At 67.2% G+C, this 110,722-nt stretch carries 113 protein-coding genes and 1 pseudogene (2 of these 114 only partly in view); 55 read left to right on the forward strand and 59 right to left on the reverse strand.

What is annotated here, in order from left to right; genetic code table 11:
• The 5 genes in view from E5P2_RS35730 to E5P2_RS35750 are tightly spaced (at most 40 nt apart) and all read right to left on the reverse strand, a layout consistent with a single transcriptional unit that may run on beyond the window.
• Positions 1–707: the 5' portion of an FAD-dependent oxidoreductase gene (locus E5P2_RS35730; protein ID WP_162571799.1), read on the reverse strand. Its footprint begins 685 nt before the window's first position; the window shows 707 of its 1,392 coding nt (coding positions 1–707); its start codon is at positions 705–707; the stop codon falls past the left edge of the window.
• Positions 704–1,522, reverse strand: coding sequence for an aspartate/glutamate racemase family protein (locus tag E5P2_RS35735; RefSeq protein WP_162571800.1), 819 nt, complete (start codon positions 1,520–1,522; stop codon positions 704–706). Before E5P2_RS35735 ends, E5P2_RS35730 begins: the two co-directional genes overlap by 4 nt.
• A gap of 19 nt (positions 1,523–1,541) precedes the next feature.
• A complete protein-coding gene (locus E5P2_RS35740; RefSeq protein ID WP_162571801.1) occupies positions 1,542–2,123 on the reverse strand; it encodes a cysteine hydrolase family protein in 582 nt (193 codons plus the stop codon).
• A gap of 40 nt (positions 2,124–2,163) precedes the next feature.
• A complete protein-coding gene (locus E5P2_RS35745; RefSeq protein WP_232081041.1) occupies positions 2,164–2,937 on the reverse strand; it encodes an SDR family NAD(P)-dependent oxidoreductase in 774 nt (257 codons plus the stop codon).
• Complete coding sequence (locus E5P2_RS35750) at positions 2,934–4,397, reverse strand: FAD-dependent oxidoreductase (protein WP_162572131.1); 1,464 nt, start codon at positions 4,395–4,397, stop codon at positions 2,934–2,936. Before E5P2_RS35750 ends, E5P2_RS35745 begins: the two co-directional genes overlap by 4 nt.
• A gap of 147 nt (positions 4,398–4,544) precedes the next feature.
• Between E5P2_RS35750 and E5P2_RS35755 the strand changes: the two genes are divergently transcribed.
• Both E5P2_RS35755 and tcuA read left to right on the forward strand, forming a co-directional pair.
• Complete coding sequence (locus tag E5P2_RS35755; RefSeq protein ID WP_162571802.1) at positions 4,545–5,513, forward strand: tripartite tricarboxylate transporter substrate binding protein; 969 nt, start codon at positions 4,545–4,547, stop codon at positions 5,511–5,513.
• A 5-nt stretch (positions 5,514–5,518) separates the two neighbouring features.
• Positions 5,519–7,024, forward strand: a complete 1,506-nt coding sequence (gene tcuA / locus E5P2_RS35760) for an FAD-dependent tricarballylate dehydrogenase TcuA (RefSeq protein WP_232081043.1) — start codon at positions 5,519–5,521, stop codon at positions 7,022–7,024.
• On the opposite strand, the gene E5P2_RS35765 is transcribed toward tcuA, so the two are convergent.
• From E5P2_RS35765 to E5P2_RS35775, 3 genes are read right to left on the reverse strand one after another with little or no spacing between them, the layout of a single operon-like run.
• The gene (locus tag E5P2_RS35765; RefSeq protein WP_162571804.1) at positions 7,015–8,376 is read right to left on the reverse strand and encodes an MmgE/PrpD family protein; all 1,362 of its coding nucleotides are present in this window, start codon (positions 8,374–8,376) and stop codon (positions 7,015–7,017) included. The two genes, tcuA and E5P2_RS35765, sit on opposite strands and share 10 nt — an antisense overlap.
• Positions 8,373–9,344, reverse strand: a complete 972-nt coding sequence (locus E5P2_RS35770) for a Bug family tripartite tricarboxylate transporter substrate binding protein (protein ID WP_162571805.1) — start codon at positions 9,342–9,344, stop codon at positions 8,373–8,375. The genes E5P2_RS35765 and E5P2_RS35770 overlap by 4 nt, the downstream gene beginning before the upstream one ends.
• Positions 9,345–9,363: 19 nt before the next feature.
• Complete coding sequence (locus E5P2_RS35775) at positions 9,364–10,365, reverse strand: Bug family tripartite tricarboxylate transporter substrate binding protein (RefSeq protein WP_162571806.1); 1,002 nt, start codon at positions 10,363–10,365, stop codon at positions 9,364–9,366.
• Between the two features lie 117 nt (positions 10,366–10,482).
• Here E5P2_RS35775 and E5P2_RS35780 point away from each other — a divergent pair, with 117 nt between their 5' ends.
• Positions 10,483–11,427, forward strand: a complete 945-nt coding sequence (locus E5P2_RS35780; RefSeq protein WP_162571807.1) for an aspartate/glutamate racemase family protein — start codon at positions 10,483–10,485, stop codon at positions 11,425–11,427.
• A 25-nt stretch (positions 11,428–11,452) separates the two neighbouring features.
• On the opposite strand, the gene argH is transcribed toward E5P2_RS35780, so the two are convergent.
• Genes argH through speB form a run of 5 tightly spaced genes read right to left on the reverse strand, consistent with a single transcriptional unit; the run spans position 11,453 to position 16,634 of the window.
• On the reverse strand, positions 11,453–12,961 hold the full coding sequence (argH, locus tag E5P2_RS35785; protein ID WP_162571808.1) for an argininosuccinate lyase: 1,509 nt from the start codon (positions 12,959–12,961) through the stop codon (positions 11,453–11,455).
• Between the two features lie 22 nt (positions 12,962–12,983).
• The gene (locus E5P2_RS35790) at positions 12,984–13,904 is read right to left on the reverse strand and encodes a transporter substrate-binding domain-containing protein (RefSeq protein WP_162571809.1); all 921 of its coding nucleotides are present in this window, start codon (positions 13,902–13,904) and stop codon (positions 12,984–12,986) included.
• 7 nt (positions 13,905–13,911) lie between these two features.
• On the reverse strand, positions 13,912–14,724 hold the full coding sequence (locus E5P2_RS35795) for an amino acid ABC transporter ATP-binding protein (RefSeq protein WP_162571810.1): 813 nt from the start codon (positions 14,722–14,724) through the stop codon (positions 13,912–13,914).
• The gene (locus tag E5P2_RS35800) at positions 14,721–15,623 is read right to left on the reverse strand and encodes an amino acid ABC transporter permease (RefSeq protein ID WP_162571811.1); all 903 of its coding nucleotides are present in this window, start codon (positions 15,621–15,623) and stop codon (positions 14,721–14,723) included. The genes E5P2_RS35795 and E5P2_RS35800 overlap by 4 nt, the downstream gene beginning before the upstream one ends.
• A 30-nt stretch (positions 15,624–15,653) precedes the next feature.
• Positions 15,654–16,634 carry an agmatinase gene (speB, locus tag E5P2_RS35805; protein WP_162571812.1) on the reverse strand — a complete coding sequence of 327 codons (981 nt, stop codon included), beginning with the start codon at positions 16,632–16,634 and terminating at the stop codon, positions 15,654–15,656.
• Positions 16,635–16,745: 111 nt separating this feature from the next.
• Here speB and E5P2_RS35810 point away from each other — a divergent pair, with 111 nt between their 5' ends.
• On the forward strand, positions 16,746–17,666 hold the full coding sequence (locus tag E5P2_RS35810) for a LysR family transcriptional regulator (RefSeq protein ID WP_162571813.1): 921 nt from the start codon (positions 16,746–16,748) through the stop codon (positions 17,664–17,666).
• A 9-nt stretch (positions 17,667–17,675) separates the two neighbouring features.
• Here E5P2_RS35810 and E5P2_RS35815 read toward each other — a convergent pair whose 3' ends face one another.
• Complete coding sequence (locus E5P2_RS35815) at positions 17,676–18,830, reverse strand: NAD(P)/FAD-dependent oxidoreductase (RefSeq protein WP_162571814.1); 1,155 nt, start codon at positions 18,828–18,830, stop codon at positions 17,676–17,678.
• A 70-nt stretch (positions 18,831–18,900) separates the two neighbouring features.
• Positions 18,901–21,441 carry a beta-propeller fold lactonase family protein gene (locus E5P2_RS35820; RefSeq protein ID WP_162571815.1) on the reverse strand — a complete coding sequence of 847 codons (2,541 nt, stop codon included), beginning with the start codon at positions 21,439–21,441 and terminating at the stop codon, positions 18,901–18,903.
• An 887-nt stretch (positions 21,442–22,328) separates the two neighbouring features.
• Between E5P2_RS35820 and E5P2_RS35825 the strand changes: the two genes are divergently transcribed.
• The 16 genes from E5P2_RS35825 (at position 22,329) to E5P2_RS35900 (ending at position 36,850) form a co-directional block, all read left to right on the forward strand.
• The gene (locus tag E5P2_RS35825) at positions 22,329–22,676 is read left to right on the forward strand and encodes a hypothetical protein (protein WP_162571816.1); all 348 of its coding nucleotides are present in this window, start codon (positions 22,329–22,331) and stop codon (positions 22,674–22,676) included.
• A gap of 552 nt (positions 22,677–23,228) precedes the next feature.
• The gene (locus E5P2_RS35830) at positions 23,229–23,504 is read left to right on the forward strand and encodes a hypothetical protein (RefSeq protein ID WP_162571817.1); all 276 of its coding nucleotides are present in this window, start codon (positions 23,229–23,231) and stop codon (positions 23,502–23,504) included.
• A 229-nt stretch (positions 23,505–23,733) separates the two neighbouring features.
• On the forward strand, positions 23,734–24,729 hold the full coding sequence (locus E5P2_RS35835) for a flavin reductase (protein WP_232081044.1): 996 nt from the start codon (positions 23,734–23,736) through the stop codon (positions 24,727–24,729).
• A complete protein-coding gene (locus E5P2_RS35840) occupies positions 24,726–25,958 on the forward strand; it encodes an amidohydrolase (RefSeq protein WP_162571819.1) in 1,233 nt (410 codons plus the stop codon). The genes E5P2_RS35835 and E5P2_RS35840 overlap by 4 nt, the downstream gene beginning before the upstream one ends.
• Positions 25,955–26,356 (forward strand): RidA family protein, encoded by a 402-nt coding sequence (locus tag E5P2_RS35845; RefSeq protein WP_162571820.1) that lies wholly within the window; start codon positions 25,955–25,957, stop codon positions 26,354–26,356. The genes E5P2_RS35840 and E5P2_RS35845 overlap by 4 nt, the downstream gene beginning before the upstream one ends.
• Positions 26,356–27,204, forward strand: a complete 849-nt coding sequence (locus tag E5P2_RS35850) for an ABC transporter permease (RefSeq protein WP_232081070.1) — start codon at positions 26,356–26,358, stop codon at positions 27,202–27,204. The genes E5P2_RS35845 and E5P2_RS35850 overlap by 1 nt, the downstream gene beginning before the upstream one ends.
• On the forward strand, positions 27,201–27,989 hold the full coding sequence (locus E5P2_RS35855) for an ABC transporter ATP-binding protein (RefSeq protein WP_162571822.1): 789 nt from the start codon (positions 27,201–27,203) through the stop codon (positions 27,987–27,989). Before E5P2_RS35850 ends, E5P2_RS35855 begins: the two co-directional genes overlap by 4 nt.
• A gap of 17 nt (positions 27,990–28,006) precedes the next feature.
• Positions 28,007–29,044, forward strand: a complete 1,038-nt coding sequence (locus E5P2_RS35860) for an LLM class flavin-dependent oxidoreductase (protein ID WP_162571823.1) — start codon at positions 28,007–28,009, stop codon at positions 29,042–29,044.
• A gap of 7 nt (positions 29,045–29,051) precedes the next feature.
• The gene (locus E5P2_RS35865) at positions 29,052–30,452 is read left to right on the forward strand and encodes an amidase (protein WP_162571824.1); all 1,401 of its coding nucleotides are present in this window, start codon (positions 29,052–29,054) and stop codon (positions 30,450–30,452) included.
• 12 nt (positions 30,453–30,464) lie between these two features.
• Positions 30,465–31,430: an ABC transporter substrate-binding protein gene (locus tag E5P2_RS35870; RefSeq protein WP_162571825.1), complete on the forward strand. Its 966-nt coding sequence runs from the start codon at positions 30,465–30,467 to the stop codon at positions 31,428–31,430.
• Positions 31,431–31,454: 24 nt separating this feature from the next.
• Entirely contained in the window at positions 31,455–32,633 is a 1,179-nt protein-coding gene (locus tag E5P2_RS35875; RefSeq protein WP_232081045.1) for an aminotransferase class I/II-fold pyridoxal phosphate-dependent enzyme, read from the forward strand.
• Between the two features lie 67 nt (positions 32,634–32,700).
• Entirely contained in the window at positions 32,701–33,426 is a 726-nt protein-coding gene (locus E5P2_RS35880) for a GntR family transcriptional regulator (protein WP_162571827.1), read from the forward strand.
• An 8-nt stretch (positions 33,427–33,434) separates the two neighbouring features.
• Positions 33,435–33,728: a hypothetical protein gene (locus tag E5P2_RS35885; protein WP_162571828.1), complete on the forward strand. Its 294-nt coding sequence runs from the start codon at positions 33,435–33,437 to the stop codon at positions 33,726–33,728.
• A 238-nt stretch (positions 33,729–33,966) separates the two neighbouring features.
• Positions 33,967–34,827, forward strand: coding sequence for a class I SAM-dependent methyltransferase (locus E5P2_RS35890; RefSeq protein WP_162571829.1), 861 nt, complete (start codon positions 33,967–33,969; stop codon positions 34,825–34,827).
• 104 nt (positions 34,828–34,931) lie between these two features.
• Positions 34,932–35,696: a hypothetical protein gene (locus E5P2_RS35895; protein WP_162571830.1), complete on the forward strand. Its 765-nt coding sequence runs from the start codon at positions 34,932–34,934 to the stop codon at positions 35,694–35,696.
• An 89-nt stretch (positions 35,697–35,785) separates the two neighbouring features.
• The gene (locus E5P2_RS35900; protein ID WP_162571831.1) at positions 35,786–36,850 is read left to right on the forward strand and encodes a TAXI family TRAP transporter solute-binding subunit; all 1,065 of its coding nucleotides are present in this window, start codon (positions 35,786–35,788) and stop codon (positions 36,848–36,850) included.
• A 26-nt stretch (positions 36,851–36,876) separates the two neighbouring features.
• On the opposite strand, the gene E5P2_RS35905 is transcribed toward E5P2_RS35900, so the two are convergent.
• Positions 36,877–37,947, reverse strand: a complete 1,071-nt coding sequence (locus E5P2_RS35905; RefSeq protein ID WP_162571832.1) for a lipocalin family protein — start codon at positions 37,945–37,947, stop codon at positions 36,877–36,879.
• 245 nt (positions 37,948–38,192) lie between these two features.
• Here E5P2_RS35905 and E5P2_RS35910 point away from each other — a divergent pair, with 245 nt between their 5' ends.
• Entirely contained in the window at positions 38,193–38,729 is a 537-nt protein-coding gene (locus tag E5P2_RS35910) for a cysteine hydrolase family protein (RefSeq protein WP_162571833.1), read from the forward strand.
• Between the two features lie 30 nt (positions 38,730–38,759).
• On the opposite strand, the gene E5P2_RS35915 is transcribed toward E5P2_RS35910, so the two are convergent.
• The 4 genes and pseudogenes from E5P2_RS35915 to E5P2_RS38080 all read right to left on the reverse strand — a co-directional run bounded on the left by E5P2_RS35915 (position 38,760) and on the right by E5P2_RS38080 (position 40,438).
• Positions 38,760–39,491 (reverse strand): MBL fold metallo-hydrolase, encoded by a 732-nt coding sequence (locus tag E5P2_RS35915; protein ID WP_162571834.1) that lies wholly within the window; start codon positions 39,489–39,491, stop codon positions 38,760–38,762.
• An 84-nt stretch (positions 39,492–39,575) separates the two neighbouring features.
• Positions 39,576–40,007, reverse strand: a pseudogene (locus E5P2_RS35920) (cupin domain-containing protein); the annotation flags it as partial.
• A 3-nt stretch (positions 40,008–40,010) separates the two neighbouring features.
• Entirely contained in the window at positions 40,011–40,235 is a 225-nt protein-coding gene (locus tag E5P2_RS38075; protein WP_232081046.1) for a transporter substrate-binding domain-containing protein, read from the reverse strand.
• The gene (locus tag E5P2_RS38080; protein ID WP_232081047.1) at positions 40,229–40,438 is read right to left on the reverse strand and encodes a transporter substrate-binding domain-containing protein; all 210 of its coding nucleotides are present in this window, start codon (positions 40,436–40,438) and stop codon (positions 40,229–40,231) included. The genes E5P2_RS38075 and E5P2_RS38080 overlap by 7 nt, the downstream gene beginning before the upstream one ends.
• Before the next feature lie 192 nt (positions 40,439–40,630).
• Here E5P2_RS38080 and E5P2_RS35930 point away from each other — a divergent pair, with 192 nt between their 5' ends.
• The 4 genes from E5P2_RS35930 (at position 40,631) to E5P2_RS38260 (ending at position 42,572) form a co-directional block, all read left to right on the forward strand.
• Positions 40,631–41,173 carry a C40 family peptidase gene (locus E5P2_RS35930; protein WP_162571836.1) on the forward strand — a complete coding sequence of 181 codons (543 nt, stop codon included), beginning with the start codon at positions 40,631–40,633 and terminating at the stop codon, positions 41,171–41,173.
• Between the two features lie 94 nt (positions 41,174–41,267).
• Positions 41,268–41,672, forward strand: coding sequence for a DUF4189 domain-containing protein (locus tag E5P2_RS35935; protein ID WP_162571837.1), 405 nt, complete (start codon positions 41,268–41,270; stop codon positions 41,670–41,672).
• A 17-nt stretch (positions 41,673–41,689) separates the two neighbouring features.
• Complete coding sequence (locus tag E5P2_RS35940; RefSeq protein ID WP_162571838.1) at positions 41,690–42,115, forward strand: PPC domain-containing DNA-binding protein; 426 nt, start codon at positions 41,690–41,692, stop codon at positions 42,113–42,115.
• A 43-nt stretch (positions 42,116–42,158) separates the two neighbouring features.
• Positions 42,159–42,572: an FHA domain-containing protein gene (locus E5P2_RS38260; RefSeq protein ID WP_162571839.1), complete on the forward strand. Its 414-nt coding sequence runs from the start codon at positions 42,159–42,161 to the stop codon at positions 42,570–42,572.
• Here the strand turns inward: E5P2_RS38260 and E5P2_RS35950 are convergent.
• A complete protein-coding gene (locus E5P2_RS35950; RefSeq protein WP_162571840.1) occupies positions 42,569–43,336 on the reverse strand; it encodes an IclR family transcriptional regulator in 768 nt (255 codons plus the stop codon). The genes E5P2_RS38260 and E5P2_RS35950 overlap by 4 nt on opposite strands.
• 130 nt (positions 43,337–43,466) lie before the next feature.
• Here E5P2_RS35950 and E5P2_RS35955 point away from each other — a divergent pair, with 130 nt between their 5' ends.
• The 10 genes from E5P2_RS35955 to E5P2_RS36000 are packed head-to-tail and all read left to right on the forward strand — an operon-like array spanning position 43,467 to position 53,162.
• Entirely contained in the window at positions 43,467–44,444 is a 978-nt protein-coding gene (locus tag E5P2_RS35955; protein WP_162571841.1) for a tripartite tricarboxylate transporter substrate binding protein, read from the forward strand.
• A gap of 36 nt (positions 44,445–44,480) precedes the next feature.
• Complete coding sequence (locus E5P2_RS35960; protein ID WP_162572132.1) at positions 44,481–45,383, forward strand: amidohydrolase family protein; 903 nt, start codon at positions 44,481–44,483, stop codon at positions 45,381–45,383.
• Entirely contained in the window at positions 45,380–46,366 is a 987-nt protein-coding gene (locus E5P2_RS35965; protein WP_162571842.1) for a Bug family tripartite tricarboxylate transporter substrate binding protein, read from the forward strand. The genes E5P2_RS35960 and E5P2_RS35965 overlap by 4 nt, the downstream gene beginning before the upstream one ends.
• Positions 46,367–46,401: 35 nt before the next feature.
• Positions 46,402–47,091: an RraA family protein gene (locus E5P2_RS35970; protein ID WP_162571843.1), complete on the forward strand. Its 690-nt coding sequence runs from the start codon at positions 46,402–46,404 to the stop codon at positions 47,089–47,091.
• Positions 47,088–48,020 (forward strand): NAD(P)-dependent oxidoreductase, encoded by a 933-nt coding sequence (locus tag E5P2_RS35975; RefSeq protein ID WP_162571844.1) that lies wholly within the window; start codon positions 47,088–47,090, stop codon positions 48,018–48,020. The genes E5P2_RS35970 and E5P2_RS35975 overlap by 4 nt, the downstream gene beginning before the upstream one ends.
• A gap of 14 nt (positions 48,021–48,034) precedes the next feature.
• Entirely contained in the window at positions 48,035–49,105 is a 1,071-nt protein-coding gene (locus E5P2_RS35980; RefSeq protein ID WP_162571845.1) for a cyclase family protein, read from the forward strand.
• Between the two features lie 49 nt (positions 49,106–49,154).
• Entirely contained in the window at positions 49,155–50,153 is a 999-nt protein-coding gene (locus tag E5P2_RS35985) for a tripartite tricarboxylate transporter substrate binding protein (protein ID WP_232081048.1), read from the forward strand.
• Between the two features lie 30 nt (positions 50,154–50,183).
• The gene (locus tag E5P2_RS35990; RefSeq protein WP_162571846.1) at positions 50,184–51,188 is read left to right on the forward strand and encodes a Bug family tripartite tricarboxylate transporter substrate binding protein; all 1,005 of its coding nucleotides are present in this window, start codon (positions 50,184–50,186) and stop codon (positions 51,186–51,188) included.
• A 31-nt stretch (positions 51,189–51,219) separates the two neighbouring features.
• Complete coding sequence (locus E5P2_RS35995; RefSeq protein ID WP_162571847.1) at positions 51,220–52,212, forward strand: Bug family tripartite tricarboxylate transporter substrate binding protein; 993 nt, start codon at positions 51,220–51,222, stop codon at positions 52,210–52,212.
• Positions 52,213–52,238: 26 nt separating this feature from the next.
• The gene (locus tag E5P2_RS36000) at positions 52,239–53,162 is read left to right on the forward strand and encodes an SMP-30/gluconolactonase/LRE family protein (protein ID WP_162571848.1); all 924 of its coding nucleotides are present in this window, start codon (positions 52,239–52,241) and stop codon (positions 53,160–53,162) included.
• A 153-nt stretch (positions 53,163–53,315) separates the two neighbouring features.
• Here the strand turns inward: E5P2_RS36000 and E5P2_RS36005 are convergent, their stop codons facing one another.
• Genes E5P2_RS36005 through E5P2_RS36030 form a run of 6 tightly spaced genes read right to left on the reverse strand, consistent with a single transcriptional unit; the run spans position 53,316 to position 59,941 of the window.
• Positions 53,316–53,537, reverse strand: coding sequence for an acetyl-CoA carboxylase biotin carboxyl carrier protein subunit (locus tag E5P2_RS36005; protein ID WP_162571849.1), 222 nt, complete (start codon positions 53,535–53,537; stop codon positions 53,316–53,318).
• A gap of 51 nt (positions 53,538–53,588) precedes the next feature.
• On the reverse strand, positions 53,589–54,572 hold the full coding sequence (locus E5P2_RS36010; RefSeq protein ID WP_162571850.1) for a Bug family tripartite tricarboxylate transporter substrate binding protein: 984 nt from the start codon (positions 54,570–54,572) through the stop codon (positions 53,589–53,591).
• A 19-nt stretch (positions 54,573–54,591) separates the two neighbouring features.
• Positions 54,592–56,115, reverse strand: coding sequence for an acyl-CoA carboxylase subunit beta (locus E5P2_RS36015; protein ID WP_162571851.1), 1,524 nt, complete (start codon positions 56,113–56,115; stop codon positions 54,592–54,594).
• Between the two features lie 40 nt (positions 56,116–56,155).
• Complete coding sequence (locus E5P2_RS36020; protein ID WP_162571852.1) at positions 56,156–57,733, reverse strand: acyl-CoA carboxylase subunit beta; 1,578 nt, start codon at positions 57,731–57,733, stop codon at positions 56,156–56,158.
• 11 nt (positions 57,734–57,744) lie between these two features.
• Positions 57,745–58,968 (reverse strand): CaiB/BaiF CoA transferase family protein, encoded by a 1,224-nt coding sequence (locus E5P2_RS36025; RefSeq protein WP_232081049.1) that lies wholly within the window; start codon positions 58,966–58,968, stop codon positions 57,745–57,747.
• Between the two features lies 1 nt (position 58,969).
• On the reverse strand, positions 58,970–59,941 hold the full coding sequence (locus E5P2_RS36030; protein WP_162571854.1) for a tripartite tricarboxylate transporter substrate binding protein: 972 nt from the start codon (positions 59,939–59,941) through the stop codon (positions 58,970–58,972).
• A 134-nt stretch (positions 59,942–60,075) separates the two neighbouring features.
• Between E5P2_RS36030 and E5P2_RS36035 the strand changes: the two genes are divergently transcribed.
• Complete coding sequence (locus tag E5P2_RS36035; RefSeq protein ID WP_162571855.1) at positions 60,076–61,041, forward strand: LysR family transcriptional regulator; 966 nt, start codon at positions 60,076–60,078, stop codon at positions 61,039–61,041.
• A gap of 19 nt (positions 61,042–61,060) precedes the next feature.
• Here the strand turns inward: E5P2_RS36035 and E5P2_RS36040 are convergent, their stop codons facing one another.
• The 9 genes from E5P2_RS36040 to E5P2_RS36075 all read right to left on the reverse strand — a co-directional run bounded on the left by E5P2_RS36040 (position 61,061) and on the right by E5P2_RS36075 (position 70,584).
• Positions 61,061–61,618, reverse strand: coding sequence for a MarR family winged helix-turn-helix transcriptional regulator (locus E5P2_RS36040; protein WP_162571856.1), 558 nt, complete (start codon positions 61,616–61,618; stop codon positions 61,061–61,063).
• Between the two features lies 1 nt (position 61,619).
• Positions 61,620–63,191: an acyl-CoA carboxylase subunit beta gene (locus E5P2_RS36045; RefSeq protein ID WP_162571857.1), complete on the reverse strand. Its 1,572-nt coding sequence runs from the start codon at positions 63,189–63,191 to the stop codon at positions 61,620–61,622.
• A gap of 12 nt (positions 63,192–63,203) precedes the next feature.
• Complete coding sequence (locus tag E5P2_RS36050) at positions 63,204–64,445, reverse strand: CaiB/BaiF CoA transferase family protein (protein WP_232081050.1); 1,242 nt, start codon at positions 64,443–64,445, stop codon at positions 63,204–63,206.
• Positions 64,442–65,458 carry a Bug family tripartite tricarboxylate transporter substrate binding protein gene (locus E5P2_RS38090; RefSeq protein ID WP_162571859.1) on the reverse strand — a complete coding sequence of 339 codons (1,017 nt, stop codon included), beginning with the start codon at positions 65,456–65,458 and terminating at the stop codon, positions 64,442–64,444. The genes E5P2_RS36050 and E5P2_RS38090 overlap by 4 nt, the downstream gene beginning before the upstream one ends.
• Before the next feature lies 1 nt (position 65,459).
• The gene (locus E5P2_RS36055; RefSeq protein ID WP_162571860.1) at positions 65,460–65,681 is read right to left on the reverse strand and encodes an acetyl-CoA carboxylase biotin carboxyl carrier protein subunit; all 222 of its coding nucleotides are present in this window, start codon (positions 65,679–65,681) and stop codon (positions 65,460–65,462) included.
• Between the two features lie 40 nt (positions 65,682–65,721).
• Positions 65,722–67,077 carry an acetyl-CoA carboxylase biotin carboxylase subunit gene (locus E5P2_RS36060; protein WP_162571861.1) on the reverse strand — a complete coding sequence of 452 codons (1,356 nt, stop codon included), beginning with the start codon at positions 67,075–67,077 and terminating at the stop codon, positions 65,722–65,724.
• Position 67,078: 1 nt separating this feature from the next.
• Positions 67,079–68,611: an acyl-CoA carboxylase subunit beta gene (locus E5P2_RS36065; protein WP_162571862.1), complete on the reverse strand. Its 1,533-nt coding sequence runs from the start codon at positions 68,609–68,611 to the stop codon at positions 67,079–67,081.
• A 13-nt stretch (positions 68,612–68,624) separates the two neighbouring features.
• On the reverse strand, positions 68,625–69,602 hold the full coding sequence (locus E5P2_RS36070; protein ID WP_162571863.1) for a Bug family tripartite tricarboxylate transporter substrate binding protein: 978 nt from the start codon (positions 69,600–69,602) through the stop codon (positions 68,625–68,627).
• Positions 69,603–69,822: 220 nt separating this feature from the next.
• Positions 69,823–70,584 (reverse strand): IclR family transcriptional regulator, encoded by a 762-nt coding sequence (locus tag E5P2_RS36075; RefSeq protein ID WP_162571864.1) that lies wholly within the window; start codon positions 70,582–70,584, stop codon positions 69,823–69,825.
• Positions 70,585–70,696: 112 nt separating this feature from the next.
• Here E5P2_RS36075 and E5P2_RS36080 point away from each other — a divergent pair, with 112 nt between their 5' ends.
• From E5P2_RS36080 to E5P2_RS36095, 4 genes are read left to right on the forward strand one after another with little or no spacing between them, the layout of a single operon-like run.
• Positions 70,697–72,427, forward strand: coding sequence for a hypothetical protein (locus tag E5P2_RS36080; RefSeq protein ID WP_162571865.1), 1,731 nt, complete (start codon positions 70,697–70,699; stop codon positions 72,425–72,427).
• Positions 72,424–73,134: a hypothetical protein gene (locus E5P2_RS36085; protein ID WP_162571866.1), complete on the forward strand. Its 711-nt coding sequence runs from the start codon at positions 72,424–72,426 to the stop codon at positions 73,132–73,134. The genes E5P2_RS36080 and E5P2_RS36085 overlap by 4 nt, the downstream gene beginning before the upstream one ends.
• A gap of 15 nt (positions 73,135–73,149) precedes the next feature.
• On the forward strand, positions 73,150–74,193 hold the full coding sequence (locus tag E5P2_RS36090) for a dipeptidase (protein ID WP_162571867.1): 1,044 nt from the start codon (positions 73,150–73,152) through the stop codon (positions 74,191–74,193).
• Between the two features lie 38 nt (positions 74,194–74,231).
• A complete protein-coding gene (locus E5P2_RS36095) occupies positions 74,232–75,203 on the forward strand; it encodes a Bug family tripartite tricarboxylate transporter substrate binding protein (protein ID WP_162571868.1) in 972 nt (323 codons plus the stop codon).
• On the opposite strand, the gene E5P2_RS36100 is transcribed toward E5P2_RS36095, so the two are convergent.
• The 11 genes from E5P2_RS36100 to E5P2_RS36150 form a co-directional block, all read right to left on the reverse strand.
• Positions 75,191–75,583 carry a DUF1801 domain-containing protein gene (locus tag E5P2_RS36100; protein WP_443083585.1) on the reverse strand — a complete coding sequence of 131 codons (393 nt, stop codon included), beginning with the start codon at positions 75,581–75,583 and terminating at the stop codon, positions 75,191–75,193. The genes E5P2_RS36095 and E5P2_RS36100 overlap by 13 nt on opposite strands.
• Before the next feature lie 49 nt (positions 75,584–75,632).
• Positions 75,633–76,328, reverse strand: a complete 696-nt coding sequence (locus E5P2_RS36105) for an ABC transporter ATP-binding protein (RefSeq protein WP_162571869.1) — start codon at positions 76,326–76,328, stop codon at positions 75,633–75,635.
• Positions 76,300–77,121 (reverse strand): ABC transporter ATP-binding protein, encoded by an 822-nt coding sequence (locus tag E5P2_RS36110; RefSeq protein ID WP_162571870.1) that lies wholly within the window; start codon positions 77,119–77,121, stop codon positions 76,300–76,302. Before E5P2_RS36110 ends, E5P2_RS36105 begins: the two co-directional genes overlap by 29 nt.
• Entirely contained in the window at positions 77,118–77,987 is an 870-nt protein-coding gene (locus E5P2_RS36115; RefSeq protein WP_162571871.1) for a branched-chain amino acid ABC transporter permease, read from the reverse strand. Before E5P2_RS36115 ends, E5P2_RS36110 begins: the two co-directional genes overlap by 4 nt.
• A gap of 4 nt (positions 77,988–77,991) precedes the next feature.
• Positions 77,992–78,879: a branched-chain amino acid ABC transporter permease gene (locus E5P2_RS36120; RefSeq protein ID WP_162571872.1), complete on the reverse strand. Its 888-nt coding sequence runs from the start codon at positions 78,877–78,879 to the stop codon at positions 77,992–77,994.
• Positions 78,880–78,891: 12 nt separating this feature from the next.
• On the reverse strand, positions 78,892–80,019 hold the full coding sequence (locus E5P2_RS36125; RefSeq protein ID WP_232081051.1) for an ABC transporter substrate-binding protein: 1,128 nt from the start codon (positions 80,017–80,019) through the stop codon (positions 78,892–78,894).
• Positions 80,020–80,104: 85 nt separating this feature from the next.
• Positions 80,105–80,965 (reverse strand): isocitrate lyase/PEP mutase family protein, encoded by an 861-nt coding sequence (locus E5P2_RS36130; protein WP_162571874.1) that lies wholly within the window; start codon positions 80,963–80,965, stop codon positions 80,105–80,107.
• Entirely contained in the window at positions 80,962–81,495 is a 534-nt protein-coding gene (locus E5P2_RS36135) for a LeuD/DmdB family oxidoreductase small subunit (protein ID WP_174262746.1), read from the reverse strand. The genes E5P2_RS36130 and E5P2_RS36135 overlap by 4 nt, the downstream gene beginning before the upstream one ends.
• Positions 81,496–81,505: 10 nt before the next feature.
• Positions 81,506–82,768, reverse strand: a complete 1,263-nt coding sequence (locus E5P2_RS36140; RefSeq protein ID WP_162571875.1) for a 3-isopropylmalate dehydratase large subunit — start codon at positions 82,766–82,768, stop codon at positions 81,506–81,508.
• 27 nt (positions 82,769–82,795) lie between these two features.
• On the reverse strand, positions 82,796–84,379 hold the full coding sequence (locus E5P2_RS36145; RefSeq protein WP_162571876.1) for an FAD-binding oxidoreductase: 1,584 nt from the start codon (positions 84,377–84,379) through the stop codon (positions 82,796–82,798).
• Between the two features lie 45 nt (positions 84,380–84,424).
• Complete coding sequence (locus E5P2_RS36150) at positions 84,425–85,330, reverse strand: MBL fold metallo-hydrolase (RefSeq protein WP_162571877.1); 906 nt, start codon at positions 85,328–85,330, stop codon at positions 84,425–84,427.
• A 115-nt stretch (positions 85,331–85,445) separates the two neighbouring features.
• On the opposite strand from E5P2_RS36150, the gene E5P2_RS36155 reads away from it, so the two are divergent.
• Positions 85,446–86,282 (forward strand): IclR family transcriptional regulator, encoded by an 837-nt coding sequence (locus E5P2_RS36155; RefSeq protein WP_162571879.1) that lies wholly within the window; start codon positions 85,446–85,448, stop codon positions 86,280–86,282.
• A 63-nt stretch (positions 86,283–86,345) separates the two neighbouring features.
• Here the strand turns inward: E5P2_RS36155 and E5P2_RS36160 are convergent, their stop codons facing one another.
• Positions 86,346–87,047 carry a GntR family transcriptional regulator gene (locus E5P2_RS36160; RefSeq protein WP_162571880.1) on the reverse strand — a complete coding sequence of 234 codons (702 nt, stop codon included), beginning with the start codon at positions 87,045–87,047 and terminating at the stop codon, positions 86,346–86,348.
• 77 nt (positions 87,048–87,124) lie between these two features.
• Between E5P2_RS36160 and E5P2_RS36165 the strand changes: the two genes are divergently transcribed.
• Genes E5P2_RS36165 through E5P2_RS36185 form a run of 5 tightly spaced genes read left to right on the forward strand, consistent with a single transcriptional unit; the run spans position 87,125 to position 92,201 of the window.
• A complete protein-coding gene (locus tag E5P2_RS36165; protein ID WP_162571881.1) occupies positions 87,125–88,831 on the forward strand; it encodes a thiamine pyrophosphate-binding protein in 1,707 nt (568 codons plus the stop codon).
• A gap of 31 nt (positions 88,832–88,862) precedes the next feature.
• Entirely contained in the window at positions 88,863–89,849 is a 987-nt protein-coding gene (locus E5P2_RS36170; protein ID WP_162571882.1) for a Bug family tripartite tricarboxylate transporter substrate binding protein, read from the forward strand.
• Positions 89,846–91,204: an acyclic terpene utilization AtuA family protein gene (locus E5P2_RS36175; RefSeq protein ID WP_162571883.1), complete on the forward strand. Its 1,359-nt coding sequence runs from the start codon at positions 89,846–89,848 to the stop codon at positions 91,202–91,204. Before E5P2_RS36170 ends, E5P2_RS36175 begins: the two co-directional genes overlap by 4 nt.
• Positions 91,201–91,521 carry a DUF4387 domain-containing protein gene (locus tag E5P2_RS36180; protein ID WP_162571884.1) on the forward strand — a complete coding sequence of 107 codons (321 nt, stop codon included), beginning with the start codon at positions 91,201–91,203 and terminating at the stop codon, positions 91,519–91,521. The genes E5P2_RS36175 and E5P2_RS36180 overlap by 4 nt, the downstream gene beginning before the upstream one ends.
• The gene (locus tag E5P2_RS36185) at positions 91,518–92,201 is read left to right on the forward strand and encodes an RraA family protein (protein WP_162571885.1); all 684 of its coding nucleotides are present in this window, start codon (positions 91,518–91,520) and stop codon (positions 92,199–92,201) included. The genes E5P2_RS36180 and E5P2_RS36185 overlap by 4 nt, the downstream gene beginning before the upstream one ends.
• Before the next feature lie 56 nt (positions 92,202–92,257).
• Here E5P2_RS36185 and E5P2_RS36190 read toward each other — a convergent pair whose 3' ends face one another.
• From E5P2_RS36190 to E5P2_RS36215, 6 genes are all read right to left on the reverse strand, one after another.
• Positions 92,258–93,067 carry a sugar phosphate isomerase/epimerase family protein gene (locus E5P2_RS36190; protein ID WP_162571886.1) on the reverse strand — a complete coding sequence of 270 codons (810 nt, stop codon included), beginning with the start codon at positions 93,065–93,067 and terminating at the stop codon, positions 92,258–92,260.
• 5 nt (positions 93,068–93,072) lie between these two features.
• The gene (locus E5P2_RS36195; RefSeq protein WP_162571887.1) at positions 93,073–93,867 is read right to left on the reverse strand and encodes an amino acid ABC transporter ATP-binding protein; all 795 of its coding nucleotides are present in this window, start codon (positions 93,865–93,867) and stop codon (positions 93,073–93,075) included.
• A 25-nt stretch (positions 93,868–93,892) separates the two neighbouring features.
• The gene (locus E5P2_RS36200; protein WP_162571888.1) at positions 93,893–94,726 is read right to left on the reverse strand and encodes a transporter substrate-binding domain-containing protein; all 834 of its coding nucleotides are present in this window, start codon (positions 94,724–94,726) and stop codon (positions 93,893–93,895) included.
• Positions 94,727–94,782: 56 nt separating this feature from the next.
• Positions 94,783–95,433 (reverse strand): amino acid ABC transporter permease, encoded by a 651-nt coding sequence (locus E5P2_RS36205; protein WP_162571889.1) that lies wholly within the window; start codon positions 95,431–95,433, stop codon positions 94,783–94,785.
• Between the two features lie 9 nt (positions 95,434–95,442).
• The gene (locus E5P2_RS36210) at positions 95,443–96,111 is read right to left on the reverse strand and encodes an amino acid ABC transporter permease (RefSeq protein ID WP_162571890.1); all 669 of its coding nucleotides are present in this window, start codon (positions 96,109–96,111) and stop codon (positions 95,443–95,445) included.
• Positions 96,112–96,206: 95 nt separating this feature from the next.
• Positions 96,207–97,256 (reverse strand): Gfo/Idh/MocA family protein, encoded by a 1,050-nt coding sequence (locus E5P2_RS36215; protein ID WP_162571891.1) that lies wholly within the window; start codon positions 97,254–97,256, stop codon positions 96,207–96,209.
• Between the two features lie 112 nt (positions 97,257–97,368).
• Here E5P2_RS36215 and E5P2_RS36220 point away from each other — a divergent pair, with 112 nt between their 5' ends.
• A complete protein-coding gene (locus tag E5P2_RS36220) occupies positions 97,369–98,283 on the forward strand; it encodes a LysR substrate-binding domain-containing protein (protein ID WP_162572136.1) in 915 nt (304 codons plus the stop codon).
• Between the two features lie 26 nt (positions 98,284–98,309).
• Here E5P2_RS36220 and E5P2_RS36225 read toward each other — a convergent pair whose 3' ends face one another.
• Together E5P2_RS36225 and yghU are read right to left on the reverse strand one after the other, a co-directional pair.
• Positions 98,310–98,942 carry a glutathione S-transferase family protein gene (locus tag E5P2_RS36225; RefSeq protein WP_162571892.1) on the reverse strand — a complete coding sequence of 211 codons (633 nt, stop codon included), beginning with the start codon at positions 98,940–98,942 and terminating at the stop codon, positions 98,310–98,312.
• Positions 98,939–99,820, reverse strand: coding sequence for a glutathione-dependent disulfide-bond oxidoreductase (gene yghU / locus E5P2_RS36230; RefSeq protein ID WP_162571893.1), 882 nt, complete (start codon positions 99,818–99,820; stop codon positions 98,939–98,941). The genes E5P2_RS36225 and yghU overlap by 4 nt, the downstream gene beginning before the upstream one ends.
• Before the next feature lie 140 nt (positions 99,821–99,960).
• Here yghU and E5P2_RS36235 point away from each other — a divergent pair, with 140 nt between their 5' ends.
• Complete coding sequence (locus E5P2_RS36235) at positions 99,961–101,085, forward strand: hypothetical protein (RefSeq protein WP_162571894.1); 1,125 nt, start codon at positions 99,961–99,963, stop codon at positions 101,083–101,085.
• A 14-nt stretch (positions 101,086–101,099) separates the two neighbouring features.
• Positions 101,100–101,510 carry a hypothetical protein gene (locus E5P2_RS36240; protein WP_232081052.1) on the forward strand — a complete coding sequence of 137 codons (411 nt, stop codon included), beginning with the start codon at positions 101,100–101,102 and terminating at the stop codon, positions 101,508–101,510.
• A 16-nt stretch (positions 101,511–101,526) separates the two neighbouring features.
• Here the strand turns inward: E5P2_RS36240 and E5P2_RS36245 are convergent, their stop codons facing one another.
• From E5P2_RS36245 to E5P2_RS36255, 3 genes are all read right to left on the reverse strand, one after another.
• Positions 101,527–102,015, reverse strand: a complete 489-nt coding sequence (locus E5P2_RS36245; protein WP_162571896.1) for a VOC family protein — start codon at positions 102,013–102,015, stop codon at positions 101,527–101,529.
• A 111-nt stretch (positions 102,016–102,126) separates the two neighbouring features.
• Positions 102,127–102,435 carry a UBP-type zinc finger domain-containing protein gene (locus E5P2_RS36250; protein WP_162571897.1) on the reverse strand — a complete coding sequence of 103 codons (309 nt, stop codon included), beginning with the start codon at positions 102,433–102,435 and terminating at the stop codon, positions 102,127–102,129.
• A gap of 59 nt (positions 102,436–102,494) precedes the next feature.
• Positions 102,495–103,451 carry a LysR family transcriptional regulator gene (locus E5P2_RS36255; protein ID WP_162571898.1) on the reverse strand — a complete coding sequence of 319 codons (957 nt, stop codon included), beginning with the start codon at positions 103,449–103,451 and terminating at the stop codon, positions 102,495–102,497.
• A 99-nt stretch (positions 103,452–103,550) separates the two neighbouring features.
• On the opposite strand from E5P2_RS36255, the gene E5P2_RS36260 reads away from it, so the two are divergent.
• The 6 genes from E5P2_RS36260 to E5P2_RS36285 form a co-directional block, all read left to right on the forward strand.
• Positions 103,551–104,423: a TauD/TfdA dioxygenase family protein gene (locus E5P2_RS36260; protein ID WP_162571899.1), complete on the forward strand. Its 873-nt coding sequence runs from the start codon at positions 103,551–103,553 to the stop codon at positions 104,421–104,423.
• Positions 104,424–105,545 (forward strand): mandelate racemase/muconate lactonizing enzyme family protein, encoded by a 1,122-nt coding sequence (locus E5P2_RS36265; RefSeq protein ID WP_162571900.1) that lies wholly within the window; start codon positions 104,424–104,426, stop codon positions 105,543–105,545.
• 31 nt (positions 105,546–105,576) lie between these two features.
• A complete protein-coding gene (locus E5P2_RS36270) occupies positions 105,577–106,563 on the forward strand; it encodes a Bug family tripartite tricarboxylate transporter substrate binding protein (RefSeq protein WP_162571901.1) in 987 nt (328 codons plus the stop codon).
• Positions 106,564–106,621: 58 nt separating this feature from the next.
• Positions 106,622–107,551: a LysR family transcriptional regulator gene (locus tag E5P2_RS36275; RefSeq protein WP_162571902.1), complete on the forward strand. Its 930-nt coding sequence runs from the start codon at positions 106,622–106,624 to the stop codon at positions 107,549–107,551.
• 148 nt (positions 107,552–107,699) lie between these two features.
• Positions 107,700–108,683: an acrylyl-CoA reductase (NADPH) gene (gene acuI / locus E5P2_RS36280; protein ID WP_162571903.1), complete on the forward strand. Its 984-nt coding sequence runs from the start codon at positions 107,700–107,702 to the stop codon at positions 108,681–108,683.
• A protein-coding gene (locus E5P2_RS36285; protein ID WP_232081053.1) for an acetate--CoA ligase family protein crosses the window boundary here: on the forward strand, positions 108,683–110,722 show its 5' portion. 195 nt of this gene lie beyond the right edge of the window; the window shows 2,040 of its 2,235 coding nt (coding positions 1–2,040); it begins with the start codon at positions 108,683–108,685; its stop codon lies beyond the right edge, outside the window. Before acuI ends, E5P2_RS36285 begins: the two co-directional genes overlap by 1 nt.

The following is a 110,722-nucleotide window of genomic DNA, read 5'->3' on the forward strand; positions in this document are numbered from 1 at the left end:
CGCATGTCGGCGCCGAGCTTCCAGCCCATCAGCAGGCCGTCGCCGACATTGCCTTCGCCGCCAACGAACACCGCCTCCGCGTAGTGCGGCGCGAAGCGGTTCACCAGCTCGGCATTGCGGCAGAAGCCGCCGCTGGCCAGCACCACGCCGTCGCGCGCGAGGATCTCGAATGCCTGGCCGCTCGCATCCACCGCCGTCGCGCCGCGCACCGGCGCGCGCTCGTCGCTGCGCAGCAATCGCTTCGCGGCGGTCGACATCATCACGCGGACGCGGCCCGTGGCCTTGCACTTGTCGGCCAGCGTGCGCACCATGTCCGCCGGATCGACCGTGTGCACGCGCGGCACCGATTGCCCCGACGAGGCCTCGATCACCGGACTGAATTCGACGCCGTGGCCCCGCAGCCAGTGGTAGGTGTCCAGCTGCTGGGCGACATACACCTCGACCAGCGAGGCGTCGTTCTGCGACTGCCCGACCTCGATCAGGTCGCGCCTCAGCAGTTCGTCGGAGTCCTCGATGTCGTTGCGCTGCTGCAGGTCGGTGCCGGCAAAGGCGAGGCAGCCGCCACTCATGGCCGAGGAGCCGCCGGTCGTGGCCGTCTTCTCGATCAGCAGCACCTCGGCGCCATCCTCGGCCGCCTGCAGCGCGCAGGCGAAGCCGGCGAGGCCGCCGCCGATCACCAGCAGCTGTGTCTGCACCGTCTTCGTCATGACGCCGCGGCCGCGGTCTGCGAGCGGCCGTAGAAATCCAGCAGCTCGAGCACGCGTTCGCGCGGCGGCGGCTCGTTGTAGTAGCCGTTCTGGCAACGCTCGACGCCGCTCTGGCGCTGGAGGTCGACCAGCATCTCCGCATGCTTGATCCAGCACGAGAGCGAGTCGAGCACCGGCACGCCGTCCACGCTGGAAACGCCCTGGCTCGCCAGCAGCACGCACAGCGGCGCCTCGCCCGGAATGATCACCTCGGCGCCGCGCGCGATCTGCGCCCGCGCCGCGGTGCGGAAGCGCTCGATCAGCGGCGCCGGCTCCGAGAAGCCGCGCAGCACATCGTTGAAGACGAAGCCGACATCGGAGACGCCGGCCAGCCGTTCCGACAGGCCGTAGCGCTTGGCGTTCTCCGCGATCAGCGGCGTCATCTGGCTGATGAACATCACCACGGCGAAGCGCGCGCCCAGCAGGCAGGAGGTCAGCATCGCCGATTCGCCGTAGCCGACGACGGGGATGCCCAGCAGCGAACGGATCTCGCGCAACGCGGGGTCGGGCAGCGTGCTGATCGCATAGGCATCGAAGCCTTCCTGCTCGGCCGCGATGCCGGCCTGCATGAACTGCGTCGCATGCAGGTGCTGGACCGCGGCGTAGCGGATGTCGGTGCCCGGGTAGTTGGTCGGGTAGGTGCCGGCACGCATGCCGTGCATGACGATCTCGGTGTCGGGGCGCGCGACCCGCTGGAAGTGGGTCTTCAGCGCCGCGTCGTAGGCGCCGAGGTCCGACAGGACCGTGAAGCTCTGATGCCAGATGCGAATACTCATGGTGCGCTCGCTCGAAGATTCAGGACTTGAAGTCCACGGTGCCGGAATTCACGACGCGGCAGAAGCGCGCGATGCTGCCCATCGAGTTGCGGTGCTCCTCCTCGGAGTGCGCGCAGCAGCCGTCCTCGATCACGACCACATCGAAGTCGCGGTCGTGGGCGTCGCGCACCGTGGCCTGCACCACCGCCTGCGTCGACACGCCGGAGCAGTAGATGCGCTCGATGCCGGCCGCGCGCAGCTGTGCCATCAACGTGGTCGAGTAGAAAGGGCTCACGCGATGCTTGACCACCTGCACGTCGCCCGGCTGCTCCGCCAGGTCCGGATGGATCTCGGTGCCCCAGGTGCCGAGCTTGTAGATGCCGGCCTTGGCCGCTGCACCGAACACAGGCGAACTCTTCGGGCACTCGTGGTAGTCGGCGGAGAAGCCGACGCGCACGAAGCCGACCGCGATGCCGGCATCGCGCGCCTTCCTGAGCGCGGCGGCGGTGTTCGCCACCACCTGGCGCGCACGCACCTGCTCGCCCATGGGCGATTTCCCGTTCGGACCGTCCGCGTGGACGAGGTCGTTTTGCATGTCGAGAACGAGGTAGATTGATTTCATGAGAACTGATTTGCCGTTGGAAGAAAAAGAGAGACTGCGCTCAATCGCAGAACATGCCGCCGTTGACGTCGAGCACCTCGCCGGTGATGAAGCCCGCATCGCGCGCGCCGAGAAACAGCGCGGCGCGAACGATGTCCTGCGCCGTGCCCATGCGGCCGACCGGGATCAGCGATCGGAGCTGCGCCGGAAAATCGGTGGTCATCGGCGTCGCGATCGGCCCCGGCGCGATCGCATTGACCGTGATGCCGTGCGCCGCGAGTTCCTTGGCGAGAAAGCCGGTCATCACGTGCACGCCGGCCTTCGAGACGCCATAGGCCACGTTGCCCGCGCGCTGCTGTTCGGCCACGTCGATCCAGGGGCGCGCGTTGCCGGCGTTCTTGCCGACCACCGAACCGATGTTGAGGATGCGGCCGAACTTCAGCCGCTTCATGCCGGGGATCACCGCCTGGCAGGCGAGGAAGCTGCCTTTCAGGTTGATGTCGATGACGCGGTCCCACTCGGCCTCGGCCAGGGTCTCCGCATCGCCGAAGGAGACCACGCCGGCCACGTTGACCAGCAGGTCGACCGGCGCCAGCTGCTGCGCGATGCGCTGCACCAGGCCGTCGATGGCCTGCCGGTCCGTGACGTCGAGCCGCACGGCCTGCACGGCGAGCGATGCGGCATCGGCCTCTTGCCACGACCCCGCGGCCGCACCGTCGGCCGTGACCACCGTGGCGCCCTCGGCGCGCAACGCGGCCGCCACGGCGCTGCCGATGACGCCATTGCCGCCGGTGATCAGCGCGACGCGGCCGACGAAATCCTGCGCGCCGCTCATCGGGCCCCCGCGCGACGGCCGGCCGACAGCGTGCCCGCGATGCGGCCGAAGACCAGGCCCTTGAGCACCGAGGTCGCGCCGGTGTAGTTGCCGTAGTAGAGCCCCGCGGTTTCGCCTGCCGCATAGAGCCCGGGAATCGCATCGCCGTCGCCATTGACCACGCGGGCCGATTCATCGACCTTCAATCCGCCAAAGGTAAACACATTGGCCGAGATGATCGGATAGGCATGGAAGGGCGCCTCGTCCAGCGCCACGGCCCAGTTGGACTTGGGCGGTGACAGGCCGCGCGTGGCCAGGCCGTCGAGTTCGAGCGGCCGCGACGTGCCGGGCACGCAGGCCTGGTTGTAGCGCGCGATGGTCGCTGCCAGCCGCTCGGCCGGCACGCCGATCTTCGCGGCCAGCGCATCCAGGCTGTCGGCCACCACCGGCGGCTGGTCGGTGCGGATGCCGAGCCGGTAATTCGGAATGCGCTGGTGCTTCGCATCGAGCACCACCCAGGCCGTGCCTTCGCGCTGTTCGTAGATGCGGCGCGTCACGCGCTCGTAGTGCGCGTCGACCGTGCCGGGCGCTTCGTCGGTGAAGCGTTCGCCATCCAGGTTGACGAGCACGCCGTAGGGGAAGATGAAGATCGACGGCTCGGCGACGCCGGAGCGCGGATCCACCGGCTCCGCGTGGTAGCTGCCGAAATCGCCGCAGGCCGCGGCGCCGATGTCCAGCGCCATGCGGATGCCTTCGCCGCGGTTGTAGTAGCCGCCCTTGCACACCGGCCGCAGATGGACCGAGCGCGGTCCGATGTAGCGGGTCATCATCTCGGCGTTGCCTTCGAAGCCGCCGCAGGCCAGCACCACCTCGCCGCGCAGCACGAAGCGCGCGTTGCCGCGGCCCGTGACCTTCAGGCCGGTGACGCGGCCGTCGTCGGCCTGCACCAGCGCCGAGGCCGTGGTCTCGTAGAAGAAGTCGACACCCAGCGATTCGGCGCGTGCCGCCAGCGCCTCGACCAGCGCCCGGCCGCCGCCCACCGGCAAGAGCCGCGGCTGCGCCTTGGTGAGGAACTGGGTCGGCAGGAAGTCGAAGCGCACGCCCATCTGTTCGAGCCACGCGATCGTGTCGCCGGCGCTGTCGGCCAGGCGTTCGATGACGTTGGGGTCGGCGATGCCGAGCGCGCGCACGAGGGCAGGGCGGTGCGCGGCCTCGGTCGCGGCTTCGGCCACGAGCTCGGGGTCGACGCTGCCCGAACCGTTTTCCGCCAGGTGCGTCTCGAAGTCGTCGCTGACCTCGGTGTGGCTCTTCATGCGCAGGTAGGCCTCGGTGTAGCGGCTCTGGCCGCCGCGCTCCTCGCGCGTCGCGCGCTCGATCACCGCGACCCGCGCACCGGCCTGCGCCGCCGCCACCGCCGCCGAAAGACCCGCCGCACCGCAGCCGGCCACCACCACATCGAATTCCTTGTCGTTCACGCGCATCGTCTCCATCAGGTCCGACGATCATTTCCCAACTTTGGCGATCCCGGCGTCGAAGAAACTGAATTGATATTTTGGCTTCGGCGAATGGGCGCGCGGCGCATGGCATCCAGAATCGTCGAGCTTCATATCGACCCCGAGGAGACACCCATGATTTCGATCCGCCGGCACATGCTGGCCGCGGGCCTGCTGGCGCTGATCGCCGGCGCGGCCGGCGCGCAAGCCGCCGACTACCCATCCAAACCCGTGCGCATCGTCGTGCCCTTCGCGGCAGCGGGCAGCACCGATCTGCTGGCACGCGTGCTGGCGCGTGCGCTGTCCACCGAGCTCGGCCAGAACGTCCTGATCGACAACCGGCCCGGCGCCAGCGGCAACATCGGCGCCGACATCGTCGCCAAGGCCGCGCCCGACGGCTACACGCTGCTCTACACCTCGACCAACCTCACGGCCAATCCTGCGCTGATGCCGGTGCCCTACGACGTGGTGCGCGATTTCACGCCGATCAGCCGCGTCGCCTTCCTGCCGCTGGCGCTGTTCAAGTCGCCGACGGTGCACACCCAATCGGTGGCCGAACTGGTGACGCTGATCAAGGCCCATCCCGGCACCTTCAACTTCTCGTCGAGCGGCAAGGGCGGCGCGCCGCACCTGGCGGGCGAGCTGTTCCGCATGAGCTCCAAGCTCGACATGGTGCACGTGCCATACAACGGCGCCGGCCCGGCGCTCAACGACGTGGCGGCCGGCACGGTGCAGCTGACCTTCACGACCTACACCTCGGCCCAGGCATTGATGGCCGCGAAGAAGGTGGATGTGGTGGCGGTCGCCAACCGCACCCGGCTGGCCGTGATGCCCGACGTGCCGACCTTCGAGGAGGCCGGCATCAAGGGCATGGAGATCGGCACCATGAACGGCCTGCTCGCGCCGGCCCACACGCCACCGGCCGTGGTGGCGAAGATCTATGCGGCACTGACCAAGGCCGGGCAGAGCCCCGAGTTCCGCAAGCAGTTCATCGACCAGGGCGGCGAAGTGCTGCTGGAGAACCCCGCGCAATTCACCATCTACATCCGCGACGACCTCGAGCGCTGGAAGACGCTGATTCCGAAGATCGGCGGGCTGCAATGAGCGCCATGGACAACGACGAGGCCGTCGACGTCATCGTCGTCGGCGCCGGCAATGCCGCACTGTGCGCCGCGATCTCGGCAGCCGAGAACGGCGCCCGCGTGCGCGTGCTCGAGCGCGCGCCGGCGGACAAGCGCGGCGGCAACTCGGCCTTCTCGGGCGGCGCCTTCCGCGTCGCCTACGACGGCGCGGCCGACATTCACGCGCTGGTGCCCGACCTCTCGGCCAGCGATCTCGCGAACACCGATTTCGGCAGCTATGCGCGCGATCGCTTTCTCGACGAGCTGATGGAGATGAGCAGCTTTCGCGCCGACTTGCCGCTCGTCGAGTTGATGGTCGAGCGCAGCTTCGAGACGCTGCAGTGGATGCGCTCGCACGGCGTGCGCTTCCTGCCGAGCTATGGCCGCCAGACCTACAAGGTCGACGGCCGGCAGATCTTCTGGGGCGGCCTGACCATCGAGGCCGCCGGCGGCGGCTTCGGACTGGTCGAATCGCTGTTCGCGCGCGCCGAGCGCCTGGGCGTGCGCATCGACTACGAGCACCGCATCGAGGATCTGCGGGTGGAGGACGGCGTCGTCACCGGCGTGCTCGCCATGCATCGCGGCCTGCCGCGGCCGCTGCGCGCCGGCGCGGTGGTGCTGGGTGCGGGCGGCTTCCATGCCAACGCGGCGTGGCGCGCGAGCTATCTCGGCAACGGCTGGGACTTGGCAAAGGTGCGCGGCTCGCGCTACAACACCGGCGACGCCATCCGCATCGCGATGGCCCACGGCGCGCGCGCGCATGGCCACTGGTCGGGCTGCCACGGCGTGTTCTACGACGCCAATGCGCCGCAGTTCGGCGACATCGCGCTGCTCGACCAGCAGAAGAACTACTTCACGCTCGGCATCGTGGTCAACACGCGCGGCGAGCGCTTCATCGACGAGGGCGAGGACTTCCGCAACTACACCTACTCGCGCATGGGCGCCGAGCTGCTGCGCCAGCCGGGCGGCCGCGGCTGGCAGATCTTCGATGCGCAGACCGTGGGCATGCTGCCGCAGGAATACCGCGTGAAGCATGCGAGCCGCATCCACGGCGACACCCTCGAGGCACTGGTGGCCAGGCTCGAAGGCGTGGACCGCGCACGCCTTTTGCGCACCATCGCCGACTACAACGCGGCGATCGACGACAGCAAGGCTTTCAATCCCGCCGTCAAGGACGGGCGCTGCACGCGCGGCCTGGCGATCGACAAGAGCAACTGGTCGGTGGCGCTGTCGCAAGGGCCCTTCGTGGCCTACGAGGTGACGACCGGCATCACCTGCACCTACGCCGGCCTCGCGATCGACACCGAGGCGCAGGTGCAGTCGGTCGAAGGCGAGGCGATGCCCGGGCTGTACGCCGCCGGCGAGCTGGTGGGCGGCCTGTACTACACGAAGTACCCGGGCGGCGCGGGACTGACCTCGGGCTCGGTGTTCGGCCGCGTCGCGGGCAAGGCCGCGGCACTGCATGCGCGCAGCGCTCGTGTCGCTCAGGCGTAGACGAAATCGACGCCAGCCTCGGCGTCGAGCGTGAGCAGGCGTTGCCAGAGCACGGGTGCCTCTGCCGCGCGCCCCGCTTCGGCAAGGCAGCCGTCGAACTTGCGGCGCGCCTGTTCGGGCGATGCGCCGAAGGAATGCGCTGGTGGACTCTGCAGCACGCGGCCGTCGACGCGCATGCGGATCTCGGCCGGCGGATGGCCCGGGTTGTCGGGCAGGTTCTCGACGATCTCGACGCGGTCGGCGAGCGCGTGGATGTCCCGGGCTGCAAGCGCGCGATCGTTCAGCGTCGCCAGGTCGACCGTGCCGCGCGAGAGCGTGAAGGCGACCATCCACGGAATGCTGTATTTGGCGTCCTGCAGCGTGGCCGGCCGTCGCCGGTCGTCGATCGGCCGGCACAGCCTGGCCGCCGATGCGTTGACGCCGACCTCGATGCGGCCCGCCCTGTCGAGCGCCAGGCCCGCGTCCGCCATCCGTTCGCGCAAGGCCAGCGCCGCGGCCACGTAGGGATGCGACAACCTGCAACTCGGCCAGGGCTTGATCTCGACCTGCTCGAAATGCCATGCATCGGGATCGAGCAGCAACGCACGCTGCGCAGCGGTCGGCGCGCTGCCGAGATAGATTCGGAACAGCCCGGCCGCGCCATCGAGAGACAACTCCGGTCCGTCGATGCCGGCCGCGCAGATCAGACCGGCCTGCACGCCGCCCATCGCGGCGAACGCGGGATAGATCGCCCGCGCGGTGGAGCCGGTGCCGAAACCCGCCTGCTTGCCGCCCGCCGCCTGCATGTAGGCGAGGCCGAGCGACGCGACGATGGCGTCCTCGCCGTCGCCGCGCACGATGCCGGCCGCGAGCGCCGCACCGAGATAGCCGAAGAGCTGCGTCAGGAACCAGTCGGAGCCCGGTCCCTCGCCCGATGGCGACACCATGACGCCGAGCCGGCACATCAGCTCGTCGCCGAGCGCGACCGCTTCGACCACACGCTGACCCGATGCATCGCACATCGAGGCGGTCGCGAGCGCCGCGGCCAGCGTGACCGTGGTCGGATGCAGGCGCGCGCGATCGTGGATGTCGTCGAAGTCGAGGATGTGCATCAGCGCCGCGTTGGCGAACGCGGCCTGCGCTGGCGGCATGCGGCGCGCAGTGCCGAGCACGCGGCAGGCGCCGCCGTCGACGCCGGCCGCCATCGCCTCCAGCACCTGCGCGGCCAGCGGCGTGCCGTGCGCGGCCAGGCCCATGCCGACCGCGTCGGCGATGTGCAGCCGCGCCTTGGCGAGGATGGAAGGCGGCAAGCCTTCGCGTTGCCGCCGCAGCAGCAGCCGCACCAGCTCACGGCCGAGGGATGGCGTGCTCAATCGACGTGGATCCCGGCCGACTGCACGACCTTGCGCCACTTGGCGACCTCGCCCTTGTAGAAGCTTTCGAAGGCCTCGGGCGTGCCGGTGCTCGGCTCGGCACCCAGTTCGAGCAGCCGCGCGCTGACCACCGGATCCTTCACCGCCTCGACCACCTCGTGGTTGAGGCGGGCGATGATGTCCCTGGGCGTGCCGGCCGGCGCGAACAGGCCGAACCATGCGGTGGCATCGAAGCCGGGCACGCCGCTTTCGTCGAGCGTCGGAATGTCGGGTGCGACGCGCGAGCGCTTCTTCGTGCTGACCGCCAGCGCCCTGAGCTTGCCCGCCTTCACCAGCGGCAGCGTGGTGATGATGTTGTCGAAGGTCAGCGATACCTGGTTGCCGAGCACGTCGTTCATCGCCGGCGCCGCGCCCTTGTACGGCACGTGCGTCAGCTTGATGCCCGCGGTGCTGGCCAAGAGCTCGGTGAACAGGTGCGAGCCCGAGCCATTGCCGGCCGTGGCGTAGTTGATGCTGCCGGGCCTGGCGCGCGCGGCATCGAGCAGCGCCTTCGTCGTGGGGTAGGGCGCATTCGGATTCGTGACCAGCAGGAAGGCCGTCGACGAGATCATCGAGATCGCCGTCAGGTCCTTCACCGGGTCGTAGCTCATCTTCGGATAGAGGCTCGGATTGACCGACAGCGAGATGGTGCCGAGCAGCAGCGTGTAGCCGTCCGGCGCGGCCTTGGCGACGACATCGGCGCCGATGTTGCCGGCGCTGCCCGGGCGGTTCTCGACCACCACGGCCTGGCCCATGCGCTCGCCGATCTTCTGGGCGACGATGCGGGCCGCGACGTCGGAGGCGCCGCCGGCCGGGTAGCCGACCACCAGGCGGATCGGACGCGTGGGATAGGCCTGCGACCAAGCAGTGGCCGAGGCCATCGTCAGGGCGGCGAGAAGGAATGCACGGCGGGGAGAGAAGAAGGTCATGGCTTGGCTTGTCGTTCGATCAGTCGGCGGTGGTGATGCCTTTTTCCTTCACCAATTTGCCCCAGCGCTCGTACTCCTGGCCGACGAATGTCTGGAAGGCGGCCGGCGAGGCCATGGACGAGGGCACGACGGCAACCTTCAGCAGTTGCTGCCGCACGTTGGGCTGGGCCACGGCCTTCTCGAGCGCGGCATTGAGTTTGTCGATGACGGCCTTCGGCGTCTTCGCCGGCGCGAACACGCCGACCCAGTTGCTGACGTCGAAGCCCGGCAGCACTTCCTGTGCCGTCGGCACGTCCGGCAGGAACTCGACGCGCTTGCTGCTGGTGACCGCGAGCGGCTTGAGCCGGCCGCCCTGGAACAGCGGATAGAGCGGCGGCACGTCCATCACGATGCCGTCGACGTGGCCGGCCACCGCGTCCGCCGCGGCCGGCCCGGCGCCCTTGTAGGGCACGTGCACGATGTTGCCGTTGGCGGCCTTGATCAGCAGCTCGATGGTCAGGTGCGGCAGGCCGCCGGTGCCCGACGACGCGAGGTTGACCTGGCGCGTGCGCGCCAGCGCCAGCAGGCCCTTGAGGTCGCTGACGCCGACCTGCGGCCCGACCGCGATCGCCTCGGGCGTCAGGCCCACGGTATTGATGGCGATGAGGTCGGTGAGCGTGTTGAAGGGCACCTTCGCCAGCGTGTGCGGCGTGATCACCAGCGGACTGGCGCTGGCCGCGAGCAGCACGTAGCCGTCGGGCGTCGCCTTGGCGACGTAGTCGGCACCGATCACGCCGCTCACGCCAGCCTTGTTCTCGACCACCACCGCCGTGCCGAGCGCCTCGCCGAGCGCCGGCGCGATGATGCGCGCGACGATGTCGTTCGAGCCGCCCGGCGGATAGCCGACGATGAGGCGGATCGGCCGGTTGGCCGGATAGTCCTGCGCCGCGCTGAGGCCGGCTGCGAGCAGCGAACAGCCGGCCAGCGCCGCGAACGCCAGCCGGCGGGTGAGAAGATGGACCGCGCGCGAGGACCTGGGCATGAACTTTGTCTCCGAAGAATGTCGTGGCACGCGACAGCGCGCCTTGCAGCATCCGGCAGTCTAAAGAGCGCATCGCGGCACCGGACGCTCCGGCGGCGAAGGCACTTTTCGTATTTCATGAATCTGCGCGCCCTGGCACGCGGCCTACGATCGCAGGCGCTGCTTCGCTTCGCCGCGCCACCGGAGGACATCCTGAAAATCTGGCATCAAAGCTTCACCGACCTCGACGCCTTTCCGCTCTACCGCGAAACCCTTCAGGCGCATGGGCGCGCCGTGATGGGCGAGGACGCGACGGTCGTCGTGCATGGCCTGCGCCCCGGCACCTACCCGCCCGGCATCGCGCCGATGGAAGTCAACAGCCGCGCCGGGCTTCGCCTCTTCAACGACCCGCAGGTGTGCGAGGCCGCGCTGGCGGCCGAGCAGGCGGGCTACGACGCCTTCGCGCTCGGCTGCTTCTTCGACCCGGCGCTGCATGCGGCGCGTTCGCTGGTGGACATCCCGGTCGTCAGCCTCACCGAGAGCTGCATGCTCACGGCCTGTTCGCTGGGCCGCAAGTTCGCCGTCATTTCGCTGACCGCTTTTCAGAAGATGCTGACCGAGGATCTGGCGCAGGCCTACGGCCTCACGAGCCGCCTGGCCGGCGTGGTCGCCATGGAGCCCGCGGTGCGCCTCTTCGATCTGGAGGAGGGCAGTGCGGCCACCGAGACCATCCGGCAGAGCTTCGCTGCTTCATGCCGCGAAGCGCTTCGGCTGGGCGCCGAAGTCATCATCCCCGGCGACGGCGTGCTCAACGAATTCCTGGTGCGGCACCGCATGCTGGAAGTGCAGGGCGCGGTGGTGCTGGATTCGCTCGGCGTGCTGTTCCAGCATGCAGCCTTCCTGGCGCGCGCCCGCGCGAGCCGCTGCCTGGACACGAGCCGCGCGCTGCTCTATGCGAAGCCGACCGAGGCCATGCTGGCGCACCATCGGCAAGTGCTGGGGGTACTCGACCGCAAGGAGGGCGATTTCTCGGGCGGGCCGGTCGCGCCGGCTGCGCAGCCGCCCGCTTCGTCCGCCCGCTGAAGGAAAAAGCGCTGGCCGCGGCGTCTCAGGCCGTCACGGCAAAGGATCGCACGGTCTGTTCCAGCATCTGCCGCGCATCCTCGGCCTGGCCGGCCATCGCGTCCACGCGCCCTTGATCGGCTTCGAGGCTCTTCGCGAGCTGCACCAGTTCGCTCGCCACCGCGCTCGGCGCCGGGCCGCCGTAGAGCACGCGGCGCTTGACGAAGGTCGCCGGGTTCATCGCGGCAGCGAACGCGGCGGCCGAAAGGCCGGGCGCCGCATGGCCGAGCGTCTTCGCGGCCGCGTCGAGCTGGCGGCTGGTCGCCTTGGCGGGCGCGATGCCGGCCTCCTTGGCCTGGCGCACGAACACGGCGACGATCTGATGCGCGGTGCGCCAAGGGATGTGGGTGTCGCGCACCAGCGCGCCGGCCAGGTCCGTCACCTGCGCCCAGTTGGCGCCGGCGAGTTCGAGCATGCGGTCGTCGTGCACCTTGAGGTCGCGCAGGAGCGGCCCCAGTGTCTCCAGCCGCACGGCAAGGTCGCGCCCCAGTTCCCAGAGGATGGCCTGGCTGCTGCGGCGCTCCATGATCGGGAAGCCGGTCGGTCCGCGCTCGGCCACCATGACCGTGGTCACCGCACCCATCGCGCGTGCCGAGATCGATTTCATGTCTTCGAGGCCGTCGGGATTTTTCTTCTGCGGCATGATGCTGCTGGTGCCGCAGTAGCGGTCGGGCAGCTCGACCATCGCGAACTCGGTGGTCGACCACAGGAACAGGTCCTCGGCCATCCGCGCCAGCCCCTGCGCCAGCGTCGCGAGCACGCCCACGTACTCCATCAGGATGTCCTGGCTCAGGATCGCATCCATCGTGTGCGGCAGAGGCTGGTCGAAGCCCAGCAGCTGGCTGACGCGATGGCGGTCGATCGGGAAGTCGCTGCCGGTGAGGATCGCCGCGCCCGCCGGCGAGCTGTTGAGCCGCAGGTGGAAGGACATCAGCCGGGCCGTGTCGCGCGCGAACACCGCCTCGAACATCGTGAGCCAGTGCGCGAAGGTGGTCGGCTGCGCATGCTGGCCGTGGGTGTAGCCGGGCATCACGGTGTCGCGATGGCGCCCGGCGAGTTCGATCAACGCCTGCCGCACCTCGCAGAGCGCGGCCATCAGCCGGTGCACGTGGTTGCGGACAGTGAGGCGCCGCGCGACCTCGGCCAGGTCGCCCGAGCTGCGGCCGATGTGCAGGTAGCCGCCGACGTCGTCGCCGAGCGTGCCGATCAGGTAGTGCTCGCCCGAGTGCATCCCGCCGTCGACGCGGTTGCGGGCTTCTGCCACGCCTTCTTCTTCCATCGTCAGCAGGCCGCCGAGCAGCGCGGCACCGATGTCGCGCGGGATGATGCCGGTCTCGGTGAGCATCACGGCATGCGCCTTGTCGAAGGCGTGGATCGCATGCACCGATTCGCCCAGCAGGCTCGAACGGTGGAAGTCGAGGTGCGCGAGCGGCTCCTCGGTCAGGCGGGTGCCGGCGGAACGAAAGCCGCGGTAGCCGGTGTCGGGTTGCTTCATCGGGTGGGTCCTCGCGCCGCGCTCAGGGCTGGCGCGGCTGGGTGTTGATGGTCACCTGATCGACCTTGGCGTAGCCGAGGTTCCAGGCACTGAAGATCTTCGCGTAGCTGCCGTCCCTGATCATCGAAGCCAGCGCCTCGGCGACCACGTCGCGCAGTGCCGCGTTCGACTTGGCGAAGGCCAGGCCCGCGAGATCGACGGTGGCCGGCTTGCCGATCAAAACGAACTTGCCCTTGTCCGGCGACTTCGGATCCTCGTTGAGGAAGCGCACCGAATCCACGCTCGCCGCGGCGGCCACGGCGCGGCCCTGCATCAGGTTCATGCGCGCGTCGGCCGTCTTGTCGGTGAGCGAGAACTGCATCTCGGGCCGGCCCTTGCCGACGCACACGCTCTGGTTCACTTCCTTCAGGCGGATGAAGAAGATGCCGTTGCGGTTGACGGCCACGGTCTTGCCGCACACGTCCTCGACCGTCTTCAAATCCTTCGCGCGGTCGGCAAACGCGAACAGCTGCGTGCCGGTCGCGAAGTAGTCGACGAAGTCGGTCTTGTCGCGGCGTGCCGCGATGTCGGCGATGACCGAGGCGCCGATGTCGATGCGGCCGGTGTCGATCGAATTGATGATCTGGTCCAGCGATTGCGATTGCCATTCGACCTTCAGGCCGAGGCGCTTGCCGATCTCTTCGACCAGGTCGATGTCCAGGCCCATGAGCTTTTGCGTTTCCGGGTCCTTGAACTCGAGCGGGATGTAGGTCGGGCTGGTGCCGACCACGATCTTGCCGGCCTGGCGGAACTTCTCCGGCACGCGCGAGGCCAGCGTGGCGAGCGCGCCGGCGCTGTTCGCGGCCGCAGGCGCCGGGTCGGCGGCGTAGACGGCGACGGCTGTCGACAGCCCGAGTGCGAGGGCCAGCAGCTGGCGGCATGGGAGCGCGATGATGTTTTTCATGATGACCTCAGTGGGAAAGGGATGCGGTGGGAATGACAGGTGACGTCGCGGCCGCGGGCCGATGCAGCCGCTGCAGGAACTCGCGGGTGCGGCTTTGCTGCGGATTGCCGAACAGCTGTTCCGGCGGCCCGCACTCGACGACGCAGCCGTCTTCCATGAAGGCCACGCGGTCGCAGACCTCGCGCGCGAAGGCCAGTTCGTGGGTGACCAGGATCATGGTGCGCCCCTCGGCGGCCAGGTCCTTCATCACGGCCAGCACTTCGCCGACCAGTTCGGAGTCGAGCGCCGAGGTGGGTTCGTCGAGCAGCAGCATCGTGGGTTCCATCGCGATCGCGCGGGCGATGGCCACGCGCTGCTGCTGGCCACCGGAAAGCTGCGAGGGATAGCGATCGCAGAAGCTCGCGAGGCCGACGCGATCGAGCAGCCGGCGCGCCTGCGCCTCGGCTTTCGAGCGCTCGGTGCCCTTGACGATCACCGGGCCGCTGGCCACGTTCTCGAGCACGGTCATGTGCGGGAACAGGTTGAACTTCTGGAACACCATGCCGACCTGGCTGCGCTGCGCGGCGATCTTGCGGTCACCGTGCTGGTACAGCTTGCCGTCGCGCAATGCATAGCCCACCACTTCGCCGTTGACGAAGAGCTCGCCGCGGTCGATGGTCTCGAGCTGGTTGAAGCAGCGCAGGAAGGTGCTCTTGCCGCTGCCCGAGGGACCGACGATGCCGAACACCTCGCCGGCCTGCATTTCGAGGGAGACGCCGCGCAGCACCTGGACATCGCCGAAGGATTTCCAGACGTCGCGCGCCACGGCGATCGGGTTCATGCGGTCACCTCCACGATGACGGGTGCGGCGGTGCCGGCGCGTGCCGGGTTGACGCGGTTCAGCGAGCGCGCCAGGCGCTGTTCCAGCTTGCGCTGCAGATAGCTCAGCACGGTGACCGTCACCAGGTAGTAGATCGCGCAGATGCACAGCAGCTCGATCACGCGGTTGTTGACGTAGTAGATGAGCGAGGCCGAATGGATCACTTCCTGGTAGTCGATCGCGGCCGCCAGCGAGGTGGTCTTGAGCATGCTGATCACCTCGTTGCCGAGGGTCGGCATGATGACCCGCAGCGTCTGCGGCAGCACGATCTTGCGCATCACCTGCGTGCGGCGCATGCCCAGCGCCTGCGCGGCTTCGTACTGGCCGGCGTCGATCGACAGGATGCCGGCGCGGATCACCTCCGCGGTGTAGGCGCCCTGGCAGACGCCGAGTCCGAGCAGGGCCGCGAGAAAGGGCGTCATCAGCGTCACGGTGCCGATCTGCCAGACGCCGGGCAGGCCGATGGTCTGGAACACCAGCGCCAGGTTGAACCACAGCAAAAGCTGCAGGTAGATCGGCGTGCCGCGGAAGAACCAGATGTAGCCCGAGGCGACGAAGCGCGACACCGGGCTGGACGACAGCCGCATCAGCGCGACCAGCAGCCCGAGCGCGATGCCCAGCGCCATCGCGCAGACCGTGAGGATCAGCGTGTTGAGCACGCCGTGCAGGATGGCCGGCGCCGTGAGGAAGCGCCGCACGTAATCCCATTCGATCTTGCTGGTCGCGAACGCGTGCACGAGGAACACCAGCACCGCCGCCGACAGCACGCCGGAAATCCAGCGGCCGGGATGCCGCAGGGGCACGCGCGGAATGCCGGCCAGGGAGGGCAGGGCTTGCGCGGCGCGAGGATCTTTGTCCATGGGTTTTGTCTCCTTGTCTGCGGTGGGTCGTCAGGCCCGCTTGATCTTGCGCTGGTGCATCACGCGGCCGATGGTGTTGAGCAGCAGCTGCGCCGCCAGGATCGCCGTCGAGCCCGAGTGGTCGTAGTCGGGCGCGACCTCGACCAGGTCGATGCCGACCACCTCGCCCTGCTGCGCCAGGCCGGCGAAGATCTCCAGCCCTTCGTAGTAAGTCAGGCCGCCGTGGCTCGGCGTGCCGGTGCCGGGCGCGATCGAGGGATCGAAGCCGTCGATGTCGATGGTGAGGTAGTAGCGCACGCCCTTCGGAATGCGGTCGAGCACGCCCTGGACGCCGAGCCGGCGCAGCTGGCGCACCGAGATGATGTCGGAGCCCATGCGCCGCGCCTCTTCGTAGCCTTCGCGCGCGGTCGACGAGACGTTGCGGATGCCGATCTGCGTCATGCCCGAGACCACCGCCTTCTCGGCCGCGCGCCGCAGCGGATTGCCGTGCCCGTGGCGAACGCCGTGGCGCTCGTCGACGAAGTCCAGGTGTGCGTCGATGTGGACCACGTGGAAGGGCGCCTGCCCCTCGAAGGCCGCGATGCAGGGAATGTTGATGGAATGGTCACCGCCCATCACCACCGGCAGTGCGCCCGCGGCCAGCATCTTGCGCACGCCGTACTCGATGTTCGCGTGGCACTTCTCGGTGTCGGTGTGGACCATGTCGGCATCGCCGATGTCGACCATGCGCACTTCGTCGGCCGGCATGTAGAGCACGTCGTCCTCGAAGTCGTAGGCCCCGCCGTGGCCGAAGGCGAACAGCGTCGAGGCCTCGCGGATCGAGCGCGGGCCGAAGCGCGCGCCGGCGCGCCACTGGGTGCCGCAATCGAAGGGCGCGCCCATCACGGCGACGTCGGCGTCGATGGCGTCCCAATCCAGGCACAGCGGCGATTTGCCGAAGGTGCAGATGCCCACGAAGGGCAGGTCCAGGCGGCCCTGGTCATAGCGGTTCTTGTCGGGGACGTGGCTCACGGGCTTCTTTCGGGACGTTGAATGGCCGAATTCTGGGCACAAGCTTGCTCCGGTAAAATCCCAAGTTCGAGATCTTCATTTCCGGAAATCCGGAAGTATTCGAAACGCCCCATGCAAGTCCAGGACGCCGACCTCAAGCTGCTGCGCGTGTTCGACACCGTCGTGCGCTGCGGCGGCTACGCGGCCGCCCAGTCGGCCCTGAATCTCGGCGGGTCGCGCATCAGCGAGTACATGTCGCAGCTCGAGACGCGCATGGGCGTGCGGCTGTGCGAGCGCGGCCGCGCCGGCTTCCGGCTGACCGAGGACGGCGCCCATCTGCACGAGGCCGCGCAACGGCTGCTGGGCGCGGTCGACACCTTCTCGCTCGAATCGGGTGCGCTCAGCAAGCAACTGCGCGGGGCCTTGCGCTTCGGCGTGATCGAGGCCACGCTGACCGACGACCAGTCGCCGCTGTTGCCAGCGATCCGCAGCTTCGTGCGCGTGGCGCCCGACGTTCATCTGCAGATCGTGATGGACACACCCGCGGGCATGGAGCAACGCGTGCTCGACGGCAGCCTGCATCTCGCGCTCGGACCCTTTCCCGATCGCGTCGCGGGCCTCGACTACAAGACCCTCTACCGCGAGGAGCAGCTGCTGTACTGCGCCTCGCCGCACCCGGTCTACTCCTGCCCGCCGGGCCCGCGCCAGCTCGAGGAGATCAGCCGCTCCAAGCTGGCGGCGCGCACCTATCTCGGCGGCCAGGAGCTGACGCTGCTGCAGATCGCCGAAGCGGCTGCCTCGGTCGACAACGTCGAGGGCCGCGCATTGCTGATCCTGTCGGGCAACTACCTGGGCTTCCTGCCGGCGCACTATGCGCATCCGTGGGAGCAGAGCGGCCTGCTCAAGCGCATCAATCCGCATCGCCTGCGCACGCATCTCGAATTCAAGGCCATCCGGCGCCACAGTCCGCAACCGGCTCGCGCAGTCCAGGGCTTTCTGGACCACCTGGTGTCCGCGAGCCAGCAGCGCAAGAGGACAGCTGGCAAGCTCTGAAAAGCGGCCTCAGTCCGGCCGCAGCATCCGTGCCACCTGCTCGGCCAGCGCGAGCGAGGCGGTGATGCCCGGGCTCTCGATGCCGAACAGCTGGACCAGCCCTGGCAGGCCATGCCGCTCGGGACCGCTGATCTCGAAGTCGTTGGCATCGAGCCCCGCACCGCCGCGCGCGAGCTTGGGACGCATGCCCGAGTAGGCCGGCTGCAGCGCGCCATCGGGCAGGGCAGGCCAGTAGCTTCGGATGGCTTCGTAGAAGACATCGGCGCGCCGCGGATCGACGCGGTAGTCGGGCGCGTCATGGATCGCTGCGTCCGGATCGACGGATTCGGTGTCGGGACCGAAGCGTGCCTGGCCGCCCATGTCGAGCGTCAGGTGGACGCCGAGGCCGCCGCCCGAGGGCACCGGATAGATCAGATGGCGAAAGGGCGGCCGTCGCCCGGCGACGGTGAAGTAATTGCCCTTGAGCCAGAGCGCGGGCGGCACGTGGCGCGCGTCCAGTTCCTCGATGCCGGCCGCCACGTGCTGCGCCTGCAGTCCGGCGGCATTGACGAGGTGCGTGCAAGCCAGTTCGAACTCGCCGTCGGCGCCGCGTGTGCGCACCCGCCAGCCATCGCCATCGCGGCTGGCACCGACGAAGGCGGTGCCGGTCGACAGCACCGCGCCGTCGCGCTCCGCATCGCCCAGACAGGCGAGCATGAGCGCATGCGTGTCGATGATGCCGGTGGCCGGCGACCACAGCGCCGCGAGGCAGCGCAGTTCGGGCTCGAGCGCGTGCGCTGCGTCGGCGGCCAGCCATTGCAGCGCTTCGTCGGGCGCGGTGAGTCCGTTGGCGACGGCGCGCTCGGCGATCGCCCCGAGCGCATCGACGTGCGCCGGCTCGGTCGCCACGATCAGCTTGCCGACGCGGCGATGCTCGACGCCGTGCGTGCGGCAGTAGTCGTACAGCATGCGCCGTCCCGCGACGCAGCTGCGTGCCTTGAGCGTGCCCGGCGCGTAGTACATGCCGGCATGGATCACCTCGCTGTTGCGCGACGAGGTGCCGGTGCCGATGGCATCGGCGCGCTCCAGGATCAGCAGCTCGCCGGCCTGCGGCGCGAGCCGGCGTGCGATCGCGAGGCCGACGATGCCAGCCCCGATGACGATGGTGTGGATGCGCTCGGCCATGGACTCCTTCGATGCAGCGAAGCCTTCTTCGCGATCGGTATTGGATCAGAAGCCATGCGGCGCTTTCGCATCAGGGCGAGGGCTTCACGACGGCCAGGTTGTAGGGCCGTGCGCCAACGTTGAACGGGCTTCCGGGGAGGCTGGTGAGCGCGCCCGTCAGCGGGTCGACGTGGGCCAGTGCAACGGTGATGCCGATGTAGTTCCCCACATAGGCCAGGCTGCCCGTCGCATCGAATGTGGTGTAGTACGGGCCGGAGCCGTTCAGGTACGAATCGGCCAGCACATTGGTGAGCGCGCCCGTGCCGGGATCGATGCTGAAGACCAGCACCGGACCGCCGTTGCCGGTGCTCGCATAGGCAAAGGTACCGGCGGGATTGACCGCGATCGCCTGCCATCCCCAGCCAGCGTATGCGCCCGTAAAGGGACTGCCGCCCATGGCCGTGAGCGCGCCGGTGGCGGGATCGATGTTGAAACCCGAGACGCTGGCTTCGTTGTTCGCCACATAGGCGAATGTGCCGGCCGGATTGACCGCGACGGAGTAGGGGCTGCCGTTGGTGGCGAACGGACTGCCCACGATCTCGGTGAGCGCGCCCGTGCTCTGGTCGATGCTGTAGCCCGAGACATTGCCGCCGTTCTGGTTCGCAACGTAGGCGAAGGTGCCAGCCGAATTGATGGCGATGCGGATCGGAATCACGCCCGCGGTGAACGGACTGCCCACGATCTCGGTGAGCGCGCCCGTGCTCTGGTCGATGCTGTAACCCGAGACGTTACCGCCCTGTCTGTTGGCCACATAGGCGAACGTTCCTGCCGGATTGATCGTGATGGAACCCGGCTGCGCGCCGCCCGTGAACGGACTTCCCGACAGCTGCGTGAGGGCGCCGGTCGTCATGTCGACGCGATAGCCCGAGATGTTGTTGGTGGCCTGGTTCGTGGCATAGAGGAAGGTGCCGCCCGGCGTGGTCACGGTCGAGACCCAGCGGTCGTCAGTGCCGGCAGCGAACGGGCTTCCCGGAATGGTGGTGTGCGCACCGGTGACCGTATCGACGCGATAGCCCAGGACCCTGTTGTTGCCATAGTCCGGCACATAGACGAAGACCGGTTGCGGCGTGATCACGCACGTGACGCCGACATTGGTGACATTGACCGCCACGTTGGCACCCGAGCCGTTGGTCACCGTGCAGGTCTGCCCGGCGGGCTGCGTGTTCACGGTGACGTTGTAGGTGCTGGACCAGGCGACCGGCGTTGCGAAGGTGAAGCTCCCGTTGGCGTGGACGACGAGCGTATCGGCGCCGTTGTTCTGCAGCGCAAGCGTGCCGGTCAGGCCGCTGACCGTCCCGCCGATGGTGTAGGTGTTGGTCGAGCAGGTGACATTGACGTTGGTGACGTTGGCCGCCAGATTGGACTGCGTGCCGTTCGTGACCGTGCAGGTCTGGCCCGCGGGCTGCGTGTTGACAGTGACGTTGCTGCTGCCGTGCCAGGCCACCGGCGTGGCGAAGGTGAAGGCACCATTGGCGCTGACGGTCTTCGTGTCAGCGCCGTTGTTCTGCAGCGTGAGCGTGCCGGTCAGCCCGGCGACCGTGCCGCCGACCGTGTAGGTGATGGCGGAACAGGTGACGCCGATGTTCGAGACGCTGGCCGTGATGCCGGCGCCCGTGCCGTTGGACACCGTGCAGGTCTTGCCCGCAGGCTGAGTGCCCACGGTGACGCTGTAGTTGCTGGCGACCGGCGTCGGGAAGGTGAAGTTGCCGTTGGCGTTGGTGGCGAAGGCATGGCCGCCGTTGAGCAGCAGCGTGACCGAATCGCCCGGCGAGAGTCCCGAGACCGTGCCGCCGATGTTGTAGGCCGTGGTCGAGGTCACGGCAGAGCCGCCGCCTGCCGTCGTCGGCAACGTGACCAGCACCAGCGGGCCGATCGATCCCGGCGCCTGAAGCTGCACGCTGGTCGGGGTCGCCGTGAACAGGTAGGCATCGAAGAAGGCGTCCAGGCCCTGGCCGTCCGCGGCGAAGGTCGAGGTGGTCGGATCGAAGCCATTCGTGCTGACACCATAGGTGGACTGCAGCACCTGCAACAGCGGCGCGATCAGCAGCGAGGTCCTGGCCTGCTGGTATTGCGCGGCGCTGACCTTCGACAGCAGCGCGAGCACGTGGGCGTTGTCGGCCGGCGCCGAAGTGTCGAGCACGAGGCCTGCGGCCGCATAGGCGAGCATGGTGGTCAGCGGGTCGACGTTGACCACGCCATCGATGACCGGCGTACCCTGCGGCGGAATGGCCACGGCTTCCAGCGGCGCGCCGGCGGGCGTGGTGTAGCCCGCCAGAAAGACCGCGGCGGACCCGGCCGCACAGGCTGTGGTGTCCATGGAATAGCTGCCGTCGCTGGCTGTGGTGGTCGACGCGCAGACCTTGCCGGTCGCGTCCTGCACCTGGACCGTTTGTCCGGCCACGGGATGGCCATAGGCTGCGGTGCCGCTGATCTTGTAGGTCGGCGCGGGTGTGCTCGGTGCCGCGGGCGCGATCAGCGGGAACGACGCGCCGCCGCCTCCTCCTCCGCAGGCGGCCAGCGTTAGCGTCAACAAGGTACCGGCCGCGAGGCCCAGGAGTTTGCGTGGGTGCATGAGGAAGAGGAAAGAGACTGGGGAATGAGGTGCCGCTCGGCCGTTCCTCCCTGCGGGTAGCATCGACCACATTGCGCAGCCGGAGCATGCGCTCCATTTTCAAATGTCAAAAAAGCTGCACGCGGCCAGCGTGAATTTGTTGGGAGTTCGCAGGACTTCAAGCAGAAGCAGTCGACGGCAATGAATAACTAAGTAGTCATGCTGCGTGGCTCCGACGCGACGCGCGCCGGATCGGGCGGTGGAATGGCCGCCAAGCTCGCGGGCTTCGCCAGAGCGGGTTGCGCAAATGGGGCGATCTGATCCAGCAGGCGGGCATCGAGTTGGAGTGATGCCTGGGGTTCGTTTCATTGAAAATACAATCTATCTTATGTCAAATTGTTAAGAGGATTGCGCTCGACACCTCTGTAGGTAGCGAGGTTGCAGTTCCTCCAGCCCCATCCCCGTCATCCATCCAGGGGCCGCCTCCAGAATCGGCAGGAACTGCGCCGTGCACACCTCAGTCAGCCGATCGGGGGCGCGCGCGCCATGTCCGCGCAAGGCTTCTGGAAGGAAGCACAACGAACGAATCGAGATCCGGCGCGCGGCGTTCAAGACAATGTCGTCGGCCATCATCAGCCCAGCAAGGTTCGACAAACCGCGATCGATATCAAGGAGTTGCGGCCACCCGGTGTCCGCAGTGACCTTTCACTCATCGTTCGAGATGACCCGCCCCATAGAGCGAAGCCAAACAATGGTTGCAGCCAAGTCAGACTCCAAGATCGCTCGTTGAAGGCGCCGCAAGGGCGTCTCATGCACCTGGACCTGTAGCGATCGCGTCAGTTCGAGGCGCTGCCGCACAGGCGTCCCATCCAACAGGACTTCAAGGTAAACCGCGTCGACCATTGGGAATGGCTGCGTTCGAATCCACGCCGGACACTGACCTTGATCGACAAATCATCGCGATCTCATTCTGGATGCGAGCCGCCGATCTCGAGGTCCCCTCCTCCTCATCCGCAAAGAGCTCGCAAAACAGCGGCTCGCGTCCCGCGAAGGGTCGCGCGCATATGGCAGCAAAGCGGACGCCGCAGGTACTCAGGTCTGCCGTCCAGAAAGATCTTCTTTCCACAGCCCGGACGGGACGAAACGAACTCGACGCCGTGAAGCTGGCACGTTCTAAGTCCTTCGATCTGATGGATGCTCGAATGAAACCACCCATCCAGACATACGGCGCGCCGAAGAGTTCGTCCTGCGTATGAGCCCGCAGCACATCGTGTCGCCCGTCGGACCTTTTCCCGTACCGTCGTTTCTCGGCGATGCGGTTGAAGAGCCGCGCAGGTGAACTCTTGGGTAGTTGCTCACTGCTTGGGTCGATGCTCGCCAAGACGCGGCCGAGGACTCTTCCGTAGATGCCGTTCAGGAAGCCGAACTTGTGCGCTGTCAGCCAAGCGCTCTGCGAAGGCCGCCAATACGAATTGGGCCAGATCCAAATCGAGCGCGTCAGTAGATCTTCTTGGGACACAGCAACTCCAGGCCCTTGGCCCAGTTCAGTGGATTGGTTCCGGGTTTGCACTGCGGATTGTTCAGGCGGTATTTCGCTCAGGCGGCTTACGACAGGGGTTGACGCCTGGCCATCGAGGCGGACTCGTATTGGCAGGCACTTTGCACCCACTCATGCATTGACAACCTTGGAGATGGACGCGGCATCTGCATGGAGTGGGTGGTCGACCCGATCCACTATGTGCTCAAGGGCCATTGCACATCCGGAAACACGAGCTTCTCGTCAAATTGAGCCAACAATCGAGTGCCTCATGGGCCCCAAGGGCGCACCGAATGCCACATCGGCGATGCAGTTGATCAACGCGGCGCTCGATCCGCAAGCCCAGGCCCGGTCCGCGAAGATCATCGAGTACGGGCCAACGAACCTGAAAGCGCTCAATACCGGCGCGATCACGCCTGCCCGCATGGCGAAGCTCCCGACCGCGCCCCAGAACCTGTCCAAGCAGCTTCTCACCTCGCCCGAATGGTATGCGTCGGCGCAGGGCACCGCGGCCATGGAGCGGTTCGCGCGATTCCTGCAGAGATAAGAGAACTGCATTGGACGCCACTGGCGTCCGCATCAGCCGCTGCAAACGCGGCTGGGGACGTCAAGGACGACGACAGAGCCGGGGCGAACGCACCGGTTCTGCGGCCGGCGTCCTGCGGCCACTCGTTGATGCATAGAGCGCTCAAATAAGTGCAAACCCTAGGTGAAATGCGCTTGACGCTGTTTTATTGAAAACTACAATTTCTAATATAGATTAACTGAAATATCAGATGATGCAAACCGCAGAACGCACAGCGCCAACCCGCAGCGACACGGGGATTCTTGACTCGAAGGCACTTCGTTCTGCACTCGCCTGCTTCGCGACGGGTGTCTGCGTGGTGACCACCCAAAGTCCTGAGAAGGTCGATGTCGGGGTGACGGTCAATAGCTTCACATCGGTCTCTTTGAGCCCTCCGCTCATCTTGTGGAGCTTGGCCAAGTCCTCTTCCGCGCTCGAAGCGTTCCGGCAGGGCGAGCACTTTGTTGTGCACGTCCTCGCCGCGGACCAGGAGCATCTGTCCACACGCTTCGCGAGCCGCGGAATCGACCGATTCGCAGGCGTCCCCATCCAGCGAAACCTCGAAGGCGTGCCCGTGCTGGACCACAGTGCGGCGCGTTTCGAATGTCGAGTGGCACACCAGTACGAAGGCGGGGATCATCTGATCTTCGTGGGAGAGGTCCTGCGCTTTCAGGCGGACGCAGCGCAACCGCTCGTCTTCCATGGCGGGGGCTACACCGAAGTGGCAGCAATGCCCAGTCCTCTGCCGCCCGGCAACCGCGAGGGATGCCTGGTCACCACTGACCTGAGCTATCTGATCTGGCGAGCGTTCATGCAATTCCGCCGCCGCCACTATGAACGGCGCGTGGGATTGGGCTGGAGCGAGTCGGACGCCTACATCCTCCAGATACTGGCCATGGACGAAGGCCAAACGGTTTCGGAGCTTGCGGAGGCGATCTCTTTCACGGGCGAACGTTGCAATCCAGAGTGCATTCGCAACCTGGTTCAGCGAGGCTTGGTCGAGGCTGAGTGTCCTGTCGGACCCGCAACGTGCCTCAAGCTCACCGACATTTCGCGCTGCAGCGTGCGAGAACTCAGCGCACTCGCGCGGACGGCGGAGGGAGAACTGCTGGGAAAGATGACCGCCACGGAGGGTCGGCGCCTGAAGCATGTGCTCGGCCTGATGATCGAGAGCATGTGCTGCAACGTGGAAGGTGCCAGCGCATGACCACGCTCTCGGCCGAGCCGTCGATCCTCGCCTTGGAGGAGGTCGCGTCATGGCGGCACGACCTGCACGCGAACCCGGAGCTCCTCTACGACTGTCACCGCACTTCGGGGAAGGTGATGGACCTGTTGCGCGGGTTCGGCTGCGACGAGGTGGTCGGCGGAATTGGTGGCACGGGCGTAGTGGCTGTCGTGCGCGGCCAAGAGGACGGGCCGACGACGATTGGGCTCAGAGCCGACATGGATGCGTTGCCGATCGAAGAAACGGGTCGGCTCCCGTACCGGTCCGTCTGCGCCGGCCGCATGCATGCGTGCGGGCATGACGGCCACACGTCCATGCTTCTGGGCGCGGCGAAGGCCCTGTGTGCCACGCGTCGCTTCGCCGGTTCCGCAGTGCTGATCTTTCAGCCCGCCGAGGAGGGTGGAGCGGGTGCGCAAGCCATGGTCGACGATGGCCTGATGGAGCGATTCGGCATCCAGCAGGTCTACGCGATGCATAACTGCCCCGGAATGCCGGTGGGGCATTTTGGCCTGCGCGCCGGACCGATGATGGGTGCGGTGGACTACCCCACCATCGACATTGAAGGAGCGGGAGTTCATGCGGCAAGCCCGCATCTCGGCGTCGATCCGGTGCTGATCGGCGCCCACATCATCACCGCTGCCCAAGGCATCGTTGCGCGCAATGTGGATCCCCTCGCCTGCGCCGCCGTGTCGATCACCACCTTCGAAACGGGGACGGCGCGCAGCGTCATACCCGCGAAGGTGCGACTGTCAGGGACGGTCCGTACCTTGTCCGAGCAAGTGCGAACTCGGGTGGAGCAGCGTCTGCGAGAGCTGGTCGCCGGCATCGCGCAGGCGCACGGCGGCAAGGCCACGCTGTCGTACCAGAGAAGCCAGCCCGTCCTCGTCAACGACCGTTTGGCGAGCGCGGTTGCCGCCGCGGTCGCCAAGCGCATCGTCGGTGATGCATGCGTCGATACGGAGTTCACCCCAGTGCTGGCGGGCGAGGACTTTGCCTTCATGCTGAATGTGCGGCCGGGGGCGCTCATCTGGATCGGCAACGGCGACAGCGCGCCACTGCACCACCCCGCATACGACTTCAATGACCGCGCCCTGTCCTACGGGGTGTCCTTCTGGACCCGACTGGTGGAGACGCAAATGCCCATCACGGCGTCGACCTCGGATTCGTCCGCCACTGTCACTTCCCGACCACTGCTCCAACCCACGTCATGAAACAACTCATCTCCACACCCCACGCCACCGATTGGGGGGATATTCCCCACTCCCAAGGTGTCGCGGTCCCCGGCCTGGTCTTCGTTTCGGGCCAGCTCGGCGTCGACCTGGAAACCGGCAAGCCCGCGCAAGGCATTCATGCACAGACGGAGGCGGTGCTGCGCCAGATCCAGGCCATCCTGGAAGCCGCCGGCTGCGGCATGGCGGACGTCGTCAAGACCAACTGCTATCTGACGGATCGAGGCCGCGACTATGCCGGCTTCAACGAAATCTACCGGAAGTTCTTTCCGGACCCGTCTGCGTATCCCGCGCGCGTGACCGTCGAAGTATCGGCGCTTGCGCCGGGCTGTTGCATCGAGATCGACGCCATTGCGGTGCGCAAGATCAAGGAACGGTGATGGCTTTGAGCATTGAATCCAAAGGACCCATCCCACCTGCGAGCACGGCGCAGGACTGCGTGCAAGACACTCCCGCGCGCAAGGAATGGTCAGCGGGCTGGCGCAAGATGTGGGCAACGGCCATCGTGTTCGTGATCTTCATCCTGCTGATCGAGATCGGTCACCGCAGCCTGCCCCCCTTCCTGTTCCCCTCGTCCGTCGAAATCTGGCGCGCGCTGGTGCGCGCGGTGACTGAGCAGTACGCCCACATCCTGATAACAGCAGCGCGGTTCTTGTTCGCACTCGCAACGGCGACAGTTATCGGATGGTTCCTGGGCCTGTTGATGGGTGCGTTCCGCAACACATTGGGCGCGCTCGCGAATCCCGCGCTGTCCATCCTGCAGGCAGTGCCGGCCGTCTCGTGGGTGCTGGTCGCCATCCTGTGGATGTCGAACGTCGAAGCGCGCGTCTGGTTCATCTGCTTCATGGTGGGTGTGCCGCTGTACGCCGTCAGCGTGTACGAAGGCGTGCGCGACATCGATGCCGACGTGGTCGAGGCCATCGACCAATTCAGGCCCAGCCGCTGGCAGACCATCCACATCCTGCTGGTTCCCCAGTCGCTGGTGCATCTTCTGGTGTCGATGCGTTCGGTCTCTTCGTTGGTGTTGCGCATCCTGGTGTTTGCCGAACTGATCGGTGCCAGCACCGGCGTCGGCTCCCAGATGAGCGACGCCCAGACCAATTTTCAGATGGCAATGATCTTCGCGTGGACAGTCATCATGATCGCCGTCAACTTCATCATCGTGCTTCTGATCGACTGGTCTGAGACGAAGCTTCTCGGCTGGCGCAAGGAGGCGACCGTTCGATGAATACCGCACCTACCGCCGATCGCGTTGTCGGCCTCACCAATGTCTCCGTCTCCTTCAACGGCCGCACAGCGGTCGAAAACCTCAGCCTGAGCATCGATCGCGGTGAACGGGTCGCGGTCCTCGGCCGCACCGGTGCCGGCAAGTCCACCCTCATGAATTTGCTGGTAGGCAACCTGCGCGCCACGCGAGGCCAGGTGCGCGTCTCCGGCATGGACCCCTTCGTCGAGCGCAAGTTGCTGCAGGGTCACATCGGCATGGCATTCCAGGCACCACGGCTGCTGCCATGGCGTACAGCCCTCGGCAATGTGGTGGTGGGCCTGGAGATCCTCGGCAAGCCGCCCGAAGGACGGCGAACGATTGCCGAGAAGTGGCTCAACCAGGTCCACCTCGGGCACGCAGGTCACTTGTATCCGTCGCAGCTGTCCGGCGGCATGCGGCAGCGGGTCTCCCTCGCGCGCGCATTCGCCATCGAGCCAGACCTGATGCTCCTGGACGAGAGTTTCTCAGCGCTTGATGAAGTGACCGCGGATTCGTTGCGGGACGAATTCCTGCAGCTGTGCCGCTCCACCAACATGACCGCGCTGATCGTCACGCACAACATCGAGGAGGCGTTCCTCCTCGCCGAACGCGTCATCGTGCTCGGGCGCCCCGCCCGCATCTTGCGGGAATTCCAGACGTCAGCGTGTCCCACCCCGGGTACGGGTGAATTTCTCGAGTTCCGCCAGAGCATCCACACCCTGATCGGCAGTGACTCGCACGCGTCGACAGCCTCCCTTATCGCTTAATACCAGGAAAAAAATTCATGCAAATCGGCATCCTCACCCAAGGTTACGTCCGCACGGACGCGAATGCGCAAGAGCGCGTGGCACAAGTCGTCGAGTTGGCTCGCATGGCTGATGAAGTAGGGCTCGCCTCTTTCGGCGTGTCGGAGCAGCACTTCAAGTTCCCGACCAACTCCACTGGCGGGATCATCGCCATCATGTCCGCGATTGCGCAGGCGACGAGCCGCATCCAGATCACCCCTGGCGCCGTCATCCTTCCGTTTCACCATCCCCTCAACGTAGCCGAGGAGTGGGCCACGGTCGATATCCTCAGCAAGGGAAGGCTGTACTTCGGCTTCGGCAAGGGCAACACGCCGCTCACCGCCGACGTCTACAAGTTGCCCGTCACCGATACGGATGCTCGCACTCAGGAGTCGCTGGAGATCATCCTCAAGGCATGGACCCAGGAGCGTTTCAGCCATGAAGGGAAGTTCTTCAACATTCCCGAAGTGGCACTGTGCCCCCGTCCGGTGCAGCAGCCAGCGCCGCCTATCGGATTCGCGGCGACCTCCATCCATGGCGCCCAATATGCAGGCGCACACAAGCTCGGCTTCATGACTGGCGCTGTGGCCGCCGATTGGGAGGAAGCCGACGGCCTGCTGCGCGCCTACGAGGCTGCCTGGGAAAAGGGCAGGCCTGTCGGCAGCGCCAAGCCTTTCAAGTTCACGAGCTTGCTGGTGCATGGCCATGTGGCACGCCATATGGATTTCGTTCGCGACCAGGTTGCCTACGGTGTCGTGAAGTACGTGAATCGCTTCATCGAATACAAGCGCATCTTCGCGGAGCGTGCCGGAAAGCCGAACCCGACGTACGGCGAGCAATGGCTCGACAACTTCGACAGTGTGGTGGAGCGGATGCCGAGCGTTTTCGGCACGCCGGACCAGGCCATCGAGCGCCTGCTGCGGATGAAGAAGCTTGGCCTGGACCGCGTGGACATCACCGTTGACTACGCGAAGCAGGAAGACCTGCTCGAATGCATCCGGTTGCTGGGCACGGAAGTGGCCCCCGCCGTCAAGTAGGCCGACCGTGAATCTCACAACGCTCAGCGCGCGCGACATGCTCCGGGAAATGGCCGCACGCCGGCTGTCTCCGGTGGAGTTGATGCAGGCGACGCTGGATCGAGCCGAGGAGGTGAAGCGAGACTACGCAGCGTTCATCACCATCGACGCGGACACGGCACTTGCACGCGCGCGCCACGTCGAACAGGAGATGGGTTCCGCGAAGCCGCAGCCCCCTCTTGCCGGGATTCCTATCGCGTTCAAGGACACCGAAGATACGGCCGGCCTCAGGACGACATATGGCAGCCCGCTTTTTGGCGATCATGTCCCCACGCAGGACTGCGCGGTTGTCGATAACGCGAGAAAGAGCGGGGCGATTGTTTTCGCGAAGACCAACACCCCGGCTTTCGCACACAACGATTCGAGTGACAACCTGCTTGGGCCCTCCGTACGAAACCCACGCGTACCCACTCATTCGTCCGCAGGCTCGAGCAGCGGGGCCGCCGCCGCTGTCGCGGCGGGGGTGTCGCCGTTCGCGCATGGCACGGACGGCTCCGGCTCGGTACGCATTCCGGCCAGCGTGTGCGGCATCGTAGGCTTCAAACCCAGCTACGGCCGCGTTCCGGCCTGGCCGCATCGCGACCTGTGGGCGGCACGAACCCATCATGGCGTCCTTGCGCGCACCGTGGAGGACGCGGCTGTCGGCATGCTTGCGCTCGCGGGCGCAAGCGACTTCGATCCGCTTGTCAATTCCAGTCCCGTGGACTGGCTCGGCTACGGCCAGCAAGACGTGCGCCGGCAGACGGGCGTCTATGTCGAACAACTGGGAGTGGACGCTGTCGACCCGGACGTTGCCCGTTGCTGCCGTCGCGCTGTCCAACTTCTGCAGCGTGAGGGCCTGGCCATCGACGAGCGGCACTTGGACCTCGAACCCACGCACGATTGGTACTGCGATCTCTGGCACCCCCCCGTCGCTCGACAGCTTGGCTCGTTCCTCGAGAGCCGCCCGGATGCGGTCGACGAGACGCTCAAGGACATCATCCGCCGCGGGCAGGCCGTGAGCATCGAGCGTTTTCTCGCTGCGCGCGAAGCGCGGTCGCGCTTCCATACCCAGTTCACGCGCCGTATGGCCGGAGTTTCGTTCATTGTTTCGCCGACTTTGCCGTGCGCAGCCTGGCCTCTCGGGCAACTGCCCACGATCGGCGGCGGCACTGCGCCCGCCTTCGGGATCTCAGGGTCACGCTGGGAAAGCGTGTACCTGTTCAACATCCTCGGATGGCCCGCGATATCGATTCCTTGCGGCACGACCCCGGACGGTCGTCCTGTCGGACTGCAGATCGTCACCCGCAAGGACCAAGACCTGTGCTGCCTCAAGATCGCTGATCTCCTGGAGCAGCTTCTTCTCTCGTCACCCCATCCGCAACCTTAACCCGGAGTCACCATGAGGCATCGCCACACTCGCACTTTCATCGCCCGCCGCTCAATTCTTCTGGGTGCCGCATGCTTCGCCGCGGCTGCCGCGTCTCCTGTTCTTGCGCAGTCATTGCCGCGAGTGACCATGGGCGTCATCGCAAAGGACGGCTCCGCGATCGTGCCAACTTTGCTGACCGACGACAAGGCTCTCCAGCAGCAGTTCGGTGTGCAGGTCGAGGCAAAGGCCTATCCCAGCGTTACCGCGGTGTGGACCGCCTTCGCCGCGGGCGAGTTCGACTTCCTGATCGGCGGTCCCGCGGGTTTCGTCGGGCTGGTGGAGAAAGGCGTGCCGATCCACCTGATGGCCACGTATTCGATTTCCTCGGCACAGATTTTCGGCGCGGGCAAGCGCATCGAGTCGGCCGCGGACTTGCGAGGCAAGCGTGTCACGGCGGTCGTGGCAGGGCTTTGGAAGCTGACGGAGGCACAGATCAAGGCGAAGTGGGGATTGGCTCCCGGCGCGGGCTACGAACTCATCCCCGTGCCGAACCTGATGGCGGGCGTGACGCAGGTACTGGCAGGGACTGCTGACTATGCGATGGGTTGGGAGCCGGACGCGACTCGTGTGCGCCAGACGTACCCCACCCTGAAACTCGCGCTCTCCAGTGAAGACCTCCGTCCCGCGGGCGAGCCCAGCATCATCCAGGTCATCGGATCGAAAAACTCCATAACCGCGGATGTCCAGAAAAAAGCCGCGGACGCCCTCGCGGCCATGTCCGACAAAGTGACGAAGGATCCGGTTGCGGCCGAAGCGAAATTCGCCTCCATGACCGGCGCGGAGAAGGGTGCGTTCGCCGAAGCAGTGAAGACCGGTCGCTACCAGCTTACCGTGCGCTTGCTCAACGCGCCCGACAAGGCACTGCTCAAGGCCGATATCCTCAAGACGATGCCGCCCAACGCGGTTGTTCCGCCGAAGCTTCTCGATCGCAGCTGATCGGTTCTCGACCACATAGGAGACATGGTGCACTGGAAGGAAAAACTAAGAGCCAAGGCTGCAGCGCCCGGATCCCGCCCGGTGGCGCGGCCCATGGTGTTGACCTCCGCAGCGGGTGGTATGGTTACCACCGAGGCCGGGCGCATGGTGAACATGTCCAGCAACAACTACCTGGACCTCGCCAACGCGCCGCCGGTTCGCGCCGCCGCGGCCGAGGCCCTGGAGCGCTATGGCCTCGGACTGGCCTCCGTGCGATTCCTCTCGGGGACGCATGCGTTGCATCTGGAGCTCGAGCGTGCAACACGCGAACTGCTGCACGCCGACGACTGCATCGCGTTCGGCTCTTGCTTCGATGCCAACGCGGGCATCTTCGAGGCACTTCTGGATGACGGAGACCGGATTGTCTCGGACGAATTGAACCACGCCAGCATCATCGACGGCGTGCGGTTGGCGAAGGCCAGCCGACTGCGCTACCGGCATTGCGATCTCGAAGACCTCGAACGCCTGTTGCGGGAAGGGCCTGGAACAGGTATCACGATGATCGTGACGGACGGGGTCTTTTCCATGGATGGCTCGCTCGCCCCTCTTGCGGATCTCGTGCGCCTGGCGGGCCGCTATGGCGCCCTGCTGATGGTGGATGACTCACACGGCATCGGGACGTTGGGCGCAACCGGGCGAGGCACAGCCGAGCATTTCGACATGCTCGGCCAAGTCGACATCATCACAGGTACATACGGGAAGGCGTTGGGTGGAGCCATGGGCGGATTCGTCGCGGCCGGGCGCGAAATCATCGAGCTCCTGCGGGCGCGCTCGCGGCCGTACCTCTTCTCCAACCCGATACCGGCCTCTCTTGCGGCAGGTGTGATCGCCGCGATGAAGTTGATGCAGAGCGAACCGCTGCGTCTTGGCCGCTTGCGCGAGTCGACGCGCTTTCTTCGCACGCAGTTGGCTGAATTCGGCTTCGACGTTCCCGCTGGGGTGCATCCCATTGCACCTGTCATGCTGCGAGATTCCCATCGCACACGCAGCCTCGTCGCCCACGCGCGAAGCAATGGCGTACTGGTCTCCGGCATCGAATACCCTGTCGTGCCACGCGGCACGGAACGCATTCGCCTGCAAGTGAGCGCGGGGCACACGCTCGAGCAGCTGTCCACGGTCATACAGGTCCTTGCGCGCGGGCTTGGGGAAATGCGTACAGCATGACAAACCGGTGCCTTGCCGCGATGTTTAGAATCCAGCGTAAGCCGGTCCTGCACAGGGAGTGCACCGCATGACCAGTCTCGCCTTCAGGAAACCGGCGTTTTGGGAGACGACGGGAATGTCTTTGGATGTTGTACCAACGAGCCGCCGCGAAGACGCCTACGAGCGAGTGCTGGCTGCGATCATCTTCGGCGACTTGGCGCCAGGCTCTGCCGTCGATGAAAAAAGCCTGGCGCGTGGGTTCGAGCTCGGCGTAGCGGGTGTTCGCGAGGCCTTGGGGCGCCTCGAACTCGAAGGACTGGTCGAACGGCAACCCCGGATTGGCACGAAGATCGCGACACTTGGCGTTCGTGAACTCCAGGACGTATTTGAAACCCGCCTGATTCTCGAACCATCCTGTGCCGCGATTGCGGCGAACCGCGCAGACTCCGAAGACCTTGCGAAGTTTCGTCGATTCGCCGAGGAGTACATGGAAATCGCACGGACGCGTGACCTCCGCAAGCTGGTGAGACTGGACCAGTATTTCCATCGCGCCGTGGCAGCTGCGACCAAGAATGCGTTGATGGAGCGGCAAGTGACCGTGCTTCACAATAACGCCTCGCGCTTCTGGTTTGCCAATGCCCCACGATTGAGCGACGAGGCACTTCAGCAAACACTTTCCGAGCACATGAAAGTGAGCGCAGCCATCGAGCAGCAAGATTCGGCCGCCGCCGAGAAAGCCATGCGCAAGTTGCTCGGAGACTTTCCTGGCTTTGTTGACTTTTATCGGAGCAACTGGCCGACACCGGCAAAGTGAGAAGCGACATGCAGATCAGTGTGAAAGACAGCGGAACGCCTCAACTTGTGCAACCGGGAACCTTCACTCAATTCGAAGCCGTCATTCGGCGAGGCGAGCAGGACCTACCCGCAATGCTGGCGCAAGAAGGCGAGCAGCACGTTTGGGTTGACGAGTCGTGGCTGCGACGTGAGTTGGCACGTGCAAGTCCAGTGCCCGACTGGGAGCAGAAGTACGAAAGCATGCTCGCTTACGCGCGCAGCAAAGGCTGGGTGCGGGAGCGCCCCCTCGCGATTCGTGCCCACATTGTGTGGAGGGATTGAGCCAGCCTCCCTGCCACGCCTTGATCGGGAAACCTTCAAGTCTTTTCGCTGCACGCGAGCACTCATTGCCGGCATCGAGACGATGGATATGATCAGGAACGGGCAGTTGTTGGACTGCTTCAAAGGTCAAGACTCGTCCGCCGCAGCGAAGTTCTACTCACTGGCCTTCTGGGCGACACGCGCGACGCGCACTTTTTCGAGTCAGCGCTGCTATTGCGACAGAGCCGAATGGAAAGCGATGAGCGACAAGCAGGATGCAGCACCGGACAGCACCGCAGCGCGGGTCGCCCTGTGGCGCGCGCTGCATGTGGAGGCCGATCCGCCGCCGCATGTGCTGGAAGATGACATCGGCCTCCAGTTGCTCGCGCCCGACCCGGACTGGCGCCGCCGCGGCGACATGGACCTGCAGTTCACGCGGCCCTTTCGCGCCTCCATCGTGGCGCGTGCGCGCTTCATCGAGGACCTGGTCGTCGAACAGGCCGGCCGCGGGCTGGCGCAGTATGTGATCCTCGGTGCCGGTCTCGACAGCTTCGCCCAGCGCAGGCCGGAGATCGCGTCGCATCTCAGGGTGTTCGAGATCGACCCGCCAGGCCCTCAGGCCTGGAAGCGCCGGCGCCTGATCGAGCTCGGCTTCGGCATCCCGGACTGGCTGCGCTTCGTGCCGGTCGACTTCGAGGCCGGAGAGGCCTGGCGGGACAGGCTGGTGGCGGCCGGCTTCGACGAGCACAAGCCGGCCATCGTGGTCTCCACGGGGGTCAGCATGTACCTCAGCAAGGAGGCGAATGCGGCCACCTTGCGCGAGGTCGCGGCCCTCGCGCCGGGATCGACGCTCGCCATGACCTTCCTGCTCCCGCTTGAACTGGCGGACCCCGCGGTGCGTCCCGGGCTCGAGATGGCAGAGAAAGGTGCGCGCGCCAGCGGAACCCCCTTCCTCAGCTTCTTCACCCCGCCCCAGATCATGACGCTGGCCCGCGAAGCCGGCTTTGCCGAATCGCGTCACGTCTCGGCGGCCGACCTGACCCGGCGCTACTTCATGGGCAGGACCGATGGTCTGCGCCCGCCGAACCATGCGGAGGAGCTGCTGGTGGCAACGACATAGCCTTCGCGGCCGGCGCAACGGCTGCAGCGGCCGATGTGAAAACGCACTTGGTACGGCGCAAGAGTAGGTCCAAAATCTACATATCACTGGACCCCGTTGCGAGCATGGAACGTTTGCGAGCCATTGCGACCCCGGACGAGCTGGACCCATCGTTCTCCGTACCCTGCAGGCGATGCGCTAGGCTGCTGCAGGAGGGGAACCGGTTTTGCCTGTTCTGTTTCGCGGACCAGTTGGCCCCGGTCGCTGTCGACCATGCGCGACCGGCGATCGAGCCGCGAGACGGCATCCCGGCCAGCGATGAAGCGCCCTCCCCCGAGGGCTTCGACTTCATGGACACCGTGCAGCCTGGCGCGCAGGAAGGTGCAAGCGCCGCAGCAGCAGGGTCGGATTTCGAAACGGGCCTTGTCGGATTCGATCCGTCCCGGGCCAGCGCGCCGCAGGCAGGCGGCGCAAAGACGCATTGGACGGCGCGTTTCGCGACCTCCCGGCATCTGGCGATCGGCGCCGTGCCGGTGCTGGTCCTGATCGGGCTTGCTTTTCCGGAACTCGGCCGGATCGATGCCGATGATCGAAAACCGGCGGCCAGGCCGCAAGCGCCCGCGCTCGCCGCCGAACGCGTGCAGGCACCATCCGTCCCGCGTGTTGAGCCTCCGCAGCCGCTGCCTGTGCCTCAGCCGCAAGCTCTGCCTGCGCACGACGCGCGGGCGACCTTCAGCGCACTGGGACTGGACGAGACCGCTGCACGCCCATCGCCGCCACCGGCAACGCCACCGCCCGTCGTTTCGGCACCTGCCGCCGCGGCGACGGTGACCGACGGCAAGGCATGCAGCGATGCGCTCGCGGCGCTGGCCCTGTGCACGCAGAAATAGAGGGGCGAACAGAGACAGAGCCAGCAAGCCCGAGCCGCAAGAATGAGCCAGCATCACTGGCGGTATCACCAACCCTGGATGGAGCCAGCATGCCAATCAGATCCCTGCTGACAGGACTCTTGTGGACGGCCTGCCTCGCGTGCGCGGCAGCAGCGCCCCGGGCGGAATACAAGATCGTCACCGCGACGAAAACAGGCACCTACATCCAGATCGGCCAGGATCTGGCCAAGTGGGTCGCCGGGCCCGCCGACATCGGGTTGGAAGCACTCGATTCGAAGGGCTCGGCGGAGAACGTCCAGCGCCTGCGCTACGAGCCCGGCGTCAAGCTGGCCCTGGTGCAGTCCGACGTCTACCAGGCCTTCCTGGACGAGGCGAAGGCCGGCAACGCCGATGCCGGCGACATCATCCGTCCGCTGCGCCTCATCATGCCGCTCTACGACGAAGAGATCTACTTCATCGTCCGCGCCGACTCGCCGCTCAACAGCATCCACGACATCAAGAACAAGAAGATCGCCGTCGGACCGCTGGGCAGCGGCACGGCCCTCACCTCCAGGACGCTCTACCAGCTGATGTTCGGCGAGCCGCTGCCACCCGCCAACACGCAGTACCTCAGCAACGAGGAGTCGCTGGCCCGGCTCACGGTCGACAAGTCGATCGACGTCGCCATCATCGTCGCCGGCCAGCCGGCCAAGCTGTTCACGGACATGAAGGCCGAGGCGCGCAATTACATCAAGATCCTGAAGCTCGACGAGGCGGCGCCCGAGACGGCGCGCGCGAAGAAGGCCTACTTTCCCGCGGTGATCCGTTCCGCCAGCTATTCGACCTGGCTCAAGGACGACGTGCCCACCCTGACCGTGAAGGCCTACCTCGTCACCTACGACTACGGGCTGCAGTCGACGGTCGGAAACCTGATGCGCTTCGCCGATTCCCTGTGCGCGAACTTCGACAAGCTGCAGGCCAACGGCCATCCCAAATGGAAGCAGGTGCGACTCGAGCTCCCTCCCCTGAACCAGGGATGGCGCTACTACCCGCCGATGGAAAAGCGCCTGCGCGCCTGCATCGCCCAGCGGGCACCCTTCGGCGCCCCGACCGCGGCGCAATCATCGAGGACTTGCACGGAGCAGGAGCTGGTGCTGGGGATCTGCAAGCGGTGAATCTTCGCCACCTGCAGGACGACCCCTCATCTGTGATTCGACTGCGCCGCGTTCAGCCGGTCGTAACCGCTCAGCTCCAGGAATCCCTGGCCGTCGATGCTGCCCGTCACCTTGACCGGCCCTTCCCAATAGACATTGGCGGTGGTCCGGCCCGCATCGAATTCGCTGTCGGCAACGAAGGGCTTGATGTTCAGCACGCCCGACGGGAGCCGCACGCGCCATTCGACGACATAGGGGATCCGGGTATGCGGGCTGGTCCATGTCGTGACCGGCGTCAGTTCGACGTCTTCCGGTTTCAGCGGCACGGAGCCCTTCGCATTCGAGACCGTGCCGGCCGTCATGACCTTGTGTCCCTGCGCATCGAAGAGCTGGTAGAGCATCACGTCGGAACCGTCCGCCAGATGCAGCGCGAACCAGTTCCAGCCGAGGCTCAGCACATCGAAGTCGCCCCACTGGTGATCGAACCACACGTCGCCGCTGACCTGGGCCGGCTTGCCGCCGACCGTGATCTCGCCTTTCGCCGCCATGCGGGGGCGCGAATAGTAGTAGCTGATGCCGCTCTGGCCGAAATCGAGCAGCCCTGGCGTGGCCGAGCCCGCGGCGCGATGCAGGACCGGTGCATGCGAATCGGTCAGGTCGAGCGCGATGGAGACGCCTTCGAAGGCGGCGCGAAGCTTCTGCGAAGGGCCGGATCCGGCGACCTGCCAATCGTCCTGCCGGAAGTCGAATCCATTGGCGACATGCTGTGCCGGAAGACCGCCGGTGCGGCCCTGGTCGGCATAGCGTTGGCCGGTCTGAAGATCGGTCAAGGCCACGTGCATGACCGTCTGCTTGACCAGTCCGTTGGCGACGAAGACGGCGACGTGGAACGCATAGCGCTGGCCCGTCGTCGCATCGAGGATGCCGTTGTAGTACCACCATTCCATGCCGGAACCGTGCGGCGCATCGTCGGCCGGCAGGTTCACGGGCGCGAGTGCCGCGGTGCGTTCGGCCGGCTTGCGCGCCGGGTCGAGCGATGCGGCCGATGCGAGGGCCGGCCGGTCCGGCGCGGACATCCCCGCGTACAGCAGTCCCGCGACGACGGCCACGATGGCCACGGCGAGCAGCGCGGCGAGGTAGGACCGCGTCCTCTTGCGCCGCGCCGAGCGCGACCGCGACCTGCGCGGCGAGTGCGGGGAGCGCGACCCGCTCCGGCTGGACCGGCTGCGGCTTCTTCTGGGCTGATCGTCGGCATTCATCTGCGGTGCATGGGAGAGAAGCAAGAACAAGGCCGGCATTCACAACGTCGGCCGATTCCGAGATGATGCCGCATTGTTCTTTTCCAACCCCACGGAGCCAGAGCTTGACCACCGCCCTCCTCGTCATCGATGTCCAGCAGGGCCTGTGCGAAGGCGAACACGAGGCCTTCGAATCGCAGGCCGTCATCGGACGAATCAACCAGGTCGCGGCCAAGGCCCGGGCGGCGGGCGCGCCGGTCGTCTTCATCCAGCACGAGTCGTCCTTCGAACTCCAGCACGGCACGCCGGCGTGGCAACTGGCGACGGGCCTGGTTGTGCAAGCGTCCGACTTGCGCATCCGCAAGACCACGCCGGATGCCTTCCATCGCACGGCACTCGACGCCGTGCTGAAGGCGCATGGCGTCACCGAGCTGGTGGTCTGCGGCATGCATACCGAGTTCTGCGTCGACACGACGGTCCGGCGGGCGCTGGCGCTGGGCTTTCCCGTCGTCCTGGTGGAGGATGCGCATACGAGCGAGGGCAACGCGCATCTGTCCGCGCCGCAGGTGATCCGCCATCACAACCTGACGCTCTCGAACATCCGCAGTTTCGGGCCGCGGGTTCGTGTCGTCCCGGCCGAAGCGCTGCAGGTCGCGGCCTGAACGACAACAGGACCGCCCCTCGCGAGCCGCTCAATGCGCGATCGAGAGCGCCTGCGAAAGCTGGCGCAGCAGCGACGCGCCGTCGCCCTGCCAGGCGCTGCCGTGCATGCATGCGAGCGTGCGGGGCTCGTGGCTCGCGAGGCCGGCCAGCAGCGCGGCCGTCTGCGGCGAATGCGCGTAGTAGTCCATCTGGTGGCGGAACGCCTCGCTGGGGCCGAGGATGTCGGCATCGGTCAGCGCCTTCTGGCTGTCGCCCGGCTGCGTGAAAAGGTCGCCGCAGAAGAAGGTGCGCGTCTGCGTGTCCATCATCAGCCCGCATTCCCAGCCGTGCGGCAGATGGGGCGTGTCGAACCAGCGCATCGTATGACGGCCGAGTGCCAGTTCCTCGCCGTCCGCGAGCGCGCGCGGCGGCCGGTCGGCCAGGTCGCCCATCGAGGTCATCGCGGCGATGCCGCCGCACAGCGGCACGGCCTGCGGCGCCGCCGCCAGCAACAGGTTCATCGCGCCGCATTCGTCGGCCTCGACATGCGACAGCCCGATGTAGCGCAGGCGTTCGATCGGCATCAGGCTCGCGATGGCTTCGCTCACCATCGGAAAAAGCTGGCGCGGCCCGGTGTGGAACAGCAGCGGCTCATCGTCGACCACCAGGTACTGGTTGAAGCTGAACCACTGGCCGCCGGGCAGCGGCACCGGCGTGTTGATGCGGAAGATGCCCGCCGCGATTTCCTGGACGTTGGTGCCGGATTGCCGATTGGTGATCATGCGCGTCTCCTGTGTCCTGTCGAATAACCGAAGATGGGTCGCCGAAGGTCCGACCTTACACGGCCGGGCGCTCGTGCGCCATCTTCATTCGCGCAGCGTGAACACGATCGACAGATAGGAAACCGGCCCTTCGCGCAAGACCTCCGCGCCGTGCAGCGCGCGCGCATCGAACAGCAGCGAATCGCCCGGCCGGACTTCGAAGGTGCGGCTGCCGTCGCGGTATTTCACGCGGCCCGACACCATGTAGATGAACTTCACGCCCGGGTGCTGGAACGCGGGATAGGGCCGGGCTTCGTCGGACAGCGTGATCAGGTAGGGCTCGACGAGCAGGTTGCCGGACAGCAGATGCCCCAGCAGCTCGTAGTGGTAGCCCTTCACGGCATCGACGCGCTCGACCTTCAGCCCCTTGCCGGCCGGCACGTGCGACATGTCCAGCCGCCGGACCTGATCGACGAAGAAGCGCGACATCGGCACATCGAGCACGGTCGCGATCTTGTCGAGCATCCCGGCCTTTGGCACTCACATCAGCTTGAACGGAAAGTACTTCGCCGTGATGCGGTCGTACGTCCCGTCGGCGCGGATGGCCGCCAGCGCTGCGTTCACCTTGGCCAGCGTCGCCGTGTCGCCCTTGCGCACGGCAATGCCGTTGCCGTCGCCGAGCAGGCCGCCCTTGAGGTCCGGGCCGACGAACGCGAAGTGGGCGGCGTCCGGCGTCTTCATGAAGCCCACGAAGTAGGTCACCATGTTGCCGAGGATGTAGTCGACGCGGCCGGCGAGACGTCGGCCGGCGTGCCCTTCTTCGCGACGAAGCGCGAGATGGTTTCCTTGTACTTGTCGGAGAAGTCCACGCGCTGGCGCCGCTGTTTGGTGATCGCCATGCTGGCGACGATCAGGTCGAACTTCCGGGCCACGAGGCCCGGGATGATGCCGTCCCAATCCTGGGCCACGATCTCGCACCGCGCCTGCATCTTCTCGCACGGGTGTTTCAGAAGCGTCGCAAGTCTTGCACCTCGTGCAAATCGCCCCGTGCCGGCGGCGGATTTCCCATGGAGGCCTGGCGCTCGCGCTGTTGCATGTCATGCAAATCCGTGCATTGCGGACATTCCGAGCGCAAGCCCGGCAGAATGCGGACATCCGCCATGACCCCTGCATCCGACTCCCGACGCGACGCCTCGCCCTCGTTCAATGCGACAGGTTCGAAGCGCGCCCGTCGCCCGCTGCTCGAATCCGTGCTGCTGTGCGCCTGCCTGCTGGCCGCGGGCTGCGCGACCCGGCCGCCACCGCCGCCCTCGATCCCCTACACGCCGCTATCGGCCGGGCAATCGGACGATATCGCGATCCATGCGATGGGCCTCGTCGGCACACCGTACCGCTACGGCGGCAACACCCCCGAAGGCGGCTTCGACTGCAGCGGGCTCATCGGCTACGTGTACCGCGGGAGCGTGGGGACAGCGCCGCCGCGCACCGTGGCCGCGTTGTCGCGCTTCGGCCAGCCGGTGAGCGCGAGCGATCTGCGTGTCGGCGACCTGGTGCTCTTCGGCGGCAATCCGCCTTCGCATGCGGGCATCTATGTGGGCGACGGCCGTTTCGTGCACGCGCCGTCGACCGGCGGCGAGGTGCGGCTCGACCGCCTCGACGGGATCTACTGGTCGCGCCAGCGTCTCGAGGTCCGCAGGCCCTGACAGGCGTCGGGGCAGCCACTCGCCTTCAGCTCGGGCTGCGCGCACCACCACCCCGGCGAGTCGTTTCCTGCTCGCGTAGCATGGCGCTTTTGCCATGCCTCTCATCGATCGATCCCTGTTCGCGGCCCTGCTGCTGTGCGGCGCCCTTGCCGGCATCGCCGCGGATCCGGCCCACGCCGACCCTGGTCCCAGCTGGGGCGCGATCGCGTCCAGGGACGCCGGCGGCTACGGCTACTCGTTCAACCACCCGTCGCGCGCCGCGGCGGAGCTTGCAGCGCGCGCCCAGTGCGATCGTGCGGCGGGCCGCCCGGGCACCTGTGCCATCCGCGCGTACTTCGATCGCTCCTGCGGTGCGCTCGCGACCGGCAACTACGGGGAATGGGGCACCGCCATCGCCTCGACGGCGGCCGCTGCCGGCAAGGCGGCGGCCGTGCAGTGCGACAGCCATCTGCCCACGCAGCCCTGCAAGGTGGTCGTCAGCATCTGCTCGCCGCGCTGAGCGCCGGCGCATGAACCATGGCTGCGCCTGAACCCTCCACGCGAACCCTTCCGATCCGCCTTCGCCCCGGCGACGACCTGAGGCGAGCCCTCGAATCCGTGGTGGCAGCAGAAGGTGGGACGGCCGGCTTCGTGCTGTCGGCCGTCGGAAGTCTTCGCCCCGCCGAGATCCGCATGGCCGGCGCGCACGACGCGCTGAGGATCGATTCGGATACAGAACTTCTCACCCTGTCGGGCAGCATCGCGGCCGGCGGCTCGCACCTGCACATGAGCGTGAGCGATGGCCAGGGTCGCGTGCTGGGCGGCCATGCCTGCTATGGCTGCATCGTTCGCACGACGGCCGAGGTGCTGCTGGTTCTGCTGCCGCAATGGCACTTCTCGCGCGAACCCGACCCGAGCACCGGATGGGCGGAACTCGTCGTCCGGCGGATTCCCGACGCTTGAAAGAGCGGACTTCACCGCCCGGCGTGGTAAGTATGATGAGGCAATGCCAAAGCTGCAGATGACGTCGGCAGGAGAAACCCGGCACGTCGACCTCAAGCCCCACGAGAACACGCTGGGCAGAAACATCCACAACGACATCGTGCTCAATTCGCGCTTCGCGAGCCGCCGGCATGCGGTCATCGTGGTCGAAGCCGCGTTCACCACCATCCGCGACCTCGCCAGCCAGAACGGCACCTTCGTCAACGGCGTGCGCGTGCAGACCCAGTCGCTGGCCGATGGCGACGTGATCCGCATGGGCGAGTGCGAACTGCACTTCATCGCCGGCGACCAGGAGTTCAGCGAGGTCGTGGCCCAGCGCCTGTCGTCGGTGCCGAACTGGATGCTCGACGAGCATGCGCCCACGGCGCCCGATGCCGCAGGGCCGGACGAGGATGCGCGCCGTCCCAAATCGACCTAGTTCGGATGCCAGGTCGACACGACCGGCGGCGTCTTGTCGGTCGCCCCGCCGGCCAGTGCGTACGAGAGATGGTTGGCCGCTTGAATCACGGTCTTGGCGTGCCCGACCAGCTTGCTCTTGGACAGCCGGTCGGCAGGGCCGGAAATGCATACCGACCCCAGCAGCGTCCAGTGAAGGCCGAACACCGGAGCCGACACAGTCGCAACGCCCTTCTCCCGCTCGCCGATCGACAGGTGATAGCCACGTCGGCGGATCTCTTCGTAGAGCTTGCCCGGCTCCCCCGAGAACGCAAGGATGACCCGGCCTGGCGAGCCCTTGTCCAGCGGAAGCATTTCCCCCATCCGCGCATGATGCCGGATCGGCTGCGGTCCTTCGACCCGGACGAGGCAGGTGCGAAAGTTGCCCTCGCGCACATAGAACGCGGAGCTCTCACCGGTCTTGTGCGATAGCGCCCTGAGCATCGGCTCGACAACGTTGTTGACGTCGAAGCTCGATTGGTAACGCGCACCCAGCCAACCGGCCGCGGGCCCGAGCCGCCACTCGCCGTCGTCGCGCTGAACCATATAGCCGGACTGGGCCAGCGTGCGCGCAAGGCGCAGTGCCGTGGTCTTGTGCATCCCGCTGCGGCGGCTCAGTTCCGCGAGGGACAGGCGCGTCTCGGCCATGCCGAAGGCTTCGAGCAACTGGAGCGCTCGCGTGACCGCGACGACACCGCCCGAGCCGGCTTCAGCTTCGTTCGAGGGGGCTTCGGCGATCTTCCGCATCTTGTTTCATACCGTGGTTGATGGTTCACTGCATGCAACCCCATTGTAGCTGGTGGAACGCCCCTCTAAAGTCTCGGCCAGCCCCGAACGCAGCCCGCGTCGAGGACCTTCAACAAGACAGAGACACGAGATGCAGATCAACCGCATGACCCGCCGCGCGAGCATCGCCCTGGCGCTCGCACTGGCGTCCGGCGCCGTGCTGGCGCAGGCCTATCCCTCTCGGCCGATCCGATTGATCGTGCCGTTCCCCCCGGGTGGCGGCACCGACACCATTGCGCGCGAACTGGTCAACAAGATCGCCACCGAACAGGGCTGGACCGTCGTGATCGACAACCGACCCGGGTCCGGCGGCAACCTCGGCGTGGATGCCGCTGCCAAGGCCGCGCCCGATGGCTACACGCTGGTGATGGGCCAGACCAGCAACCTCGCGATCAACCCGACGCTGTATCCCAAGCTGCCCTACAACCCCGTCAAAGACCTCGCCGCCATCGGCCTGGTGGCATCCTCGCCGCTGGCCATCGTGGTGGCTGCCGACTCGCCGTACAAGACATTGGCTGATGTCGTGGCCGCAGCCAAGGCCAAACCTGGCGTGCTCAACTTCGCTACCTCGGGCAACGGCACGGTCGCGCACCTGGCCACGGAGATGCTGCAGCGCACTGCCGGCGTCAAGCTCACGCACGTGCCGTACAAGGGCGCGTCGCAGGGCGTGACCGACGTGATCGGCGGGCAGGTTCAGCTCTACGTGTCGTCGGTGCCGACGCTGATCAGTTTCGTCAAGGGCGGCAAGATGCGCGCGCTGGCTGTCACCTCGGCCAAGCGCGCCGAGGATCTGCCCGGTGTCCCGACCGTGGCCGAGTCCGGCTACAAGGGTTTCGAAGCGGTGACTTGGTTCGGCCTGGTGGGCCCGGCCGCGATGCCCAGGGACGTCGTCGTGAAGTGGAACGCGGCGTTGAACAACGCGCTGGCCGCGCCCGACCTGCGCAAGAAGCTTGCGGCCCAGGGGGCGAATGTGGAAACCGGCACGCCGGAAAAGTTCAGCGCCTTGATCCGTGACGACATCGGTCGCTGGGGCAAGGTTGTCAAGGCATCGGGCGCCACGATCGACTGAACGGCTCGACGCCGAACGCATGGCGCGATGAACACGATGGACGACGAAGTGCTCGCGACGCCGTTCTCCGCCGGGCGGGGCCGCGCTGCGGTCGCGGTGCCGGCAGGCGCCTGCGATTGCCACATGCACGTGTACGACGCGCGCTACCCCGCGGCGGTGGGCGCGCGGCTCACGCCGCCCGATGCCGGCGTCGACGATTACCGCCTGCTGCAGCGGCGCACCGGTACCCGGCGCGTGGTGGTGGTCACGCCCTCGACCTACGGCACCGACAACCGGCCGATGCTCGACGCGCTGTTCGCGTTCGGCTCCGATGCGCGCGGCGTGGCCGTGATCGACGAAGGCGTCGACGACGCGGTGCTGGAACGGCTCCATGCAGCCGGCGTGCGCGGCATCCGTTTCAATCTGTCGCTCGGTTTCATCGGCGCGATCGCCGGGCTCGAGTTGCTGGCGCAACGCATCGCAGCACTGGGCTGGCATCTGCAACTGCTCGCGCCGCCCGACCTGCTCGCCGGCCTGGCCGACGTGCTCGGCCGGTTGCCGGTGCCCGTCGTGTTCGATCACTTCGGCCGCATAGCGCCTTCGATGGCCGGGCATCACCCGGCGCATGCGCTGGTGCTGCGCCTGCTCGGCGCAGGCCGGGCCTGGATCAAGTTGTCGGGCGGCTACATCGTCACCGAGCAGGGCCCGCCGCACTACGCCGACGTAGCGCCGCTCGCCCGCAGCTACCTGCACGCCGCGCCCGAGCGCGTGCTCTGGGGCAGCGACTGGCCGCATGCCTCCGCCTCGGCCGGTCACCAGCCGATGCCCGACGACGCGCGGCAGATGGCGCTGCTCGCCGAATGGACGGGCGATGCAGGCACGCTGCGGCGCGTGCTGGTCCACAACCCCGCTGCGCTCTACGGCTTTTCCAACGCAACTCCTCACGAGGCGACATCATGAATTCAATCCGCCGGCGCACGTTGGGCGCCCTCGCGTTTTCGCTGCTCGCGCTGGCCTGCATGCCTGCCGGCGCGCAAGGCGGCTGGCCGGGTGGCAAGCCCATCACCTGGGTCGTGCCCTATCCGCCCGGCGGCACCACCGACATCCTGGGTCGCGCCATCGCCGCACGGCTGGGCAGCGCCCTGGGCACGACGGTCATCGTCGAGAACAAGGCGGGCGCCACCGGCACCATCGGCTCGGCCTTCGTCGCCAAGGCAGCGCCCGATGGCTACACGCTGCTCGGCACCTCGATCGGTCCGCAGGCGATCGTGCCGAGCCTGCTGCAGCACATGCAGTACGACCCGGTCAAGGCCTTCGAGCCCGTCACGCTGATCGGCAACATCCCGCACGTGCTGGTCGTCGGTGCCGGCTTGCCGTTTCGCACGGTGGCCGATCTGCTGGCGGAGGCGAAGGCCAGGCCGGACACCCTGTCATTCGCTTCGGGCGGCAACGGCACCATCCTGCAGATGCAGGGCGAACTGCTGTGCATGCAGTCGCACACCCGCATGACCCATGTCCCCTACAAGGGCGACACGCCCGCCATCCAGGACGTGCTGGGAGGCCATGCCAGCTTCATGTTCGCGCCGGCCGCCGCCGCGCTGCCGCACGTCGAGGGCGGCAAGCTCAAGGCATTGGCCGTCACATCGGCCAAACGCCTCAAGTCCTTGCCCGATGTGCCGACCATGGCCGAGGCCGGCATTCCCGATTTCGTGGTCGAGCAATGGCAGGCGGTCTATGCGCCGGCCGGCACGCCGCAACCCGTGGTGCAGCGGCTCAACGCGGAGATCGTTCGCATCCTGAAGGAGCCCGACCTGGTCGCCATGGCCGACAAGCTCGGCGTCGCGCTCGTCGGCAGCACCCCGCAGCGACTCGCCGACACCCAGAGAGCCGACCTTGCCAAGTGGGGCAAGGTCATCAAGAACGCCGGCATCAAAGCCGACTGATCAACCCCCGCCTTCTCTCCAACGAAAGAAACCTCATGTCCTCCATCCTTCCCGACATCATCCGCGACTTCGAACGCGTGCCTGCCGACATCGTCACGCAGGCCGCCGCGTTCCAGCCCGCGATCCTCGCTGACGTGGCTGGTCGGCGCGGCGCGTTGCACGGCCGCATCAAGGCCTTGCGTCCGCGCATGAAGCTGGCCGGCACCGCCTTCACGGTCGAGGTGCGCCCGGGCGACAACCTCATGATCCACGCCGCCATCGCGATGGCCCGACCGGGCGACGTGCTGGTGATCGACGGCAAGGGCGACCAGAGCTCGGCGCTGATGGGCACCATCATGATGACCGCCTGCCGGCAACTGGGTCTTGCCGGCGTGGTGATCGACGGCGCGGTGCGCGACAGTCTCGAGCTCGACGAGATGGACTACCCGGTGTTCTCTGTCGGCACCAATCCGAACGGCCCGACCAAGAACATCGGCGGCCGCATCGGCCATCCGGTCACGGTCGGCGGCGTGACGGTGCGGCCCGGCGACTTCGTGATCGGCGACGGCGACGGTGTGGTCGTCGTCGAGCGCGAGAAGATCGAGGCCCTGTTGCCGCTCGCCGCGAAGAAAGTCAAGGACGAGGCCGCGCGCATCGCCGCCATCAAAGCCGGGGACACCGCCGCGAAGTGGCTGTCATCCGCACTGCGCACCGCCGGCGTGCTGAAGGAAGGGCAGACCCTGTGAGCACCATCCTCGTGACGGGCGCCGACCTGGCGCCCGAGGCGCTCGCGCTGCTGAAGGCGCATGAGATCGTCTTTGCCGGCAAGGCGCCGACCGAGGCCGATCTCGTGGCCCTGTGCGGCGCGCACGACCCGGTGGCGATCATCGTGCGCTACGGCAGGATCGGCGCCGCGGTGATGGACGCTGCACCCGCGCTCAAGGTGATCTCCAAGCACGGCAGCGGCACCGACACCATCGACAAGGCCGCGGCCAAGGCACGCGGCATCGAGGTGGCTGCCGCCGTCGGTGCCAACGCGGCTGCGGTGGCCGAGCAGGCGCTCGCGCTGCTGCTGGCCTGCGCCAAGTCGGTGGTGCCGCTTGACGCGCGCATGCACGCCGGCCACTGGGACAAGGCCACGCACAAGAGCCTGGAGCTGGGCGGGCGCTCGGTCGGCGTGGTCGGCCTCGGCGCCATCGGCCTGCGCTTTGCGAAGATGGCGGATGCGATCGGCATGCGCGTGATCGGCTTCGATCCGTTCGCCGGCAGCCTGCCGCCCTATGTGCAGCGCGTGGACCTGGAAACGATCTGGCGCGAATCCGATGCGGTTTCGCTGCACTGTCCGTTGAGCGAAGAGAACCGCGGCCTCGTCAACGCGAAGACGCTCGCGCAATGCAAGCGCGGCGTGATCCTGGTGAACACCGCGCGCGGTGGCCTGATCGACGAGGTGGCGCTGCTCGACGCCGTGCGCTCGGGACAGGTCGCAGGTGCGGGCCTCGACAGCTTCGCCATCGAGCCGATGACGCCCGGCCATCCGTTCCAGGGCGAGAAGAACATCGTGCTGAGCCCGCACATCGGCGGCGTGACCGGCGACGCCTATGTGAACATGGGCGTCGGCGCGGCGAGGAATCTGCTGGATTCGCTGGCGCGCCAGCCGGCCGCTGCGGGCGCCTGAATTCCGGAGGCCGCATGCCGCAACGTTGGAAGCACGCACCCGCCGGCAGCCACTGGGGCGAATTCGGCCCTGACGACCAGCGCGGGCGCATGAACCTGGTGGATGCCGCGAAGGTCCTGCAGGGCATCGCCGAGGTGCGCGAAGGCCGCACCTTCTGCCTGTCGCTGCCGCTCGACGTGCCCGGCGGCCGCGCGCTGAACCCGCGCCGCATGCCGCCACGCACCTTTGCCACGCTGCGCGATGGCGCGAGCGACGGGCAGCAGGGTTTCTGCTGGTCGTACCAGTCGGAGGATCCGGACCTCAGCGACGTGGTCTGCGACGACGTGGTGCTGATGAGCCTGCAGTACTCGACGCAGTGGGACAGCCTCGCCCACATGGGCAGCCGCTTCGATGCCGATGGCGACGGCGCGGCCGAAGCCGTGTTCTACAACGGCTTTCGCGCCGGCGAGCAACTGCAACCGGCTGCCGAGGATGTGCACGCGGTCGAGCCCTGGGCGCGCTACCCCGGCCCGCGGGCCGGTGCGCTCGGGATCGAGCAACTGGCCGCGCACGGCGTGCAGGGGCGCGGCGTACTGATCGATCTTGCGCATCACTTCGGCCGCCGGCGCCAGGCCGTCGGCTATGACGCGCTGATGCGCGTGCTGGAGGCCGACGGCGTGGAGATCGAGCCCGGCGACATGGTCTGCGTGCACACCGGCTTCGCCGACACGCTGCTGGCGATGAACCGCCAGCCCGACGTGAAGCACCTGCACGAAACCGGCAGCGGCCTCGATGGCCATGACGCCAGGCTGCTGAACTGGATCGTCGACGTGCGGCTGGCCTGCCTGATCGCGGACAACCCGGCCGTCGAACTGGTGCAGCCCAAGCGGCTCGGCGAGGGCGGCGCGCCGATGCGCCAGCCGCGCCTCGCACTGCACGAGCACTGCCTGTTCAAGAACGGCATTCACCTGGGCGAGCTCTGGTACCTGAGCGAACTCGCGCACTGGCTGCGTGCCAGCGGGCGCAGCCGGTTCCTGTTGACCGCGCCGCCGCTGCGCCTGCCGGGAGCCGCGGGCTCACCGGCGACGCCCATCGCCACGGTCTGAGCAGCGGCGCGGCTCGCGATCCAAATTCCATTCCTGCAAGGAGACAAACATGAACCCTCTGTTCAAGCGCAATCGCCGCGCAACGCTCGCGGCATCCGCCGCCGCGATGGGCTGGCTCGCGCTCGGTGCAGGCACTGCCTGGGCACAGAACGCATGGCCGCACCGGTCCATCCGGCTCGTCGTGCCCTATCCGGCCGGCGGCAATGCGGACAGCACGGCGCGCCTGCTGGCCGCGCAGTTGTCGGAACGACTGCAGCAGCAGGTGATCGTCGACAACCGTCCCGGCGGCGGCGGCACCATCGGCGCGGGCCTGGTGGCCAAGGCCCCGGCCGACGGCTACACGCTCTTGCTCGACGCGACTGCCTTCACCGTCAATCCGAGTCTGTTTCCCAAGCTGGCTTACGAACCGGCGAAAGATTTCGCCCCGATCTCGCAAGTGACGCGGGTGCCCATGCTGCTGGTGGTGCCGGCCGCGTCACCATTGCGATCGGTGGCCGACCTGATCCGGTCCGCGCGCGCCGCCCCAGGCAAGCTCAGCTACGCATCGGCCGGAAACGGAGGAGCCCAGCATCTGGCCGGCGAGTTGTTCAAGCAGGGCGCGAAGTTGTCGATGACGCACATTCCCTACCGCGGCGGCGCACCCGCGCTCACCGATCTGGTCGGCGGGCAGGTCGATCTGATGTTCAGCGCCACCTCGGCGTCGGGACCTTTCGTCAAGAGCGGCAAGCTGCGGGCGCTGGCCATCACCTCGGACGCGCGCGTGCCGGAGTGGCCGCATCTGCCCACCGTGGCCGAGTCCGGCGTTCCGGGTTTCGAGGTGAACGAATGGAACGGGCTGTTCGCGCCGGCCGGAACACCGAAGGCCGTGCTGGACCTGCTCGAAACCGAAACCCGCGCCGCCCTCAGGACCGCCGAACTGCAGCGGCGGCTGGGCGAGCTCGGCGTGCAGCCGGTCGGCTCGAGTTCGCAGGAGTTCGCTCGCTTCGTCGAGAGCGAGTCGTCCAGATGGGCCGGCGTCATCAAGGCCAGCGGCATCCGGATCGATTGAGTCCGCAACCCTCTCACCACGAGACAAGACATGCCCTCATGCCATCTTTCCCATCGCCGCGCGGCGCTCGCCGCCTCGATCGCGCTGGCCGCGCACTGTCTGGGCTTCGCGGCCGGCCCGGCCGAGGCACAGGACGTGTGGCCGGCCAAGCCAGTTCGCGTGGTCGTCGGTTTCGCCGCCGGCGGCCCAACCGATGTGGTCGCGCGTGCCTTCGCGGATCACGCCAGCCGTGCGCTCGGCCAACCCTTCGTTGTCGACAACAAGCCCGGCGCCAACACCATCATCGCGGCCCAGGCGGTGGCCGGCGCGCCCGCCGACGGCTACACGCTGCTCTTCGGTGCGACCAACCACACGATGATCCCCGCGCTCTACAGCAACCGCGTCAAGTTCGACACCGTGCGCTCTTTCCAGCCGATCTGCACGGTGGCGTCGAGCCCGACGGTGCTCGTGGTCGGCCACGGCCTGCCGGTGAAGACGCTGGCCGAATACATGAAGAAGGCCCGTGCCGAGCCCGGGCACGTGACCGCGGGCACGGCCGGCATCGGCAGCTCGGGACACTTCGCGACCGAGATGTTCGCGCGTGCCAATGGCCTGTCGCTGAATCACGTGCCGTACAAGGGAGCCGCGCCGGTGGTGACGGATCTGATGGGCGGCCAGCTCGACAGCTCGTTCGCCACGCTCGGCTCGGTGCTGCCGCAGATCCAGAGCGGCCAGCTGACAGCACTCGCCGTGGCCTCGAAGAATCGCTCGACACTGCTGCCCGACGTGCCCACCTTCAAGGAGGCCGGCGGTGGCGAGTATTCGGCCGACGCCTGGTACGGCGTTCTCGCGCCGGCCGGTACACCCGAGCCGATCGTGAAGGCACTGGAGCACGTCTCGACCGGGTTCGCGAAGAGCGCGTCGACCGCCGAGAAGCTGCGCAAGCTCGGCCTCGATGCCGAATCGGTCTGCGGCTCGGCCTTCGGCGCCCGGATGCAGCGCGAAGTGACGACCTACACGCGCATCGCGCGCGAACTCGATCTCAAGGCCGATTGAAGCCGACGACGAATTCAACAGAATGGACCCCATGAACCCCCGTTTCATCCTCGATCGACGCGCCGCGCTGGCCTTGTGCGCAGTGACCGCTTTCACTTTCACCGCGCCCTGCGCGCTCGCGCAGACCCCCTACCCCGACAAGGGCGTGCGCATCGTGGTGCCGTACCCGCCTGGCGGCGCCGTCGACCAGGTCACGCGGCGCATTGCGCAGAAGCTGACCGAGCAGACCGGCCACAGCTTCTTCGTCGACAACAAGGCAGGGGCCACCGGCACCATCGGCGCGCAGCAGGTGGTGCGCGCGGCGCCGGACGGCTACACGCTGCTCGCCAACGACACCACCTACTCGATCCTGCCCTACGTCTTCAGCAAGTTGCCTTGGGACCATGAGAAGGACCTGGTGCCGGTGGCGGCCTTCAACTTCGCGCCGGTCGCGCTCGTCGTTGCGGCCGATTCGAAGTTCAAGACCTTCGGCGAACTCGTGGCGTACTCGAAGGCCAACCCCGGCAAGCTCAACTACGGCACCGGCGGTGCCGGCACCATGCCACACTTCGCGACCGAAGCGCTCAAGAGTGCCACCCGCCTCGATGCGACGCATGTGCCCTTCAAAGGCGCGGGCGAGGCCACGCTGGCGCTGCTCGGTGGCAGCATCGACTTCCAGATCGCCTCGACGCCCGGCGTCATGGGCCAGGTCAGGGGCGGCAAGGTGCGCCTGCTGGCGATCAGCGGCAGCAAGCGCCTGAAGGCCGTGCCCGACACGCCGACCTTCGCCGAGGCGGGCGTCAAGGACTACAGCGTGATCAACTTCACCGGCCTGTGGGCACCCAGGGGCACGCCGGCACCGGTGGTCGCGCGGCTGGAGAAGGAGATCGCGATCGCGATGGCGAGTCCCGACATCCAGGCCTTTGCCGACGACCTCGGCTGCGTGCCGACGGTGGTGAGTGGCGCGGCCTTCGCGAACCTGCTGCGCGAGAACGCGCGCTTGTGGGGCAAAGTGGCGGCGACCGCGCAGGTCGACAAGCAGTAACGCAACACAAAGAGAAAGCGCATGCCATGTTCTTCGTCCAGCCGCCCGAAGTCCGTGAACTCGAGATCTTCAGCCGCATGCCCGAGCGCTTCCGGCGCAAGGAACGCAGCGCCTGGGCCGATGCGAACCGCGGTGGCCAACCGGTCGACTCCTTCCTCGAAGGCCCGGTGTTCGACGCCACCGGCAACCTGTACCTGACGGACATTCCCTTCGGCCGCATCTTTCGCATCGACGCGGCGGGCGCGTGGGAACTGGTCGCCGAATACGACGGCGAGCCCAACGGCATGAAGTTCCTCAACGCGCGGGAACTGCTCATCACCGACTACAAGAACGGCCTGATGCGGCTCGACATCGCGTCGGGCCAGGTCACGTCCTTCCTGGAGCGCCGCAACAGCGAACGCTTCAAGGGCGTCAACGACCTGGTGTTCGACGCCCATGGCAATCTCTACTTCACCGACCAGGGCCAGAGTGGCCTGCACGAACCCACCGGCCGCGTCTATCGGCTCTCGCCCGAGGGCCGGCTCGATCTTTTGCTGGCCAACGTGCCGAGTCCGAACGGCGTGGTGCTCTCGCCGGACGAGAAGGTGTTGTTCGTCGCTGCCACGCGCGGCAACTGCGTATGGCGCGCGCCGTTGATGGACGACGGCAGCGTGGCCAAGGTCGGCCAGTTCTTCACCTCCTACGGCCCGAGCGGCCCCGATGGCCTGGCCATGAACGAGGAAGGTGGTCTTCTCGTCGCCAACCCCGGGCTGGGCTATGTGTGGGTTCTCAACCGGCGCGCCGAGCCGATGCTCGTGCTGCGCGGTCCGGCCGGCGCGTCGACCACCAATCTCGCATTCGGCGGCGCCGATCGGTGCATGCTGCACGTCACCGATTCGACGCACGGCCATGTGTTGAGAGCGACGCTCGAGGTGCCCGGCCAGCGGCTGCATCGAGGGCCGGGGGACTGAGACTTCCGGCGGCAGAGCTTCGCGCGATCCAGCCATGACCGGCCGTCGACGAACTATCGAGGCCGCAACAGCCTGTACAGCACGTCAGAACCGTCACACACGCCGCACGCGGCCTCCGCCAAACCGAATGGGCCTCACCGGCAAGCCTTCTCTTCAGGTCTCGACGATCGCCACGACCTGCCCCTCATCCACCGCGTCGCCCTCGCCGGCGCGCAGTTCCACGACGACGCCACCGGCCTCGCATTGCACCGGGATCTCCATCTTCATCGACTCCACCACCAGGAGGGTGTCATCGGCATCCACCCGCGACCCGACGGGCAGCAGAACCTTCCAGATCTTGCCGGTGACTTCGGCCTTCACTTCGATGCGTGCCATTTCTTCTCCATTTCGGATTTCGTGATCGGAACCTCGTGGAACAGGGTCCGCCTATTCCAGCTTGATCCCTGCGGATCGAATCAGCTCGCCCCAGCGCGCCGTGTCCGCATGCACGAACGCCGTGGACTGCGCCGGGCTCATGCTCTCGGCGAAACCACCGAAGTTCGCGATCTGCGCCTGCACCTCGGGCAGGCGCATGACCTTGCGCACTGCATCGGCGAGCCGTTGCTGGATCCCGGCCGGCACGCCCGCGGGCGTGACCACGCAGAGCCAGCCCTCGGCCGAGAATTCCGGGTAGCCGCTCTCGGCCACGGTGGGCACGTCGGGCAGCGCCGGCAGGCGCTGGGCCGAGCTGATCGCGAGCGCGCGCATCTGGCCGTTGCGCACGTAGGGCACCGCGACGCTCGTCACTTCGAACAGCACGGGCACATGGTTGCCCAGCAGCAGCGCAGCCGCCTGGCCACTGCCGCGATTCGGCACATGCACGAGCCGGGCGCCGCTCACATGCTGGAGCAGTTCCGCCGTGAGATGCTGCGAGGATCCCGCGCCGGGCGTCGCATACTCGATCGATGCACGCTTCGATTGCTCGATCAGATCCTTGAGCGACCGGTACGGCGACCTGGGGTCGACCAGCACGACGATCGGGCCGCGATAGACGACGGAGATCATCGAGAAGCCGTTCTCCGCGTCGTAGGGCAGCTTGGGATAGAGCGCCGGATTGAGTGCCAAGGGCCCGATGGCACTCAGGCCGATGGTGTAGCCGTCGGGCGCCGCCCGCCCGAGGGCCGCCATGCCGATGCCGCCGCTCGCACCGGCCTTGTTCTCCACCACCACCGCCTGGCCGAGTTCCTGCGACAGCCGGTCGGCGATCAGGCGAGCGATCGAATCGGTCACGTTGCCCGGCGCGAAGGGCACGATCATCGTGATCGGGCGGCCCGGGTAGCGCTGTTGCGCGAAGGCCTGCGGCAGCGCCGCGGCGAATCCGATGCATGCGATGGCGGCCATCAGCGAGCGGCGTATCGATCCGGGTGTCATGGGTCGTCTCCAATCGGTATCACAAATAGCAGGGCCAGCTCTGCATCAGGTGCCGTCCCACGCCCGCCGTGCCGCGCGCCTGATGGACCTCGAGCATGCGCACCAGCCAGTCGCGTGTTTCATGCGGCCGGATGACCTGCTGCACGTGAAAGTTGGCCGCCATCACCCACGGGCTGGTCTCGCGCGCCAGTTCGGCCAGCCGGTCGTCGAAGCCCGGATCGCCGGGCGACAGGCCATCGACCACGGTCACGCCCGCGGCCGGCGCCATGAATCCGATTTCCGCCGTGGGCCACACCGCGATCTCATCGGAGTTACGGCCGCCGCCCATGTTCAGATAGGCCTGTCCGTAGAGCTTGCGCAGGATCACCGTCAGCTTCGGCACCGTGGCGAGTTGCAGCGCCGTCATGTAGTTCATGATGCGCGCGGGTGCTCCGGCCTGCTCGGCCTCGAGGCCGATCGCGAAGCCCGGCACGTCGACCAGGTTGACCAACGGGATATTGAAGGAATCGCACAGGACGATGAAGGATGCGATCTTCCTGCAGGCCGCGATCTCGAGCGCGCCGCCCTTGTGCAGCGGATTGCTGGCGATGATGCCGATCGCGCGTCCGCCCAGGCGGGCGAGTCCCGTGATGCCGGTCTTGCCGAAGCGCGCCTTGAGTTCGAAGAAGCTGTCGCGATCGACGATCGCGCGGATGATCTTCTTCATGTCGTAGACCTGCGTCTCGCGCTCGGGCAGCAGTTCCAGGATGCCGGGCATCTGCTCGCCCGAGCCGCGCGGCACCGGCTGCAGCGGCGGCGTCTCGGCGTTGTGCGAGGGCAGGTACGACAGGAAGCGGCGGATCGCGTCGATCGCTTCTTCGTCGCTGTCGACCACCTGATCCACCAGCCCGGTGGTCTCAGCATGCAGCAGCCAGCCGCCGAGCGCCTCGGGCTCGAGGGTGGCGCCGGTCGCCTGCTTCACCAGGGGTGCGCTCGAGACCGACAGCAAGGCGCCCTTGCGCATCACCTTGAAGTCGCTCAGGCACGAGTACCAGCTCGACGACCCGTAGCAGGGGCCGAGGATGGCCGCCGCCCAGGGCGTTTCGCGCAAGCGCAGGTACTGCGCCGGATCGCTGCCGCTGGCGCCCATGCCGGCGGCACCCATCGTTTCCGGAATGCGCGCGCCCGAGGACTCGCCGAGGAAGACCAGCGGAAGGCCGCGCTGCGCCGCCACGCGCTTCATGTGCGCGATCTTGCGGCCGTTGACCATCGTGCTCGATGCACCCATGACGGTGAAATCGTTCGACATCGCCGCCGCCTCGCGCCCGGCGATGCGGCCGAAGCCGGCGATCTTGCCGTCGGCCGGCGCCTTGCCTGCATCGGGGCCGGAGAACGCGAACAGCCCCACTTCGGCGAAGCTGCCTTCGTCGAAGAGCGCGGCCAGCCTGGCGCGTGCATCGAGCAGGCCGGCGTCGCGCCGGCGCTGGAGCTTGGCCGCGCCACCCATCGCCAGCGCCTGCGCATGGCGGCGTTCGTAATCGTCCGAGATTTCTTTCCGGTCCATCAATCTTGTTCCTTGTCTCTCGTCATGGCGCCGACCCGGCTCATCGCATGCCGCGCAGCTTCACGCCCAGCCGGGTCGCGCAGACCGCGTAGGCATCGCGCACCCAATCGCACAGCAAGGGTCGCGTGGTCGCAGGCTCGATCACGTCGACGACGCCGAAGCGCTCCGCCGTCCGCAGCGGCGATCCGATCTTGTGGAACAGCGTCTCGAGTTCGAGCCGGCGCGCCTCGGGGTCGGCGGCGGCTTCGAGCTCGCGCCGGTAGGCCGCCGCGACGCCGCCTTCCACCGGCACCGATCCCCAGCGCGCCGATGGCCACGCGAAACGGTGCGGCAACGCCATGCCGCCCGGCCCGACCCAGGGACTGAGCATGCCGCCGGCGAGGCCGAAGCAGCGGCGGATGACGATCGCGATCCAGGGGATGGACGATTGCTCCATCGCGGCCTGGGCGCGCAGCACCGCGGCCAGGGTTCCTTCGCGCTCGGCGTCCGGGCCGGTCATCGAGCCGGGTTGGTCTACCAGGTTGACCATCGGCAGGTGGAAGGTGTCGCAGAGATCGATGAAGCGCTCCATCTTCTGCGCCGCCGCGCGCGTCAGCGCGCCGCCCATCACGACCGGGTTGTTGATCATCACGCCGACGGCATGCCCGTCCAGCCGAGCCAGGCAGGTGACGAGCGATCCGCCGAACTGCGGGGAAATCTCGAACACCGATTCGCGATCGAAGACCGCAGCAAGGATCTTGCGCGGCTCGAAGACCTTGCGCCGCTCGGCGGGAATGGCGTCGTTCAGGGACGGCTCCGACCGCGCCGCAGGATCGGTGCATGCCACGACCGGCGGCTGCGCGAAAACGTTCTGCGGCAGGAAGGACAGGAAGCGGCGCGCCTGGTCGAGGGCCTCGGCCTCGGTCGCCGCGCTGTTGTTGATCACGCCACTGGTCTTGTGGACACCCCAGCCGCCGAGCTCTTCCTTGCCGACGGCCAGGCCGAGTGCCTGCTTCACGACGGGCGGCCCGCCGGCGAAGACCTGCGCCTGGCCGCGCACCATCACCGAGAAATGCGAACTGCAGGCCCGGATCGCACCCAGCCCCGCTGCCGGGCCCAGCACGATGCCCACCACGGGCGCCAGCATCAGCAGTTGCGTGGAAGGCAGCAGCGCATAGCCCGGGATCTTCGTGAAGCCCAGCTGCTGCGTCAGGTTCACGCTGCCGCCCGCACTGTGCACCAGCCGCACCAGCGGCAGCCGGTATTCATGGGCGTAGCGATCGGCGTAGATCCATTTCTCGGCCACGGTCGCTTCCGAGGAGCCGCCGCGCAGGGTGAAGTCGTCGGAGGCCACGACGGTCTTGCGCGCGCCCACCTGCGCCAGCCCGATGACGTGCGCCGAGGGCGTGAACGATTCGAGGTCTCCGGACGCGCCGTAGCGCCCCTTGCCGGCCAACGCGCCGAACTCCCGGAAGCTGCCTGCATCCACGAGGCGGTCGATGCGCTCGCGCGCATTCAACATGCCGAGCTCGCGCGTGCGCGCGAGATGCTCGGCCCCGCCCATCCGGGCTGCGGTCGCGCGCCTGGCGTCGATGTCTTCGAGCTCGGCATTCCACTGTTGAGAAGGAAATTGAGGCATGGCGCGATCGATCAGGCGCACGCGGGCTGGAAGACGACCCGGCGTGCGATCAACTCGCCGATGGCCTCGGCGCTGTAGCCGAGTTCGCCGGCCAGTATGCCGGTGCTGTCGGCGCCCGCCTCGGGGCCGGCCCATCGAACGCTGCCCGGCGTCTCCGACAGCTTCGGCACGATCCCTTGCTGGCGTGCCGACCCCAGCACCGGATGGGGCACGTCGATCAGCATCTGGCGCGCCTTGAAGTGCGGATCGTCGAAGACGTCCGGCAAGGTGAAGACGCGCGAGCAAGGCACCTCGGCTTCGATCAGTCTGCGCTCCACCTCCGCGCCGGTGTGCGGCCGCGTCCACTCGGCCACCGCCTCGTCGAGCTCGGCGGCGTGCTGGCCGCGCAGGCGAACGCTGGCGAAGCGCGGGTCGACCGCCAGCGGCTCGCGCCCCATGGCCCGCAGCAAGCGGGCGAAGGTCGCGTCGTTGTTCGCCGCGATGAGCACATAGCCGTCGGTCGTCGGATAGAGGCTGTTGGGTGCGACGTTCGGCAGGCTGGGCCCCTGGCGCGCAGGCACGTGCCCGAGCTTGTCGAAGGCCGGCACGAAACCTTCCATCATCGAGAAGGCGGTCTCGTACAGCGCCGCGTCCACCAGTTGGCCGCGGCCGGTCGACTGGCGATGGAACAAGGCCATCATGGCGCCGAAGGCGCTGTAGATCGCGGTGAGGTAATCGGTCGTCGCGAGCGCGACGCGGCTCGGCGGACGATCGGGGTCGCCGGTCAGGTCGCGCACGCCCGCGAAGGCGTCGCAGATGGCCCCATAGCCCGGGCGCGATGCGTAAGGCCCGGTCTGGCCGTAGCCGCTGATGCGCACCATCACCAGCCTGGGATTGGCCGCATGCAAGCTGTCGTAGTCGAAGCCGAGGCGCTCCATCACGCCGGGGCGGTTGTTCTCCAGCATGACGTCGGCCTTGGCCAGCAGCTCGTGCAGGATGCGCTTGCCGTCGGGCGTCTTGAGGTCCACCGCGATGCTGCGCTTGCCGCGCTGGATCGAAATGGCCTGCAAGGACACGCCCTCCGAGAACATGCCCATCTGGCGCACCGGATCGCCCTCCGGCGGCTCGACCTTGATCACGTCGGCGCCGAAGTCCGCGAGCAGCCTGCCGCATGCCGGGCCGGCGAAGGTGTTGCACAGCTCGATCACGCGCACGCCGGCCAGGGGCCCGCGCGTCTCCTTCATGGTGTCGCTCATGTCAGTTCTGACCCAACTTGAGCTCCTTGACCAGCGGCGCCAGTTCCGTGCGCTCGCGGTCGAAATAGTCGATGGTCTTGGCCTGGTTCATGTAGAGAGGCTTGGCGCCGTTGCGCGCGAGCAGCGCCTGCCATTCGGGGTCGTTGGAAAGTTTCTCGATCGCGCCTTCCCAGAAACGCACTGCCTGCGGCGGCACGTCCTTGGGCAGCATCAGGCCGTACACCGAACTGAAGCTCGAATCCACGCCCTGCTCGCGCCACGTCGGGACATTCGCGAACACGCCATCGAGGCGCTCCGCGGACGACACCGCCAGGGGCCGCACGCTGCCGGCCGACACCATGCCCACCAGATTGGGCGTGCTGGCCGGAACGGCGTCCACGTAGCCGCCGAGCAAGGCCGTGAGCGCCTCCGCCGAGGAGCGGTACGGCGCGAGCGTCAGCTTGCCGAGGTCGACGCCCGCCGCCTTCAGCGGCTTGGCCAGCGAGATCAGCACGTGATGCCCGAGATAGCCGAAACGCACGCTCGCGGGATCCCGCTTCAGGCTGGCGACCAGGTCGCCGGCGCTCTTGAGGCTGGAATCCGATCGCACCGTGACCGCCATCGTCTCGCGCAGGAACAGGGCCACCGGCGTGAAATCCGAAAAGCCCAGCTTCAACTCGCCGGTGAGATGGGAGATCGTGATGCCGGTATAGGACAGGGTGAGCACATGCGGATTGCCCGGCCGCTGCTGCAGGCTTTGCAGCGCGATGACGCCCGTGCCGGACGGCCGGTTCACGACCACCCAGGACTGGCCGTTGAGCATGTCGTGCTTCGCCAGCAGATGGCCCATGGCCCGGACGTACTGGTCTGCCGCGCCACCGGGACCGGAAGGCACGACGAATTCGATGGGCGCCGTCGGCTTCCACTCCTGCGCGTGTGCCGATACGCAGCCCCACGCGAGGCCGAGCGCGGCAAGCCCTGCCAACTTGATCATCTGATGTCTCCTGCTTGTACTGCCCTGCGCCGCGCCTGCAAGTTATCTGTCGCCCTTCGCGCATCCGACCACTCTAGGCAGCAGTGCCGCAGCCCACAAGCTAAAATTTCTTAGCGATTCACAAGGAAACGCTTATGAATTCCAGCGAGCCCCTCGCCCGCCCGAGATCCATCGACGTGAGTCTTCGGCAGCTTCGCGCTTTCGCCACCGTGGCTCAGCTCGGCAGCTTCGTGGAGGCCTCGCGCGCATTGCACGTCACGCCTGCGGCATTGAGCATCGTGGTCGCCGAACTCGAGGCCTCGCTCGGCTTTCGCGTCTTCGACAGAACGACACGGCGCGTGCGCCTGTCCGGCCCCGGCGAGCAGTACCTGCCCTTCGCCGAGCGGATCCTCGCGGACGTCGAAGGCGCGCGCCGATGGGCGAGCGACCTGCGCGATCAGAAGACCGGCGTGGTCCGCATGGCCACGAGCCAGGTCGTCACCTGGGCCCTCATGCCGCCCCTGTTCGCCGCCTTTCGGCAGTCGCGGCCGGATGTGCGGCTCGAGCCGATGGACCTGGGCGTCGACGAGATCTTCCCGGCCCTGGAGCAGGGACGCGCGGACATCGGCATCACGCTGAGCACGTCGGTCGGCCCGGCCCTGCGTGCCACGCCGGCCTTCGATTCGCGCGTTCACGTGGTGTGCCGCAGCGACGGCCGCTGGGGCAGGCGCAAGAGCCTGCGATGGTCGGAACTGGCGGGCGAGCCGCTCGTCTTCACCGGCATCGACACCCCGGCGCGCATCAACGCCGAACTCGGCGGCACGCCGGTCCTCGAGGCTGCCTGGCAGGTCGCCCACACCGGCACCGCCCTGGCGCTGGTGGCCAGCGGATTCGGCAGCGCCATCTGTGCGGGCTACGTGCGTCCGATGACGAACATCCACAACCTGCGCATGCTGCCGATGACCCATCCGGTGGTGGTGCGCTCCATGAGCATCTACACCAGCCGCGCGCGCACGGGCGTGCCGGCGGTGGAGGCGATGCGGGAGTTCCTGCAAAGCCAGTTTTCGCGGGCCCGCGGGGGCTTCGTGGAATCCCTGCTGCCGAAGCTGCCCGGCGCCTAGAGATGCGCGGTCGATCGCCTCAGGCCCGGTCGGCGCCCTTCGAGTCCGCAGGCTCGCCGCGGTAGGCAATCATGGACAGCGCATCGCGCACGACGGTCATCTGCTCGTTGCCGATCAGCCGCGCGTACTCCCTTTCGATCTGGGCAATGCATTTGTGCATGTGCGTCATGTATTCCAACCCGGCCTCGGTGAAGCGCACGAGCGATGCGCGTCCGTCGGCGCCGTCCGCGTCGCGGCAGAGCAGGCCTTCGTCCTCGAGATCCTTCACCATGCGCGCGACCGCCTGCTTGGTCACGCCGAGCCGGCGGGCCAGATCGATGCTGCGCGTGCCGTCGACGTCGATATAAGGCAAGAGGCGTCCGCGCGCCTGGAGCGCCGCGTTGTCCGGGCCGTTCATCTTCTCGGACAGGCGGGCGATGAAGTCCTGGCGCGCCAGCAGCAGCAGCCGTCCGATGCCATGGCGCCGCGATTTCTGGAGGGCGGTGATCTGGGCGCGGGTGAACATGCGCGGCAATATAGCATCGCGCCGCCGTACCGAATCCGGGGTGTCGGCGATGCCTCCGGCGCTGTCCCGCACCTCAGCGCATCGTTCGCGGCCGGGGCCCCAGCGCGTGCAGCGTGAGCGCGCGCGCGTCCTCGGCCCAGCGGCACAGAAGCGGCCGCGTGCTCGCCGGCTCGATCACGTCGACGATGCCGAAGCGCTCCGCGGTGCGGAACGGCGAACTCAGCTGGTGGTACTCGTCCTCGAGGCCCGAACGCGTGGCGATCGGGTCCGGCGAGGCTTCGATCTCCCTGCGGTAGGCGGCCGCGACACCGCCCTCGATCGGTATCGAACCCCAGCGCGCCGAGGGCCAGGCGAAGCGGTGCGGCAATGCGGTGCCGCTCGGGCCGAACTTGGGGCTCAGCATCGCGCCGGCCAACCCGAAGCAGCGGCGCAGCACGATCGCGCACCAGGGCACCGACGACTGCTCGATGGCGGCGCCCGCGCGCAGCGTGGCGTACATGGTGCCGTCGCGTTCGGCCTCCAGCCCGGTCATGGTGCCCGGCTGGTCCACGAGGTTGACGATCGGCAAGTGGAAGGTGTCGCAGAGATCGACGAAGCGTTCCATCTTCAGCGAAGCCGCGCGCGTCAACGCGCCGCCCATCACCACCGGGTTGTTGATCATCACGCCGACCGCGATGCCGTTCAGACGCGCGAAGAAGGTCAGCAGCGAGGCGCCGAAGTGCGGCTGCATCTCGAACGCCGATTCGCGGTCGAACAGCGCCGCGACGATCTTGCGCGGTGCGAAGATCTTGCGCCGGTCGCGCGGAATGGCATCGTTGAGCCAGGCATCGGCGCGCTCCGCCGGGTCGTCGCCGGGCGTGCGCGGCGGCGCTTCCCAGACGTTGGCCGGCAGATAGGAAAGAAAGCGCCGGGCCAGGGCAAAGGCCTCGGCTTCGGTGTCGGCCGCGTTGTGCACAACGCCGCTCACGCGATGGACCTCGTAGCCGCCGAGCGATTCCTTGTCGATGTCGTGGCCCAGCGCCTGCTTCACCACGGGCGGTCCGCCCGCGAAGACCTGGCTCTTGCCCTTCAGCATGATCGAGAAATGCGCCTGCGCGGAACGGATCGCACCCAGGCCCGCGCACGCGCCCATCGCAATGCCCACCACCGGCGAGCGGCCGAGCAGCTGCGCGCCCGGCAGGAAGGCATAGCCCGGAATCTTCGTGTGGCCCGTCTGCTTGAGCAGCTTCACGCTGCCGCCGGCGGTGTCGACCATGCGCACGATCGGCTTGCGGTACTCGTAGGCGTAGCGGTCGGCATAGACCCACTTCTCCGCGACCGCGGCCTCGGAAGAGCCGCCGCGAATCGTGAAGTCGTCGGAGATCACGACCACCGAGCGTCGATCGATCTCGGCCAGGCCCATCACCTGCGTCGACGGCGTGACCGCGTCCAGCGTGCCGTCGGCGTGGTAGCGCCCCTTGCCGGCGAGCGCTCCCATTTCGCGGAACGAGCCGGCGTCGACCAGTGCGTCGACGCGTTCGCGCGCGTTCAGCCGCCCTACGGCCTGCCACTTCGCGATGGCGTCGCTGCCGCCCATCTGCGCTGCGAATCCGCGTCGCACCTCCAGCTCGGCCAGCTCCTGGCCCCACTCCTTGCTTGCATTCATCGGTGTGGGTCCTCAGAGGCTTTCGACCGTCGACGTGGTTCTCACCACGCCGGCGTCGACGAGCGCGGCGATGACGTCCGGCGCGAGCGCCAGGTCATCACGCAGGACCGATTCCGTGTCCGCGCCGAGTTCGGGCCCGGTGTGCCGGATGCGGCCCGGCGTGACCGAGAGCTTCGGCACCACCCCGGTCTGCCGGACTTCGCCGAGCACCGGATGCGGCACACGCGCGATCATGTCGCGCGCCGCGTAATGCGGGTCGTCGAAGATGTCCTGGATCGTGAAGACCCGCGATGCCGGAACGCCGGCGTCCTGCAGCAGCTTCTCGATCACCGGCCCATCGAAGCCGCGGGTCCAGTCGGCGACCATCGCGTCCAGGCTTTGCATGTTCGCCTTCAGGCCGCGGCTGCGGATGGTGGCGTAGCGCGGATCCGTCAGCAGCTCGGGGCGGTCCATCACCTGGACGAGGCGCTCGTAGGTCGATCGGCTGTTGGCAGCGATCAGCACGTAGCCGCCCTCGCGCGTCGGATAGAGGCTGTTCGGCGCCATCGACGGCAGGTTCGGACCCTGGCGGATCGGGACGTTGCCCAGCTTGTCGTAGGCCGGCACGACCGACTCCATCTGCGAGAACGCGGCCTCGTAGAGTGCGACGTCCACCACCTGCCCGAAGCCCGTGCGATCCCGGTGCCGCAGCGCGGCCAGGATGCCGAAGGCGGCATAGACCGAGCTCAGGTAGTCGGTGGTGGCCAGGGCGACCCGCGACGGCGGGCGGTCCGGGTCGCCGGTGAGATGGCGCACGCCGCCGAAGGCTTCGCAGATGGCGCCATAGCCGGGCAATTGCGAACTCGGGCCGTCCTGGCCGTAGCCGCTGATGCGGGCATAGACGATGTCCGGCTTGATCTTCTTTGCGGCCTCGTAGCCGAGCCCCATGCGCTCGAGCACGCCGGGGCGGTTGTTCTCGAGCACCACGTCGACCTGCGCGATCAGGGCCAGCGCCAGCGCCACGCCTTCGCTGTTCTTGAGATCGATCACCATCGAGCGCTTGCCGCGCAGGATCGAGGCCGCATAGAGCGCCACGTCGCCGACATGGTTGCCGAGCTGGCGCACCGGATCGCCATCGGGCGGCTCGATCTTGATGACGTCGGCGCCGAAGTCGGCGAGCAGCCGGCCGCAGGCCGGGCCGGCGATGGTGGTGCAGATCTCGAGCACGCGCACGCCATCGAGGGCGTTGGGGGAGGAAGCTGCCGCCGCGTTCAACTGACCATCCCCAGTGCGTGCAGCAGGCGCGACGATTCCTCGAGTTCGCTCGCCACGAAGGCCCGCGCCTGCGCGTGGTCCATGAAGCGCGGCGTCACCTCGTATTCCTGCAAGGTCGCCGCCCATTCGGGCGAGCGCGAAAGCTCGCGAAAGCGCTCGTCCCAGAAGGCGATCTGCTCGGCCGTGATCCGGGGCGGAAAGAGAATGCCTTCCACCGAGGTGTAGACGCTGTCGATGCCCTGCTCCTTCCATGTGGGCACATGGGCCAGCGCGCCCGGCAGGCGCGCGGCGGACGACACGGCGATCACGCGCAGCGCGCCGCTCGTCACGCCGGTCACCAGGTTGGCCGCACTGGCGGAGACGACATCGACGTGGTCGCCGCGCAGCGCGACGACCGACTCCGCCGAGGAACGGAAAGGCGCGACCGTCAGCTTCTCGGTCGCGACACCCGCCAGCTTCAGCGGCTTCAGGATCGCGATGTGGATGTGGTTGTTGAGCCCCGGCGCCACCGCGATGCGCAGCGACCCCGGATCCTTCTTCAGGCGCGCGACCATGTCGGCGGCGTTCCTGATCGGCGAATCGGCTTTCACCGCGACCACCAGGGCCTCTTCGAAAAGGATCGGCCCGATCGTGAAGTCCTTCAGCAGGTCGTGCTTGTAGTCGCCCAGGATCTGCCCGAGCATGAAGCCGGTCGAGAGCATCGTGAAGATGTCCGCGTCGCCCGGGCGCTGCACCACCGGCGCGGCCGCGATCATCCCCTGCCCGCCGGGCCGGTTGGTGATGATCATGGCCTGGCCGCCGAGCGAACCGTGGGTGTCGAAGAACTTCTTCATCACCCGGCCATAGATGTCGACGGCGCCGCCGGCGGCCGAGGGGATCACGTATTCGACCTGGCCGGTCGGCTTCCACGCGGCCGCGCGCGCATTCGCGCCCAGCAGCGAGCCGAGCAGCACGGCCAGGATGCCGCGCCGGTTCAATGCGGGGCCGGTGGCGAGGGTGGGCGAATGCGTCATGTCAGGCCTCGACGATCGCCACGACCTGGCCGTCTTCGACCGCATCGCCTTCGGCCACGAGGACTTCGACCAGCGTTCCTTCGTCCGCGCTGAACACCGGGATCTCCATCTTCATGGATTCGACCACCATGATCGATTCATCGGGCGTGACCCGGCTGCCGGGGCTCGCTTGCAGCTTCCACACCTTGCCCGTGACTTCGGACTTGATTTCTATTCTGGCCATGGGATGAAGGTTCCTTGAATGCGTAGTGATGAGACAGTGATCAGGCGGCGCTGCCTTGCAGCACTTGCGCCGCCAGTCCGGTATGGACGTGGCCCGAACGGAATGGGGCGGACATCAGCATGCGGCGCAGGAACGGCAGGTTGTTCTTGACGCCGGCGATCTCCGTCGCGTCGATGGCCTCGACCAGGCGATCGATCGCGGCTTCGCGATGCTCGGCATGGACGATGAGCTTGGCGATCAGCGGGTCGTACCAGGGCGTGACGACGCTGCCCTCGGCATAGCCGGTTTCGACGCGCAGTCCCGGGCCGCTCGGAAAGCGCAGGGTCCGCAGCGTGCCGGGCGACGGGAAGAAGCGCACCGGGTCTTCCGCATAGATGCGCACTTCGATGGCATGCCCGCGCACGGCGATGTCCGCGGGCAGCACCGAGGCCAGCGGCTCGCCGGCCGCCAGACGAATCTGCGAAACGACCAGGTCGATGCCCGTGATCTCCTCGGTGACCGCATGCTCGACCTGCAGCCGGGTGTTCATCTCCAGGAACTGGAACGCGTCGGCGGCGCCACCGTAGAGCGTCTCGACCGTGCCGATGACGTCGTAGCGCAGCGTGTGCAGGATCTCGGTCATGCGGTCCGCCGCCTTCAGGATCGCGGCGCGCGGGATCAGGGGTGCGGGAGACTCCTCGATCAGCTTCTGGTGGCGACGCTGCACCGAGCAATCGCGTTCGAAGAGATGCCGGATGTGGCCCTGCCGATCGGCGAGCACCTGGAACTCGATGTGCCGCGGCGAAAGCATCAGCTCTTCGAGGTAGAGCTCCGCGTTGCCGAAGCTGCGGGCGGCGAGCGTGCGCGCGCGCTCGACCGCGACGCGCAATTCCTCGGGCGAATGGGCCGCCAGCATCCCGATGCCGCCGCCGCCGGTGGCCGGCTTCACCAGCACCGGGAAGCCGATGCGCTCGGCGGCCCGCAGCGCCTCGTCCATGTCGTCGGCCAGCAATCCCGAGCTGCGGGCCATCGGCATGCCGTGGCGCGCCATGAGATCGCGCGCCCGGGTCTTGTGCCCCATCGCATCGATCCAGCGCGGGCTCGGGCCGATGAAGGTCGCGCCGCTGGCATTCACGCGTTCGGCGAAGCCCGCGTTCTCGGAGAGAAAGCCGTAGCCGGGATGAAGCCCGTCCGCGCCCGAGCGGGCGAGCACGTCGAGCAGCTTGTCCTGGTTCAGGTAGCTCGCCTGCGGCTCGGGCGCGCCGAGGCAGTAGCTTTCGTCGGCCTGTGCGAGATAGGGCAGATGGGCGTCGGCCTCCGAATAGACGGCGACGGAACGCACGCCGAGTTGCCGGAGGGCGCGCAGCACGCGCGCGGCGACGGCGCCGCGGTTGGCGACGATGACTTTGCTGAACATGTCAGTAGCTGGTGGGCCAGGTCCGCATGAGGTGCTCGCCGACGCCGCCGCTCATGCGCATTTCATGGATTTCGAGCAGGCGCGTCAGGTAGGCGCGGGTCTCGGTCGGATCGATCACGGCGTGCGCGGCATTCGCCGCCGCCGCGTCGTAGGCCGTGGTGCCCTTGGTCATCTCGGCGAGCAGCTCGGCATGGCGCTCGGGATCGTCGGCTTGCGTCACGCCATGCACGATCGGCACGGCGGAGCGCGGATCCATGAAGTTGATCTCGGCGCTGAACCAGCACACGACCTCGTCCGCGTTGCCGCCGCCGCCCATGTTCAGCACCGCCTGCCCGTAGGACTTGCGCATCACCACCGAGATCTTCGGCACGGTCACCAGCGAGAGCGCATTCATCCAGTTCATGACGCGGCCGATGGCGCCCTTGCGCTCGCCCTCGACGCCGATCAGGAAGCCGGGCTGGTCGACCATGAACACCAGCGGGATGTTGAACGAATCGCAGAGCACCAGGAAGCTCACCACCTTCTCGCAGGATTCGGGATCGATCGCGCCGCCCTTGGCCATCGGGTTGCTGGCGACGATGCCGACCGATCGGCCGTTCAGCCGCGCGAACGCAGTGACGATCGATTTGCCGAAGCGCGGCTTGAGCTCGAACACGCTGTCGAGGTCGTAGATGAGCGCGAGGATCTTGCGCACGTCGTAGACCTGCGTGCGCGACTCGGGAAGGATCTCGAGGATGCGGTGCGCGTTCTCGCCCGAACCCGGCGGCACCGCGGCCACCGGCGGCGGCTCGTTGCAATGCGATGGCAGGTAGGAAAGGAAGCGCGCGACCGCGGCAAGCGCTTCCTGGTCGGTGTCGACGGCGAGGTCGACCATGCCGGTCACTTCGGTGTGCAGCTTCCAGCCGCCCAGTGCCTCCGGGTCCACCGCCTCCGAGATGGCCATCGAGGTGAGCTTGGTGCTCGATACCGCCGTGATCGCGCCCTTGCGCATCACCACGAAGTCGGCGAGCGCGGCATACCATGACGACGAGCCGTAGCAATGGCCCAGCACCGCCGAAACCCAGGGCGTCTCGCGCATGCGCCGGTACTGCGTCGGCCTGTCACCGGCGCCGATGTTGGCTGCGCCCATGACGTCGGGCATGCGCGCGCCGGTGGATTCGCCGAGGAACACCATCGGCATGCCGCGCGTCGAGGCCACGCGCTTGACGCGGCCGACCTTGGCGGTGTTGACGGTGCTGCTCGACGCACCCATGACGGTGAAGTCGTTGGACACGATTCCCACGTCGCGGCCGCCGATCTTCCCGTAGCCGGTGATCTTGCCGTCGGCCGGCGAGCGGCTGCGGACCTCTTCGCGGACCGAGGTGGCGAACAGGCCCGTCTCCAGGAAGCTGCCCGGCTCCACCAGCGCGGCGATGCGTTCGCGTGCATTGAGGATGCCTTCGCTGCGGCGCTCGGCCAGCTTCTTTTCTCCGCCCATGGCGAGTGCCGCCCGGGTGCGCTGCGCGTGCTCCGCGATCTGCTTGTCGAATTTCATGAGGGGCACGTTCCTACTTCTGCTCGCTGGCCAGGAGGCTCGGCACCCGCACCGCCAGCTTTTTCCAGGTGGCCAGGTCCCGCACCATCTGCTGGCGCAGCTCGCCCGGCTCGCCGGACACGGCCTGGGCGCCGATGGCATCGAGCTTGGCGACGAACTGCGGATCGGACACCACCTTGCGCGTCGCGGCGTTGAGCCGGCCGAGCACCGCGGGCGGTGTCGAGGCCGGGGCCAGCAGCCCGTACCAGATGTCGATGTCGTAGTCGACGCCGACCTCGGAGAAGGTCGGCACATTCGGCAGGATCTTCTGCAGTCGCCTGGCGGACGTCACGCCGATGGCCTTGAGCTTGCCGCTCTGCACCTGGGGAAGCAGCACCGGCGTCAGCGCATAGACCATGTCGACCTGGCCGGCCACCGCATCGGTGGTGGCGGCCGCGCCGCCCTTGTAAGGCACATGCAGCACGTTGATCTGCGCCTGCGTCTTCATCAGCTCGACGTAGACGTTCAGCTGCGCGCTCGAGATGCTGAACTTGCCCGGCGATTTCTTCGCGGCAGCGATCAGCTCGCGGGTGTTCGAAAAAGGCGCCTTCGGATTCGCCGCGACCATGAACGGCACGCGCGCGATGAGGCTGACCGGCGCCAGTGCATGGATCGCATCGAAGTTGGGCTTGGGCCCGAAGACGCTGTTGAGCGGCGTGCCGCCGCTGCCGAAGAGCAGCGTGTAGCCGTCGCGCCTGGCCCGCACGACGTCCTCGGTGCCGATGTTCGTCGCGGCGCCGGGCCGGTTGTCGACCACGATCGGCTGGCCGAGTTCCTTGCCCAGGCCATCCGCATAGAGCCGGGCGATCAGGTCGGTCGATCCACCGGGCGGGTACGGCACGATCATGCGGATCGGCTGCTCGGGATAGGACTGTGCATGGGCAGCCCAAGGCCCGAACAAGGCGATGGCCGTCAGCCATGCACCCACGCGAAAGTAGTTGCGCCTTCTCATACGTCTCCTGATGCTTCGGGAAAGCAGTCCATGCGCGGCCGCAAGGTGACAAGGCACGGTGCGCGCATCGGCTGGCAGGAGTGCGATGCTACGAGCGCATTCGCAAATAGTCAACATTGTTGACTTATAGAGCGTGTTTCTCTGCGACGGCCTGGCTCACCAGGACAAGGGTGGCGGCCTGATCGGCCATAGCTTCGGAGCCGTCGACCGTCGCGCCCGGCTATCCGCCCATGATGGCGTTGAGTTTTTCCGCCGCTTGCTGAAGATGGGGCTTGTAGCGTTCGGCTTTGAAGCGTTCCGCCGGTGCGACGACCGAGATGGCAAAGATGCAGTGCCGGACGGCATCGAAAACCGGCATGGCCAAAGTCCGAGCCCCCGGCGTGTCCCTGCCAGTAGAGATGGCGTAGCCAACAGAACGGACCTCGGCCAAGACTGCCGATGACGCCAGCGCGGCATTCATCCGCTTCAGGTTCTGGAGATGGACGCGAGTTGCAAAAGCTGTCAGCACGCGACCAGATGCGCTCTCGTCGAGTGACAGTTGAGACCCGACCCGCACCTGGGCACGGACCGCGACGTCCGCCTCGATGCGGCGGACGATCCGCACGCTCGGCCCGCTGAACTCGGCCAGCGAAACCGACTCGCCCACGGCGAGCACGAGTTCCTGGAGGATGGGGGTGGCGCGCTCGCCGATGTTGGCCTGCTCCAGCGCCGCCTGCCCCATCAGCACCGACAGGAAGGTGAGTCGATAGCGCGTGTCCTCGGTCGGCTCGACCCACCCACCTTGCACCAGCGTGACCAGCTTCTGGTAGGTGGTGGCGCGACTTTCTCCGCAAGCCTTTGCCAACTCGGTCAAGCGCATGGGGCGTTCCGCACGGCCGATCGTCTGGAGGAGCGCCAGAGTCTTCAAGGCGGAGGCAATCGGTTTGACCCCGCTGGTCGCGGCGGGTCCCACGTTTTCTGGCATGTCTGCTTTCAGGTCCATGTGCAAATCCTACCGAGCTATCCGACAAATTCCGGGCACCCCTTGCCGTGCATCGTGGGAGTGTCTAGAATTATTCCACAACAATACACTATATTCTATAGGAATACATTCAATGAGCATCCAGCCAATGGATCTTTCTGAACGACAGCATCCGCAAGACGCTCCTCAGCCGCGGCCGGCTTCCGTGTTGATGAAGCCGGCACGGCTCAGCGTGATGCAGGCAAGCAGGCTGAGCACCACTCGCCTTCTGATGGCCAAGGCGATTCGCGGACGCTGGAAGTTCACTTGCCTCGACTGGGACATTGACGAACGGTCCAGTGGCACGGCGCTGTACCGCATCGACACCGGCGAGATGGCCTTCGACTTCATCGTGCATTCTTTCGAGCCCGCCAAGGAAGGGCGAAACGGCCGGATCATCGGCGGCGTGTGGGACATGATGGCCGCCCTGGTCGAAGGGCCAGTGTCCGCCGAGGACGTGCGCACGACGGGCAAAGAAATCAAGAAGCTGTACGCGGGGCGTGCCACGCCGGGCACCCTCGTCTGGGCACGCTCGAACCGGAGTTCCCGTGTGTTCGAACACACGGTCGATGCGCTTGCGCACGGCCGCCAGCCCGACATCGGAACTCTGGCGGAGGTGTGCTATCTCATGCGCAACACCGGCCTGGATGGCAACGGCACGTTCGGCACACGGAGTTTCCGCGCACTGGAACCGAATCATCCACTGCGTCGCCCGCTGGATGCGCAGATGCTGAGCGCTTACATGATGCGGGTCTTCTCCATCGACCTGGTCAACCACCTGGCCCGATGCAGGAACGTCAATGCGGCGAAGCTGGCTCCGGAGATCCAGCGCTTCCTCGGTGTCGGCAACGGCTCCGCGTTGGGCCTGGTGCTCTTCGTCAACAACCATCCGCACCTCGTTCATCACTGGATCGCCAGCCGCGAGAAGGCCATCGTCGCGGCAGAACGGCTTCCGGTGGGTCGCGGCGATGCGAGACTCGCGCATCTGCTCGCGCTCCTGGATCGGGCGATCACCTTCAGAGCCCAGGACAGGATGGACTACGAGCGGTTCGCCGCCAGCAGGGACATCGCCAGCGAGTTGCAGAAGATTCGCCACGCCGTGCAGGCGCTGTACAGCACAGGCCTCGTGAACGGCGTTGCCCGGCGGTTTCCGTTGTACGCGCTGGCCCAGTCATTCGAAGAAACGATCCATGAGGAGGCCGTCGAAACTTTCCTGGGGCTGCTGACCGAGCTGACACCCGAGCTGTGCGACCAACTCGCCGAGCAGCTCGGCGTGGACGAGGAGTTCACCACCGAGCCGCAGATGACGGTAGGGCATCTGCGCAACCTCTTGCACGACCAGTACGGCTGGTCCTTCGAGATCGACATCGATTCCCCCGCTGCCAGCAAGTATGTCTGGTACAAGTCCGCGACCGCCGAGGAGCCTCGGCGCGGCCCCAAGGAAGAAGCGGGTGACGTACACAACCTCGCGCTCGATCTTCCGCGCCTGGTGCGCGAACTTGACGAAGCCCTGGCTGTGCTTCCGCCCGAAATGACGACCGCACGTTTCCTCCTCGAGCGGCCGGCACTGCGTTTCATCGTGAGCCGGGTGCAGACGCTGGACGGATTGGCCTACCACTCCCCTCAAATGAACATGATGGGCGAGGACCTGATTCCCTGCGATATCACCCGCTTCATCAACATCGGGATTCATGGCATCGACAAGACCCGCGACTACCAGCAACGCGCCCTGCGCGGCGTCATGTACCAGGGGGCTCCCACCGTCGAAGACATTGCCAGCGGCACACACACCGACTGGTTCCACCCTGAAGAGCCGCAAGCATGACCACGCCAGACTCCACCGATCACACCACCATCCATGTGTCAGTGCGCGAAGCGCGCATGGCCGTCGAACGCATCCTGATGACCTGCGGCTTGCCCAAGGGCTACGTCCCCGCGGTACGCGAGTGCATTCTGTTGTCCCAGTCGCTTGGCCTGGCGGGCTTCGACGGCATCCGCGATGCGCACGACGCGCTGACCGGGGCGCGGCTCGAACGCATGGCCATCGTGGAAGAGGCGGGAAGCGCTCTCACGCTCGATGCGGGCCAACTGCATGCCTGGCTGGTCCTGCCCACCATGGTGGACCTGGCGGTCGATCTCGCCCGACGCCGTGCAGGGGCGACCGTGCGTGTCGAGAACGCGCTGCAGCCCGATGAGTTGCGGATTGCCACCGCGCTCGTCAGTCGCTATGGCGCCGTGGCCTCGTTCGGGAGCGACGGTACCCATGGCGTCGTCGAAGTCCGCAATGCTGCGCGTCCCCGGAGCATCCAGGAGTGGGACCCGAGGCTTCAGGCAGCACTGCGCGATGGCTATTCATTCGAGAAATCCCGCTGGCGCGAAATCTACGCACTGTCCAACCGGGCTCTCGCGCCGGATTCGGTGACGTCGCGCCGGCACGCCGGACCGGTGCTGGTCGATGCACAGGGTCGGATCGTCGGCCGCGCGCCCGTGGACGATGAAACCGACCTTCGGACGTTGACCTGCGTCAACTAGCTCTTCCCTTCAACCTTGAAACGTATTTCGGAGTCTTCCGTGACAGCAGCAAACACAAAGCCAGCAGGAATTTTCGTCGACGGACTCACCATGCCGGCAATGGACCGTCAATGGTTCGAAGAGTGGCGGGCCGCGCGCCTGGGGTGTGTCAACATGACCGTCTCGGTCTGGGAGAACTCCCAGGAAACCCTGGGACTGCTGGCGCGATGGCGCGAAGTCATCCGCGAGAACAGCGACCTGGTGGAGAGCGCAAGCAGCGTCCAGGACATCGAACGCATCGCGGCTTCGGGGCGGACAGCCATCGTCTTCGGCTTCCAGAACACGGCGCCCATCGACCACAATCTCGACCTCTTCGGCACATTCCGCGAACTGGGCGTGTGCATCATGCAGTTGACCTACAACCTGCAAAACTACATCGGTTGCGGATACTGGGAAGAAAAGGACACGGGCATCTCGTCACGGTTCGGCCGCAAAGCCATTGCCGAGATGAACGATGTCGGCATCCTCATCGACTTGTCGCACTGCGGCGAGCGCACCACGCTCGAAGCCATCGACCTCTCGAGCAAGCCGGTTGCGATCACCCATGCGAACCCGCGCGCGTTCGTGGCCTCGCCTGTCTATGGTTCGGGCCGCCTGAAAACGACCGAAGCGCTCAAGGCGCTCGCTGCGAAAGGCGGAGTGATAGGTCTGACGCCGAATCGGAACATGACAGCCCATGGCTCGGAGACCACGCTGGCGCAGTTCGGCGACATGGTGGCATGGACCGTGGACGCGATCGGCATCGATGCCGTTGCGATCGGCACCGACTATTGCCCTGGACATCCGCGTTCCGTTCGCACGTGGTGGCGCTATGCGCGCTGGTCTCGTGAGAGCGCGCCGGCCGAGCACATGAAGGTCGCGCCGCATGAGGGTTGGTCGTCATGGATGAGCACCCAGGCCGGCATTCACAACATTTCCGCAGAACTCGATCGCCGCGGATTCAAGACGGATCAGATCGCGCAAATCATGGGCAGAAACTGGATGCGAGTCTTCCGCGAGTCGTTCGCAGCCCGCGCCTGACGCGCCGCAGGCCATCCCGCATCGACCAAGGAACGACCATGACAATTCTGCGCATCTGCCTGCTCGCACTGCTCGCGATCTGCTCTCACGCGAGCGCACAGGAAGTCCCCTATCCCACAAGGCCGGTCAAAGTCATCGTTGGCTATGGGCCGGGAGGCGGAACCGACATCATTGCCCGCATCCTCGCACCGGCGATGGCGCAAGAGATGGGGCAGCCCATCATCATCGAGAACAAGCCAGGTGCCAGCGGCATCATCGGTGCGTATGCGCTCGCGAAGGCGCCGCCTGATGGCTACACATTGATGATGGGCGTGGTTTCGCTCAATGCCCTGATGCCGAGCCTGAATTCCAACCTGCCCTACGACACCGCGCGGGATCTGGTCCCTGTCACGCTCACCGCGTCGGTGCCGCATTTCGTGGCGGTCAATCCTTCATTGCCGGTCAAGACGCTGCAGGAACTGATCACGTATGCCAAGGCACATCCGAATGAACTCAGCTTTCCCTCCGCCGGCAATGGAACGACACCGCACATAGCGGGAGAAATATTCATGAGCCTCACCGGAACACACCTGCTTCATGTTCCCTACAAGAGCACGGGGCAGTCGCTGCCCGATTTGATGTCGGGCATGCACAAGGTTTCGTTCGATACGTACCCGACCATTGCGAATCTGGTGCGCACGGGCCGATTGCGGGCGCTCGCGGTCACCGGCGCCAAGCGACTGCCCGACTTTCCCGATGTGCCCACGGCCGAAGAGGCGGGAGTGAAGAACTTCCGAATCTCGACATGGTATGGGCTCTTTGCGCCTCGAGGGACGCGTCCGAGCGTGATTGCCTACATCCATGCGAAGACCGCGAAGGCACTCCTAAGCCCTTCCACTGCGGCCAATCTGAAAGAGGCCGGCGTCGACGGCACGGTCACGCATTCCCCGGAGGAATTTGCCAGTCTCGTTCAACACGACACCGAGCGCTTCGCCAGGATCATCAAGGCGGCCAACATTCATCTCGAATGAGCGTTGTTCAGTGCGGCGGCGGCGCGGATGAGCGCCTTGAACGCATCCTCGTCGATCGCATCGCCCTCATGGAGATCGATCGCGCGCCGGGTATTGCCTTCGAGGCTCGAGTTGAACAGCCTCGAAGGATCCTCGAGCGCAGCGCCCTTGGCGAAAGTCAGCTTCACGGCGCGCTTGTAGGCCTCGCCGGTGCAGATGATGCCGTCGTGCGACCATACCGGAACGCGCCACTTCCATTCCTCGACCACCTCGGGATCCGCCTGCTTGATGAGTGCGCGCACGCGCGAGAGCGTCTTGCCGCGCCAGTCGTCCAGTTCCTGGATCCTCGCGTCGATCAGCCGGGATGGCGATTCGTCCTGGGTCGTTGCGCTCTTCTTCATGAGGCCGGATCTCCTTCGGATGTGGGTCCGTCCAGTCTATCCGCGAGCCCTAGGCCAGGTAGGCCTCCAGCACGCCGGCGTCGGCACGCAGCGCGGCCACGGTGCCCTGCATCACGATCGATCCGCGCTTCATCAGGTACGCGTAGTCACAGACCGACAGCGCGATCTCGGCATTCTGTTCCACCAGCAGGATCGACTGGCCCTGCCGATGCAGCGTGACGATGGCCTGGAAGACAAGGTCCACGATCGATGGCGCCAGGCCCATCGAGGGTTCGTCGAGCACCAGCATGCGCGGCTCGGTCATCAGCGCGCGGCCGATGGCCAGCATCTGCTGTTCGCCGCCGCTCATCAGGCCTGCGATCTGGCCGCGCCTTTCCTTCAGACGGGGAAAGAGATCGTAGACGCGCTCGATCAAATCGCGCGCGACGCCGCGCCCCGCGTAGCTGCTCAGCTTGAGGTTCTCTTCCACCGTGAGCGGCGCCACGATCATGCGGCCCTCCGGCACCAGGGCGAGACCGCGGCGCACGACGCGATGGACCGGCAACGTGGAGATCTCCTCGCCATCGAGCCTGATCGAGCCGCGCACCGGCCGATGCAGGCCGGCGATGCTGCGCAGCGTGGTCGATTTGCCGGCGCCGTTGGCACCGAGGATGGCGACCATGCTGCTCGCCCCGACCTCGAAGCTGAGGTCGGTGACGGCGCGGATGGCGCCGTAGCTAGCGCAGAGCGCGGATACGGTCAGCATCGGCAGTGTTCCCGAAATAGGCGGCCTGCACATCGGGATGGGCGATGCAGTCGGCCGGTGTGCCATGGGCCAGCAGCCGGCCGAAGTTCATCACCGTGACATGGTCGCAGAACTCCTTCACCAGGCGCACGTTGTGTTCGACCATCAGCACGGTCAGCCCGCCGTCGCGCAGGCTGTGCACCAGGCTGCCGATCTCGTTCGACTCCTGCACGTTCATGCCGGCGGTGGGCTCGTCGAGCAGCAGCAGCCGCGGGCCGGTGCCCAGCGCACGGGCGATCTCCACGCGGCGCTGTTCGCCATACGACAGCGTCTCCGCCAGCAGATGCGCCTGCCGGCCGAGCTGCACGCGTTCGAGCAGTTCGAAGGCGTGCCGCTCCACCGCCTTGCGCGCCGCGCGCGCTTTCGGCAGGCCGAGAAACGAGGCCCACAGCGACGCGCCGCGCCGCACATAGCAGCCGGCCATCACCTGCTCGAGCACCGTCATGCCGCTGAAGAGCCGCACGTTCTGGTACGTGCGCGCGATGCCGCGCGCGGCGATGTCGTGGGCCGGCGAGCGCTGGATCTCGGCACCGGCGAAGCGGATCGCGCCGCTGTCCGACGGCAGCAGTCCGGTGATGAGGTTGACCAGCGTGGTCTTGCCGGCGCCGTTCGGGCCCATGACGCCGGCGACACTGCCCGTGCGCACGCTCATCGACAGCTCGGAGACCGCGGCGACGCCGCCGAAGTTCTTGCCGAGGGCTTGCACGTCCAGCAACAGCGGCGCGGCTGCCGCCGATTCGCCTGCGGCCGTCAAGACGCGTCTCCGCTCGTGCGCGCCGCGCGGCGCAGCCGGATCGCGCGCGGATCGACCAGTCCGCGCGGCAGGAAGATCATGATCAGCAGCAGCACGACCCCGTTCGCCACCTCCTGGAAGGCAGGAATGACCGCCTGCGCGATCACCGGCAGCGCGGTGAACACGGCCGCGCCGATGATCGCGCCGACCCAGTGGTAGGACCCGCCCAGCACCACTGCCGCGATCATGGTGAAGGCGATGTTGACGAAGTAGGTGTCGGGCGACAGGAACTGCAGCACCAGCGCCAGCAGCATGCCGCCCAGGCCGCCGACCGCGCCCGAGATCACGAAGGCGATCGTCTGGATCCGCCGTGGCGCGATGCCCAGGCTGGAGGCGACGGCCGGGTCTTCGCGCACCGCGCGCGCGGCGATGCCGTACCACGACACCGACAGGCGCCAGAACACCGCGACGGCCACGGCCAGCAGGATCACCAGCACGCCGAGCGAAACGCCGACCGGCACGCTCAATCCGTTGACGCCGCCGGTCACGCCCGGCACGTTGATGACGACCACGCGCGTGATCAGGATCAGCGCCAGGCTGGCCAGCGCCATCCAGTGGCTCTCGAGCCGGAGGAAGATCAACGCGATCACATAGGCCAGCAGTGCGCCCGCGGCAGCCGCCACGGGCAGCGCGATCAGCGGATCGATGCCTGTCTGCAGCACCAGCCGCGCGCCCACGAAGCCGCCGATGGCCGCGTAGGTCACGCTGGCGAAGCTGAGGATGCCGGCCGACAGCACGGCATAGGTGCTGAGGCCGAAGAAGGCATTGACGATCGCGAATGCGAGCGTGCTCTGGTACGCCCGCCAGAAATCGACGACAGCTTGCATCGCTTCAGGCCCGCGAGAAGCCGGCACTGCCGAACAGGCCGCGCGGACGCAGCAGCAGGAAGCTCAGCAGCAGCACGTAGGTGATGCCGTCGCGCAGCCCCGACGAAAGATACTGCGCCGACATCACCTCCAGCACGCCCAGCCCCACACCGGCGACCGCGGTGCCGCGCACGTCGTCGTAGCCGCCCACCACCACCGCGGCAAAGCCCTTGAGCAGCAGGCCCTCGCCCAGCAGGAACGAGACGTTGTGCGTGGTCACGCCGCCGAGCACGCCGGCCAGGCCCGAGGTCGCGCCGGCGATGAAGGCGGTGATGATCACCACGTAGCGCGGATTGACGCCGCCCAGCGCGGCAGCCGTCTGGTTCCAGCCGACGGCGCGCATGGCCGCGCCGAAGCGGCTGCGGCGGATCAGCAGATGCAGGCCGAGCGTGACGGCGAGCATGACCGCCACCGTGATGAGCTGCATCGCCGGCAGCGGGATCGACCCGAGATGGAACATGGTCCCCGGATAGCTGCCGCGCGGAAAGCTCAGGCTCTGCTGCCCGGTGGCAGTGCCGGCCAGGCTGTCGAGGATGATCCAGAACGCGATGCTGGTGATGAGCGCACCCAGCATGCCGCTGCCGCGCCGGCGCAGCGGCTGGAAGGCGATCTGGTCGACCAGCACCGCCAGCAGTCCGCCCGCCAGCACCCCGACCCCCAGGGCCGGAATGAAGGGCAGCTTCAACTGCTCGACAGCCGCCAGCGCCGCGATCGCGGCCCAGCTCGCATAGCTGCCATGCGCCGCGTTGAGGATACCGAGGGTCGCGAAGACGATCCCGAATCCGAGACCGAACAGCGCATACAGCGAGCCGAGCGCGCAACCGTTGATGAGTTGCTCGAGGAAGAGCTCCATTGCTGGCGTTGCTTACTTCGGCGGCGTCCAGGGCACGATCTTGCCGTCGGCCGACCAGGCCACGACCAGCGTGCCGGTGGTCTCGGCCTGCCCGTCCTTCATCACTTCGCCGCCGTAGACCTGGTGGTCGATCTTGCTCACCTTCGAGAGCGCCGTGGCCAGCGATTCACGCGTCGGCGCGCCCGAGATCGACTTCAGTCCCTGGGCGATGAACCAGATCACCTGGTAGCCCTGCGCCGAATAGATGTCCGGCGGTGCATTGAACTTCTTCTGGTAGGCAGCGACGAAGGCCTTGGCTTCGGCAGACTCGACGATGGAGTCCGAGAAGCTGACCGGGAACGGCACACCCACCACCGAGTCGCCCATCTTCTTGAAGATCGGCGCCGGCGACAGCACGTCGTTGCCGACGATGGTCTTGGCATAGCCGCGATCGTGCAGCGCGGTGATAGCGCCGGCTGCCGCGCCCTGCGTCGCGTAGACCAGGATCACGTCGGGCTTGAGGCCCATCGCCTGCGTCGCGGCGGCGGTGAAGTCGGTGTCCTTGGTCAGCACGTTGACGACGCCGGCGGTCGCCACGCCCTTGGCCTCGAGCGCCGTGCGCGTCGCATTCATGCGGCCCTTGAAGGCGTCGTTGTCGGCCGCGAGGATGTAGGCCGCGGTCTTCGGCTTGACCGCATCGACGACCTTCACCGCGGTGGCCGTGTCCTTCGGTCCGGGCAGGATCGTCATGCTGTAGATCCACGGCAGCTGCGGCAGGCCGGCGGCCGTCGCGCCGAAGATCACCAGCGGCGTCTTGGCCTCGGTCACGATGGGCTTCAGCGAACCCGCGACCGGCGACAGGATGCAGCAGCTGATCGCCAGCACCGAGCGGTCGGCGATGAACTGGTTGGTGTTCTGGATCGCCCGCGCCGCGTCGCTGCCGCTTTCCTTCGGATCGAGCACGATCGAGGCGCCGCCCAGATACTTGCTGGCCTTGACCTCCTCGGCCGCGAGCTGGGCACCGTTCCAGTAGGACTGGCCGGCCGAGGCGATCGCACCGGTGTTCTCGGTGATGAAGCCGACCTTGTATTCGCCCGCCGCCAGGCCCTGTGCGGACGCTGGTGCGCCCTGCACGGCCAGCGCGATCAGCGCCGCGAACATCCAGGAACCATTCTGTCTGCGCCAGCTTCTCATTGCTTGCTCCTCGGTGGTGGTTGTCTTTTGATGATGATGCGAAGCGCAGGCTTCAGGCCTGCTCGCCGCCCATGTATTGCTTTTGCAGCGCATCGATGCGCGGAAAGCCGATGAAGTTGTTGAAGTCATGCAGGCCGGTGACCGCCAACGGCAGCTGCCTGGACGATTTCGTTTCGGCCAGCGCGCGCAGGTTGGTGCGCATGGCCTGGGTGGCGCTCATCAAGGCCACCAGCGGATAGGTCGCGATGGCGGCGACCTCTTCGATCTGCTGGCGGTTCAGATCGGTCTCGAGCCAGGCCAGCAGCTGCAGCGACAGCGGCACGCCGCAGCCTTCGCGCATGGCCTTCAGGCCGGCGAAGTCCTTGAAGCACTTGGAGATCGGCTGGATGATGTCGGCGCCCGCGGCCACATAGGCCCGGCCACGGCGCACGGCCTCGGCGCCGTCGACCGCGTCGGTGCGCGCGATGATCAGCACGTCGGGATTCTTGCGCGCGGCGACCATCGCGCGGATCTTGCCGATGTGGTCTTCCATCGGAACGATGTCGATCTGGTCGGACGAACACGGGCAGCGCTTGGGCGACACCTGGTCTTCGACGATCACGGCCGATGCGCCGGCGTTCTCGAACTCGCGCATCGTACGCATCGCGCTCACGGCGTTGCCGTAGGCGGTGTCGATGTCGGCGATCACCGGGATCGTCACCGCATTGCAGACGTTGCGCACCACCGAGAGGTTCTCGGTCATCGTGTAGAACTCGGTGTCCGGCTCGCCCAGGAAGGAGGACGAGACGCCGTAGCCGGAGGTCAGCAGCGCATCGAAGCCGGCCTCCTGGATCAGGCGCGCGCTCAGCGCATCGAAGGCGCCGGCAGCCCAGACGGTCTTCTTGGATTGGATCAGTTGCTTCAGGTGGGTCATGGCGAGAGGTCCTTGGGGGTGTCGTTCAGGAATCGCTTTTTCAGGTAGGTCTCGAGGCCACCGGCCTCGAGCATTTCCAGGTCGGCCTTGGGCAGCGGCTCGAAGGCGAGCACGGTGCCCTGGGTCAGGTTGCGCACGCACTGCGCGGACCAGTCCACTTCGATCTCGTCCCATCGCTCGACGAAGGCGAGGATGCCGGGACACGGGATCTGCGGAAAGCCCATGCTGATCTCGCCGCGCCAGTAGCCGGGCGAGAAGGACTCGGCGATCACGCCGGCGATCCCCATGTGGCGCATCGCCTTCATCGGCGGATAGTGCGGATGGCCGTAGCCGAAGTTGTGGTTGCCCACCAGCAGGTCGCCCGGGCGCACCGCACTGGCGAAGCCGGGGTCGTATTCCTGCATCGCGGCCTTGGCCAGCTCGTCCATGTTGGTGGTCTTGATGTTCTTGACGCCGACGATCTGGTCGACGTCGAAGTCGATCTCGTCGAACTTGAAGGCCACGCGGCCGCGCAGGTTCTGCATTGCCATGGTCGCTCCTTCAAGCTCGAAGGTATGGACGCGGGTCCGCGATCCTGCCTTCGACCGCCGAGGCGCCGATCACCGCCGCGTTGCACAGGTAGATCTCGGAATCGGGGCTGCCCATGCGGCCGCGCACGTTGAGCGTGCCGGTCGATACCGCGCGCTGGCCCGGTGACATGGTCGCGATCCGGCCGAAGCAGTAGTCGCACGAAGGCGAGGAGACGAAGGCGCCGGCGGCGGCGAAGACCTCGATCAGGCCTTCCCTGGCGGCGGCCACCATGATCTCCTGGCTGGTCGGCACCACGTGCAGCGCGAAGCCGTCGGCGATCTTGCGCCCGCGCAGCACGTCCGCCGCGGCGCGCAGATCCTCGATGCGGCCCGAGGCGCAGGAGCCGAGGTAGCCGGTCTGCAGGGGCAGGCCCAGGTAGTCCTTGAGATCGCGCGTATTGGCCGGGCTCGGCGGGATCACGATGATCGGCTCCAGCGTCGACAGGTCGATGGTGTGGCGTGCCGCATAGACCGCGTCCTCGTCGCTGTACACCGGCTCGAGCTGCTTGCGCGCACGCGGCAGCGCATAGGCCAGGCGCCTGGCGTCGGGATTGACGATCGCCGTCACCGCGCCGGTGAACATCGCCAGGCCGGTGATGGTCTGCAAGGCATCGTTGGACATGTCGGCCACCGCGGGGCCGCCGATCTCCAGCACCTGGAAGCGGCACGACGCCGAGCCCAGCACCCGCACGAGGTGATGGAACACATCGCGCGCCATCACGCCGGGCTGCAGCCGGCCCACGAGGTCTACCCGCGTGGTCTGCGGCACGCGCATCGACACCTTCTCCATCGCGAAGGCTTCGAGCACGTTGCGTCGGAGGCCGATGGCCAGCGCGCCGAAGGTGCCGAGCTGGCTCACATGCCCGTCGAAGTGGACGACGAAGGCGCCCGGCGTCGCGTAGCCCACTTCGGAGGAGACCTGATGGCCGATGCCCTTGCGCTCATAGAGCTTCACGTCGTTGATGGCGGTCCACTCGCGCGTGCCCTTGTGCAGCTCTTCTTCCGCCGGGCTAACCGCCGGGACCATGTGGTCGATGAAGATGCCGAAGCGGTCGGGCTCGGCCATCTTCGTGATGCCGAAGTCGTTCTTCAGCTGCTTGAAGATCACGTCGGTGTAGCCCGGGAAGTCGTAGGCCAGCACGAAGTCGGGCTTGGCCATGACCTCGTCGCCGGCCTTGACGGAGGGCAGGCCCGAGACGCGCGCGAGTATTTTTTCGGTGATCGTGGAGCCCATGGGTCTCTCCTGTTCGAGGATGTCTGTTCAGGCGCGCGCCGCTTGGCGCAGCCCGAGCGAGCCGGGGTTCATGAGCCCCTGCGGATCCAGCGCGGCCTTGATGGCCGCCAGCATGTTCCAGGTGTCGGGCTGCATCACCTGCTGCAACGGATAGTCGCGGCCGATCTGCCAGTTGACGCCGCCCAGACCCAGGTAGACCTGCTGCACGCCACGGCGCAGTGCGATCACGGCCTCGCGCGCGGGCAGGTTCGCGGGACGATCGAGCCAGGGGCCGACGACCTCGTCGCCGAGGCTCTTGCGATGCAGCGGCGTGATCTCGTCCTGCCAATAGAAAGCCGGTTCGAGAAAGAACTCGTTGCCGACGGTCATCGTGAGGTGCGACAGGATGATGCCGTGCGCTTTCATCATCGCGGCCTGGCTCTTGAAATAGGCGGCGCTCGCTTCCACCACGCGCGCCGCCTCGCTGAGCGGGAACACCGCGTGGATGGGCACCCAGCGCTGGCCGTCCGCGCCCAGCATGCCGCGCACCGGGTTGAAGGGGCGCGAGCGCATCACGCGCGCCGCCGCGTTCTCGATCTCGATGCCGTACCTGTTGCCGATCGCGCGCAGCGCGGCGAGGTCGGTCGCCAGCGCCTCGGCCGTCTTGCCCTCGACGACCAGGTGCAGCGAGCATTCGTGGTCGGCCAGGTAGTTGGCGCCGGTGGTCGCCACATTCACCGCATCCTTGATGCCTTGCAGCAAGCCCTTGGACGAGCGCGCGACGCTGCCCAGGATCTTCACGCCGTCCGACAGCTTGTTGACGCTCGCCGAGTTCAATGCCTTGGCGCGGTCGATGCCAAAGCCTTCGGAGATGGCCTGCACCGCGCTCATCTCGGCCTGGGCCAGCGCCATCGACTTCATGTCCCCGAAGCCGAAGCCGAGGTAGTCCAGGTGCTGCGGCGCCGGCGAGAGCTGGAGCGTGGCGCCGAGCTTGAGGCCGAAGGCGCCGGTGTCGCCGAGGAACAGGCCGGTCATGTCCGGGCCCGCATAGCGCGAGAAGGGCTTGGTGCCCACGCGGCCGCCCGAGCCCGTGGTGACCACCTCGCCGCCGGCCAGCAGCACCGTCACGCCGAGCACGCTGGCCGCGACCGTGCCATGCCGGGTCGAGCCGAAGAAGGCGCTGTTCTGCGACAGCGCGCCGCCCACCGTGGCATTGATGCCCGACAGCGGGCCCCAGTAGCCGGTGTTCATGCCGGTCGCCTTCAACGCCTCGTGCACCTGCGCCCAGGTGCAGCCGGCCTCGACCGTGATGTAGCGGTCGGGCACGTTGACTTCGAGCACCTTGTCGAGCTTGCGCGTGTCGATCACGATCGTCTGCGCGCTCTCCGGCAGGTAGCCCTTGGTATAGGACATGCCGCCGCCGCGCGGCACGATGGCGATGCCGTGCGCCGCCGCGGCCTTGACCGCAGCCACGGCCTGTGCCTGCGTCTGCGGCAGCACGACGCCGAGCGGCGCGATGCCGGGCTGCCAGAAGATGTCGTTGGCGTAGTACGCGCAGGTCGCGCTGTCGGACAGCACTTGCTCGGCACCGACGGCGTCGCGCAACGCAGACAGGAAGGATTCGTTGGGCATGGGAACGTCGGGGGCGAGTGCCTGATGAAATGAAAGCGACCGGACTCAGCCGGCCACCACGAGGTCGTCCGCGGGCGCGAAGTCGTAGCCGCCCGCGTGGCGCGTGACGTAGCCGCCATGCGGCGCACCGAAATGCGCGGGCAGCAGCAAGGCACGGCGATCGCTGCAGTAGTCGAGGATCGAACGCCGCGTCGTGCGCGCCTGCGCGGCCTGTTCGCAGAAGCGGCTGTTCCAGTCCGGGCGGAACACCTGCATCGGCTGGTGCAGCGAATCGCCGGGAAAGATCGCCGCGTCGTTGCCGGACTCGAGCTTCAGCATGCCGTGGCCCGCGGTGTGGCCGAACGCATCCTGGAAGAACAGGCCCTCGATGATCTTCGAGCCGTCGTCGATGAACTCGACCTGCCCCGCCTCGATCACCGGCAGCACGCTGTCTTCGATGACGGCGATGTTCTCGGGCAGGGTCAGATGGCCGCCGGTGGGCGACTGCCAATGCGCGAACTCGCGGCGCGAGAAGATGTACTTGGCGTTGGGAAAAGTCGGCACCCATCGGCCGTCGACCAGCTTCGTGTTCCAGCCCACGTGGTCGATGTGCAGGTGCGTGCAGATCACCAGCGTCACGTCCTCGGGCTGCACGCCGGCCTCGGCCAGCCGCTCCAGGTACGGCAGATGCAGTTGATGGAAGCGCTCGAACAGCGGCAGCGCGCGGGTCTTGTCGTTGCCGCAGCCCGTGTCGATCAGGATCGTGTGCCGGTCGTCGCGGATCATCCACGAATGCATGCTGGACATGACCTTCTGCGTGGGCTCGTCCCAGAAGCGCGGTCCCGACAGCAGCTTGTGCTCTTCGAAGATGTCCGGCGTGTAGTCGGGAAACAGGAAGGCCGGCTTGAAGCCCGGCGTGAGCATTTCCTCGATACGCGTCACGTGGTACGAACCTACTTGGAATGTCTTCATCCGCTTCTCGCCGTGGCGCCTTTCGAGTGGCGATGTTAGGCAGGCGGCCATCGGCGGCCTCACAGGGTAAACGTCCATATCCGCCACAATGTGGCGCCAACATGATGGCCTCCTTATGAGCAAGAAGTCCGAGAACAAAGACAAGGCCGCAGCGACCACTCCACAAGGTAGAGCCCCGCGCTCGGGCACCCAGAGCATCGAGCGCGTGATCGACGTGCTGCGCGTGATCGCGTCGCGCGGGCGCCGCGGCATGCGCGCCGGCGAGGTGGTCGCGACCTCCGGCCTGGCCGAGGCGACCTGCTTTCGCATGCTGCATCGCCTGGAACGCGAAGGCATGGTCGACCGCGATGCGCACACGAAGAAGTACTTTCTCGGGCCGCTCCTGCACGAGTTCGGCTTGCTGGCGCGCCCGCGCTACCGGCTCGCCGAACTGTGCGATGCGCCGCTGCACCGGCTGGCCGATTTCACGCAGGACACGGTCTACCTGAGCGAGCGCAGCGGCCTCGAAGCCGTCTGCGCCAACCGTGCGCTCGGCGATTTCCCGATCAAGTCGCTGTCGCTCGACATCGGCATCCGAAGGCCGCTGGGCGTCGGCTCGGGCGGACTGGCGATCCTGTGCTCGCTGCCCCCGGCCGAGGCCCGCGCCATCGTGGAGGCGAATGCCCACCGCTACGAGAAATTCGCCACCTTCACCGCCGACTTCCTGTACGGCGCCATTGCCGAGGGCCGGGCACGCGGCTACTGTTTTCTGGACAGCGCAGTCACGCCCGGCACCGCATCGATGGGCGTCGCGTTCCCGCCCCACAACCCGGTCGCGGCGATCAGCATCGCGGCGATCTCCGGACGCCTTCAGCCCGAGCGCCGGGAAGTGATTGCGCAGCAGATGCACCGCGAGGTGCGCAAGATCGTCGCCGCGATGGAGGCTGTTGCGCCTTCGGGCGAGGCATCATGAAGCCGATGACGATCGAAGCCTGCATCGCATCCGCAAGGACCGGTTCCATCCGGGCCGGCGCGACTACGCCGCGTCCTGCGCAAGATAGATCTTCGCCAGCCCCTGCCTGATCGCCTCGACGATCTGGTCGCGCCGCAGGCCGATGTGCGCGCGCAGGGCCTTGTCGCTCGCCTTGCGGTCGCGCGCCTTCAGCGCCTGCAGGATTTCGGCGTGTTCGCGCTGTGTGAAGTCGCGGCCCGCGCTTTCCATGTCGATCCAGCGGATGAAGCGAATGCGCTCGTTCAGATTCACCAGGATGCGCTTGAGCTCCACGTTGCGCGCCATGTCGGCGATGCGAAGGTGAAAGCCTTCGTCCAGTTCCACCAGCTGCTCGATGGGCGTGGTGCGCGGCACTTTGCGACTCTTCGCCAGAAAGGCCTGCGCCTCGGCGATCTCGTCGTCCGTCGCGCGCTCGATCGCCATGGCCAGGCACGACGATTCGATGGCGACACGGGCCTCGTACAGGTCCAGGGTCTCCTGCACTTCGAGCGGACGGCGCATGAAGCCGCGCGTGGTGGGCGTGAGGAAGCCGTCGTTCACCAGACGCGTGAGCGCCTCGCGCACGGGGGTGCGGCTCACGCCCAGCTGCTGCGCCAGTTCGATCTCGCTGACGCGCTCGCCCGGCTTCAACTGGTACGAAATGGCCATCGCGCGCAGCGTGTTGAACACGCCGGAGCCGCGCTCGCGTCGGGTCTTGGAAATGTTGTGGCGTGGGACGGGATGCATGACCTTGGTTGTATTTGACCGCCTTCTCATTTTAAGTATACTGAACTGCATTCTCAACCACGTCAGCTGGAAAACCGATGACCCAGATGAGCGGCGCGGACGCGCTGGTGCGGATGCTCCAACTCAATGGCGTCAAGCACATCTTCGGGCTGTGCGGCGACACCACCTTGCCGCTGTACGACGCGCTGGCGCGGCTGGATCACGGCATCGACCACATCCTCACGCGGGACGAGCGCAGCGCCGCCTACATGGCGGACGCGTATGCGCGCGTCACGGGCAAGCCCGGCGTGTGCGAAGGACCGAGCGGCGGCGGCGCCACCTATCTGCTGCCCGGCATCGTGGAAGCCAACGAGTCCGCCATTCCCGTGCTGGGCATCACCTCCGACGTCTCCGTCGGCGCGCGCGGCAAGTTTCCTCTCACGGAGCTGGACCAGCAGGCGCTCTACCAGCCGCTCACGAAGTGGAACACCACCATCGACCGCGTGGACCAGATCCCGCACGCCGTGCGCAGCGCGTTCCGCGCGATGACGACGGGACGACCGGGCGCCACGCACATCTGCCTGCCGTACGACGTGCAAAAGCACACGCTCGAAGCGGCGGACGTGTGGGCGCAGCCGGGTCATGACAGCTTCCCGGCCTACCGCTTCGCGCCGGACCCGCAGGAGGTGGAACGCGCGGCCGACAAGCTCGCCGCGGCGCGCGCACCGGTGATCGTGTGCGGCGGCGGCGTGGTGATCTCGGGCGCGAGCGACGAACTCGCGCGGCTCGCCACCCTGCTGAACGCGCCCGTGTGCACGACCATCAGCGGCCAGGGCAGCCTGCCCGGCGCGCACCCGTTGCTGGCCGGCGTGATCGGCACCAACGGCGGCGTGGCCGCCACGCGCGAGGTGATCGCGCAGGCCGACACGGTGCTCTTCGTCGGCGCGCGTGCGGGGTCCACGACCACGGAACACTGGAAGATGCCGTCCCGCGAGGTCACGCTGCTGCACCTGGACGTCGATCCGATGACCATCGCGACCAACTACCGCACCGACGTCGCGCTGGTGGGCGACGCGAAGCTCGGATTGGCCGCGCTCGCCGATGCCGTTGCCGCGCGCACCGGTGATCGTGTGCGGCAGCGGCCTGCCGGCGTCGCCGACGGCCGCGCGCTCGTCGCCCGGGCGCGCGCGGAAAAGTACGCCTTCTTCTCCCAGCTTGCGGCGTCGCGCGAGCAGCCGATTCGCCCCGAGTGCGTGGTCGATGCACTCAACAAGCTGCTGCCCGCCGGGGCCATCGTCGTGGCCGACCCCGGCACGCCGTGCCCTTACTTCTCGGCGTACTTCGACGCGCCGCAATCGGGCCGCCACTTCATCACCAACCGTGCGCACGGCGCGCTCGGCTTCTCCATGTCGGCGGGCGTGGGCGCGCAGTTCGGCCGGCCCGACGCGATGGTGGCGGCGGTGATGGGCGACGGCAGCTTCGGCTTCACTTGCGGCGAATTGGAAACCATCGTGCGGCGCGGTGTGCCGCTGAAGATGATCGTGTTCTCCAACTCGGTGTTCGGCTGGATCAAGGCCAGCCAGAAAACCGGATACGACAAGCGCTACTTCTCGGTCGACTTCAACCGCACCGACCATGCGCGCGTGGCCGAGGCCTTCGGCGTGAAAGCGTGGCGCGTGGAGGACCCGGCCGACGTGTACGGCGCGCTGAAGGCGGCGCTCGCGCACGACGGCCCTGCGCTCGTCGACGTCCTTTGTCAGGAACTGCAGGACACGGCCGTTCCCGTCAGCCAGTGGATGGGTTGAACGCGCCCAAACAATGCCCGAAGGAAGTCCCATGAGCTTGATCTCCAAAGTGCGCCGCTCCCTCTTGCCTGCACTCGCGCTCGCGCTGCCGCTGGCCGCCCTCGCGCAAGGGGTGAGCTACCCGAATGCGCCCGTGCGTGTCATCGTGCCCTACCCGCCAGGCGGCTCGCTCGACGCGGTGATACGGCCGTTCGCCGAGAAATTCCAGCAAGCCACCGGCCAGACCCTGATCGTCGAAAACCTCGGCGGCGCGGGCGGCCTGATCGCGGGCGCGAAAGTCGCGCAGTCCAAGCCCGACGGCTACACGCTGTTCCTGGCGAGCAACGGGCAGGTCTCGCTGGCGCCGCTGCTCTACACCAGCATGAGCTACGACCCCGAGCGGGACCTGGTGCCCATCATTCACCTCACCGACCAGGTGGCCGTGCTGTACGCCAACGCCCAGACGCCTTACAGGACCGTGGCCGACGTGATCGCGGCCGCCAAGGCGGCGCCCGGCACCGTGGCATTCGCGTCCACGGGCGCGGGCGGCATTTCGCATCTGGCGATCGAGCTGCTCGGACAGGCCACGGGCGCCAAGTTCAACCACGTGCCGTACAAAGGCGCGGCCCCCGCGCTGCAGGACCTGGCCGGCGGACAGGTGCCGCTGCTCTTCACCTTCGTCGGCTCCGCGAAGGGGCTGACGGCGTCGGGTCACGTGCGCCCCATCGCCGTGGCTGCGGACAAACGCCTGCCGTCGCTGCCCGACGTACCCACGTTCGCCGAAGCGGGCGTGCCCGGCATCCAGGTGTCGTCGTGGATGGGGTTGATGGGTCCGCGCGACATGCCGGCTGCGGCCGTCCGGCGCATGGCCGAGGTCGCGGACGACATCCTGAAGCAGCCGGATTTCCAGAAGCAGATGGCCGACATCAGCATGGAAATCCGCGGTGGCTCACCGGCCAACTTCAGGGCCGCCATCCAGGCCGACACCGTCAAGTGGTCGAAGCTCGCAAAAACCGTCAACCTCAAGCAGCAGCAATGAAACAAATCACCGGTGTCGCGCCCTCGGGATCGATGGGCAGCGGCTACAACGTCGAGTCGTTCAAGAGGGCCATGGCCGCGGACCCCGACTTCATCGGCCAGGACGCAGGCTCCACCGACATGGGGCCTTACTACCACGGCGACGACAAGCCCTTCCTGCCGCTCTCCGCATACCGACGCGACCTGGAAGTGATGCTGGCGGCCGCGCGCTCCGCCAGGATTCCGCTGCTGATCGGCTCCGCCATCACGAACGGCTCCAACCGGACACTGGCGCTGATGGCGCAGATGGTGCGCGAGGTGGCGAAAGAAAAGAAGCTCGCGTTTCGCCTCGCGGTGATCGACGCCGAAATCGACAAGACCTACCTGAAGGCCAAGGTCGCGAACGGCAAGGTCGAGGCGATGGGCCCCGACAGCGACCTCAGCGCCGCCATGATCGACTCGGCCGGGCCGATCGTCGCGCAGATGGGCATGGAGCCCTTCATGCACGCGCTGGAAGGCGGCGCCGACGTGGTGATCGCGGGCCGCGCCTGCGACGATGCGATCTTTGCCGCGCTGCCGGTGCTGCGCGGATTCGACGCAGGCCTGGCCCTGCACTGCGGCAAGATCCTGGAATGCGCGGGCTTGTCCGCGGTGCCCTACGACCTGGGCGAACCGATGATCGGCCGCGTGCGCGAAGACCACTTCGAGGTGGAGCCCGGCAACGCAGACAACCGCTGCACCACGGTGTCGGTGGCGGGCCACTCGCTCTACGAGCGCAGCGACCCGTTTCTGCAGGCCGGGCCCGGCGGCATCAATGACCTGACGAACGCGAGCTTCGAGCAGATCGACCCACGACGCGTGAAGGTCAGCGGCAGCCGCTTCATCAAGGACGCACAGTACCGCGTGAAGCTCGAAGGCGCCGAGCGCATCGGCTACCGCAGCATCGTGATCGTCGGCATCCGCGACGCGGTGATGATCCGCGAGCTCGACGGTGTGATCGCGCATGCGAGGGAACGCGCCGAGCAGCGCTTCGGCACCCAGTCCGATGGCATCCATCTGATGTTCCGCAGCTATGGCAAGGATGGCGTGATGGGCGCGCTGGAGCCGGACAAGGCATTCGTGCCCAAGGAAGTGGGCCTGGTGATCGATGCGGTGGCACCCACGCAGGACCTTGCGACCGCGGTGGCGATGTTCACTCGCGGCGTGATGCAGCACGCCGACTACCCGGGCATCCTCACCACCGCCGGCAACATGGCCTACCCCTTCTCGCCCTTCGGCATTCCGGTGGGGCCTGCGTACCGCTACAACATCTATCACCTGATGCCGGTGGCCAACCCGCTGGAATGCTTTCCGGTGCGCTTCGAGGAAATCCGATGACAGACAAACCCCTGACCGACTACGCGAAGGTCATCCGCAGCAAGAACTCCGGGCCCTTCGAGTTGACCTTCGACGTGATGTTCGACCGCGACGAGGCCTACCGCATCGTCAAGGAAAGCGGCGCGATCAACTTCGACGCCATGGCGAAGGCGTTTGCCGTTCCGCGCGAGCATGTGCTCGTGTGCACCGCGTTCGACGCGGCGCGCGCCTTCAAGATCACGCTCAAGCGCCCCGTGAGTTCGGGCGACCTGGAAGACCGCGATGTCTATGGCTGCCAGCAGCACCTGCCGCTCACCACGCTGAGGATTGCGGCATGAGCATCTTCGAAACGCTTGCCGGCGTGGACACGGGGACGCTGTGCAACGCGATGATCGTGCTCGACCCGTCGCTGCGGGGGAAGAACTACACGCTGGATGCAGTCGTCGCGGCCAACGCCGGGATGCCTCCGTTCACGGGCTACGCGCTCACGGCGAAGATCGTTTCGGACAAGCCGACGAAGGACAGCCACGACACGACGCTGGCGCGCCGCTTCGCGTACTACCGCTATTTGCAGCAGGCCCGTCGGCCGTCACTGGTGGTGATGGAAGACTGCGGCGAACGCCGAGGCATGGGCTGCATCTGGGGCGAGATCCAGGTGTCGATCCACAAGGCGATGGGGCTGGTGGGCGCGGTGACCAACGGCGCCATCCGCGACATCGGCACGCTGCCCGCAGGGATCGGCCTGCTGGGCGGCAATGTGTGCCCCGGGTCCGGCTTCGCGCACCTGGTGGAGTTCGACACGCCGGTGAGCGTGTTCGGGCTGCCCGTGTCACCGGGGGACCTGGTGCATGCCGACCGCCACGGCTGCGTGGTGATTCCCGCGGGCCTGGTGGATGCGCTGCCGGCGGCGATTGCAAGGGTGGCGCAGCGGGAACAGACATTCCTCGCCGCCTTGGACGCGCCCGGGCTCGACGCCGACAAGCTGGCTGTGGCCTGGCGGGTGTTCGAGGTGAAGTAGGGCGACGGCTGCGGTCGACGCGTTCGGGCATACGCAGAGAATTCGCACCGGAGCCATCAGCGGGACGGCTGCCATGACGCCAGAAATTCTCGCGACGCCGCGCAAGCCCTCGCCGCGCATTCCCAGGGGCCGAGCCCGGGGTGTGTCTGGCTGCAAGGCACTTCCGCCCCCACCGGAATCGCCGCCGGCAGCGCATCCATGAGCGCCTTCAGAGGCAACTCGCCCTCGCCCGGGAAGAGGCGCCCCTGCCGCGCCTCGTCGACGATGCCGGCATCGGTCGGATCTTTCAGACGCGCGTCGCACAACTGCACCGAGCCGAGTGCGCTCGACGGCACATCGCGCAACATCTCGGCCGTGCCGCCGGAGCGCCACAGATGCAGCAGGTCGATCAGCAACCTGCCATTCGGCCGGCCCGCACGCGCGATGACATCGAGCGCCTGATGCAAGCGGCCGACGATGCGAAAGCGCATGAACTCCAGGTCCACGCCCATGCCGGCCGCGGCGGCGAGATCGCACAGCGCGCCGAAGCGCTCGGCCAGGCGATCGACATCCGCGTCGTCGCCGGAGACATTGAGCCGCCGGGCACCGAGTTCGGCGGCCAGTCCGATGGCCTGCGCATGGTCGGCGACACGGATCTCCGGCGTCAGCGGGATGAACTCGACGTCGTGGATGCCGACGCCGGCCTCGGCCATGCGGCGGCGCCACTCGATCACGACGGGGCGGCTCAACGGATAGGACACCGCGCCCGGTGCGGCGGGAAGGATCCGGATTCCCACGTTCTGGAAGCCTGCCTTGGCCGCGAGATCGAAGAGCGCCGGCGGCGCCACGTCGAGCACCGTCAGATGGGCAAGGGAAAGAGGAATCATGGTCTTCACTTGTGCAGGATCTGGCCGAGGAAGTCGCGCAGGCGCTCGTGCTTCGGGTGGGTGAAGAACACCTCGGGGGGCGCCTGCTCGACGATCTCGCCGCGGTCCATGAACAGCACGCGATCGGCAACGCTGCGCGCGAAGCCCATCTCGTGCGTCACGCACAGCATCGTCATGCCCTCCTCGGCCAGGCCGATCATCGTGTCGAGCACCTCTTTCACCATCTCCGGGTCGAGCGCCGATGTCGGCTCGTCGAACAGCATGATCTTCGGGGTCATGCACAGGGCCCGCGCGATGGCCACGCGCTGCTGCTGTCCGCCCGAGAGTTGCGCCGGAAATTTCCTCGCGTGATCGGGGATCCGCACGCGTGTCAGGTAGTTCATCGCGATGGCCTCGGCCTCGCGCCGTGGCGTCCCGCGCACCTTCATCGGTGCCAGCATGCAGTTCTCGAGCACCGTGAGATGCGGGAACAGGTTGAACTGCTGGAACACCATGCCCACTTCGGCACGCACCGCGCCGACGTTCTTGGGGTCGGCGCCCAGATCGATGCCGTCGACGACGATGCGGCCCTTCTGGTAGGGCTCCAGGCGATTGATGCAGCGGATGGTGGTCGACTTGCCCGAGCCCGAAGGCCCGCAGATGACGATCCGTTCGCCTCGGCGCACCTTCAGGTCGATGTCCGTCAGCACCTGCATCGCGCCGAACCACTTGCTGACACCTTCCATCGAAATGATGGTTTCGCCGCCGGCGGCGGGCGGCACGGCATGGTCCGGTGCGATGCCGGAATCCTTGGGGATCATGATGGATGGGCTCCGCGGTCTGCCGCTACTTCGTCACGACCAGCGGCAGCGCGGCCTCGGTTTCGCCGGTGGCCGGCATGTCCTTGCTCATGTCCTGGCCGATCCACTTCTTGTAGAGCGCACCCAGTTCGCCGCTGGCGATCTTTCGGCCGATGAAGTCGTTGATGTAGTTCACCCATTCGCGCTCGCCCGGACGCACGGTGGCGCCCTGGAAGCCGCGGGCCACCACGAGCTTGACTTCGTACTTGCCCGCGCCCGCGACCTGGGCGATCGGGCCCAACTGCGAGTTGGCCGCGCCCGCGAGATCCACCTGGCCCGACAGCAGCGCCTGCACCGCGGCAGCGTCGTCGTCGAAGCGCTGGATGGTCGCGCCGGTATTGGCCTGGGTCACGGCCGAATCCTGCACACTGCCGCGCGGCACGCCGATGCGCAGGCCCTTGAGATCGGCATAGCCCTTCAGCGGCGGCAGCGATGCCTTGCCGATCAACACGGTCTCGAGATACGAATACGGGCGGGAGAACAGGACGACCTTCTGCCGATCGGCAAGGATCGTGACGACCGCGGCGAGCACGTCGACCTGCCCGGTCAGCAGCGCGGCGGTGCGGTTGGCCACGGTCACCGGCACGAACTCCGGTTTGACGCCGAGATCCTTCGCGAGCATCTCCGCGAATTCGATGTCGTAGCCGGTGAGCTTGCCGCTCTTGTCGCTGAAGCCCCAGGGAACCTGGGCGACCTGTGCACCGACCTTGAGAACGCCGGACTTCTTGATGTCCGCGACCTTTTGCGCGTGTGCGAGACCTGTGATCGCGAGTGCGATGGACATCGTGATCACGATGCGGCGGGTGAATTGTCCGAACATGGTTTGTGCTCCTCGGTGGATGCGGAAATCCGCGGTTCTGTTCTTGTGGGAATGAGTCAGCTCGCGATGGAGAAGCGCTTCTCCAGGCGGGCGCTGTAGCGCGACAGCGGAAAGCAGATCGCGAAGTAGCACAAGCCCACCAGCCCGAAGGCCAGCAGCGGCTTGTAGGTGATGCTCGAGACGAGCTGACCCGAGCGGGAGAGCTCGACGAAGCCGATGATGGCCGCCAGCGACGTGCCCTTGATGAGCTGCACCAGAAAGCCGACGGTCGGTGCGAACGACATGCGCAGGGCCTGCGGCAGCACGACCCAGCGCATGCGCGCCCAGTAGGCCAGCCCCAGTGCGTCGGCTGCCTCCGACTGCCCGCGCGGCACGGCCTGGATGCCGCCGCGCCAGATCTCGCCGAGGAAGGCGCCGGCATGCAGGGTCAGCCCCAGTGCCGCCGCGACCCAGACATTGACCTTGAAGCCGAACACCGGAAGGCCGTAGAAGACCAGGAACAGCTGCAGCAGCATCGGCGTGCCCTGGAAGAAATCGATGAACGCAGCGGCCATCCGGCGCGGCGCCTTCATCGTCGCCGTCCGTGCGAGTGCCACGCCCAAGCCCGCCAGCCCGCCGCCGACGAAGGCGATGGCGGAAAGCAGCAGCGTCGCCCACAGGCCGCTCGCTATGACCCAGAACTCAGGCAGGCTGAAATCGCGAATCATGGCGGCCGCTCACTTGGTGGGATAGGCGAAGTACAGGCGATCGATGGCCTTGAAGACCGTCGAGAAGATCGTCGACATCGCCAGATAGAGCAGCGCGGCGACGATGTACACCTCGAAGCTTCGGAACGTGGCCGAATCGATGTTCTGCGCCACCGAGGTCAACTCTTCGGCGGAGATCGACGAGACGATGCTGGTGGTGAGCAGCAGCATCACGAGCTGCCCGGCCAGCGATGGATAGATCGTTCGCAGTGCCGGCTTGAGGACGATGTGACGGAATGTCCGAAAGGGACTCAGGCCCAGTGCAGCACCGGCCTCGAACTGGCCGCGTGGAACCGACTCGACGCCGGTGCGGATGATCTCCGCCGAGAAAGCCCCGAGGTTCAGGCTGAGCGCGAGCACGGCCGCGGTGTTGGGCGTCAGGCTGATGCCGATCGATGGCAGTCCGAAGAAGATGAACAGCACCTGGACCAGGAACGGCGTGTTGCGGACGATCTCGACGTAGACCTCGGCGAACCAGCGCAGCGGCGCGATCGACGAGCGCTTGCCGAGCAAAGTCAGCAGGCCGACGACCAGCCCGATCACGATCGCCAACGCCGAGAGCCGCAGTGTCAGCCAGCAGCCTTGCGCAAACTGTTCCCAGTGCGGCAGCAGCACTGCGAAGTCGAGTGTGTAGTTCATCGCTGTGGCCCTTGTCTCGTTGAACAGGTTCTTCTTGGATCGTCAGGGGCGCGCCGGCCTTTTCACGGTGCGGTGCGGTGCAATGGCGGCCGCCGCTACGCAGGCAGCGCGACCGCGGTGTTCGTCGCTGCCGCCTGCGTCACGGCCAGCGTCGCTTCGAGCGTGCGCAAGCCGTCCAGCGCCGAGCAGACCGCCTGCTCCTTGCCTTCGATGAGAGCGGCGAAGTGACGCATCTGCTCGCTGTACGGCGAACCGGTGTGCACGGCGGTGCGCTCCATCGTCAAGGGGTCGTGCCAGCCCTGTGCAGGGCCCTGGTCCTGGCGATAGCGCCAGACCTCCAGGCGCGGCAAGGTCAGCGAGCCTTCGGTGCCCGAATAGAAGTGCGCGTTGATGTCCTGGCGCGGAAAGCGCGCTGCCTCGCCGGTGCTCAAGTCCCAGTTCCACGGCGCCACGGTCGCGTCCGACACCGTGACCGTGCCGAGGGCGCCGTTGCGGAACCGCAGCACGACCGCGGCGGTGTCTTCGACATCGAAGCCGCGCACCGCGTTCGAGGACTGCGCCTGCACGCTTTCGATTTCTCCGTAGAGGAAGCGCATCAGGTCGATGTCGTGGATCAGGTTGATCAGGATCGGCCCGCCGCCCTGCTGACGGCGCCACGCCACGTCGAAATAGTCGCGCGGCTTGAGCCAGGTGCACAGCACGGTGGCACTGACCGGCCGGCCGAGCGTGCCGGCGCCGACGATGGCCCGGGCCTTGCGCATGATCGTGTTGTGGCGGCGCTGATGGCCGACCAGAACCGGCAAGCCGGTGGCTCGCGATGCGTCGCAGATGCGCCGTCCGTCATCGAGCGTGTCGGCGATCGGCTTCTCGACCAGCACTGCGGCGCCTTGCTCGAGGCAGTCGATCGTGATCCGGGCATGTGTCGCGTTCGGCGTCGCCACCACCACGCCCCTTGGCTTCGCGGTGGCGAGCAGGCTCGGGTAGTCGGCGAAGCAGGGAACGCCGATCGCTCTGGCGAGCTCGGCGGCAGCCGGTGTCGGATCGGCAATGCCGACCAGTTCGATGTCCGGATCGGCCAGCGCGCAATCGATATGCGTCTTGCCGATCAGACCGGCTCCGATGACGGCGATGGGTAGTTTGCTCATGGACTTTTTGTGTGGGGGGCGAGGTGCGATCGAGGTGAGTCTAGTAACAACGCTGAGAACTACAATCGACATCCAGTTGACTCGGTATCAACGAATCGTTGATAAAAAAGCGATGGACCTGAAGGACCTCGAAGTGTTTTGCGAAGCGGCTCGCCGCTCCAGTTTCGTGGCGGCGTCGCTCGAGATCGGGACCACCTCGGCACACATCAGCAAACGCATTGCGATCCTGGAGGCGCAGCTGGGTGTGCGCCTGTTCCATCGCACGACACGCCGGGTCGTGATCACCGAGGACGGCGAGCGCGCGTACCGATGGGCGCAGCAGATCCTCGACGACGCGAACGCGATGTCGGAGGCGTTCAGCAGCGCGAAGAAAGAGCCTTCAGGGCAGTTGCGGATCGCGACGAGCCAGCGGCTCGGCCGCGAACACGTGGCGCCCATCCTGTCCGCGCTCGGCAAGCGCTACCCGCGTCTGGAGGTCTGGCTCGAATTGCTGGACAGGCGTGTCGATCTGATCGCCGAGAACTTCGATCTCGACATCCGCGTGGGCGACCCGACCCAGCCGAGTCTCATTGCGCAACGCATGGTGGAGAGCCGGCGCATTCTTTGCGCTTCGCCCGAGTACCTCGCGCAACGCGGCCACCCGAAGACGGTGGCCGAACTCGCGGAACACGAATGCCTGCTCTACCGCGAGCGCGACCAGCCGATCGGAAACTGGCGACTGAGCGGGCCGAAGGGCATCGAGTCGGTCAAGGTCACGAGCAGATTCAGCTCGAACCACAGCGACGTGGTGAAGGGATGGAGCCTCGACGGCAAGGGCATCTGCCTGCTGTCGGTCTGGGATATCGCGCAGCCCTTGCTCGACGGGCGCGCGGTCAGGGTGCTGCCCTCCCATCACGAGCCGGCGGACATCTGGGCCATGACCAGCACCCGGTCGGCCGGCTCGGCGAAAGTCAGGGTGTGCGTGGAATTCCTGAAGAAACAGCTCGTGCATGGACCGCACGCGCTGAAGACGAAGCTGGGCAGATAGCTGCAGGGGCGCAGGGCCCGGCTCCGCTAGAGCGACATCGACGCGCGCTGCGCCATCGCCGCGCGCCAGCGCTGCAGATGCGGGTGCTGTTCCCCCGGCTTCACCTTCGCCACCCGGGCGAAGTCGACGGCCACCACCGCCGTGATGTCGGCGACGCTGAAGCGATCCGTGGCGACGAAATCGCGCCCCGCCAGACGCTCGTTCAGCACGACGAAGAACTGCTGGAGCCGGGCCAGGCCGCGCTGCGCCAGTTCGGGGATCTGCGCATAGTCCACCGGTCCGGGCAAGGCCCGGTTGGCCATCGAAGGCGCGCTGTTGCGCATGGCTTCGGCGATGGCCATCAGTCCCTCGAACTCGATGCGCCAGTTCCAGCTGGCGATCTCGGCCTTCTCATGGGGCGTGATGCCCAGGAGCGGCGGTTCCGGACAGCGCGCCTCCGCGTAGGCCGTGATCGCCGCGTTGTCGGTCAGCAGCGGGCCCTCTCCGGTGCGCAGTGCGGGCACGGTGCACTGGGGATTCAGCTGGCGGTAGGCGTCGCCGAGCTGCTCGTTGTTTCGCAGGTCCACCTGGACCGTCTCGTGGACGATGCCCTTCTCGGCCAGGAGGATGCGCGCCCGGCGCGGGCTCGGCGCCGTGCTGCAGTCGTACAGCGTGATCATGCGGGGTCCTTCGCGGTCATCTTGTCCTGGGTTCGGGTCTCGAAGTCGGTGGCATCGTGGCGCTCGTGGAGCTGGCTCGACGGTTGTCCCCAGCTTCGATTGACCATGCGCCCGCGCCGCACGGCCGGCCGTTGAGCGATCGCGTCGGTCCAGCGCAGGACGTGGGTGTATTCGTGGACCTGAAGGAACTCGCCCGCTTCATAGAGCTGCCCCTTCACGAGCGTGCCGTACCAGGGCCAGACCGCCATGTCGGCAATGGTGTAGGCGTCTCCGGCCAGATACGGGCTCTCGGCAAGGCGGCGGTCCAGCACGTCGAGCTGCCGCTTGACCTCCATGGCGTAGCGATCGATGGCGTATTCGATCTTGCTCGGCGCATAGGCATAGAAGTGTCCGAAGCCGCCACCGAGGAAGGGCGCGCTGCCCATCTGCCAGAACAGCCACGACAGGCATTCGGCCCGCTCGCCGGGATGGGTCGGAAGAAAGGCGCCGAACTTCTCTGCGAGGTATTGCAGGATCGCACCGGACTCGAAGACGCGCACCGGCGTCGCGCCGCTGCGGTCCCACAGCGCGGGGATCTTGGAATTCGGATTGACCGCGACGAAGCCGCTGCCGAACTGATCGCCCTCGTTGATCCGGATCAGCCACGCGTCGTACTCCGCACCGCGATGGCCGAGTTCGAGCAGTTCCTCCAGCATCACCGTGACCTTGACCCCGTTGGGCGTGGCCAGCGAGTAGAGCTGCAGCGGATGGCGTCCCACCGGCAGGTCCTTTTCGTGGGTCGGGCCTGCGATCGGGCGGTTGATGTTCGCGAACTTGCCGCCGTTGGCAGCGTTCCAGGTCCAGACCGTAGGGGGTGTGTAGGGTGAAGCACCATTCATGCGGCGATCTCTCTCGATGCAGTGAAGAGTCGCACAGTATCCGCGCAATGCTTGTCCTTCGCCCAAGCCGGTCCAGGACTTGTTCCGACAAATATTTCCACCTATTTGTCAATTGACAAAACCATGTCAGAATCTGTCGGATGAGCACCCCCGCCGACCTTTGGCATTTTGCCCGCCCGGACCTCGCGAGCCGCTACCTGCAGGCCTTCGACCTCGGCCTGGTGTCGGCCCGCGGGCTGTTCGCCCGGCGCAGGATGGGCAAGAGCGAGTTCCTCAAGCACGACCTGCTGCCGGCCGCCGAGGCCGCCGGGTACGCGGCGGCGTACACCAATCTCTGGGACGACACCGACCATCCGGGCCAGGCCATTGCCGCCGCCATCCTGTCCGCCGTGCAGCCCAAGGGCCTGGCGCGATTCTGGGACGACCTGTCGACGCCCGTGCGCAAGATGAAGGCCGGCGCCAAGCTGCCGATGGGTGTCGAGGGCTCGGTCGAGCTCGACCTGGCCGACAAGGAGAAGCTGGCCGTGCCCGCGATCCAGGCGGCGCTGCAGCTGACCGACAAGAGCAGGAAGCGCCTGGTCCTGGTGCTCGACGAAGCCCAGGTGCTCGCCAATCCGGAACACCGGCAGGTCGCGCATTCGCTGCGCGCAGGGCTGGACATCCGCAAGGCGGGCATCAAGGTCCTGTTCGCCGGCTCCTCGGAAGCCGCGTTGCGCGAGATGTTCTCGCGCGCCTCCGCGCCGTTCTACAACTGGGCGCCGGTCGAGCCCTTCCCGCTGCTCGGCGACGAGTTCGTCGTGGCGATCGTGGCCCACATCAAGCGGCTCGCCAAGCAGCCGCTGCCCCTGGCCGTCGCGCAGCAGGCCTTCAGGAAGCTGAAGGAAACGCCGGAGTTCTTCCGCTGGTATGTCGAGCGCTACCTGCTGTACCAGGAACAGGGGCCCGAAGCGGCGCTGGCGCACACGCTGACGCGCGTGCATGACGACACCGGCTATGCGAAGACCTGGAAGGAGCTCGGCCGGCCGGACCGCGCGGTGCTGCTGCTCGCCGCGACCGGTGTGCAGGACCTCTACGGCGCGGCAGCGCTGAAGCAACTGCGCGAACTGCTCGGCACCGAGGACGTCACGCCCAGTCTGCCGAGAACCTCCCTGCGGCGCCTCACCGGCCCGCGGCTGCAGGCCATGGCCCGGGTGGACCATGGCGTGTACCGCTTCGAGGACCAGGAGTTCGAAGCCTGGGTGCGCAGCCGCAGGACGGTGGACTGACGATGTCGGCCGCCATGTTCGCCGCTCTGTTCTTCACGGTGGCACTCCTCGTCACGACGGCCTACTTCATCATGGGGTCCATTCCGCTGCTGGTGCTGAAGCACGACACACCGCTCGACGCCCGCTTCGTGCGCGGCTTCTTCAACACCTACTACGTCGGCGCCTTTGTCAGTGCGGCTGCCACGGCGATCAGCCTTGCGTTCGCGGGCCGCCCAGGGCTTTCAGCGGGCGCTGCAGCGCTCGCGCTGATTGCGATCGTCCTGCGCAGGAAGATCATTCCCAAGATGGACGCGCTCGGCGCGCAGATTCAGTCGAACGTCATGGATGCCATTCCAGGATTTCGGCGAACCCACGTCATCGCGATCGTGATCAACGTCGCGCAGCTCGTTGCCATCGTGGGGAGCCTCATCACCTTCGGCAAGTAGCGCCAGCGACGCCCGCCTACGACTTGACGCCCCGCCGTGCCGCCTCGATCGCGGCGACGTCGATCTTCCCCATGGTCATCACCGCGTCGAACACGCGCTTGGCCACCGCGCGATCGGGGTCGGCCATCGCCTCGATGACGACGCGCGGCGTGATCTGCCACGAGAGTCCCCAACGGTCCTTGCACCAGCCGCAGACGCTCTCCTGTCCGCCATTGCCGACGATCGCGTTCCACAAGCGGTCGGTTTCGGCCTGGTCGTCGGTCGCGATCTGAAAAGAGAAGGCTTCGCTGTGCTTGAACTGCGGGCCACCGTTCAGGCCGATGCAGGGGATGCCGGCGACGGTGAACTCGACGAGCAGGACATCGCCCTGCTTGCCATCGGGATAGTCGCCCGGTGCGCGGTGGATGGTGCCGACAGTGCTGTCGGGAAATGTCTTGGCATAGAAGTTCGCGGCCTCGACGGCGCCGCCTTCGTACCAGAGACAGATCGTGTTCTTGCGGGTCATTCGTTTCTCCTGAAGCGTTGAGCGCCGGGCATCCGCCCGGACAACGTCCATCGTCCTCATCGCGGAGCCCCGGTCTGTCGGATCAAGCCGATGCCGTTGTAGGGATGCCGATCAGTAGTAGCGCGGGATCGGCCCGTTCTGCGGCGTGGTGTCCTCGCCGAGGTCGAGCGCCACGCGATCGACATAGCACCAGCCCCAGCCCTCCGGCGGATCGTAGCCCTCGATGATCGGATGCCCGGTCGCGTGGAAGTGCGCGGTCGCGTGACGATGCGGCGAATCGTCGCAGCAGCCCACGTGGCCGCAGGTGCGGCACAGGCGCAGATGCAGCCATACGCTGCCCATCTTCAGGCACTCCTCGCAGCCGAGGGCGCTGGGAACCACGTGGGCGATGCCGGCGGTGTGGGTGCAGGACCTGCTCATTTCGATCTCCTTGAAAGTGCGAACGGACAGCCTTCGGCACGATCCGACGGCAAGCATACTCACCGCCCGCGCAGCGCATGGCGCGCCGCAGCGGCTGCCGCATGGATCTGCGTGCGCAAGCCGGCGAGGACCGGATCTTCCACCGCCCAGCGCTTGAAGACCAGCACGGTCGGACTGGTCGGCAGCGGCACGCGCGTGCGCAGCACCCGCACCAGGCCCAGGGCCTCGTGCCGCCGCGCGATGGATTCGGGCGCGATCGACAGGAAGCCCGTGCGGGCCGCGAGTGCGAGCCCGGTCTCGAAGGAGCGCGTCTCGATGACCGGCTGGATCGGCCCCAGCCTGCCGTCGCTGCAATAGCGATCGAAGGCCTCGCGCGAACTGGTGCGCGCATCCGGCAGCACCCAGCGCTGGCGCATCAGTTCGGCCCTGGACAGCACCGACTTGCCTTGCGGGCCCGCATCGGGCGCGCAGATGATCACGGTGCGCTCGTCGTACAGCCTTTCGGTGAGCAGCTCGTCATCGCCCGCGGTGTCGCTGCGGCCGCGCAGGATCGCGAAGTCCAGCGTGCCGCGGCTCACGGCGTCCCACAGGAAAGTGCTGCTCTCCTCGATCAGCTGCAGGCGCACGGGCCCGGAGGCCTCGCCGTCGCGCGCGACCCGCTCCAGCAGGTTCGGCATCAGCGTGTGCATGGCGCGCGCGATGCAGCCGAGGCTCACCGGCCCGCGATCGAGGCCGGCCGACAGGTCCAGGCGCTCCAGGCTGCGCAGCACGGCGCGCGCCTGGGCCAGCACGCGCTCGCCCCATGCCGTCGGATGGCTGCCCCGGCTCGAACGCTCGAACACGCGTTCGCCCAGCGCCTTCTCGGCCTCGGACAGGAGGCGCGACACCGCCGGCTGCGCCAGCCCGAGCGCGCGCGCGGCACCGTGGACCGACTTGCCGTCGTCGATCGCCACGATCGCCTCGAGGTGGCGGCGCTGCACGGCGCGCTGCTGCGATGCCTGTTTGATCTGGGCCATCTGATTCTTGATATCACTGAATGCTTTAAATATATCGTTTACGCGATCACCCATGGCTGCTACCTTCGATGGATGTCCACTTCGCATTCCGCTGCCTCCATGCCACGTCTCACCGTCACCAAGATCGCGCCGGCGCTCGGCGCCGACATCTCCGGGATCGACCTGCACGCGCCGCTCGACGAAGCCACGCTCGCCGCGCTGAAGGACGCCTGGGCCACCCACCTGGTGCTTCGCTTTCGTGGCCAGGCGCTCGACGATCCGCAGCTGCTCGCGCTCAGCCGCCTGCTCGGGCCGCTGGACCCACCCGGTCCCAATCCCTACGGCAAGCCTTTCCTGGAAGCGTTTCCGGAGATCAACGTCATCTCCAACGTGAAGGTCGGCGGCGCGCCCATCGGCAACCTCGGCGACGGCGAAGCGGTGTGGCATTGCGACATGACCTACGTCGAGAGCCCGCCGCGCGCCGCGCTGCTGCACGCGCTGGAAATCCCGCCGAGCGGCGGCGACACCTTCTGGTCGAACATGTACCTCGCCTACGAAACGCTGCCCGATGCGACGAAGCAGCGCATCGCCGGCCTGCGCGCGATCCACGATGCCACCTACAACAGCGCCGGCATCATGCGCAAGGGCATGAAGGAAGTGACCGATCCGCGGCAAGCGCCCGGCGCGCACCATCCGCTGGTGATCCGCCATCCCGACACGGGCCGCGCCGCGCTCTACCTCGGCCGCCGGCGCAACAGCTACGTGCTCGGGCTCGACCTCGCGGACAGCAATGCGCTGCTCGACGAACTGTGGGCGCATGCGACGCAGCCCGAGTTCACCTTCCGCCAGGTCTGGCAGTTGCATGACCTGATCCTGTGGGACAACCGCTGCACGCTGCATCGGCGGGATTCCTTCGACCCCGAGGCGCGCCGCGTGATGCACCGCACGCAGATCAAGGGCACGCCGGTGGCGCCCGCCTTCGAGGCCGCCTGAATGAATGCGCTTCATCTTCCGATCCGCCGCGTCGAGGTCTTCGGCGTCGCGGTGCCGCTGGTCGGCCCGGGCTTTCGCAATGCCTACATCACCAAGAAGGCGCAGAAGAGCGCCATCGTGCGGCTGACCGCCGACGATGGCAGCGTCGGCCTCGGCAACATCGATCCCTCGCCGGGCTATTCGGTCGAAACGATCGAGCAATCGCTGACCGCGCTGCGCGAGCGGCTCGCGCCCGCGGTGCAAGGCCAGGACGCCGGCAATCCGCACCGGCTCTCGCAGACCATGGACCAGGCGCTCGCCGGCTACCTCGATGCCAAGGCGGCGATCGAGATGGCCTGCATCGACCTGCTGTCGCGCCGCCTCGGCGTTCCGGTGCACCAGTACCTCGGCGGCAAGATGGTGGACGAACTGCGCTTCAACGCCTGGATCGGCATCCTCTCGCCCGACGAGGCCGCGGCCGAGGCGCGCAAGTGGTTCGATCGCGGATTCCGCTCGGCCAAGATCAAGGTCGGCGGCGGCATCGAGGCGGACCGCGACCGCGTCGGCGCCGTGCGTGCGGCGGTCGGGCCGGAGATGGCCCTGCGTGCCGACGCCAATGCGGGCTATTCGGTGGACGACGCGATCGCGCTCGGCCGGCTGCTCGAACCTTTCGCGATGCAGCTGCTGGAGCAGCCGGTGGCGGCGGACGACCTGGCCGGCATGGCCCACGTGCGCCAGGCCATCGACATCCCCGTCATGGCCGACGAATCGATCACCGACCACGCCAGCCTCATCGACGTCATCCGCGCGGACTGCGCGGACATCGTCAAGCTCAAGGTCATGAAGCAGGGCGGCTTCCTGACCTGCCGCCGCATGCTGGAGACGGCGACGGCCGCGGGCATGAAGGTGGTGATCGGCCACGGCTTCGGCCTGGGCATCAACACGGTCGCCGAGATCATGCTGGCCTGCACCAGCACGAACGTGCTCGAAGGGCTCGAATGCGTGGGGCCGCTGAAGACCGCGGACGACATCGTCACCCACAAGCTCGATCTCTCGAGCGGCCGCATCGCCGTGCCCGCCGGGCCGGGCCTGGACGTGACGCTCGACGACGACAAGATCAAGCAATACCACTTCGATGCCTAGCCCCCAGCGATCGAAGCAGGAGACAACATCCATGAGATTCAAGAAGATCGCCGTGCTCGCGGCGATGGCGCTGTGGCTGCCGCTGTGCGCCACGGCACAGGGCGGCGATGCGGCCGCGGCCAGCTACCCAAGCAAGCCGGTGACCGTGCTCGCGCCCTTCGCGGCGGGCGGCACGGTGGACATCATCGCGCGGCTCCTGGGCCACAAGCTGGCCGTCGACCTGGGCCAGTCCTTCGTCGTCGACAACCGCGGCGGCGCCGGCGGCACCATCGCCACCGCGATGCTCGCGCGCGCCGCGCCCGACGGCTACACGGTCATGGTCCAGCACATGGGCCTGGCCTTCAACGCCGGGCTGTACGACAAGCTGCCCTTCGATACGGCGCGCGACATCCGGCCGGTCGCCTACATCGGCGCGACACCGAACGTGCTGGTCGTGTCCAAGAGCATGCCGGTCAAGACCGCGGCCGAATTCCTGGCCTACGCGAAGGCCAATCCGGGCAAGGTCAACTACGGCTCCGGTGGCGTCGGCAGCGCGGGGCATGTGCCGATGGCGGTGCTGTCGTCGATCACCGGGCTGAAGATGCAGCACGTGCCGTACAAGGGCTCGGGCCCGGCCATCGTCGACCTGATGTCGGGTCAGATCCAGGCCATGCTGCTGACCATCCCGGCGGTGATGCCCTTCATCCAGCAAGGCCAGCTGCGCGCGCTCGCCACCTCGGGCGCGAAGCGCTCGCCGGCGCTGCCCGACCTGCCGACGCTGGAAGAGGTCGGCGTCAAGCACTTCGAGTACGAGCCGTGGTACGGCTACTTCGTGCCCGCGGGCACGCCGCCCGCGGTCCAGCAGAAGCTGCACGACGCGGTCAACAAGGCCCTGCAGGATCCGGAGATCGCGGCCAAGCTGCGCGAGCAGGGCCTCGAGGTCAAGAGCATGTCGCAGCAGCAGTTCGTCGACATCGTGGCGCGCGACACGGCGACCTGGGGCGCGAAGATCAAGACGCTCGGCCTGCGCGGGGAATAGCAAGACCTCTCGATGATCCGGATTTCGCGGTGACGCACGCGGGTTAAGCTGCGTCACCATGTCCCGTGACCCCGGCCTTCATCTCAAGAATCCGACGTCGCTGCGCTATTTCTACGAGGTGGCGCAAGCCGGCTCCTTTCGCCGCGCGGCGGAGCACACGCACATCGCGGCTTCGGCGATCAACCGGCAGGTCAAGAACCTGGAGGAGGAGGTCGGCGCGCTGCTGTTCGAGCGCGGCCGCGGACGCAGCGGCCTCAAGCTCACGGCCGCCGGCGAGATCTTCATCCACCATCTCAAGCGCGCGATGGGCGAGCTCTCGACCGCGCGCACCGAGGTCGATGCGCTGCGCGGCCTGCAGCGCGGCACGGTCCATTTCGGCGTCAACGAAGGCTTCTCGCGCGAGCTGCTGCCGCAGATGCTGGCCGAGTTCCACCGGCTGCACCCCGGCGTGAACTACGAGGTGCGGGTGGAGAGTTCGCCGCGGCTGGTGGCGCTCGTGCTCGACGACGAGATCGACTTCGCGCTCGGCTACAACCCGCCGGCGCATGCAGGCCTCGCGATCGTGGTCAAGCGCAGCCTGGGCTCTTGCGTGATGGTGCCGCGCAAGCATCCTCTGGCCAAGCGCAGCTGGGTGCGGCTCACCGATTGCGCGGCCTACGACATCGTGATGCCCGATGCCAGCCTGGCCCTGCGCGCCACGCTGGACCAGATGTTCGCGCGCGTCGGCATGAAGCCGCGCGTGGTTCTCACCACCAACTCCTACGAGCTGATGCGCAGCGCCGCGTCGGCCGGCGTGGGCATCGCGATCCTCTCGCAGTACCTGTTCGGGCGCGACCCCAACCATCCCGATGCGGCCTTCGTGCCGATCCGCGATCCGCGCATCAAGCCGCAGGTGCTGGTGTGCTGCACGCGTGCGGGAAGGCACCTCTCGGTGGCCAGCCTGTCGCTGATCGCGGAGATCGAGAACGTGCTGCGGCACAAGCTCTGAGCGGTTTTTTCCACCGGCCGCCGGCGCCGAGGGTTTCCCCTTGCGTGCGAATTTGGAGAACGCATATCGACCGAATCCATTCTTGCCCGGCGCATTGACCCGGCGATAGATTCGCGTCCGTCAACCACCCAAGAGAAGTGAGACGGGCATGTTCAAGGCCATCCTGCTGGAGCGCGATGCAGAGCGATTCGACGCATCCGTATGCGAAGTCGACGACTCGGCGCTCCCCGATTTCGACGTCACGCTGCGCGTCGACTACTCGTCGCTGAACTACAAGGACGCGCTGGCGATCGCGAACCGCGGTCCCGTGGTGCGCAAGTGGCCGATGGTCCCGGGCATCGACGGCGCGGGCGTGGTCGAGCACAGCACGCATGCCGAGTTCTCGGCCGGCGACCGCGTGATCCTCAACGGCTGGGGCGCCGGCGAGCAGCACTGGGGTTGCCTGGCCGAACGCGCGCGGCTCCAGGGCGAATGGCTGGTGCCGCTGCCCGAGCGGCTGGACGCGCGCACCGCGATGGCGCTCGGCACCGCGGGCTACACCGCGATGCTCTGCGTGCAGGCGCTGGAACGCCAGCGCGTGCGGCCGGACGACGGCGAGATCCTGGTCACCGGCGCCGCCGGTGGCGTCGGCAGCGTGGCGATCAGCCTGCTCGCGGGGCGCGGCTTTCGCGTCGTCGCCTCCACCGGCCGCGCCGCCGAGGCCGACTACCTGAAACGCATCGGCGCCGCGGAGGTCATCGACCGCGCGCAGCTTTCCGCGCCGGGCAAACCGCTGGGCAAGGAACGTTGGGCCGGCGTGGTGGACTCGGTGGGCAGCCACACGCTGGTCAATGCCTGCGCGACGACGAAATACGGCGGCGTGGTCACGGCCTGCGGACTGGCCCAGGGCATGGACCTGCCGGGCACGGTGGCGCCCTTCATCCTGCGCGGCGTGAGCCTGATCGGCATCGACTCGGTGATGGCGCCGCGCGCCGACCGGCTCAATGCCTGGCAGCGGCTGTCGCAGGAGCTCGACCATGAACGCCTGGCCGCGATCACGCACGAGATCCCGCTGGCCGCGACGCTGGATGCGGCCGCCGCGCTGCTCGCGGGCGGCGTGCGCGGGCGGACCGTGGTCAACGTGCGCGTCTGATGTCCGCCGCTCATCCGATGCGCCCCTCCTCCTTCGACGCGGCATCCGTGCCCGCCCTGCCTGCCGAAACCGCGCCGCTGCGCGATCTCGCGCCCCTGATGCGCCCTTCGTCGGTCGCCGTGCTCGGCGCTTCGCCGCGGCCCGACTCCTTCGGCAACTCGGTGGTGAAGAACCTGCTGGCCGGCGGCTATGGCGGCCGCATCTATCCGATCCATCCTTCGGCGGCGGAAGTCGAAGGGCTGCGCTGCTTCGCCGACCTGCAGCGCCTTCCCGAGGCACCGGACTGCGCCGTGATCGCGCTGCCTGCCGACAAGGTGCTGCCCGCATTGACACAGGCCGCCGCGCGCGGCATCCGCGCCGCAGTGCTGTTCGCCAGCGGCTTCGCCGAGCTCGGCAACACGGGCCGTGCGCTGCAGGCCGAGCTGACGGCGCTGTGCAAGCGCACCGGCCTGCTGGTGTGCGGCCCCAACTGCCTCGGCCTGGCCAACCTGCACGACCGCATCTCGCTCTACAGCGCGCCGCTGCCGGAGCCGCTGCGCATCGGCGGCGTGGCGATCGCCTCGCATTCGGGCTCGGGCTGCATCGCGCTCGCGGGCGTCGGGCGCTTCGGGCTGAGCCACCTGGTGTCGGTGGGCAATGCTGCGGTGCTCGACATCGACGACTACCTGGCCTTCTTCGCCGACGATCCGCACACGCGCGTGGCCGCTCTCTTCATGGAATCGGTGCGGCATCCCGAGCGCTTCCTGCACGCCGCGCAGCGCATGCGCGCGGCGGGCAAGCCGGTGGTGGTGCTGAAGGTCGGGCGCTCGACGCAGGGCGCGGCCGCGACCGCGGCGCACACGGGTTCGCTGGCCGGCTCGCATGCGGCGGCGGTGGACTTCTTCCGCAGCGCCGGTGTGGTGCTGGTCGAGGACATGGACGAGATGGTCGAGACCTGCACGCTGATGGCCGAGTCGGCGAAGCGGCCGGCCGGCGACGGACTGGCGGTGATCAACGTCAGCGGCGGCGAAGTGGCGCTGACCTGCGATCTCGCGCAGACGACGGGCCTGCGCCTGTCGGTTCTTGCGCCGGCCACGATCGATGCCTTGCGCGGCTGCCTGCCGGCCTTCGCGACGCCCAGCAATCCGCTGGACGCCACCGGCGCCGCAGTGTTCGACATGACGATGTACGCACGCGCCATCGATGCGCTGCTGGCCGATCCCGACGTCGGACTGCTGGCCGTGTCGCAGGACTGCCCGGTCGGCCTGGGCGCGAAGGGCGCCGACAACTACCGCGCCATGGCCGAGGCCACGGCCGCCGCGGCGAAGCGGACCGGCAAGCCGCTGGCCTTCTACAGCAATGTCGGCGGCGGCCTGCATCCGCGCACGGTGGAACCACTGCAAGGCAGCGGCGTGCCCGCGCTGCAGGGCGCACGGCCTGCACTGATCGCGATGCGGCACTTCATCGACTGGCATCTGTGGCAGGCACCCGCCACGCACGACGACGCAGCACCGCTTGCCGCCGATCCCGCCTGGGCCGACCGGCTCGCGAGCGGTCGTGCATTGTCGGAACACGAAGCCAGGCGCTTCCTCGAAGCGCACGGCATCCGGGCCACGCGCGAGGCGCGTGCCGCGAATGCCGACCAGGCCGCACAGTGCGCCGCCGCGATCGGCTTTCCGGTGGCCATGAAGATCGACTCGCCCGACATCCCGCACAAGACCGAGGCCGGCGGCGTGCGGCTCGCGCTGCGCGACCGCGACGAGGTGCGCACGGCTTTCGATGAAATGCTGGCCACCGTGCGCGGGCGCGTGCCCGAGGCGCGCATCGACGGCGTGCTGATCCAGGAGATGGTCGCCGGCGGCATCGAGATGATCGCCGGCCTGTCGCACCAGCCGCCCTTCGGCCACGCGGTGGTCGCGGGCTCGGGCGGCGTATGGGTAGAACTGGTGCGCGACAGCAGCCTCGCGCTGGCGCCGGTGAGCGCAGCGCGCGCGCAAACGCTGGTGGGCGGCACGCGCGCGGCGCGGCTGCTCGACGGCTTTCGCGGCGCGCCGCCGGCC

Source organism: Variovorax sp. SRS16 (assembly GCF_901827165.1).
Classification (GTDB): Bacteria; Pseudomonadota; Gammaproteobacteria; order Burkholderiales; family Burkholderiaceae_C; genus Variovorax.

Excerpts from the sequence above, each read along its gene's own strand:
- E5P2_RS35735 (WP_162571800.1), bottom strand. The coding sequence starts at position 1,522 with ATGAGTATTCGCATCTGGCATCAGAGCTTCACGGTCCTGTCGGACCTC.
- E5P2_RS35740 (WP_162571801.1), bottom strand. The coding sequence starts at position 2,123 with ATGAAATCAATCTACCTCGTTCTCGACATGCAAAACGACCTCGTCCAC.
- E5P2_RS35745 (WP_232081041.1), bottom strand. The coding sequence starts at position 2,937 with ATGAGCGGCGCGCAGGATTTCGTCGGCCGCGTCGCGCTGATCACCGGC.
- E5P2_RS35750 (WP_162572131.1), bottom strand. The coding sequence starts at position 4,397 with ATGCGCGTGAACGACAAGGAATTCGATGTGGTGGTGGCCGGCTGCGGT.
- E5P2_RS35755 (WP_162571802.1), top strand. The coding sequence starts at position 4,545 with ATGATTTCGATCCGCCGGCACATGCTGGCCGCGGGCCTGCTGGCGCTG.
- tcuA (WP_232081043.1), top strand. The coding sequence starts at position 5,519 with ATGGACAACGACGAGGCCGTCGACGTCATCGTCGTCGGCGCCGGCAAT.
- E5P2_RS35770 (WP_162571805.1), bottom strand. The coding sequence starts at position 9,344 with ATGACCTTCTTCTCTCCCCGCCGTGCATTCCTTCTCGCCGCCCTGACG.
- E5P2_RS35775 (WP_162571806.1), bottom strand. The coding sequence starts at position 10,365 with ATGCCCAGGTCCTCGCGCGCGGTCCATCTTCTCACCCGCCGGCTGGCG.
- E5P2_RS35780 (WP_162571807.1), top strand. The coding sequence starts at position 10,483 with ATGAATCTGCGCGCCCTGGCACGCGGCCTACGATCGCAGGCGCTGCTT.
- argH (WP_162571808.1), bottom strand. The coding sequence starts at position 12,961 with ATGAAGCAACCCGACACCGGCTACCGCGGCTTTCGTTCCGCCGGCACC.
- E5P2_RS35790 (WP_162571809.1), bottom strand. The coding sequence starts at position 13,904 with ATGAAAAACATCATCGCGCTCCCATGCCGCCAGCTGCTGGCCCTCGCA.
- E5P2_RS35795 (WP_162571810.1), bottom strand. The coding sequence starts at position 14,724 with ATGAACCCGATCGCCGTGGCGCGCGACGTCTGGAAATCCTTCGGCGAT.
- E5P2_RS35800 (WP_162571811.1), bottom strand. The coding sequence starts at position 15,623 with ATGGACAAAGATCCTCGCGCCGCGCAAGCCCTGCCCTCCCTGGCCGGC.
- E5P2_RS35810 (WP_162571813.1), top strand. The coding sequence starts at position 16,746 with ATGCAAGTCCAGGACGCCGACCTCAAGCTGCTGCGCGTGTTCGACACC.
- E5P2_RS35815 (WP_162571814.1), bottom strand. The coding sequence starts at position 18,830 with ATGGCCGAGCGCATCCACACCATCGTCATCGGGGCTGGCATCGTCGGC.
- E5P2_RS35820 (WP_162571815.1), bottom strand. The coding sequence starts at position 21,441 with ATGCACCCACGCAAACTCCTGGGCCTCGCGGCCGGTACCTTGTTGACG.
- E5P2_RS35825 (WP_162571816.1), top strand. The coding sequence starts at position 22,329 with ATGGCTGCGTTCGAATCCACGCCGGACACTGACCTTGATCGACAAATC.
- E5P2_RS35830 (WP_162571817.1), top strand. The coding sequence starts at position 23,229 with ATGGGCCCCAAGGGCGCACCGAATGCCACATCGGCGATGCAGTTGATC.
- E5P2_RS35835 (WP_232081044.1), top strand. The coding sequence starts at position 23,734 with ATGATGCAAACCGCAGAACGCACAGCGCCAACCCGCAGCGACACGGGG.
- E5P2_RS35840 (WP_162571819.1), top strand. The coding sequence starts at position 24,726 with ATGACCACGCTCTCGGCCGAGCCGTCGATCCTCGCCTTGGAGGAGGTC.
- E5P2_RS35845 (WP_162571820.1), top strand. The coding sequence starts at position 25,955 with ATGAAACAACTCATCTCCACACCCCACGCCACCGATTGGGGGGATATT.
- E5P2_RS35850 (WP_232081070.1), top strand. The coding sequence starts at position 26,356 with ATGGCTTTGAGCATTGAATCCAAAGGACCCATCCCACCTGCGAGCACG.
- E5P2_RS35855 (WP_162571822.1), top strand. The coding sequence starts at position 27,201 with ATGAATACCGCACCTACCGCCGATCGCGTTGTCGGCCTCACCAATGTC.
- E5P2_RS35860 (WP_162571823.1), top strand. The coding sequence starts at position 28,007 with ATGCAAATCGGCATCCTCACCCAAGGTTACGTCCGCACGGACGCGAAT.
- E5P2_RS35870 (WP_162571825.1), top strand. The coding sequence starts at position 30,465 with ATGAGGCATCGCCACACTCGCACTTTCATCGCCCGCCGCTCAATTCTT.
- E5P2_RS35875 (WP_232081045.1), top strand. The coding sequence starts at position 31,455 with ATGGTGCACTGGAAGGAAAAACTAAGAGCCAAGGCTGCAGCGCCCGGA.
- E5P2_RS35880 (WP_162571827.1), top strand. The coding sequence starts at position 32,701 with ATGACCAGTCTCGCCTTCAGGAAACCGGCGTTTTGGGAGACGACGGGA.
- E5P2_RS35885 (WP_162571828.1), top strand. The coding sequence starts at position 33,435 with ATGCAGATCAGTGTGAAAGACAGCGGAACGCCTCAACTTGTGCAACCG.
- E5P2_RS35890 (WP_162571829.1), top strand. The coding sequence starts at position 33,967 with ATGAGCGACAAGCAGGATGCAGCACCGGACAGCACCGCAGCGCGGGTC.
- E5P2_RS35895 (WP_162571830.1), top strand. The coding sequence starts at position 34,932 with ATGGAACGTTTGCGAGCCATTGCGACCCCGGACGAGCTGGACCCATCG.
- E5P2_RS35900 (WP_162571831.1), top strand. The coding sequence starts at position 35,786 with ATGCCAATCAGATCCCTGCTGACAGGACTCTTGTGGACGGCCTGCCTC.
- E5P2_RS35915 (WP_162571834.1), bottom strand. The coding sequence starts at position 39,491 with ATGATCACCAATCGGCAATCCGGCACCAACGTCCAGGAAATCGCGGCG.
- E5P2_RS38075 (WP_232081046.1), bottom strand. The coding sequence starts at position 40,235 with ATGGTGACCTACTTCGTGGGCTTCATGAAGACGCCGGACGCCGCCCAC.
- E5P2_RS35930 (WP_162571836.1), top strand. The coding sequence starts at position 40,631 with ATGACCCCTGCATCCGACTCCCGACGCGACGCCTCGCCCTCGTTCAAT.
- E5P2_RS35935 (WP_162571837.1), top strand. The coding sequence starts at position 41,268 with ATGCCTCTCATCGATCGATCCCTGTTCGCGGCCCTGCTGCTGTGCGGC.
- E5P2_RS35940 (WP_162571838.1), top strand. The coding sequence starts at position 41,690 with ATGGCTGCGCCTGAACCCTCCACGCGAACCCTTCCGATCCGCCTTCGC.
- E5P2_RS38260 (WP_162571839.1), top strand. The coding sequence starts at position 42,159 with ATGCCAAAGCTGCAGATGACGTCGGCAGGAGAAACCCGGCACGTCGAC.
- E5P2_RS35950 (WP_162571840.1), bottom strand. The coding sequence starts at position 43,336 with ATGCGGAAGATCGCCGAAGCCCCCTCGAACGAAGCTGAAGCCGGCTCG.
- E5P2_RS35955 (WP_162571841.1), top strand. The coding sequence starts at position 43,467 with ATGCAGATCAACCGCATGACCCGCCGCGCGAGCATCGCCCTGGCGCTC.
- E5P2_RS35960 (WP_162572132.1), top strand. The coding sequence starts at position 44,481 with ATGGACGACGAAGTGCTCGCGACGCCGTTCTCCGCCGGGCGGGGCCGC.
- E5P2_RS35965 (WP_162571842.1), top strand. The coding sequence starts at position 45,380 with ATGAATTCAATCCGCCGGCGCACGTTGGGCGCCCTCGCGTTTTCGCTG.
- E5P2_RS35970 (WP_162571843.1), top strand. The coding sequence starts at position 46,402 with ATGTCCTCCATCCTTCCCGACATCATCCGCGACTTCGAACGCGTGCCT.
- E5P2_RS35980 (WP_162571845.1), top strand. The coding sequence starts at position 48,035 with ATGCCGCAACGTTGGAAGCACGCACCCGCCGGCAGCCACTGGGGCGAA.
- E5P2_RS35985 (WP_232081048.1), top strand. The coding sequence starts at position 49,155 with ATGAACCCTCTGTTCAAGCGCAATCGCCGCGCAACGCTCGCGGCATCC.
- E5P2_RS35990 (WP_162571846.1), top strand. The coding sequence starts at position 50,184 with ATGCCCTCATGCCATCTTTCCCATCGCCGCGCGGCGCTCGCCGCCTCG.
- E5P2_RS35995 (WP_162571847.1), top strand. The coding sequence starts at position 51,220 with ATGAACCCCCGTTTCATCCTCGATCGACGCGCCGCGCTGGCCTTGTGC.
- E5P2_RS36000 (WP_162571848.1), top strand. The coding sequence starts at position 52,239 with ATGTTCTTCGTCCAGCCGCCCGAAGTCCGTGAACTCGAGATCTTCAGC.
- E5P2_RS36005 (WP_162571849.1), bottom strand. The coding sequence starts at position 53,537 with ATGGCACGCATCGAAGTGAAGGCCGAAGTCACCGGCAAGATCTGGAAG.
- E5P2_RS36010 (WP_162571850.1), bottom strand. The coding sequence starts at position 54,572 with ATGACACCCGGATCGATACGCCGCTCGCTGATGGCCGCCATCGCATGC.
- E5P2_RS36015 (WP_162571851.1), bottom strand. The coding sequence starts at position 56,115 with ATGGACCGGAAAGAAATCTCGGACGATTACGAACGCCGCCATGCGCAG.
- E5P2_RS36020 (WP_162571852.1), bottom strand. The coding sequence starts at position 57,733 with ATGCCTCAATTTCCTTCTCAACAGTGGAATGCCGAGCTCGAAGACATC.
- E5P2_RS36025 (WP_232081049.1), bottom strand. The coding sequence starts at position 58,968 with ATGAGCGACACCATGAAGGAGACGCGCGGGCCCCTGGCCGGCGTGCGC.
- E5P2_RS36030 (WP_162571854.1), bottom strand. The coding sequence starts at position 59,941 with ATGATCAAGTTGGCAGGGCTTGCCGCGCTCGGCCTCGCGTGGGGCTGC.
- E5P2_RS36035 (WP_162571855.1), top strand. The coding sequence starts at position 60,076 with ATGAATTCCAGCGAGCCCCTCGCCCGCCCGAGATCCATCGACGTGAGT.
- E5P2_RS36045 (WP_162571857.1), bottom strand. The coding sequence starts at position 63,191 with ATGAATGCAAGCAAGGAGTGGGGCCAGGAGCTGGCCGAGCTGGAGGTG.
- E5P2_RS38090 (WP_162571859.1), bottom strand. The coding sequence starts at position 65,458 with ATGACGCATTCGCCCACCCTCGCCACCGGCCCCGCATTGAACCGGCGC.
- E5P2_RS36055 (WP_162571860.1), bottom strand. The coding sequence starts at position 65,681 with ATGGCCAGAATAGAAATCAAGTCCGAAGTCACGGGCAAGGTGTGGAAG.
- E5P2_RS36060 (WP_162571861.1), bottom strand. The coding sequence starts at position 67,077 with ATGTTCAGCAAAGTCATCGTCGCCAACCGCGGCGCCGTCGCCGCGCGC.
- E5P2_RS36065 (WP_162571862.1), bottom strand. The coding sequence starts at position 68,611 with ATGAAATTCGACAAGCAGATCGCGGAGCACGCGCAGCGCACCCGGGCG.
- E5P2_RS36070 (WP_162571863.1), bottom strand. The coding sequence starts at position 69,602 with ATGAGAAGGCGCAACTACTTTCGCGTGGGTGCATGGCTGACGGCCATC.
- E5P2_RS36075 (WP_162571864.1), bottom strand. The coding sequence starts at position 70,584 with ATGGACCTGAAAGCAGACATGCCAGAAAACGTGGGACCCGCCGCGACC.
- E5P2_RS36080 (WP_162571865.1), top strand. The coding sequence starts at position 70,697 with ATGAGCATCCAGCCAATGGATCTTTCTGAACGACAGCATCCGCAAGAC.
- E5P2_RS36085 (WP_162571866.1), top strand. The coding sequence starts at position 72,424 with ATGACCACGCCAGACTCCACCGATCACACCACCATCCATGTGTCAGTG.
- E5P2_RS36095 (WP_162571868.1), top strand. The coding sequence starts at position 74,232 with ATGACAATTCTGCGCATCTGCCTGCTCGCACTGCTCGCGATCTGCTCT.
- E5P2_RS36100 (WP_443083585.1), bottom strand. The coding sequence starts at position 75,583 with ATGAAGAAGAGCGCAACGACCCAGGACGAATCGCCATCCCGGCTGATC.
- E5P2_RS36105 (WP_162571869.1), bottom strand. The coding sequence starts at position 76,328 with ATGCTGACCGTATCCGCGCTCTGCGCTAGCTACGGCGCCATCCGCGCC.
- E5P2_RS36115 (WP_162571871.1), bottom strand. The coding sequence starts at position 77,987 with ATGCAAGCTGTCGTCGATTTCTGGCGGGCGTACCAGAGCACGCTCGCA.
- E5P2_RS36120 (WP_162571872.1), bottom strand. The coding sequence starts at position 78,879 with ATGGAGCTCTTCCTCGAGCAACTCATCAACGGTTGCGCGCTCGGCTCG.
- E5P2_RS36125 (WP_232081051.1), bottom strand. The coding sequence starts at position 80,019 with ATGTTCGCGGCGCTGATCGCGCTGGCCGTGCAGGGCGCACCAGCGTCC.
- E5P2_RS36130 (WP_162571874.1), bottom strand. The coding sequence starts at position 80,965 with ATGACCCACCTGAAGCAACTGATCCAATCCAAGAAGACCGTCTGGGCT.
- E5P2_RS36135 (WP_174262746.1), bottom strand. The coding sequence starts at position 81,495 with ATGGCAATGCAGAACCTGCGCGGCCGCGTGGCCTTCAAGTTCGACGAG.
- E5P2_RS36140 (WP_162571875.1), bottom strand. The coding sequence starts at position 82,768 with ATGGGCTCCACGATCACCGAAAAAATACTCGCGCGCGTCTCGGGCCTG.
- E5P2_RS36145 (WP_162571876.1), bottom strand. The coding sequence starts at position 84,379 with ATGCCCAACGAATCCTTCCTGTCTGCGTTGCGCGACGCCGTCGGTGCC.
- E5P2_RS36150 (WP_162571877.1), bottom strand. The coding sequence starts at position 85,330 with ATGAAGACATTCCAAGTAGGTTCGTACCACGTGACGCGTATCGAGGAA.
- E5P2_RS36155 (WP_162571879.1), top strand. The coding sequence starts at position 85,446 with ATGAGCAAGAAGTCCGAGAACAAAGACAAGGCCGCAGCGACCACTCCA.
- E5P2_RS36160 (WP_162571880.1), bottom strand. The coding sequence starts at position 87,047 with ATGCATCCCGTCCCACGCCACAACATTTCCAAGACCCGACGCGAGCGC.
- E5P2_RS36165 (WP_162571881.1), top strand. The coding sequence starts at position 87,125 with ATGACCCAGATGAGCGGCGCGGACGCGCTGGTGCGGATGCTCCAACTC.
- E5P2_RS36170 (WP_162571882.1), top strand. The coding sequence starts at position 88,863 with ATGAGCTTGATCTCCAAAGTGCGCCGCTCCCTCTTGCCTGCACTCGCG.
- E5P2_RS36175 (WP_162571883.1), top strand. The coding sequence starts at position 89,846 with ATGAAACAAATCACCGGTGTCGCGCCCTCGGGATCGATGGGCAGCGGC.
- E5P2_RS36180 (WP_162571884.1), top strand. The coding sequence starts at position 91,201 with ATGACAGACAAACCCCTGACCGACTACGCGAAGGTCATCCGCAGCAAG.
- E5P2_RS36185 (WP_162571885.1), top strand. The coding sequence starts at position 91,518 with ATGAGCATCTTCGAAACGCTTGCCGGCGTGGACACGGGGACGCTGTGC.
- E5P2_RS36190 (WP_162571886.1), bottom strand. The coding sequence starts at position 93,067 with ATGATTCCTCTTTCCCTTGCCCATCTGACGGTGCTCGACGTGGCGCCG.
- E5P2_RS36195 (WP_162571887.1), bottom strand. The coding sequence starts at position 93,867 with ATGATCCCCAAGGATTCCGGCATCGCACCGGACCATGCCGTGCCGCCC.
- E5P2_RS36200 (WP_162571888.1), bottom strand. The coding sequence starts at position 94,726 with ATGTTCGGACAATTCACCCGCCGCATCGTGATCACGATGTCCATCGCA.
- E5P2_RS36205 (WP_162571889.1), bottom strand. The coding sequence starts at position 95,433 with ATGATTCGCGATTTCAGCCTGCCTGAGTTCTGGGTCATAGCGAGCGGC.
- E5P2_RS36210 (WP_162571890.1), bottom strand. The coding sequence starts at position 96,111 with ATGAACTACACACTCGACTTCGCAGTGCTGCTGCCGCACTGGGAACAG.
- E5P2_RS36215 (WP_162571891.1), bottom strand. The coding sequence starts at position 97,256 with ATGAGCAAACTACCCATCGCCGTCATCGGAGCCGGTCTGATCGGCAAG.
- E5P2_RS36220 (WP_162572136.1), top strand. The coding sequence starts at position 97,369 with ATGGACCTGAAGGACCTCGAAGTGTTTTGCGAAGCGGCTCGCCGCTCC.
- E5P2_RS36225 (WP_162571892.1), bottom strand. The coding sequence starts at position 98,942 with ATGATCACGCTGTACGACTGCAGCACGGCGCCGAGCCCGCGCCGGGCG.
- yghU (WP_162571893.1), bottom strand. The coding sequence starts at position 99,820 with ATGAATGGTGCTTCACCCTACACACCCCCTACGGTCTGGACCTGGAAC.
- E5P2_RS36235 (WP_162571894.1), top strand. The coding sequence starts at position 99,961 with ATGAGCACCCCCGCCGACCTTTGGCATTTTGCCCGCCCGGACCTCGCG.
- E5P2_RS36240 (WP_232081052.1), top strand. The coding sequence starts at position 101,100 with ATGTTCGCCGCTCTGTTCTTCACGGTGGCACTCCTCGTCACGACGGCC.
- E5P2_RS36245 (WP_162571896.1), bottom strand. The coding sequence starts at position 102,015 with ATGACCCGCAAGAACACGATCTGTCTCTGGTACGAAGGCGGCGCCGTC.
- E5P2_RS36250 (WP_162571897.1), bottom strand. The coding sequence starts at position 102,435 with ATGAGCAGGTCCTGCACCCACACCGCCGGCATCGCCCACGTGGTTCCC.
- E5P2_RS36255 (WP_162571898.1), bottom strand. The coding sequence starts at position 103,451 with ATGGCCCAGATCAAACAGGCATCGCAGCAGCGCGCCGTGCAGCGCCGC.
- E5P2_RS36260 (WP_162571899.1), top strand. The coding sequence starts at position 103,551 with ATGCCACGTCTCACCGTCACCAAGATCGCGCCGGCGCTCGGCGCCGAC.
- E5P2_RS36265 (WP_162571900.1), top strand. The coding sequence starts at position 104,424 with ATGAATGCGCTTCATCTTCCGATCCGCCGCGTCGAGGTCTTCGGCGTC.
- E5P2_RS36270 (WP_162571901.1), top strand. The coding sequence starts at position 105,577 with ATGAGATTCAAGAAGATCGCCGTGCTCGCGGCGATGGCGCTGTGGCTG.
- E5P2_RS36275 (WP_162571902.1), top strand. The coding sequence starts at position 106,622 with ATGTCCCGTGACCCCGGCCTTCATCTCAAGAATCCGACGTCGCTGCGC.
- acuI (WP_162571903.1), top strand. The coding sequence starts at position 107,700 with ATGTTCAAGGCCATCCTGCTGGAGCGCGATGCAGAGCGATTCGACGCA.